This is a genomic window from Bradyrhizobium sp. LA6.8 (genome assembly GCF_040547935.1).
Lineage (GTDB): Bacteria > Pseudomonadota > Alphaproteobacteria > Rhizobiales > Xanthobacteraceae > Bradyrhizobium > Bradyrhizobium barranii.
Window position 1 is genome coordinate 107,542 of record NZ_JBEPQQ010000003.1, and the last position, 115,343, is coordinate 222,884.

Annotated in this window: 97 protein-coding genes, 2 tRNA genes and 2 pseudogenes (2 of these 101 only partly in view); 75 read left to right on the plus strand and 26 right to left on the minus strand. The window is 64.6% G+C overall.

Features of this window, described 5'->3' with window-relative positions; translation table 11 throughout:
* The 5 genes from pbpC to ABIA90_RS14210 all read left to right on the plus strand — a co-directional run.
* Positions 1-1,749 carry the 3' portion of a penicillin-binding protein 1C gene (gene pbpC / locus ABIA90_RS14190; protein ID WP_354118295.1) on the plus strand. It extends 360 nt beyond the left edge of the window, so only the last 1,749 of its 2,109 coding nucleotides appear in the window; its start codon lies beyond the left edge, outside the window; it ends in the stop codon at positions 1,747-1,749.
* A gap of 50 nt (positions 1,750-1,799) precedes the next feature.
* A complete protein-coding gene (locus ABIA90_RS14195; protein ID WP_028151725.1) occupies positions 1,800-3,542 on the plus strand; it encodes an ArnT family glycosyltransferase in 1,743 nt (580 codons plus the stop codon).
* Positions 3,543-4,388, plus strand: coding sequence for a phosphatase PAP2 family protein (locus tag ABIA90_RS14200; RefSeq protein WP_354118294.1), 846 nt, complete (start codon positions 3,543-3,545; stop codon positions 4,386-4,388).
* A gap of 65 nt (positions 4,389-4,453) precedes the next feature.
* Positions 4,454-5,191 (plus strand): glycosyltransferase family 2 protein, encoded by a 738-nt coding sequence (locus ABIA90_RS14205; protein WP_071914140.1) that lies wholly within the window; start codon positions 4,454-4,456, stop codon positions 5,189-5,191.
* Positions 5,188-5,526: a lipid-A-disaccharide synthase N-terminal domain-containing protein gene (locus tag ABIA90_RS14210; RefSeq protein ID WP_071914138.1), complete on the plus strand. Its 339-nt coding sequence runs from the start codon at positions 5,188-5,190 to the stop codon at positions 5,524-5,526. Before ABIA90_RS14205 ends, ABIA90_RS14210 begins: the two co-directional genes overlap by 4 nt.
* 9 nt (positions 5,527-5,535) lie before the next feature.
* Here ABIA90_RS14210 and ABIA90_RS14215 read toward each other — a convergent pair whose 3' ends face one another.
* Both ABIA90_RS14215 and metC read right to left on the minus strand, forming a co-directional pair.
* Entirely contained in the window at positions 5,536-7,224 is a 1,689-nt protein-coding gene (locus tag ABIA90_RS14215; RefSeq protein ID WP_354118293.1) for a Na/Pi cotransporter family protein, read from the minus strand.
* 156 nt (positions 7,225-7,380) lie between these two features.
* Positions 7,381-8,565: a cystathionine beta-lyase gene (gene metC / locus ABIA90_RS14220; protein ID WP_354118292.1), complete on the minus strand. Its 1,185-nt coding sequence runs from the start codon at positions 8,563-8,565 to the stop codon at positions 7,381-7,383.
* Between the two features lie 394 nt (positions 8,566-8,959).
* On the opposite strand from metC, the gene ABIA90_RS14225 reads away from it, so the two are divergent.
* The 4 genes from ABIA90_RS14225 to ABIA90_RS14240 are packed head-to-tail and all read left to right on the plus strand — an operon-like array spanning position 8,960 to position 13,467.
* Complete coding sequence (locus ABIA90_RS14225; protein ID WP_085401451.1) at positions 8,960-9,976, plus strand: amino acid ABC transporter substrate-binding protein; 1,017 nt, start codon at positions 8,960-8,962, stop codon at positions 9,974-9,976.
* A 19-nt stretch (positions 9,977-9,995) separates the two neighbouring features.
* Positions 9,996-11,201 (plus strand): amino acid ABC transporter permease, encoded by a 1,206-nt coding sequence (locus tag ABIA90_RS14230; RefSeq protein WP_063983421.1) that lies wholly within the window; start codon positions 9,996-9,998, stop codon positions 11,199-11,201.
* Entirely contained in the window at positions 11,198-12,718 is a 1,521-nt protein-coding gene (locus ABIA90_RS14235) for an amino acid ABC transporter permease (protein WP_354118291.1), read from the plus strand. The genes ABIA90_RS14230 and ABIA90_RS14235 overlap by 4 nt, the downstream gene beginning before the upstream one ends.
* 11 nt (positions 12,719-12,729) lie before the next feature.
* Complete coding sequence (locus tag ABIA90_RS14240) at positions 12,730-13,467, plus strand: amino acid ABC transporter ATP-binding protein (protein ID WP_063983419.1); 738 nt, start codon at positions 12,730-12,732, stop codon at positions 13,465-13,467.
* A 172-nt stretch (positions 13,468-13,639) separates the two neighbouring features.
* Here ABIA90_RS14240 and ABIA90_RS14245 read toward each other — a convergent pair whose 3' ends face one another.
* Together ABIA90_RS14245 and ABIA90_RS14250 are read right to left on the minus strand one after the other, a co-directional pair.
* Positions 13,640-14,674: a cysteine synthase A gene (locus tag ABIA90_RS14245; protein WP_354118290.1), complete on the minus strand. Its 1,035-nt coding sequence runs from the start codon at positions 14,672-14,674 to the stop codon at positions 13,640-13,642.
* Between the two features lie 96 nt (positions 14,675-14,770).
* Positions 14,771-16,000 carry an SAM-dependent methyltransferase gene (locus tag ABIA90_RS14250; RefSeq protein ID WP_063986386.1) on the minus strand — a complete coding sequence of 410 codons (1,230 nt, stop codon included), beginning with the start codon at positions 15,998-16,000 and terminating at the stop codon, positions 14,771-14,773.
* A 648-nt stretch (positions 16,001-16,648) separates the two neighbouring features.
* Between ABIA90_RS14250 and ABIA90_RS14255 the strand changes: the two genes are divergently transcribed.
* The 10 genes from ABIA90_RS14255 (at position 16,649) to ABIA90_RS14300 (ending at position 30,199) form a co-directional block, all read left to right on the plus strand.
* Positions 16,649-18,100 (plus strand): efflux transporter outer membrane subunit, encoded by a 1,452-nt coding sequence (locus ABIA90_RS14255; RefSeq protein ID WP_502916627.1) that lies wholly within the window; start codon positions 16,649-16,651, stop codon positions 18,098-18,100.
* The gene (locus ABIA90_RS14260; protein WP_354118288.1) at positions 18,090-19,490 is read left to right on the plus strand and encodes an efflux RND transporter periplasmic adaptor subunit; all 1,401 of its coding nucleotides are present in this window, start codon (positions 18,090-18,092) and stop codon (positions 19,488-19,490) included. Before ABIA90_RS14255 ends, ABIA90_RS14260 begins: the two co-directional genes overlap by 11 nt.
* A gap of 36 nt (positions 19,491-19,526) precedes the next feature.
* Complete coding sequence (locus ABIA90_RS14265) at positions 19,527-22,676, plus strand: efflux RND transporter permease subunit (RefSeq protein ID WP_354118287.1); 3,150 nt, start codon at positions 19,527-19,529, stop codon at positions 22,674-22,676.
* Positions 22,676-25,780 (plus strand): efflux RND transporter permease subunit, encoded by a 3,105-nt coding sequence (locus ABIA90_RS14270; RefSeq protein WP_354118286.1) that lies wholly within the window; start codon positions 22,676-22,678, stop codon positions 25,778-25,780. Before ABIA90_RS14265 ends, ABIA90_RS14270 begins: the two co-directional genes overlap by 1 nt.
* Before the next feature lie 276 nt (positions 25,781-26,056).
* Complete coding sequence (locus ABIA90_RS14275) at positions 26,057-26,806, plus strand: class I SAM-dependent methyltransferase (protein ID WP_354118285.1); 750 nt, start codon at positions 26,057-26,059, stop codon at positions 26,804-26,806.
* Between the two features lie 510 nt (positions 26,807-27,316).
* The gene (locus tag ABIA90_RS14280; RefSeq protein WP_354118284.1) at positions 27,317-28,051 is read left to right on the plus strand and encodes a tRNA-uridine aminocarboxypropyltransferase; all 735 of its coding nucleotides are present in this window, start codon (positions 27,317-27,319) and stop codon (positions 28,049-28,051) included.
* Positions 28,052-28,118: 67 nt separating this feature from the next.
* Entirely contained in the window at positions 28,119-28,964 is an 846-nt protein-coding gene (locus ABIA90_RS14285) for an ABC transporter permease (protein ID WP_502916626.1), read from the plus strand.
* A gap of 7 nt (positions 28,965-28,971) precedes the next feature.
* Positions 28,972-29,733, plus strand: coding sequence for an ABC transporter ATP-binding protein (locus tag ABIA90_RS14290; protein ID WP_354118283.1), 762 nt, complete (start codon positions 28,972-28,974; stop codon positions 29,731-29,733).
* Positions 29,734-29,789: 56 nt separating this feature from the next.
* Positions 29,790-29,863 (plus strand) — tRNA-Cys (locus tag ABIA90_RS14295).
* Between the two features lie 189 nt (positions 29,864-30,052).
* Positions 30,053-30,199: a hypothetical protein gene (locus ABIA90_RS14300; protein ID WP_167767891.1), complete on the plus strand. Its 147-nt coding sequence runs from the start codon at positions 30,053-30,055 to the stop codon at positions 30,197-30,199.
* 81 nt (positions 30,200-30,280) lie between these two features.
* Here ABIA90_RS14300 and ABIA90_RS14305 read toward each other — a convergent pair whose 3' ends face one another.
* Positions 30,281-30,475 carry a hypothetical protein gene (locus ABIA90_RS14305; RefSeq protein WP_039148908.1) on the minus strand — a complete coding sequence of 65 codons (195 nt, stop codon included), beginning with the start codon at positions 30,473-30,475 and terminating at the stop codon, positions 30,281-30,283.
* Positions 30,476-30,737: 262 nt separating this feature from the next.
* Here ABIA90_RS14305 and ABIA90_RS14310 point away from each other — a divergent pair, with 262 nt between their 5' ends.
* From ABIA90_RS14310 to ABIA90_RS14360, 11 genes are all read left to right on the plus strand, one after another.
* Positions 30,738-31,001 (plus strand): hypothetical protein, encoded by a 264-nt coding sequence (locus ABIA90_RS14310; RefSeq protein ID WP_354118282.1) that lies wholly within the window; start codon positions 30,738-30,740, stop codon positions 30,999-31,001.
* Between the two features lie 441 nt (positions 31,002-31,442).
* A complete protein-coding gene (locus ABIA90_RS14315; protein ID WP_354118281.1) occupies positions 31,443-32,360 on the plus strand; it encodes an ABC transporter substrate-binding protein in 918 nt (305 codons plus the stop codon).
* The gene (locus tag ABIA90_RS14320) at positions 32,360-33,982 is read left to right on the plus strand and encodes an amino acid ABC transporter permease/ATP-binding protein (RefSeq protein ID WP_354118280.1); all 1,623 of its coding nucleotides are present in this window, start codon (positions 32,360-32,362) and stop codon (positions 33,980-33,982) included. The genes ABIA90_RS14315 and ABIA90_RS14320 overlap by 1 nt, the downstream gene beginning before the upstream one ends.
* Before the next feature lie 43 nt (positions 33,983-34,025).
* A complete protein-coding gene (locus ABIA90_RS14325; protein WP_166341567.1) occupies positions 34,026-35,267 on the plus strand; it encodes an acetamidase/formamidase family protein in 1,242 nt (413 codons plus the stop codon).
* 134 nt (positions 35,268-35,401) lie between these two features.
* Entirely contained in the window at positions 35,402-37,732 is a 2,331-nt protein-coding gene (locus tag ABIA90_RS14330; RefSeq protein ID WP_354118279.1) for an acetamidase/formamidase family protein, read from the plus strand.
* Between the two features lie 14 nt (positions 37,733-37,746).
* A complete protein-coding gene (locus ABIA90_RS14335) occupies positions 37,747-38,130 on the plus strand; it encodes a RidA family protein (protein WP_071914108.1) in 384 nt (127 codons plus the stop codon).
* Positions 38,131-38,470: 340 nt separating this feature from the next.
* Positions 38,471-39,634 (plus strand): PspA/IM30 family protein, encoded by a 1,164-nt coding sequence (locus ABIA90_RS14340; RefSeq protein WP_354118278.1) that lies wholly within the window; start codon positions 38,471-38,473, stop codon positions 39,632-39,634.
* A 10-nt stretch (positions 39,635-39,644) separates the two neighbouring features.
* Positions 39,645-40,304: an OB-fold-containig protein gene (locus tag ABIA90_RS14345; protein ID WP_354118277.1), complete on the plus strand. Its 660-nt coding sequence runs from the start codon at positions 39,645-39,647 to the stop codon at positions 40,302-40,304.
* Positions 40,305-40,327: 23 nt separating this feature from the next.
* Positions 40,328-42,022 (plus strand): flotillin family protein, encoded by a 1,695-nt coding sequence (locus ABIA90_RS14350; RefSeq protein ID WP_354118276.1) that lies wholly within the window; start codon positions 40,328-40,330, stop codon positions 42,020-42,022.
* Between the two features lie 210 nt (positions 42,023-42,232).
* Positions 42,233-42,601 carry a hypothetical protein gene (locus tag ABIA90_RS14355; RefSeq protein WP_071914099.1) on the plus strand — a complete coding sequence of 123 codons (369 nt, stop codon included), beginning with the start codon at positions 42,233-42,235 and terminating at the stop codon, positions 42,599-42,601.
* A gap of 132 nt (positions 42,602-42,733) precedes the next feature.
* Positions 42,734-42,808 (plus strand) — tRNA-Asn (locus ABIA90_RS14360).
* A 152-nt stretch (positions 42,809-42,960) separates the two neighbouring features.
* Here the strand turns inward: ABIA90_RS14360 and ABIA90_RS14365 are convergent.
* On the minus strand, positions 42,961-43,953 hold the full coding sequence (locus ABIA90_RS14365) for a helix-turn-helix domain-containing protein (protein WP_166341579.1): 993 nt from the start codon (positions 43,951-43,953) through the stop codon (positions 42,961-42,963).
* Between the two features lie 510 nt (positions 43,954-44,463).
* Between ABIA90_RS14365 and ABIA90_RS14370 the strand changes: the two genes are divergently transcribed.
* From ABIA90_RS14370 to ABIA90_RS14450, 17 genes are all read left to right on the plus strand, one after another.
* The gene (locus ABIA90_RS14370) at positions 44,464-45,477 is read left to right on the plus strand and encodes a formylglycine-generating enzyme family protein (protein ID WP_354118275.1); all 1,014 of its coding nucleotides are present in this window, start codon (positions 44,464-44,466) and stop codon (positions 45,475-45,477) included.
* Between the two features lie 18 nt (positions 45,478-45,495).
* The gene (locus tag ABIA90_RS14375; protein ID WP_354118274.1) at positions 45,496-47,205 is read left to right on the plus strand and encodes an arylsulfatase; all 1,710 of its coding nucleotides are present in this window, start codon (positions 45,496-45,498) and stop codon (positions 47,203-47,205) included.
* Between the two features lie 72 nt (positions 47,206-47,277).
* Positions 47,278-49,098 carry an arylsulfatase gene (locus ABIA90_RS14380; protein WP_354118273.1) on the plus strand — a complete coding sequence of 607 codons (1,821 nt, stop codon included), beginning with the start codon at positions 47,278-47,280 and terminating at the stop codon, positions 49,096-49,098.
* Positions 49,099-49,181: 83 nt separating this feature from the next.
* Entirely contained in the window at positions 49,182-50,225 is a 1,044-nt protein-coding gene (locus tag ABIA90_RS14385) for an HAD family hydrolase (protein ID WP_354118272.1), read from the plus strand.
* Positions 50,226-50,300: 75 nt separating this feature from the next.
* Positions 50,301-50,792, plus strand: a complete 492-nt coding sequence (locus tag ABIA90_RS14390) for a hypothetical protein (RefSeq protein WP_225048827.1) — start codon at positions 50,301-50,303, stop codon at positions 50,790-50,792.
* 32 nt (positions 50,793-50,824) lie between these two features.
* Positions 50,825-51,064 carry a DUF3302 domain-containing protein gene (locus ABIA90_RS14395; RefSeq protein WP_014495358.1) on the plus strand — a complete coding sequence of 80 codons (240 nt, stop codon included), beginning with the start codon at positions 50,825-50,827 and terminating at the stop codon, positions 51,062-51,064.
* Positions 51,064-52,005: an HlyD family secretion protein gene (locus tag ABIA90_RS14400; protein WP_085399542.1), complete on the plus strand. Its 942-nt coding sequence runs from the start codon at positions 51,064-51,066 to the stop codon at positions 52,003-52,005. Before ABIA90_RS14395 ends, ABIA90_RS14400 begins: the two co-directional genes overlap by 1 nt.
* 11 nt (positions 52,006-52,016) lie before the next feature.
* Entirely contained in the window at positions 52,017-53,036 is a 1,020-nt protein-coding gene (locus ABIA90_RS14405; RefSeq protein ID WP_354118271.1) for a DUF1214 domain-containing protein, read from the plus strand.
* Positions 53,037-53,061: 25 nt separating this feature from the next.
* The gene (locus ABIA90_RS14410) at positions 53,062-54,489 is read left to right on the plus strand and encodes a DUF1254 domain-containing protein (RefSeq protein WP_247310363.1); all 1,428 of its coding nucleotides are present in this window, start codon (positions 53,062-53,064) and stop codon (positions 54,487-54,489) included.
* Positions 54,490-54,550: 61 nt separating this feature from the next.
* Positions 54,551-55,567, plus strand: a complete 1,017-nt coding sequence (locus ABIA90_RS14415; protein ID WP_354118270.1) for a SphA family protein — start codon at positions 54,551-54,553, stop codon at positions 55,565-55,567.
* Positions 55,568-55,589: 22 nt separating this feature from the next.
* Positions 55,590-57,695: an adenylate/guanylate cyclase domain-containing protein gene (locus ABIA90_RS14420; RefSeq protein ID WP_071914071.1), complete on the plus strand. Its 2,106-nt coding sequence runs from the start codon at positions 55,590-55,592 to the stop codon at positions 57,693-57,695.
* Complete coding sequence (locus ABIA90_RS14425; protein ID WP_071914069.1) at positions 57,692-58,696, plus strand: ABC transporter substrate-binding protein; 1,005 nt, start codon at positions 57,692-57,694, stop codon at positions 58,694-58,696. Before ABIA90_RS14420 ends, ABIA90_RS14425 begins: the two co-directional genes overlap by 4 nt.
* Positions 58,697-58,966: 270 nt before the next feature.
* Positions 58,967-59,143, plus strand: coding sequence for a hypothetical protein (locus ABIA90_RS14430; protein WP_094183926.1), 177 nt, complete (start codon positions 58,967-58,969; stop codon positions 59,141-59,143).
* 138 nt (positions 59,144-59,281) lie between these two features.
* The gene (locus ABIA90_RS14435) at positions 59,282-59,938 is read left to right on the plus strand and encodes a protein-L-isoaspartate O-methyltransferase family protein (protein WP_354118269.1); all 657 of its coding nucleotides are present in this window, start codon (positions 59,282-59,284) and stop codon (positions 59,936-59,938) included.
* Positions 59,939-60,155: 217 nt separating this feature from the next.
* On the plus strand, positions 60,156-61,547 hold the full coding sequence (locus ABIA90_RS14440; RefSeq protein ID WP_071914064.1) for a TolC family outer membrane protein: 1,392 nt from the start codon (positions 60,156-60,158) through the stop codon (positions 61,545-61,547).
* A 339-nt stretch (positions 61,548-61,886) separates the two neighbouring features.
* Positions 61,887-62,621 (plus strand): PopZ family protein, encoded by a 735-nt coding sequence (locus ABIA90_RS14445; protein WP_223154042.1) that lies wholly within the window; start codon positions 61,887-61,889, stop codon positions 62,619-62,621.
* 150 nt (positions 62,622-62,771) lie between these two features.
* Positions 62,772-65,648 (plus strand): valine--tRNA ligase, encoded by a 2,877-nt coding sequence (locus tag ABIA90_RS14450; protein WP_354118268.1) that lies wholly within the window; start codon positions 62,772-62,774, stop codon positions 65,646-65,648.
* Between the two features lie 92 nt (positions 65,649-65,740).
* On the opposite strand, the gene ABIA90_RS14455 is transcribed toward ABIA90_RS14450, so the two are convergent.
* Entirely contained in the window at positions 65,741-66,343 is a 603-nt protein-coding gene (locus ABIA90_RS14455) for a DNA-3-methyladenine glycosylase (RefSeq protein ID WP_028147574.1), read from the minus strand.
* A 130-nt stretch (positions 66,344-66,473) separates the two neighbouring features.
* On the opposite strand from ABIA90_RS14455, the gene lipA reads away from it, so the two are divergent.
* Positions 66,474-67,430 carry a lipoyl synthase gene (lipA, locus tag ABIA90_RS14460; RefSeq protein WP_354118267.1) on the plus strand — a complete coding sequence of 319 codons (957 nt, stop codon included), beginning with the start codon at positions 66,474-66,476 and terminating at the stop codon, positions 67,428-67,430.
* A gap of 6 nt (positions 67,431-67,436) precedes the next feature.
* A complete protein-coding gene (locus ABIA90_RS14465) occupies positions 67,437-67,907 on the plus strand; it encodes a type II toxin-antitoxin system RatA family toxin (protein WP_071914058.1) in 471 nt (156 codons plus the stop codon).
* Positions 67,908-68,017: 110 nt separating this feature from the next.
* Here the strand turns inward: ABIA90_RS14465 and ABIA90_RS14470 are convergent, their stop codons facing one another.
* From ABIA90_RS14470 to ABIA90_RS14495, 6 genes are read right to left on the minus strand one after another with little or no spacing between them, the layout of a single operon-like run.
* On the minus strand, positions 68,018-68,833 hold the full coding sequence (locus ABIA90_RS14470) for a c-type cytochrome (RefSeq protein ID WP_354118266.1): 816 nt from the start codon (positions 68,831-68,833) through the stop codon (positions 68,018-68,020).
* Positions 68,833-70,455, minus strand: coding sequence for a b(o/a)3-type cytochrome-c oxidase subunit 1 (locus ABIA90_RS14475; protein WP_354118265.1), 1,623 nt, complete (start codon positions 70,453-70,455; stop codon positions 68,833-68,835). Before ABIA90_RS14475 ends, ABIA90_RS14470 begins: the two co-directional genes overlap by 1 nt.
* Positions 70,442-71,011, minus strand: coding sequence for a cupredoxin domain-containing protein (locus tag ABIA90_RS14480; protein WP_354118264.1), 570 nt, complete (start codon positions 71,009-71,011; stop codon positions 70,442-70,444). Before ABIA90_RS14480 ends, ABIA90_RS14475 begins: the two co-directional genes overlap by 14 nt.
* Positions 71,008-71,184, minus strand: coding sequence for a hypothetical protein (locus ABIA90_RS14485; protein ID WP_166341619.1), 177 nt, complete (start codon positions 71,182-71,184; stop codon positions 71,008-71,010). Before ABIA90_RS14485 ends, ABIA90_RS14480 begins: the two co-directional genes overlap by 4 nt.
* Before the next feature lie 8 nt (positions 71,185-71,192).
* Positions 71,193-72,449 carry a cytochrome c gene (locus ABIA90_RS14490; protein ID WP_354118263.1) on the minus strand — a complete coding sequence of 419 codons (1,257 nt, stop codon included), beginning with the start codon at positions 72,447-72,449 and terminating at the stop codon, positions 71,193-71,195.
* Positions 72,450-72,457: 8 nt separating this feature from the next.
* Positions 72,458-73,165 (minus strand): c-type cytochrome, encoded by a 708-nt coding sequence (locus tag ABIA90_RS14495; protein WP_063986378.1) that lies wholly within the window; start codon positions 73,163-73,165, stop codon positions 72,458-72,460.
* Between the two features lie 464 nt (positions 73,166-73,629).
* Here ABIA90_RS14495 and ABIA90_RS14500 point away from each other — a divergent pair, with 464 nt between their 5' ends.
* Both ABIA90_RS14500 and ABIA90_RS14505 read left to right on the plus strand, forming a co-directional pair.
* Positions 73,630-73,809 carry a hypothetical protein gene (locus ABIA90_RS14500; RefSeq protein ID WP_071914051.1) on the plus strand — a complete coding sequence of 60 codons (180 nt, stop codon included), beginning with the start codon at positions 73,630-73,632 and terminating at the stop codon, positions 73,807-73,809.
* Between the two features lie 124 nt (positions 73,810-73,933).
* The gene (locus tag ABIA90_RS14505; protein WP_354118262.1) at positions 73,934-74,119 is read left to right on the plus strand and encodes a hypothetical protein; all 186 of its coding nucleotides are present in this window, start codon (positions 73,934-73,936) and stop codon (positions 74,117-74,119) included.
* A gap of 6 nt (positions 74,120-74,125) precedes the next feature.
* Here ABIA90_RS14505 and ABIA90_RS14510 read toward each other — a convergent pair whose 3' ends face one another.
* On the minus strand, positions 74,126-74,737 hold the full coding sequence (locus ABIA90_RS14510) for a CinA family protein (RefSeq protein ID WP_085399554.1): 612 nt from the start codon (positions 74,735-74,737) through the stop codon (positions 74,126-74,128).
* A gap of 3 nt (positions 74,738-74,740) precedes the next feature.
* The gene (locus tag ABIA90_RS14515) at positions 74,741-75,922 is read right to left on the minus strand and encodes a bifunctional 2-C-methyl-D-erythritol 4-phosphate cytidylyltransferase/2-C-methyl-D-erythritol 2,4-cyclodiphosphate synthase (protein ID WP_354118261.1); all 1,182 of its coding nucleotides are present in this window, start codon (positions 75,920-75,922) and stop codon (positions 74,741-74,743) included.
* A 283-nt stretch (positions 75,923-76,205) separates the two neighbouring features.
* On the opposite strand from ABIA90_RS14515, the gene dusB reads away from it, so the two are divergent.
* Genes dusB through ntrC form a run of 3 tightly spaced genes read left to right on the plus strand, consistent with a single transcriptional unit; the run spans position 76,206 to position 79,831 of the window.
* A complete protein-coding gene (dusB, locus tag ABIA90_RS14520; protein WP_354118381.1) occupies positions 76,206-77,207 on the plus strand; it encodes a tRNA dihydrouridine synthase DusB in 1,002 nt (333 codons plus the stop codon).
* Positions 77,204-78,379: a two-component system sensor histidine kinase NtrB gene (locus tag ABIA90_RS14525; RefSeq protein ID WP_247310340.1), complete on the plus strand. Its 1,176-nt coding sequence runs from the start codon at positions 77,204-77,206 to the stop codon at positions 78,377-78,379. The genes dusB and ABIA90_RS14525 overlap by 4 nt, the downstream gene beginning before the upstream one ends.
* 9 nt (positions 78,380-78,388) lie before the next feature.
* Positions 78,389-79,831 carry a nitrogen regulation protein NR(I) gene (gene ntrC / locus ABIA90_RS14530; RefSeq protein ID WP_028147560.1) on the plus strand — a complete coding sequence of 481 codons (1,443 nt, stop codon included), beginning with the start codon at positions 78,389-78,391 and terminating at the stop codon, positions 79,829-79,831.
* Positions 79,832-79,996: 165 nt separating this feature from the next.
* Here ntrC and ABIA90_RS14535 read toward each other — a convergent pair whose 3' ends face one another.
* A complete protein-coding gene (locus ABIA90_RS14535) occupies positions 79,997-80,281 on the minus strand; it encodes a hypothetical protein (protein ID WP_063983321.1) in 285 nt (94 codons plus the stop codon).
* 45 nt (positions 80,282-80,326) lie between these two features.
* Here ABIA90_RS14535 and ABIA90_RS14540 point away from each other — a divergent pair, with 45 nt between their 5' ends.
* The 4 genes from ABIA90_RS14540 (at position 80,327) to hflX (ending at position 85,990) form a co-directional block, all read left to right on the plus strand.
* The gene (locus ABIA90_RS14540; RefSeq protein ID WP_354118260.1) at positions 80,327-82,714 is read left to right on the plus strand and encodes a sensor histidine kinase; all 2,388 of its coding nucleotides are present in this window, start codon (positions 80,327-80,329) and stop codon (positions 82,712-82,714) included.
* 17 nt (positions 82,715-82,731) lie between these two features.
* The gene (gene ntrX, locus ABIA90_RS14545) at positions 82,732-84,102 is read left to right on the plus strand and encodes a nitrogen assimilation response regulator NtrX (RefSeq protein WP_071914044.1); all 1,371 of its coding nucleotides are present in this window, start codon (positions 82,732-82,734) and stop codon (positions 84,100-84,102) included.
* 248 nt (positions 84,103-84,350) lie between these two features.
* A complete protein-coding gene (hfq, locus tag ABIA90_RS14550) occupies positions 84,351-84,599 on the plus strand; it encodes an RNA chaperone Hfq (RefSeq protein ID WP_007591126.1) in 249 nt (82 codons plus the stop codon).
* Between the two features lie 11 nt (positions 84,600-84,610).
* The gene (gene hflX, locus ABIA90_RS14555; protein ID WP_354118259.1) at positions 84,611-85,990 is read left to right on the plus strand and encodes a GTPase HflX; all 1,380 of its coding nucleotides are present in this window, start codon (positions 84,611-84,613) and stop codon (positions 85,988-85,990) included.
* Positions 85,991-86,067: 77 nt separating this feature from the next.
* Here hflX and ABIA90_RS14560 read toward each other — a convergent pair whose 3' ends face one another.
* Both ABIA90_RS14560 and mazG read right to left on the minus strand, forming a co-directional pair.
* Positions 86,068-87,090 (minus strand): DUF2278 family protein, encoded by a 1,023-nt coding sequence (locus tag ABIA90_RS14560; protein WP_354118258.1) that lies wholly within the window; start codon positions 87,088-87,090, stop codon positions 86,068-86,070.
* Positions 87,091-87,282: 192 nt separating this feature from the next.
* Positions 87,283-88,137 (minus strand): nucleoside triphosphate pyrophosphohydrolase, encoded by an 855-nt coding sequence (mazG, locus tag ABIA90_RS14565; RefSeq protein WP_354118257.1) that lies wholly within the window; start codon positions 88,135-88,137, stop codon positions 87,283-87,285.
* A gap of 137 nt (positions 88,138-88,274) precedes the next feature.
* Here mazG and queC point away from each other — a divergent pair, with 137 nt between their 5' ends.
* A complete protein-coding gene (queC, locus tag ABIA90_RS14570; protein ID WP_354096317.1) occupies positions 88,275-88,991 on the plus strand; it encodes a 7-cyano-7-deazaguanine synthase QueC in 717 nt (238 codons plus the stop codon).
* Between the two features lie 243 nt (positions 88,992-89,234).
* On the opposite strand, the gene ABIA90_RS14575 is transcribed toward queC, so the two are convergent.
* Genes ABIA90_RS14575 through nthA form a run of 3 tightly spaced genes read right to left on the minus strand, consistent with a single transcriptional unit; the run spans position 89,235 to position 90,891 of the window.
* Entirely contained in the window at positions 89,235-89,612 is a 378-nt protein-coding gene (locus tag ABIA90_RS14575; RefSeq protein WP_354118256.1) for a nitrile hydratase accessory protein, read from the minus strand.
* On the minus strand, positions 89,612-90,271 hold the full coding sequence (gene nthB / locus ABIA90_RS14580) for a nitrile hydratase subunit beta (protein ID WP_354118255.1): 660 nt from the start codon (positions 90,269-90,271) through the stop codon (positions 89,612-89,614). Before nthB ends, ABIA90_RS14575 begins: the two co-directional genes overlap by 1 nt.
* Positions 90,268-90,891 carry a nitrile hydratase subunit alpha gene (gene nthA / locus ABIA90_RS14585; RefSeq protein WP_166341641.1) on the minus strand — a complete coding sequence of 208 codons (624 nt, stop codon included), beginning with the start codon at positions 90,889-90,891 and terminating at the stop codon, positions 90,268-90,270. The genes nthB and nthA overlap by 4 nt, the downstream gene beginning before the upstream one ends.
* Positions 90,892-91,011: 120 nt before the next feature.
* Here nthA and ABIA90_RS14590 point away from each other — a divergent pair, with 120 nt between their 5' ends.
* From ABIA90_RS14590 to ABIA90_RS14610, 5 genes are all read left to right on the plus strand, one after another.
* Positions 91,012-91,818, plus strand: a complete 807-nt coding sequence (locus ABIA90_RS14590) for an enoyl-CoA hydratase/isomerase family protein (protein WP_247310326.1) — start codon at positions 91,012-91,014, stop codon at positions 91,816-91,818.
* Between the two features lie 114 nt (positions 91,819-91,932).
* Positions 91,933-93,405 carry a DASS family sodium-coupled anion symporter gene (locus ABIA90_RS14595; RefSeq protein WP_071914030.1) on the plus strand — a complete coding sequence of 491 codons (1,473 nt, stop codon included), beginning with the start codon at positions 91,933-91,935 and terminating at the stop codon, positions 93,403-93,405.
* Positions 93,406-93,638: 233 nt separating this feature from the next.
* A complete protein-coding gene (locus ABIA90_RS14600) occupies positions 93,639-94,790 on the plus strand; it encodes a methionine ABC transporter ATP-binding protein (protein WP_354118254.1) in 1,152 nt (383 codons plus the stop codon).
* On the plus strand, positions 94,780-95,445 hold the full coding sequence (locus tag ABIA90_RS14605; RefSeq protein WP_135213629.1) for a methionine ABC transporter permease: 666 nt from the start codon (positions 94,780-94,782) through the stop codon (positions 95,443-95,445). The genes ABIA90_RS14600 and ABIA90_RS14605 overlap by 11 nt, the downstream gene beginning before the upstream one ends.
* 28 nt (positions 95,446-95,473) lie before the next feature.
* On the plus strand, positions 95,474-96,247 hold the full coding sequence (locus tag ABIA90_RS14610) for a MetQ/NlpA family ABC transporter substrate-binding protein (protein WP_354118253.1): 774 nt from the start codon (positions 95,474-95,476) through the stop codon (positions 96,245-96,247).
* 175 nt (positions 96,248-96,422) lie between these two features.
* On the opposite strand, the gene ABIA90_RS14615 is transcribed toward ABIA90_RS14610, so the two are convergent.
* Entirely contained in the window at positions 96,423-97,412 is a 990-nt protein-coding gene (locus ABIA90_RS14615) for a helix-turn-helix domain-containing protein (protein ID WP_354118252.1), read from the minus strand.
* 178 nt (positions 97,413-97,590) lie between these two features.
* Between ABIA90_RS14615 and ABIA90_RS14620 the strand changes: the two genes are divergently transcribed.
* From ABIA90_RS14620 to fsrB, 6 genes are all read left to right on the plus strand, one after another.
* Positions 97,591-98,787, plus strand: a complete 1,197-nt coding sequence (locus ABIA90_RS14620; RefSeq protein ID WP_354118251.1) for a serine hydrolase domain-containing protein — start codon at positions 97,591-97,593, stop codon at positions 98,785-98,787.
* A gap of 15 nt (positions 98,788-98,802) precedes the next feature.
* Positions 98,803-100,803 carry a primary-amine oxidase gene (locus tag ABIA90_RS14625; RefSeq protein ID WP_354118250.1) on the plus strand — a complete coding sequence of 667 codons (2,001 nt, stop codon included), beginning with the start codon at positions 98,803-98,805 and terminating at the stop codon, positions 100,801-100,803.
* A gap of 207 nt (positions 100,804-101,010) precedes the next feature.
* On the plus strand, positions 101,011-101,469 hold the full coding sequence (locus ABIA90_RS14630; protein ID WP_028147544.1) for a hypothetical protein: 459 nt from the start codon (positions 101,011-101,013) through the stop codon (positions 101,467-101,469).
* A gap of 81 nt (positions 101,470-101,550) precedes the next feature.
* The gene (locus ABIA90_RS14635) at positions 101,551-102,957 is read left to right on the plus strand and encodes a hypothetical protein (RefSeq protein ID WP_354118249.1); all 1,407 of its coding nucleotides are present in this window, start codon (positions 101,551-101,553) and stop codon (positions 102,955-102,957) included.
* 606 nt (positions 102,958-103,563) lie between these two features.
* Positions 103,564-105,558 (plus strand): TonB-dependent siderophore receptor, encoded by a 1,995-nt coding sequence (locus ABIA90_RS14640; RefSeq protein ID WP_354118380.1) that lies wholly within the window; start codon positions 103,564-103,566, stop codon positions 105,556-105,558.
* Between the two features lie 59 nt (positions 105,559-105,617).
* On the plus strand, positions 105,618-106,910 hold the full coding sequence (gene fsrB / locus ABIA90_RS14645; protein ID WP_354118248.1) for a siderophore utilization protein FsrB: 1,293 nt from the start codon (positions 105,618-105,620) through the stop codon (positions 106,908-106,910).
* Between the two features lie 350 nt (positions 106,911-107,260).
* Here the strand turns inward: fsrB and ABIA90_RS45600 are convergent.
* Positions 107,261-107,354, minus strand: a pseudogene (locus ABIA90_RS45600) (ClpX C4-type zinc finger protein); the annotation flags it as partial.
* 66 nt (positions 107,355-107,420) lie between these two features.
* A pseudogene (locus ABIA90_RS45605) lies at positions 107,421-107,579 on the minus strand (glyoxalase superfamily protein); the annotation flags it as partial.
* A 289-nt stretch (positions 107,580-107,868) separates the two neighbouring features.
* Between ABIA90_RS45605 and ABIA90_RS14655 the strand changes: the two are divergent.
* On the plus strand, positions 107,869-108,684 hold the full coding sequence (locus ABIA90_RS14655) for a hypothetical protein (RefSeq protein ID WP_354118246.1): 816 nt from the start codon (positions 107,869-107,871) through the stop codon (positions 108,682-108,684).
* 149 nt (positions 108,685-108,833) lie between these two features.
* Here ABIA90_RS14655 and ABIA90_RS14660 read toward each other — a convergent pair whose 3' ends face one another.
* Together ABIA90_RS14660 and ABIA90_RS14665 are read right to left on the minus strand one after the other, a co-directional pair.
* Positions 108,834-110,030 carry a M24 family metallopeptidase gene (locus ABIA90_RS14660; protein ID WP_354118245.1) on the minus strand — a complete coding sequence of 399 codons (1,197 nt, stop codon included), beginning with the start codon at positions 110,028-110,030 and terminating at the stop codon, positions 108,834-108,836.
* A 145-nt stretch (positions 110,031-110,175) separates the two neighbouring features.
* Positions 110,176-111,153 (minus strand): LysR family transcriptional regulator, encoded by a 978-nt coding sequence (locus tag ABIA90_RS14665; RefSeq protein WP_085401492.1) that lies wholly within the window; start codon positions 111,151-111,153, stop codon positions 110,176-110,178.
* A 228-nt stretch (positions 111,154-111,381) separates the two neighbouring features.
* Here ABIA90_RS14665 and ABIA90_RS14670 point away from each other — a divergent pair, with 228 nt between their 5' ends.
* The 4 genes from ABIA90_RS14670 to ABIA90_RS14685 all read left to right on the plus strand — a co-directional run.
* Complete coding sequence (locus ABIA90_RS14670) at positions 111,382-112,590, plus strand: ABC transporter substrate-binding protein (RefSeq protein ID WP_354118244.1); 1,209 nt, start codon at positions 111,382-111,384, stop codon at positions 112,588-112,590.
* On the plus strand, positions 112,587-113,336 hold the full coding sequence (locus ABIA90_RS14675) for a nitroreductase (protein ID WP_354118243.1): 750 nt from the start codon (positions 112,587-112,589) through the stop codon (positions 113,334-113,336). The genes ABIA90_RS14670 and ABIA90_RS14675 overlap by 4 nt, the downstream gene beginning before the upstream one ends.
* Entirely contained in the window at positions 113,315-113,854 is a 540-nt protein-coding gene (locus ABIA90_RS14680; RefSeq protein WP_354118242.1) for a 4-hydroxylaminobenzoate lyase, read from the plus strand. The genes ABIA90_RS14675 and ABIA90_RS14680 overlap by 22 nt, the downstream gene beginning before the upstream one ends.
* Before the next feature lie 504 nt (positions 113,855-114,358).
* Positions 114,359-115,343: the 5' portion of a TRAP transporter substrate-binding protein gene (locus ABIA90_RS14685; protein ID WP_354118241.1), read on the plus strand. Its footprint extends 35 nt past the window's final position; the window shows 985 of its 1,020 coding nt (coding positions 1-985); the start codon lies at positions 114,359-114,361; its stop codon lies beyond the right edge, outside the window.

Genomic DNA, 115,343 nt, shown 5'->3' on the forward strand with positions numbered 1-115,343 from the left:
CGCGGCCACATCGTCTCGGGCGGCTCGACCATCTCGATGCAACTGGCGCGGCTGATGGAGCCGCGGCGGCAACGCTCGCTCTATGCAAAGCTGCGGCAGATCGTGCGGGCGATCGAGATCGAGCGCAGCATGAGCAAGGATGCGATCCTGGACCTCTATCTCGCGTTGGCGCCCTATGGCGGCAATCTCGAAGGCATCCGCTCAGCCTCGATCGCCTATCTCGGCAAGGAGCCGAAGCGGCTCTCGCTGGCCGAGGCCGCGCTGCTGGTGGCGCTGCCGCAATCGCCGGAGACGCGCCGGCTCGATCGCTATCCCGAGGCCGCACGTAAAGCCCGCGACCGCGTGCTGGACCGCATGGTCGAGGAACATGTGGTCAGCCTTGAGGACGCGAAGCAGGCCAAGGCCGTGCCCGTGCCAAAACTGCGCAAGCCGATGCCGATCCTCGCGCCACATGCCTCCGACACGGCGCTGTCGACGGTCAAGGATACGCCGGTCATCAAGCTGACGCTCGATGCCAATCTGCAGAAGGTGCTGGAGCCGCTGGCGCGCGACCGCGCCATTGCGCTCGGGCCCAACATCTCGGTCGGCATAATCGTGGTCGACAATGAGAGCGGCGACGTGCTCGCCCGCGTCGGTTCGGCCGATTATTTCGACGAGAGCCGGGCGGGGCAGGTCGACATGACCCGCGCCGTCCGCTCGCCGGGTTCGACGCTGAAACCCTTCATCTATGGGCTCGCCTTCGAGGACGGTTTTGTCCATCCCGACAGCCTGATCGACGACAGGCCCGTCCGCTTCGGCTCTTACGCGCCGGAAAATTTCGACATGACGTTTCAGGGCACGGTGCCGGTGAAGAAGGCGCTGCAATTGTCGCTGAACGTGCCGGCGATCGTGCTGCTCGACCGCGTCGGCGCGAGCCGGCTGTCGTCGCGGCTGCGGCAGGCCGGCGGCAATCTGGTACTGCCCAAGGACGAGGCACCGGGGCTGGCGATGGGACTCGGCGGCGTCGGTGTGACACTCCAAGACCTCACCCAGCTCTATACGGGCTTCGCCCGGCTCGGCACCACCATGCCGTTGCGCGACCTCATGACCGGCCGGGACGATCGGGAACCGCTGCGGCTGCTGGACCAGGTCGCGGCCTGGCAGGTCGGCAACGTGCTTCTGGGCACGCCGCCGCCCGAAAATGCCGCCCATAACCGCATCGCGTTCAAGACCGGCACCTCCTACGGCTATCGCGACGCCTGGTCGGTCGGCTTCGACGGCCGCATGACCATCGGCGTCTGGGTCGGCCGGCCCGACGGCGCGCCGGTTCCCGGCCTGATCGGCCGCGTGGCCGCAGCCCCGATCCTGTTCGATGCCTTCGCCCGCACCGGCAAGACGCTGGCGCCGTTGCCGAAGCCGCCGAAGGGAACCCTGGTCGCCAGCAACGCCAAGTTGCCATTGCCGCTGAAGCGGTTCCGCCCGGTCGGGGACCTGGTGCGGACCGGCAGCGAGCAGGCGCTGCACATCCAGTTCCCGCTGAACGGCTCGCGGATCGATGTCGACCGTTCCGGCGGCGAGGGGAGCGCAGCCATGCCGGTGAAGGTCGCCGGCGGCGTCCTTCCCATGACCGTCATGGTTAATGGAACATCACGCGGCGAGATCGGCGGGCGCCGCCAGCGCCTGATCGATCCGCCCGGTCCGGGCTTTGCGCGGCTGACCGTGATCGACGCCACTGGCGCCGCGGACACAGTTGTCATTCGAATTCAATGACCCCGCCTTAACCGGTTGTCCGAATGACGGTTTCAGCGTAAGCGGAACCAATGGCCGAGACCTATCCCAGCCCCCGTTTTGGAGCACCCCGCGAGCCGAAAGCGCCCGTGAATCCGGGCAGCCGGCTCGTGCTTATGCTGGACTACGCCACGGCCAGTCACGCCCGCGCAGTCGGCTTCCTGCTGCTGTGTGCGCTGCTGCTGTTCCTGCCGGGCTTCTTCACGATTCCGCCTGTTGACCGCGACGAGGCGCGCTTCGCGCAGGCCACCAAGCAGATGGTCGAGAGCGGCGATTATGTCGACATCCGTTTCCAGGAAGACGTCCGCTACAAGAAACCGGTCGGCATCTACTGGTTGCAATCGGCCGCCGTTGAAGCCGCGTCAGCGCTCAAGCTGCCGAAGGCCGAATTGCGGATCTGGGTGTACCGGCTGCCGTCGCTGATCGGCGCCATCGGCGCCGTGCTGATGACCTATTGGGCCGCGCTCGGCTTCGTCACGCGGCGCGCGGCGGTGCTTGCCGCGCTCCTGATGTGTGCCTCCGTGCTGCTCGGCGTCGAGGCGCGGCTGGCGAAAACCGATGCGATGCTGCTGTTCTGCGTGACCGCCGCGATGGGCGCAATGTCGCGCGCCTATCTGTCGTGGCAGCGCGCCGAGGATGAGACCCATCCGCCGTGGAGCTGGCCCGCGATCTTCTGGACCGCGCTCGCGGTCGGCATCCTGATCAAGGGTCCGCTGATCCTGATGTTCGCAGGCCTGACCATCGTCGCGCTCGCGATCCAGGACCGCGATGCCTCGTGGCTATGGAAGCTGCGTCCGCTCTGGGGCCTGATGTGGATGCTGGTGCTGGTGCTGCCCTGGTTCGTCGCGATCTTCTGGCGCGCGGGCGATGCCTTCTTCGCCGATTCCGTCGGCGGCGACATGCTGAGCAAAATCGGCGCCCAGGAATCCCATGGCGCGCCGCCCGGACTGTATCTGGCGCTATTCTGGATCACATTCTGGCCCGGCGCGCCGCTTGCGGCGATGGCGGCGCCGGCGGTGTGGCGGGCGCGGCGCGAGCCCGGCGCGCAGTTCCTGCTGGCTTGGCTGATCCCGTCCTGGATCGTGTTCGAGGCGGTGCTGACCAAGCTGCCGCATTACGTGCTGCCGCTGTATCCGGCGATCGCGATCCTCACCGTCGGTGCGCTGGAGCGGAACGTGCTGTCGCGCTCGTGGCTCGCGCGCGGCTCGGCGTGGTGGTTCGCGATTCCCGCTGCCGCCTCGATCATCGCCGTGGTCGGCGCGGTCATGCTGACGCGGCAACCGGCGTTCGTGGCCTGGCCGTTCATTGCGGCCTCGCTCATCTTCGGTCTGTTCGCCTGGTGGCTGTTCGACACCAACCGCGCCGAGCGCTCGCTGCTCAACGCGCTGGTCGCAGCGCTGATGCTCGCGGTCGTGGTCTACGGCATCGTGCTGCCGTCGCTGACCCCGCTGTTTCCGAGCATCGAGATCGCACGCGCGCTTCGCAACGTCACCTGCGTCGGGCCGAAGGCAGCCGCCGCCGGCTATCACGAGCCGAGCCTCGTGTTCCTGACGGGCACGCAGACGCTGCTCACCGACGGCTCGGGCGCGGCGGATTTCCTGCGGCAGGGGAGCTGTCGCTTCGCGCTGATCGAGCAGCGCTCGGAGCGCAGCTTCGTCCAGCGGGCCGAGGCGATCGGGCTGCGCTACAAGGTAGGTACTCGCATCGACGGCTATAATTTCTCGCAAGGGCGCGCGATCTCGATCTCGATCTTCCGCTCGGAAGGCACTGAGTAGATGCCAGCGCCGGCCGACAGCGCGCCACGCCCGGGCTATCCCGCGCAATTGCTCGCGGTGTCGGGCCATGCCCTGGTGCAGCTCGTCCGTACGCCTTCGCATTCGCGCCGCGCCGAAGCCGCGCGAAAGCTGGCGCGGCATTCGCTGTGGCTCAGTGCGGCCGGTGCGACCTTGATCATCGTGCTGATGCTCGCGTTCGATCAGACCGAGATCCAGCTGATGCCGACGCGCGGCACGCCGAGCCTGTGGCCGATCCGTATCCTCACCGATTTCGGCAAGGACGAGTATGTGCTCTCGGTGCTCGGGGGGACGCTGGTGGTCCTGGCGCTCGTTGCAGCGGGATTGCACGGCACCCGTCGTGGGCTGCTGCTCGGCCTCGGTACGCGGCTGCAGTTCATGTTTCTGTCTGTCGCCCTGTCCGTGTTCGTTGCCGAGATCCTGAAATATCTCATCGGTCGCGGACGTCCGTTCGTGAGTGGCAAGGCCGATCCGTTCAACTTCATCCCGTTCGAGGGAACGGGGGCTTATGCCAGCCTGCCGTCGGGTCATGCGGTGACGGTGTTTGCGCTGGCGTTTGCGGTCTCGGCGCTGTGGCCGCGCCTGCGCGTGTTCATGTTCACTTACGCAATCGTGATCCTGCTGACCCGGCTGGTGCTGCTCGCGCATCATCCGAGTGACGTCGTCGCCGGCGCTCTGGTCGGCATGGTCGGCGCCATGGCGGTGCGCTACTGGTTCGCGGCCCGGAGGCTCGGCTTCGCCATCCGCGCCGACGGCACCATTGTGCCTCTTGCAGGGGCGGTCTCGGGCCGCCTCAAAAGGGTTGCCCACGGGGCATCCGCCCCATAAAAGCGGCTGCCTGCCGGGACCGCCGGTTCCCCGGGGCAGGCCAATTCCAACCACGAGCTTTCGATTTGTCGTCGTCCCAGCCTTCGGTTTCCATCGTCGTTCCCGTGCGCAACGAAGCCGACAACATCGCGCCGCTGATCGAGGAGATCGGCGCGGCGCTCGACGGCCGCTGGGCCTATGAAATCATCTACGTCAATGACGGCTCGACGGACGCGACCGGCGAACGGCTCGGCGCAATCATGCAGCAACGGGACAATCTCCGGCAGCTGCGCCATGCCAGATCAGGCGGCCAGTCGGCAGCAGTGCGCAGTGGCGTGCGCGCAGCGCGCGGCACGATCGTGGCGACGCTCGACGGCGACGGGCAGAACAATCCCGCCTTCCTGCCGGACCTGATCGCGGCGGTCGAGAAGGGGGCGGGGCGCGTCGGTCTCGCTGCCGGTCAGCGTGTCGGACGCAAGGATACCGGCTTCAAGAAATTCCAGTCGCGCGTGGCGAACGGCGTCCGCAATGCGATCCTGAAGGACGGAACGCGCGATACCGGTTGCGGCCTGAAGGCGTTCCGGCGCGACGTGTTCCTGATGATGCCCTATTTCGACGGGCTGCATCGCTTCCTGCCGGCGCTGGTGCGCCGCGAGGGCTACGAGATCGCCTATGTCGACGTGATCGACCGGCCGCGCCGTTCCGGCGTGTCAAACTATGGTTTCTTCGACCGGCTGTGGATCGGCATCATGGATCTCGTCGGCGTGTGGTGGCTGATCCGCCGCAAGAAGCCGACACCAGATGTGACTGAGGTGAAGGCATGATCATCCAATACGGTCAGGCGTTGAATAACTATCTCTACGACGTCTTCGTCGCCAAGTTCGATTTCTGGCTGGCGTTCGGCCTCGTCGCGCAGCTGTTCTTCACCGCACGCTTCCTGGTGCAGTGGATCGCGAGCGAGCGGGCCGGCAACAGCGTGGTGCCGATGGCGTTCTGGTTCTGCTCGATGGGCGGCGGGCTGATGACGCTGGTCTACGGCGTCGTGAAGCGCGAGCCCGTCATCATCCTCGGACAGGCGCTCGCGACCATCATCTATATCCGCAACATCATGCTGATCATCAAGAACCGCGGCCGCGCCTCGAGGACCCTGGAACGCTGAGACGCGCCGCTAGCGCGGTAACGCCGACGCCGCGCCGGAGGCGGGCAGGGCGGCATCCGCCTCGCTCCTGCGATAAGGCTCGCCGGCGGCATCGAGCACGGGATAGGCGACCGAGCAGATATGCGAGTGGATGCGGCGCAGGTCGCGCAACACGTCCAGATGCAGCGAGGTGGTCTCGATGGTCTCGGGGCGGCCCTCGCGCAGGCGGTCGAGATGACGCTCGACGGCGGCGAGCTCGGTGTTCTTCAGCGTGGTCTTCTCCACCAGCAGCTTGCGCGCTTCGTTGGCATCGCCCGACATGAAGACGCCGAAGGCGATCCGCAGCGAGTCCATCGTGCGCTTGTGGAAGGCGGCGAGCTCCTCGGCGCCCTCGGCCGAGAACTGGAAGCGGCGCTTGATCTTCTTGGTCGCTAGCTCGCTCAGGCTCTTGTCGATGATGTCGCCGATATGCTCTAGGTTGATGGCGAAGGAGATGATCTCCATCGCGCGCCGCCCCTCGCTCTCGTCGAGGCTGCCCCGCATCAGCTTCGTCACATAGAGCTTGATGGCTTCGTCGAGGCTGTCGACGACATTGTCCATCTTCGTGACCTGGTCGACCAACGCGCGGTCGCCGGTCATCATCGCCGCCATCACCTTGCGCAGCATGACCTCGACGAGATCGCCCATGCGCAAGGTCTCGCGCGCGGCGTCGGCGAGCGCCAGCGACGGCGTCTCCAGCGCGCTCTCGTCGAGATAGCGCGGCCGGGCCGGATCGTCTTCCCGGACGCGATCAGGCAGCAGCCGGGTCAGGAGCCGGGACATGATGTCGAGCAGGCCGATGAAGAGGACGGCGGTGCCCACGTTGAAGGCGATGTGGAAGGCCGCCGTCATCCTGGCGAGATCGGGCTGCCAGGCGTGCATGTGCTCGGCGATCCCACTCAGGAAGGGCAGCACCAGCGCGATCCCGATCACGCGGTTGGCGAGATTGCCGAGCGGCAGGCGGTAGCTCGCGGGATCGTCGCGCCGGGCGCCTTCGAATACGGGATTGATGGCGCTGCCGAGATTGGCCCCCAACACCAGCGCGAGGGCTGCGTAAGGCGTGATGAACTGCGAATAGGCCAGCGACATGATCAGCAGCACGCTGGCGACGCTCGAATGCACCGCCCAGGTGACGAGCGCGGCGATGACGATGCAGAGCACGGGATCGCCCGTGATTGCCGACATCATGACACGAACACCCGGCGCGTTCTCCGCCGGAGCCAGCGTGTCGAGCAGGATGTGCAGCGACAGCAGCATCAGGCCGAGCCCGATGAAGACGCGGCCGATATCCTTGATCCGCGACCGTGGGCCGGAGCGGAAGGCGACGAGCCCGAGCACGAACAGGACAGGCGCAACGGCTGCGATGTTGAACGACAGCACCTGCACGATCAGCGTCGTGCCGACATTGGCTCCCAGCATGATGGCGAGCGCGGCGGCCAGGCTGACGAGGCCTTCTGCCGCGAATGAGCTGGTGATCAGCGCCGTCGCCGTGCTGCTCTGGAGCAGCGCGGTGAGGCCTAGCCCGGCGGCGAACGCGTTGAATCGGTTGCCGAGCGCCTTGCCGAGCAGCCGCCGCAGGTCCGGGCCGAAGGCGCGCAGAATCCCGCTGTGGACCATGTGCAGGCCCCACAGCAACAGCGCCACGCCGCCCATCAGATCGAGCAGAACCAACGTTCCCATGCTCCGCGTCCGGATTGGAGTCGATTGGTGAGGCTAGCGCCAAACGTCAGCAGTTCAAACCCTTTGTTGGCGCATCGGCGTTAACGTTTGCGGCGGTTGCGCGTTCCCGCGGCGCGCGATTGCCGCGTCCCGAGGCGCGATGCCTTGTGAGCAGGCTCACATTGCCGTCTTGAGGGCAGCGAAGCCGCGATCGAGATCGGATTTGAGATCGTCGACGCTTTCGAGGCCGATGTGCAGTCGCAGGGTCGGGCCGCCCGGGGACCACTTCGTGGCGGTGCGATAGGCGTCGCAATCGAAGGGAATCACGAGGCTCTCGAAGCCGCCCCAGGAGAAGCCCATGCCGAACAGCTTGAGCGTGTCGAGCATGGTGTCGACGGCCTTCTGCGGCGCCGGCTTCAACACGATGCTGAACAGGCCCGACGCGCCGGTGAAATCGCGCTTCCAGATCGCATGGCCGGGATCGGTTTCGAGCGCCGGATGCAGTACGCGCGCGACCTCGGGTCGGGCCGCGAGCCAGCGCGCCATGTCGAGTCCCGAGCGATGATGCTGCGCCAATCGCACCGACAGCGTGCGCAGGCCGCGCAGCGCGAGGAAGACGTCGTCAGGGCCGGCGCAGACGCCGAGCAGGCGGATGCCTTCGGCGATCTGCGGCCACGCCTTGGCGTTGGCCGAGATGGTGCCGAACATGATGTCGGAATGGCCGCCGATATATTTGGTGGCGGCCTGCATGCTGATGTCGACGCCCTGGTCGAGCGAGCGATGATAGAGCGGCGTCGCCCAGGTGTTGTCGTCGATGACGAGCGCATCGCGCGCATGCGCGACCTCGGCGATGGCGCGGATGTCCGGCATCTCGAACGACTGCGAGCCCGGCGCCTCCACCAGCACCGCGCGGGTGTTGGGCTTGAACAGCCTGTCGATGCCCGCGCCGATCAGCGGATCGAAATAGGTGGTCTCGATGCCAAGGCGCGCGAGCATGCCGTTGCAGAAATTGCGCGAGGGCCGATAGACGTTGTCGCAGACGAGCAGGTGGTCGCCGGTCTTCAGCACCGAGAGCAGGGTGGTGGAGATCGCCGACAGCCCTGACGGCACGATGCCGACGCCGGCGCATTGCGGCCCCTCCAGTGCCATCAGCGTCTCCTGGAACGCCCTGGTGGTGGGGGTGCCGTGGCGGCCGTACTGGAACTCGCCGCGATGGGCGTGCAGGTCCTCGGCGGTCGGATAGAGCACGGTCGAACCGTGAAACACCGGCGGATTGACGAACCCCTTCTGCGCCTTGGTGTCGCGGCCGGAGGTCACCAGCCGGGTTTCGGCGTGCTGTTGGGAGGGGTGCGAGGAATCCATGCGTCTGCTTTCAAAAAGCGCGTTTCCACCGGGCGCGCCGCGCCCGCGGGCCGGCCGAAGGCCGCTGCCGTTAATAACAGAACACAGAAGAGTCCCGTCAACCCCTTGACCCGGCTCGCCAGTCGTTCTGAGATGCGCGGGTGCTATTCAGTCGCCGCATGTTGAGGGGCTGCCGCGACCTTCGATCCATCGTCTGACCGGACCTTGCGTCACAGCCATAACGGCGGGCGCCTGCGGCGGGGATTAAGGTATGGCCTCCCGGGATGGGCGAGTGTTCGGCAAGGTTTTCCAGCATGACTCTTGCAAGGCTAGTCTTGATGCGGCTAGCCCTGGCGGAGACGATCCCAAAGACGCCATTCCTGACCTTGAGACGACTTTGAAAGGCCTTCAGCCCATGAAACGCGTAACTCTGGCTCTCACTCTCGCTGTCGCCGCCGGCCTCTCCGCCCAGGCCGCCGATGCGCAAACGCTCAAGACCATCAAGGACCGGGGCATGCTGTCCTGCGGCGTCAGCCAAGGCCTGCCCGGCTTCTCCTCGCCCGACGACAAGGGCAACTGGACCGGGCTCGACGTCGACCTCTGCCGCGCGATCGCCGGGGCGATCTTCAACGATCCGACCAAGGTCAAGTACGTGCCGTTGTCCGCCAAGGATCGTTTCACGGCGCTGCAATCCGGCGAAATCGACGTGCTCTCGCGCAACACCACCTGGACCATCTCGCGCGACACCTCGCTCGGCGCCAACTTCACCGGCGTCACCTATTATGACGGGCAGGGCTTCATGGTGAAGAAGTCGCTCAAGGTGAATTCGGCGCTCGAGCTCAACAGCGCCTCGGTCTGCGTCCAGACCGGCACCACCACCGAGCAGAACCTCGCCGACTACTTCAAGGCCAACAACATGAAGTACGAGGTGATCGCGTTCGGCACCAACGACGAGACCGTCAAGGCCTATGAAGCCGGGCGCTGCGACGTCTTCACCACCGACCAGTCGGGCCTGTACGCCAACCGCCTCAAGCTTGCCAATCCCAACGACCATATGGTGCTCCCCGAAATCATCTCGAAGGAGCCGCTCGGGCCGATGGTGCGTCACGGCGACGACCAGTGGTTCGACATCGTGAAATGGACGCTGTTCGCCATGGTTACCGCCGAAGAGCTGGGCGTGACCTCGAAGAACGTCGACGAGAAGGCGAAACTGGAAAATCCGGAGCTGAAGCGCGTGCTTGGCAGCGACGGCAATTTCGGCGAACAGCTCGGCCTGACCAAGGACTGGGTGGTGCGGATCGTGAAGGCTACCGGCAATTACGGCGAGGTGTTCGATCGCAACGTCGGCGCCGGTTCGCCGCTCGGCATTAGCCGTGGCCTCAACAATCTCTGGAATAAGGGCGGTCTTCAGTACGCGCCGCCGATCCGCTGATCCCGCCTGATCCGCGGCGATGAGCACCGAGGCTCGAAAACCGCCGGCCCAGATCGCGCTGAAGATCAGGCGCGTTCTGGGCGGCAAGGCAGGCTGGAACGGCGTCGCCGTCCAGTTTGCCTTCGCGGCGATCCTGGGCTGGATTGGCTATGAGATCGTTTCCAACGCCCGGGCCAACCTCGAAAACCAGCACATTGCCGCCGGCTTCGGCTTCCTCCGGAACAATGCCGGCTTCGACGTCAACCAGACCCTGATCTCCTACACCGGCTCGGACACGTTCCTGCGCGTGTTCGTGGTCGGGCTTTTGAACACGCTCGTGGTCTCGGTGGTAGGCATCTTCTTCGCCACCGTGATCGGCTTCATCGTCGCGCTGTGCCGGCTGTCGCCCAACTGGCTGTTGTCGCGCGTCGGCGAGATCTATGTCGAGATCGGCCGCAATCTGCCGGTGCTGTTCCAGATCCTGTTCTGGTATCTGGCGGTGCTCGCGGCCCTGCCAAATCCCCGGCAGAGCATTTCGCTGCTGGGCATCGCCTTCATCAGCAACCGTGGGCTCGTCATTCCGCGCCCGATCGGCGAGGGCGGCTTCGAGCCGTTCCTGGCGATGCTGGTCCTCGGCATCGTCGCTTCGCTGGTTTTGCGCTTCTATGCGCGGCGGGCGCTATTTCAGCGCGGTCAGATGATCCGGATCTGGCCCTATGTGCTGGGCCTGCTGTTCGGGCTGCCGCTCGCGGCCGTGCTGGTGTTCGGCCTGCCCTTCACCTTCGAGCTGCCGCAGCTCAAGGGGTTCAATTTTGCCGGCGGCTCAAGAGTCATCCCGGAATTCGTGGCGCTGACGCTGGCGCTGTCGACCTATACCGCGGCCTTCATCGCCGAGATCGTGCGCGCCGGCATCCTGTCCGTCCACTCCGGTCAGATGGAAGCGGGATCCTCGCTGGGGCTGAGCCGCGGCACTACGTTGCGCCTGATCGTCGTGCCGCAGGCGATGCGCGTGATCGTGCCGCCGCTGACCAACCAGTATCTCAACCTCACCAAGAACTCTTCGCTGGCGGTCGCGATCGGCTATCCCGACCTCGTCTCGGTGTTCGCCGGCACGTCGCTGAGCCAGACCGGGCAGGCGATCGAGATCATTGCCATGACGATGGGCGTCTACCTCCTGATCTCGCTGCTCACGAGCGCCGTCATGAGCGTCTACGGTTGGCGCGTCAGCCGGAGTCTGGGCGCATGAGCGACATCATCTCGTCCGCCTATGTCCGCCGGGACCTGCTCACCGAGCGTCCCGCGCCGGTCAAGACCACGGGCTTCATCGGCCTGATGCGCACGCGCCTGTTCAATTCGCCGACCAACATTTTGCTCACCATCGTCGGCGCCTTGCTGCTCTGGTTCACCGTCATTCCTGCCGTCAAGTTCCTGATGGTCGATGCGGTCTGGACCGGCAAGGATCGCACGGCGTGCCTGACCGAGAATGCCGGCTTTACGGTCGGCGCCTGCTGGCCTTTCATCCAGGCCAAGCTGCCGCAATTGATCTACGGCTTCTATCCCGAGGCCGAGCGCTGGCGGGTCAACCTTTCGCTGATCCTGGCGGCGGCTCTGCTTCTGCCGCTGCTCATTCCGCGCCTGCCGGCGAAGGGACTGAACGCCGGTCTGTTCTTCTTCGCCTTTCCAGTCGTTGCATTCTTTCTGTTGCACGGCGGCGGGATCACCGGGTTTGGCCTGAGCTGGACGGCCGGCCTGCTGCAATTGTTCGACGACAGCATCATCGGCGCCGGGCAGGCTCTGCTCAGTCTCGCCAAGACCTCAGCCATCGCACCGCTCTTCTGGCTGGCCGGCAATCTCATCGTGCTGGTCGGCAGCGCGATCTACTGGCTGATCTTTCCGCTGACCTGGCTCCGTGACCAGCTCCAGGGAACGGGCCAGTCGGTCTGGGCCGATTTCGCCATCACGGCGGCGGTCGTCTCCCTGATCGCCTTCGTCGTCGGTGGCGGCGTTCGCACCGGCGGCCGGGCGCTGACATCCAGCATCGGCACCTTCATCGCGATCGCGGTCGTGATCAAGCTGATGGGGCTCGATCACGGCGGCCTGCCGGTCGTGACCACGAATCTGTGGGGCGGGCTCCTGGTGACGCTGGTGGTCTCGGTGACCGGCATCGTCACCTCGCTGCCGGTCGGCATCGCGCTGGCGCTCGGCCGCCGCTCGACCATTCCGCTGATCCGGATCTTCTCGATCGCCTTCATCGAGTTCTGGCGCGGCGTGCCGCTGATCACCGTGCTGTTCTTCGCGACCTACATGCTGCCTTTGTTCCTGCCGGGCAATTTCACGGTCGACGGTCTGGTGCGCGCGCTGATCGGCATTTCGCTGTTCACGGGCGCCTATCAGGCCGAGAACGTCCGCGGCGGGTTGGCCGCGATCCCGCGCGGGCAGGGCGAAGCGGCGGCCGCTCTGGGCCTGTCCTGGTGGAAGACGACCTCGCTGATCGTGCTGCCGCAGGCGCTGCGCCACGTCATTCCGAACCTCGTCAACAGCTTCATCTCGCTGTTCAAGGACACGTCGCTGGTCTCGATCGTGGCGCTGTTCGACCTGCTGGGCTCGCTCAGGGCGTCGTTCTCGGATCCGAAATGGTCGACGCCGTCGACCGCGTTCACCGGCTTTGCCTTCGCCGGGATCATCTACTTCATCTTCTGCTTTGGAATGTCGCGCTACTCGCTCTTCGTCGAGCACCGCCTCAACGCTCACCGTCGCAACTGATCGAGGTCATCATGTCCGACCCCATCGTCAAGATTTCCGGCCTCAACAAATGGTACGGCGAGTTCCACGTGCTGCGCGACATCGACCTCGAGGTCAAGAAGGGCGAGCGCATCGTGATCTGCGGCCCCTCGGGCTCGGGCAAGTCGACGTTGATCCGCTGCATCAACGCGCTCGAGGAATTCCAGGAGGGCGAGATCGTCGTCGACGGCATCGAGCTCGGGCCGAACCTGAAGCACGTCGATGCGGTCCGCCGCGAGGTCGGCATGGTGTTCCAGAGCTTCAACCTGTTCCCGCATCTGACCGTGCTGGAGAACTGCACGCTGGCGCCGATCTGGGTGCGCAATATCCCGAAGAGGGACGCCGAGGTCAACGCGATGAAATTCCTGGAGCGGGTCAAGATCCCGCACCAGGCCAATAAGTTTCCCGGACAGATGTCCGGCGGCCAGCAACAGCGCGTCGCGATCGCACGCGCGCTGACGATGAACCCCAAGGTGATGCTGTTCGACGAGCCGACCTCGGCGCTCGACCCCGAAATGGTCAAGGAAGTGCTCGACACCATGGTCGACCTCGCCGAGGAGGGCATGACCATGCTGGTTGTCACCCACGAAATGGGCTTCGCTCGCGAGGTCGCCAACCGCGTCGTGTTCATGGATGCGGGCCAAATCATCGAGGCCAATACGCCGAACGAGTTCTTCGCCGCTCCCCAGCACGCGCGGACCAAGCTGTTCTTGAGCCAGATCTTGCGGTGAAGCGAGCTGCCGTAGGGTGGGCAAAAGCGCGTCGCGCCGTGCCCACCATCCCTCGGCGATCGCGGCAAGCATGGTGGGCACGCTGACGCTTTGCCCACCCTACGGCTGCGGCACCGCGGCTTGCTCAATTTGAGCCGGACTTCGTAATCCGGGCGGCCGCAACCCTCCCGGCCTAGACGAACGGCGGCTTGATGTTGCTGCGCTTCTCCAGCCATTCCGGCACCGGCAGGTTCTTGGCGCGCATGAAGTCGGCATTGAACAGCTTCGACTGATAGCGGCTGCCGGAATCGCAGAGCACGGTGACGATGGTCTTGCCGGGTCCGAGCTGTTTCGCGAGTCGTATCGCGCCGGCGATGTTGATGCCGGTGGAACCGCCGAGGCACAGGCCTTCGTGCTGGAGCAGCTCGTAGATCACCGTGACGGCTTCCGCGTCGGGAACGAGATAGGCGTCATCCACCTTTGCGCTCTCGACGATTGCGGTCGCACGGTTGAGGCCGATACCTTCCGTGATCGAGCCGCCCGGCGTCGCCTTGGCGTCGCCGCTCCGGAAATATTCGAACATGCCGGCGCCATGCGGATCGGCGCAGGCGATCCGGACGTCCTTGTTCTTCTCTTTCAGATAGCGGCTGACGCCGGCGAGCGTGCCGCCGCTGCCGACTGAGCAGACGAAGCCGCCGACCTTGCCGCCGGTCTGCTCCCAGATCTCGGGACCCGTCGACTCGTAGTGCGCCTTCGCATTGTCGAGGTTGTTCCACTGGTCTGCGAACAGCACGCCATTGGGCTCGGTCTTGCGCAGTTCGTCGGCGAGCCGGCGGCCGACATGCTGATAATTGTTGGGATTGGCATAGGGCAGGGCCGGCACCTCGATCAGCTCGGCGCCGCACAGCTTCAGAAAATCCTTCTTCTCCTGGCTTTGCGTCTCCGGGATCACGATCAGCGTGCGGTAGCCGCGCGCGCTCGCCACGACCGCGAGGCCGATTCCGGTGTTGCCGGCGGTCGCCTCCACCACGAGACCGCCCGGCTTGAGCTCGCCGCGCTTCTCGGCCTCCAGGATCATCCATTTGCCGGCGCGGTCCTTCACCGACTGGCCTGGATTCATGAACTCGGCCTTGCCCAGAATGGTGCAGCCGGTCAGTTCGGAGGCGCGCTTGAGCTTGATGAGCGGGGTGTTGCCGATGGCTTCGACAACGTCATTTTTGATGGTCATGTCAGGCAATTACCGGCTGGATCATAGGGTGGGCGCGACCCTAAAGTAGGGTGGCGGGCCTTACAAGCGACCCTTGCAAGCCGAGCCCGCAAAGCCTTATTGCTGCTTTGCGAAGATGACTTGCCGGACGTCGATATTCCCGGACAGGAATCCGGCCTCGCAATAGGACAGGTAATACTCCCACAGCCGCCGGAACCGGTCGTCGAAGCCGAGCGGCACGAGGCCCGGCCAGGCCGTCTGGAAGTTATTCCGCCAAGTGGCCAGCGTCTTGGCATAATCCTGCCCGAAGATGCGCTCGCGAATGACGGGCAGGCCGAACCTGTCACCGAGCGACTTGAGCACGGCGGGCGAGGGCAGCATGCCGCCGGGAAAGACGTAGCGCTGGATGAAGTCCACCTCGCGCCGGTAGCTCTGGAACAGCCTGTCCTGGATGGTGATCGCCTGGATGCCGGCGAGGCCGCCGGGCAGCAGCCGGTCCCGCAACTGGGCGAAATATTTCGGCCAGAACTGCTCGCCGACGGCCTCGATCATCTCGATCGAGGCGATGCGGTCGTAGCGGTCGCATTCGTCGCGATAATCCTGAAGACGGATCTCGACCTTGTCGGCAAGGCCCGCCTCGTGAATGCGCTTTTGCGCAAAATCGCGCTGCTCGGTCGAGATCGTGAGGCCCACCACGCGCGTGCCGAAGGTCTTTGCGGCGAACTCGGCGAAGCCGCCCCAACCGCAGCCGATCTCGAGCAGCGTCTGGTCCGGCTTCAGGTCGAGCGCCTCGGCGAGCCGGCGGTATTTGTTGGTCTGGGCTGCCGTGAGATCGGAGGTACTCTCCTCGAACAGCGCCGAGGAATAGGTCATGCCGGGATCGAGCCAGGCCGAATAGAACGCGTTGCCGATGTCGTAATGGGCATGGATGTTGCGCCGCGCCTGACGGCGGGTGTTGCGGTTGAACCAGTGCTGCAGCAGCTGGACGAACCGCATCAGCGGCTTGTCGTTCAGCATGGCCTGGATCAGATCGTGATTGACGCAGAACAGGTAGAGGAATTGCGTCAGGTCCGGCGTATCCCAGTCGCCGGCGAGATAGGCCTCCGCGATGCCGATGTCGCCGCCGTTGATGAGGCGCGACGCGAAGCCGTAATTGTGCAGCCGCATCGCCGCATTCGGGCCCGGCTCCTGGCCGCCGAGGCGGATCACGCGTCCGTCGGGCAGGGTGACGTCGAGCGTTCCTCGCCGCAGCCGCGCGCCAAAACTGAGTGCGAGCCGAACGATGCGCGGCAGATCGGCAAGCACTGTGTCTATGGTGTCTGACGTCACCGAGATGGTATGCGACATCGGCAGATCCATCACCTGAACGGATACTGTCCGACCGCGAGCCAGGCGCCCCCATACGCCTCATATCGCTGGACCCGAGGGCGCCCCGCAAACGGTCAGCGTCGAATCATGCGCATGATATAGGTGTGCGCTGCGCCGGTCGCCAAGGGGCTGGCGGGGTACCTCCGGCAGTCCACCGCCGTGTGCACAGCGCAATTGCGGGCCAGCACCCGATCATAGCGCGCCGTGCGCTCAGCCAAGGCCGGGGAAGCTGCGGTGCGCCGCGGCGCAGGTTTCGGTGGAGCGCCTGGCGGGACCGGTAGCCCTGGCGTCGGCGTGGCGGCAATATCACATGAAATCTTGGTAAGCTTGAATGCGCCTCGGAGCGAGGTTGGAATACAAAAAAGCCCTGTGACACAGGTATATTTTGTATTTGCGTGAGTTCGACATCGACGCATTCGAGGCCGCATTTCGCAGGTGCGGGACTGTCCCCCTGTTCCGCGCCCCGCTAGTATGAACTTCAGGTTCCGCAGAAAGCATCACGGCTGTGAACGAGTTACACAAACGCCCCCGGCCGTTCCGCCACGAATCGGTTAATCCGGCTCTGCGGTGGCGGATCTATCTGCCCGGCGGGGGGTGGATGTGACACAGGATGGTCCTGCGGTCGCCATGAGGCGATCTCCCGGCCTTACGTTCCGGGCGTCGCGTGTGGTGCGATGGGCTGCCGTGGCGTGCCTTGCCGCCAGTTCAGGCGCCTGCGTGCTGACGCAGGATTTGCCCGATCCCGCACTCGATGTTCCCACGCAGTACAAATACGCGGGCAAGCCGGATGCGCCGCCGTCGCTGGATTGGTGGCGCGGCTTTCGCTCCGCGGAGCTGACGCAACTGATGGAGGAGGCGCAGACCGTCAATCTCGACATCGCCGCCGCCGTCGCGCGCATCGTCCAGGCCGACGCCCAGGCGCGGCAAGCGGGCGCTGCGCTGCTGCCGAGCCTGTCGGGCGGCGGATCGGAAACCTATTCACGCACCTCGGGTTCGAGCGCCTCGGGCCTGTCCATCGGCGGCCGCGAGGTCGTCAACTATTCGGCGTCGCTGAGCGCGAGCTACCAGCTCGACTTCTGGGGCCAGAACCGCGATGCGCTGCAAACGGCGGAAGAGACGGCGAATGCCAACCGTTTCGATCGTGACGTCGTCGCCCTGACGACGCTCGCCGGCGTCGCCAACGCCTATTTCCAGGTGCTGGCCTCGCAGGATCGCCTGCGTACCGCCCAGAGCAACATCGCCAGCGCGCAGCGCATCCTCGATGCGATCCGCGAGCGCCGTAAGGCCGGCACCGGCACCGACCTCGACGTCGCCCAGCAAGAGAGCGTGGTCGCCAACCAGAAGGCGCTGGTGCCGCCGCTGCGCCAGACGCTCGACCAGAACGTCAACGCGCTCGCCGTGCTGGTGTCGCGGCCGCCGGAGAGCGTGCGGGTGCTCGGCGGCTCGCTGAACAAGATCGCGATCCCGCGCGTCACGCCCGGCCTGCCGTCGGAGCTTTTGACGCAGCGGCCCGACATCCGCCGCCAGGAGGCACAGCTCGCTTCGGCGACCGCGAACATCGGCAATGCCCGCGCGCAGTTCTTTCCGACGATCCAGCTCACCGGCAATGGCGGCTATCAGAGCTCGGCGCTGGTCTCGCTGTTCCAGCCGCATGCGGCCTTCTTCCAGCTCGTCGGCAGCGCCACGCAGCCGATCTTCGACGGCGGCAAGATCCTCGGCAATTTCGAATTCGCCAAGGCGCGGCAGGACGAGTTGCTCCAGACCTACCGCAAGACCATCATCCAGTCGTTTGCGGACGTCGACAACGCGCTGTATTCGATCAAGCAGACCACGATCAAGCTACAATTGCAGCGCGATGTCGTTACCTCGTCGAAGCGCGCCTTCGATCTCGCCGAGCAGCAATTGCGCGCCGGCACGGCCGACATCGTGACTGTGCTGAACGTCCAGCAGACACTATTTCAGGCCGAAGATGCGTTGTGGCAGGCCCAACTCGCTCGGCTTCTCGCCATCGTCAGCCTGTATCAGGCGCTCGGCGGCGGCTGGGAGCCGCGAATGGAGAAACCGGTCAATGCTCTTTAAGCCGGATACGAAGGAAGGCGCGAAAGAAGGGACGGCGAAGAAATCGCGCGGCCGCGGCTTCGTCATGACCCTGATCACGCTCGCCATCCTTGGCGGGCTCGGCTATTTCGGCTGGACCGTCTGGCACCAGCAGCCGCAGCAGGCGAATGGCCGCAACCAACGGCCCGATCTGCCTGTGCCGGTGCTGGCGGCGACGCCCCGCATCCAGGACGTCCCGGTCTATCTCGACGGCGTGGGAGCGATCCGCGCGCTCAACACCGTGACCGTGCGCTCGCAGGTCGACGGCAAGCTGATCGCCGTGAAATTCACCGAGGGCCAGGACGTCAAGAAGGGTGACGTGCTCGGCGAGATTGATCCCGCGCTCTACCAGGCGACGTACGACCAGGCCGTCGCCAAGAAGGCGCAGGACGAGGCGCAGCTCGCCAACCAGCGCATCGATCTCACGCGCTACGAGCAGTTGGCTGCTTCCAACGCGGGCTCCAAGCAGCAGGCCGACACCCAGCGCGCCGCGGTCGCACAAACCGAGGCGCTGGTCAAAGCCGACCAGGCCGCGATCGACAATGCGGCGGCGACGTTGAGCTACACCAAGATCGTGGCGCCGCTTTCGGGCCGCGCCGGCCTGCGGCAGGTCGACCAGGGCAACATCATCCACGCCGCCGACGCCACGGGCCTCCTGGTGATCACGCAATTGCAGCCGATCGCGGTGTGGTTTAGCCTGCCGCAGCAGCAGATCATGCGCGTCAACGCAGCGGCGTCGAAGGGCACGCTCGCCGTCGACGTGTTCGGCAATGACGGCATCACCGTGATCGACACCGGCAAGCTCACCGGCATCGACAACCAGGTCGACCAGACCACCGGCACGCTCAAGCTCAAGGCCGAATTCCCCAACGCCAATTACCAGCTCTGGCCGGGCCAGTTCGTCAATGTCCGCCTCAAGGTCGAGACCTTGATGCAGGCGCTGGTGGTGCCGACATCGGCGGTGCAGCGCGGACCGATCGGCACCTTCAGCTACGTCATCGGCGAGGACAATGTCGTCTCCGCCAAGCCGGTGACCGTGACCCAGCAGAACGAGCATGACGCCGTCATTGCCAGCGGCTTGTCGCCGACCGACAAGGTCGTCACGACGGGCTTTGCCAATCTGTCCGACGGGTCCAAGGTGGTCGTCGGCCGCGATGACCAGACACCGTCGGCCGATCTCGCCCCGCGCAAGCGCACGCGCGGCCCGGATGGCCAGAAGAAGGATGGGCAGGCCAAGGACGGGCAAAAGGACGGACAGGGCAAGGACGGCGAGCACCGCGCGAAACGGAGCAGCAGCGAAGGCGACCAGAAGGGGCAGACCGGACCGGCACCGGGGCCGGGGGCATCGGGACCTGGAGCCAAGCAGCCATGATCCCGACAACAGCCGCCTGAGCGGCAGGCACATCCCATGGGCGTCTCCGAACCCTTCATCCGCCGCCCGATCGCGACCTCGCTGCTCGGCATCGCCCTGCTGATCGGGGGCGCGCTCGGCTATTTCTCGCTGCCGGTCTCGGCGCTGCCGCAGGTCGACTTCCCGACCGTGCAGGTGACGACGCAGCTGCCGGGCGCCAGTCCCGACGTGATCGCCTCGCTGATCACCGCGCCGCTGGAGCGGCAGCTCGGCCAGATCCCGTCGCTGTCGGCGATGAACTCGACGAGCTCGTTCGGCGTCAGCCAGATCTCGCTTCAGTTCGATCTCAACCGCGACATCGACGGCGCGACCCAGGACGTGCAGGCCGCGATCAACGCGGCGGCCGGCGTGCTGCCCAAGACGCTGCCTTATCCGCCGACCTACGCCAAGGTGAACCCGGCGGACGCACCGGTGATGACGCTGGCGCTTCGCTCCGACACGATCTCGCTGCGGGCGATGAGCGACATCGCCGACACGCTTCTGGCGCAGCGGCTGAGCCAGATCTCCGGCGTCGGTCGGGTCTCGGTGCTGGGTGGGCTGAAGCCGGCCGTGCGCATCCAGGCGGATCTGGCGCGCCTCGCCGCCTATGGCATCGCCATGGAGGATCTGCGCACCGCGATCTCCAATGCCAACGTCTCCGGACCAAAAGGCTCGCTCGACGGCGCGCAGCAATCCTACCTCATCGCCGCCAACGACCAGATCGCCGCCGCCGACGCCTACAAGCCTGTTATCATCGCCTACCGCAACGGCTCGCCGGTTACGATCGGCGACGTCGCGCAGATCGTGGATGGCCTCGAGAACGACCGCACCGGCGGCTGGTACCAGGGCACGCCGGCGGTCATCATCGACATCCAGCGCCAGCCCGGCGCCAACGTCATCGATGTCGTCAGCCAGATCCGGGCGGAAATCCCAAAGGTCCAGCGCGCCATTCCGGCCGGCGTGAACCTCACCATCGTCTCCGACCGTACCGTCACCATCCGCGCCTCCGTCCGCGACGTGCAGTTCACCCTGATCCTCAGCGTCGTCTTGGTGACGCTGGTGGTGCTGTTGTTCCTGCGCTCGCTGCGGGCCACGCTGATCGCGGGTGTCGCGCTGCCGCTGTCGCTGATCACCAGCTTCGGCATCATGTATTTCGCCGGCTTCAGCCTCGACAATCTGTCGCTGATGGCGCTCACCATCGGCACCGGATTCGTCGTCGACGACGCCATCGTCATGATCGAGAACATCGTCCGCCACATGGAGAACGGCGATAGCGCGATGGAGGCCTCGCTGAAGGGGGCCAGCGAAATCGGCTTCACCGTGATCTCGCTGACGGTGTCGCTGATCGCGGTGTTCATCCCGCTGCTGTTCATGTCCGGCCTCGTCGGGCGCATGTTCCGCGAATTCGCGCTGACGCTGACGATCGCGGTCGTGACCTCGGCCGTGGTCTCGCTGACGCTGACGCCGATGATGTGCTCGCGGCTGCTCAAGCACGCCCATGAGGAACTGGCGGTGCCGGGATTGGCCGCGATCAGCCGCTTCATCGATAGCACCGTCGAGTTCTATCACCGGACGCTGCTCTGGGTCCTGGAACGCCAGCGCGCCACGCTGCTCGTGACGTTTGCGACCCTGGTCGCGACCCTTGTCCTCTACGTCGTCGCGCCAAAGGGCTTTTTGCCGCTTCAGGACACCGCCTCGATCACGGCGGTGACGGAGGCGGGACCCGACGTGTCGTTCACCGAGATGCAGAAGCGTCAGGCCGAGGCGGCCGATGCCATCAAGGCCGACCCTGATGTGGTCGGCGTGGTCTCGGTGATCGGGGCGGGCTCGGTCAACCCGACCACCAATGTCGGGCGCCTGGTCATGACCCTGAAGCCGCGCGGCGAGCGGCGCGACGACGTTAGCGCGGTTGTGACCCGGCTGAAGGAACGGGTGTCGGCCATCCCCGGCATGACCGTCTATTTCCAGCCGGTGCAGGACGTGCAGATCTCGACCCAGTCGAGCCGTTCGCAGTACCAGTACACGCTGACCGGGACCGACGCGACGCTGGTGTCGGAATGGGCGCGCAAGCTCGTCGCCGAGATGCGGCGCGATCCGCTGTTCCGCGACGTCTCCTCGGAGGCGCAGGAGGGCGGCCTGCGGGCCCAGCTCGACGTGGACCGGACCCGGGCCGGACAGCTCGGCGTGAGCCTGCAAGGAATCACCGACACGCTCAACGACGCGTTCGCGCAGCGGCAGATCTCGACCATCTACGGCCAGGCCAACCAGTACCGCGTGGTGCTGGAGGCGCTGCCGATGTACCAGCGCGATCCCTCGATCCTGTCGAAGCTGTATCTGCCGGGCGCGGCGAGCAGCATCGTGGGCGCGCCCAACGCCCAGGTGCCTCTTTCCGCCGTGGCGACGCTGAAGCGCACCACGGCGCCGCTCGCGATCTCGCACCAGGCGCAGTTCCCGTCGATCTCGCTCAGCTTCAACCTCGCCCCGGGCGCCGCGCTCGGCGATGCCGTCGAGGCAGTGAAGACGATCGAGACCCGGATCGAGATGCCCAACAGCATCGTCGGCGTCTATGCCGGCGATGCCGCCGAATTTGCCAAGGCGCTCGCCGGCCAGCCCTGGCTGCTGCTCGCCGCCGTGATCACGATCTACATCGTGCTGGGCGTGCTCTATGAGAGCTACATCCACCCGATCACCATCCTGTCGACGCTGCCTTCGGCCGGCGTCGGCGCGATCCTGGCGCTGATGCTGTGCGGGCAGGACCTCTCGGTGATCGGCCTGATCGGCATCATCCTGCTGATGGGCATCGTCAAGAAGAACGCGATCATGATGATCGACTTCGCGCTCGAGGCCGAGCGCAGGCAGGGGATGTCGCCGAACGAGGCGATCGTGCAGGCCTGTCTCTTGCGCTTCCGTCCGATCATGATGACGACGCTGGCGGCGCTGTTCGGCGCGCTGCCGCTCGCGATCGAGAGCGGCACCGGCGCCGAGCTGCGCTTTCCGCTCGGCATCTCCATCATTGGCGGCCTGCTGCTGAGCCAGCTTTTGACGCTCTACACCACGCCCGTGATCTACCTGGCGCTCGACCGCATCAACCGCCGCCTCGAGCAGGCGCTGCCGCCGGCTGAATCCGGCGGCCCGCCGGTCGCAGGCGCGACCGAGGGGATGCAGTGATGGCATCGATCTCGGAGCCCTTCATCCGCCGCCCCGTCGCGACCACGCTGCTGTCGATCGGGTTGTTCCTGCTGGGTGTCGTCGCCTACGAGTTCCTGCCTGTCGCCTCGGTCCCGAACGTCGACTTCCCCGCCATCTTCGTGTCGGCCAGCCGGCCGGGTGCCGACCCGTCCGTCATGGCGGCGACGGTGGCCTCGCCATTGGAGCGTCGGCTCGGCGAGATCGCGGGCATCAACCAGATCACCTCGACGTCGTCGCTCGGCACGACCAGCATCCAGCTCCAGTTCGACATCGGCCGCAACATCGACAAGGCCGCACGCGACGTGCAGGCGGCGATCAACGCGGCGCTGATCGACCTGCCGAGCGACCTGCCGACGCTGCCGCGCTTCCGCAAGGCGAACACGGCCGGCGCGCCTGTTTTCGTGCTGGCGCTGACCTCGAAGACGCTGTCGGCCAGCGCGATCTACGACGTCGCCGATACCGTGCTCGCGCAGCGCATCTCGCAGGTGCCTGGTGTCGGTGACGTGACGGTGAGCGGCGCCGACCAGCCGGCGGTGCGCGTGCAGCTCAACCCCGTCGCACTCTCCAACGCCGGCATCGCCACCGACGACGTCAGGACCGCGATCATCAACGCCAACCCGCTTGGTCCCGTCGGTATCTTCAACGGCGAGCGCCAGAGCGAGACGCTGTCGCTGAACAAGCAGATGCGGACGGCGAAAGAGTTCCGCGACATCATCATCAAGAGCTCGAACGGCAATTTCGTCCGGCTGTCCGACGTGGCCAACATCGAGGACTCCGTCCGCAACGCTCGCTCCATCGCCTGGTTCAACAAGCAGCCGGCGGTGCTGATCCAGATCACCAAGCAGGGCGACGCCAACGTCATCGACACCGTCGACCGGGTGAAGGCGCTGATCCCGGCGCTGAAGCAATGGATCCCGGCGGGCGTCGATATTTCCACGCTGGTCGACCGCACCAGCACGATCCGCGCCAGCGTGCTCGACATGCAGTGGACGCTGCTGGCAACCGCTGTCCTCGTGATGGTCGTGGTGTTCGTGTTCCTGCGGCGGCTGACGCCGACGATCGCGGCTGGCATCTCGGTGCCGCTGGCGCTGGCCGGAACCTGCGCCGGGATGTGGGTCGCGGGCTTCTCGATCGACAATCTGTCGCTGATGGCGCTGGCGATCTCGGTCGGCTTCGTGGTCGACGATGCCATCGTCATGATCGAGAACATGTACCGCAATCTCGAACATGGCATGCGGCCGCTCCAGGCCGCGCTCGTTGGCGCCCGGCAGATCGGGTTCACTGTGGTCTCGATCAGCCTGTCGCTGATCGCGGCTTTCACGCCGCTGATCTTCATGGACGGCATCGTCGGCCGCCTGCTGCGCGAGTTCTCGCTGACGCTGACCTTTGCGATCCTGGTCTCGACGCTGGTGTCGCTGACGGTCACGCCGATGATCTGCGCCCATTACATCCGGCAGACCACGTCCGGCACCGCGACGCTGTTCGATCGGCTGATCGAAGGCTCGCTGTCGCGCATCGTCGCGTTCTATGCCCGCACCCTGCGCACCGTTCTGGAATTCCCGCTGCTGACGCTGCTGGTGTTCTTCGCCACCATCGGCCTTACGGTGACGCTCTACATCAAGGTCCCCAAGGGTTATTTCCCGACCGACGATTCCGGCTTCGTCATCGGCGCGACGCGCGCCTCGGCCGACATCTCGTTCCAGTCCATGCTCGGCCTGCAGCAGCGGCTCGCCGACATCGTGATGCAGGACCCGGCCGTGGCCGGCATCGGCTCGACGGTCGGCAGCGGGGGCGGGCCGGGGGGAGCGACCTCGAACCGCGGCACCATGTTCATCAGCCTGAAGCCGCCGGAGGAGCGCGACCACGTCTCGACGCAGGTCGTGATCGACCGTCTCAGGCGCGCCCTGTACCCGGTGCCCGGCATCCGCCTGTTCATGTTCGCCGCCCAGGACGTCCGCGCCGGCGGACGGCAGAGCGATTCCGACTACCAGTACACACTGACCAGCACCGACCTCAGCCTGCTCCAGAAATGGGCGCCGATCGTGGCCAAGCGCATGGAGAGCGTCGAGGGCATCACGGATATTTCGAGCGACCGCGATCCCGGCGGGCTTCAGCTCACGCTCTCGATCGACCGCCAGAAGGCCTCGGCGCTCGGCGTCAAGGTCCAGGACATCGACAACGCGCTTAACAATGCATTTTCGCAGCGGCAGATCGGGATCATCTACACCCAGCGCAACCAGTACATGACCGTGCTGGAGATCGACCCGAAATTCCAGGTCGACCCATCCAACCTAGATCGCATCTATGTCGCCGGTGCGAACGATGCGCAGGTGCCGCTGTCGGCGGTGGTGCATGCGACGCGCGGGCTCGCTGCGCTGGCGGTCTATCATTCACAGGGGTTTCCCTCGACCACGGTGTCGTTCAACCTGTTGCCGGACATGCCGCTCCAGACAGCCACCCAGAACGTGCAGCGCGCGGTCGAGGAACTGCACATGCCGGAAGGCATCCGCGGCAGTTTTGACGGCAATGCCGGTGATTTCGCCAGGACCAGCGGCCGCCAGCCGCTGCTGATCCTCGGCGCGCTGGTGGCGATGTATATCGTGCTCGGCGTGCTCTATGAGAGCCTCGCCCATCCGCTGACGATCATCTCGACACTGCCATCCGCCGGGCTCGGCGCGCTGCTCGCCTTGCAACTCACCAACACGCCGCTGACGGTGATCGCCTTCGTCGGCATCATCCTGTTGATCGGCATCGTCAAGAAGAACGGCATCATGATGGTGGACTTCGCGCTCGATGCCGAGCGCCAGCGCGGCCTGTCCTCGGCGGAGGCGATCTTCGAGGCCTGCCAGGCGCGCTTCCGCCCCATTCTGATGACGACGATGGCTGCGCTGTTCGCCGGCATTCCGCTGGTCATCGCGACCGGTCCCGGCACGGAGCTCCGCCGTCCGCTCGGCATCACCATCATCGGCGGCCTGTTCGTCTCGCAGATCCTGACGCTCTACACCACGCCCGTGATCTACCTGCTGATCGACCGCCTGCGCCGCCGCTCCGAGCCGCGCCCGCTGGCCGCACCGGCGGAATAGGCCAAGTATCGCGCACGTTCCGACACCGTCAGTCGGCTCGATCCCCTAACATTTGATGTTGTCAACTTAACATCTGTTCTCATAAAGGCTGTTACTTCTCATTTCTGTCAACAAAGCTCGTTACAGAACGGAGACGGGCGCGGCCTTCGCTCGTCGCGCCGCCCGAAGCTGTTGCATTCGAACGGAATCCCGCCCCGAGAATGTGTGACGTGCTTGGGAAACCTTGTGGGCGAGCGGAAATCGGCTGGCTCGTGTTGCTTTGGAGTGATTGGCCAAATGGCTAATACCGTCGGATCGCACTTTTTCCCGGAGATTGCGGCGGGTGGATTCTCTCGGGTCGATGGCACGATTCAGTTCTGGCAGCGGGTCGGGGCCTTGGTTGGACCGGATTCCGTCGTGCTGGACTTTGGCGCCGGGCGAGGCGCCGGCCAGAGCGAGGATTCGGTTGCCTACCGGCGCAGTCTGCGGTCGTTGAAGGGACGGGTGCGCGAGCTCGTCGGGGTGGATGTCGACCCGGCTGTCACGACCAACAAGGCGCTGGATCGGGCGTTCGTGATCACACCCGATGGAGAGCTACCGATCGCCGATCAATCCATCGACGTGATCGTATCTGATTTTGTGTTCGAGCATCTCCAGGATCCTGCCAGAGCCGCCCGTGAACTCGACCGCGTGCTCAAGCCGGGCGGCTGGATCTGCGCGCGAACGCCCAACCGCTATGGATACATCGCACTCGCCAACCGGATGATCCCCGACCAGTTGCATGCCCGCATCATCCAGTCGGCCCAGGACGACCGCAAAGGCGAGGATGTCTTCCCGGCCGTCTATCGGCTGAACACTGCCGGCGCGTTCAAACGGCATTTTCCCGCCTCCCGATACGATCTGTATGTGATCCCGTGGGACGCGGAGCCGGCCTACTATTTCGGATCGAAGCTGCTCTATTCGCTGTTGCTAGCGGTTCAGCACTGCACGCCGGCTCCGTTCAAGACGGTGTTGACGGCGTTCATGCGCAAACGCCCCGTGCCGTGAGCCCGACAGCCAAGTCACGTCGGGCTCAAGCCGCCGTACACCTCATTGCGAAGACGAAAGAGCGCACGGGACGAAAGGCCTTCGAGCGCGGAACGTCACGCAACGCAGCAGCCTTGTAGAAAGATCGTACCCTCCAAGATGTCACCAAGTCCGAGCGATAACGTCATTCGGCAGTCAACTGGACCGTGTACTACGGCCCGACCACCACACTTCATGACCATCGCCTCCCAATCCCCGCCCCAAAGCCCATGTCGACGTAGGTGCTCAGTTCTACGACACCGACCTCAGCAAGCCGATTTGGGTCGCCAACGTGGCCGCGAATGGTACTGTGGATTGGAGAGACGCTGCCGGAACGCCGGTCTAGCAGAGCGGTCGACGCATTCGACATTCCGGCGCAACGAGACCGCCTTTGGGCGGTCTTTTTGTCGTGTGCCGAGGTTCGGGGTTATGGCGGCGCCACTCCCGGCAAGAGAGTTGTTGAACCGCCGCTTCAAGCGTATAGCGGCGACCATGTCGAACCCCACAGCCGCCGCGCCGGCCGATCCGATCCCCGAATGCCCGCACTGCCAGAAGCCGATGCCGCTGTGCATCTGCGACGGTGTCACGCCCATCAAGAACCGGCTCTCGCTCCTGATCCTCCAGCACCCGCAGGAGCAGGACAGGGCGCTCGGCACCGCCCGCCTGCTTGCGAAGCACTTTGCCGATGCCACGGTGCGGGTCGGCCTGTCCTGGCCGAGCCTGTCCAAGGCGCTGGCGCGGCCGGTCGAGAACGCCTCGCACTGGGCCGTGCTCTATCTTGGCTCGGCGCGCGCGGCCGATCTGGAGGCCGAGGGCGAGATCCTGGCGCTCAACCGCAAGGGCGAAGTCGCGGAGAACCAGCGCTCGATCCTCGGCAAGCTCGAAGGCGTGGTGCTGCTCGACGGCACCTGGAGCCAGGCCAAGGCGCTGTGGTGGCGCAATCCCTGGATGCTGAAATGCCAGCGCGTCATCCTCAACCCGGCGCATCCCTCCCGATACGGACGCCTGCGCAAGGAGCCGCGGAAAGACGGGCTGTCGACCATCGAGGCGGCCGCGACCATCCTGGCCAGTCTTGAGAAGCGCCCCGATATCGCCGAGACGCTCAATGCCAGTTTTGAACGGATGTTGACGCGCTACCGCGAGGTTCAGGCCGAAATGCCGGAATTGGCACCAAAACCGCCGGTTAAGGACCGCCGGCGCGGTGTCCGGCGCAGCAAGCGCAGCTGACTCGCGCTTAAATCCTCCGTACGGTTGATTGCCCCGCGCGAGACGGGCGGGTAGAGACGATCGGCCGATGGGCCGCGAACTGTTATCTTCGCAGCATCGGATAGCCGGAAGCGGAAGGGGCAGTCGCATTCAGGCCGCGGCGAAGGAAATCCTTGCACAGGCGGCGCGGCCCGATCGCTGGGGCACGCTCGCGCTGATGGACATCTCGCTGCGTTACCGGCGCACCGTGATCGGCCCGCTCTGGATCACGCTGACGCTGGCAGCAACAATCGCAAGTGTCGGCACGGTCTACGCCGCACTGTTCAAGCAGGACATCGCCGGTTTCCTGCCGCCCTTCGCCGTCGGCCTGATCGTCTGGACCCTGATCGCGACGACGCTCCAGGAAGGCTCCAGCATCTTCGTGGCGTCGGGCTACCTGATCAAGGCCGTGCCGGCGCCGCTGATCGTGCATGTGCTCCAGATGATCGCGCGCAACGTCCTCATCTTCGCGCATCATCTGGTGATCGTGGCGCTGCTGTACATCGTGATGCCCTGGCCGCTGCATGGGAGCATGCTGCTCGCGGTGCCCGGCTTTGCGATCCTGCTGATCGTTCTGCTCGGCGGTTCGGTCGCGCTCGGCATGCTCTGCGCGCGCTTTCGCGACATAGGCACGGCCATCGTCAGCGGCCTGCAATTCATCTTCTTCCTGACGCCGATCATCTGGACCGAGGACGCCCTGCGCGGCACCACGTTCCACTGGCTGATCCGCGCCAATCCGTTCGCGACGCTGCTCGACCTCGTGCGCAGGCCGTTGCTGTCGCAGCCGACCGATCCGGGGCAGTGGCTGCTCGGGGCGATCTATGCGATCGTCGTAGCCGTCATCGCCTTCGGCTGCTACGCAAAATGCCGCCACCGCGTGGCGTATTGGCTGTGAGGCGCGCATGAGCCTTGCTGCCCAGATCGTGCTTCGCAACGTTTCGGTCAAATTTCCGGTGCTGTCGTTCCGCGACCGTTCGCTGCGCAGCCGGTTCGTCAGCGCGGTGACGCTGCGCCGGACGCCAGCGGTGCCGCACATCGTCTCCGCGCTCAACGACGTCAGTCTCGACATCCGCGCCGGTGACCGCGTCGCCATCATCGGCGCCAACGGCGCAGGCAAGACCACGCTGCTGCGGGTGCTCGCCGGCATCTATCATCCGACCGCGGGCAGCGTGGACGTGCTCGGCCGCTGCCTGTCGCTGTTCGACCTGTCGGCCGGCTTCGACGAGGAGGCCACGGGCTACGAGAACATCGTGCGCCGCGGGCTCGTGATCGGCGCGCGGCGCTCCGAGATCGATGCGCGGCGGGCGGAGATCGCCGAGTTCACCGAGCTCGGCGACCGGCTCGACCTGCCGCTGCGGACCTATTCCAGCGGCATGATGCTGCGCCTCATCTTCGCGGTCGCAACCGCCGTGGAAGGCGAGATCGTGCTGCTGGACGAATGGATCGGCGTCGGCGATCAGCAATTCCGCCGGAAGGCGCGGCAGCGGCTCGATGAGATCGTGGCCCGTGCCGGCATCCTGGTGCTGGCCTCCCACGACATCGAGCTGATCCAGAGCACCTGCAACCGCGCGATCCTGCTGGAGGAGGGGCGGATGACCGCGGCCGGCCCGACCGATGCGATTCTTGCGAAATATCTCGCCGGTCCCGGCGGGGCCAAGGGGTAAACGCCCGGCCGGGGTTGCCTAAGCCATTGATCCCCTATATTGCTCCGCCCTTACGGGGCCACGTGGCGGAGTGGTTACGCAACGGTCTGCAAAACCGTGTACACCAGTTCAATTCTGGTCGTGGCCTCCATAACAACCTCCTGATATTTCATCATAAATTTTGCTCACCGCGCGTTCCGCGGAGCACGCGATTGAGGCCTGCCAGGCCGTGCACACCGGGTTTGCCCGGGGTTTGGCGGACACCAGCGATTCAGGCCCGATGGCATAGACTTCGCATCTGCGAAGTGATGCGTCACGAACCCCTGGAGCTGGAGAGCACGTGAGCGACGTCGTCCGATTTGTCCCGAAATCCGAGCTGGAGCGGGCTCGCCTCATTCGCGAGGCGCGTGCGATCTATGACAGCATCTTTCCGCCGGCCGCACCCGACCGGGTGCCGCAGGACGGCGAGGAGCGGGTCAAGACCTGATCGGTCCCGCGCCATTCCGGCGCATGGCCGATAGCAAAACGCCCGCGGGAGCGGGCGCATCGGTTGACGTTGAAAGTGGTCTCAACAGGCCGCGTACCAGCCGTCCGGAAACGGCAGAAGGGGCCAGGCGCCCTCATTGTCATTGGCGGCTTTGGGCGTTGCGACGTACGACCACGAGCGGGGCACGAATTCCTCCTCCGGCTCGGGCGCGAAATCTTGATAGACCATGGCGTCCCGGACGGCATCCAGCAGCAAGTTGAATTCGGCTTCGCTCATCGCACCCTCGCAGAACGCGGATGGCGCAATGTCGCAAAGCCGGTTTGTTACCCGATTGAGCCGATCGTTCGCATTTTAGCGACCCGGCGATCGGGCTCCGATTGGTTAGCAATTCCTTAAAATCCCCGCGGAACCGTACGTTCCTCCCGTCCGGCCTCAGTGTGAAAGAGATCACATCCCCCGCGATTTATTTCTCCTACCCCTTGGCACGACACCGGCCAGCGAAGGCCGGGGGCGGGCAAGGCAGACGGGAGACTTGGTCATGAGGGCAAGGTTCTTACGGTTTGCGGGTGCGAGGAGCCGGGCGCGCCGCGCCTCGACGGTCGGGCTGTTCCTGGCGCTGTTCGCCTCCGCCGCCAATGCGCAGCAGGGAACGCCGGAGCAGCGCCGGGCCTGCACCCCCGACGTCTATCGGCTCTGCGCCGGCGAGATCCCCAACGTCCGCGCCATCACGGCCTGTCTGCGCCGTAACCGGTCAAGCTTGAGCGAGGCTTGCCGCACCGTGTTCGATCAAGCCGGCGGTTGACATAGCCGCCCTGTGGGTTTGTGCGCAGCAAGTGGCTCGTGCGGTCTCGCGAATCCGGCATAGTCGGCCTGTGGATATGCTGCGGACAGCCTGTGGACGGACGGTGAGATGCTGTGGATGTCGTCCACAGATGCGTCTGCCCCGCACCCTATTTCCGTCAGCGAGCGTCATATCTCTGTCAAATATCCTGACTGATTGATTCTCCAGCCGCGCAGATCATTGCGTCGCGTGAGATCATTTGGTTCTCCCGAATTCGGAATTGCGTGCTGCAGGACACCTGACACACGAACAGTTTTTGTGCAGCGGGCTGCCCAATTCGCGGGCCCCATTCATCCAATTTTTTGTACGCCCGCGGACAAGCTTTCCCGTCCGCACTCCACCTAGGCTCGTTCCCGAGATCTGGAACATGGCCAGTGCCATGACAATTCGAAGGAGCTGGAGATGGAGACACGGGTATTGCCCCATGCACGGGGGATCGCACGCGCATCATTGCCATGGCGCAAAGTCGCGCTCGGCGCCACCATGGCTTTCGGCTTCGTCGCCGCGGCACCGTTGAGTGCGCAGGCCGCCGCGCCCGCCGCCTGCGCCGCACTCCAGGAGAAATATCCGGACTGGAAGGGCAAGACCCTCGTCAACGCCATCAACCCGCACACGCCGGGCTATGAGACGATCGACCCGAAGGATCCCAGCAAATATATCGGCTTCGACATCGATCTTGGCGAAGCCATCGGCGAATGCCTCGGCTTCAAGCTGACCTACAAGCCGGTGACGTTCGCAGCACTCCTCACAACACTCGCTGCCGGCCAGGCGGACATCGTCATCTCCGACATCTACGCCACCAAGGAGCGCGCCAAGGCCGCCGACTTCATCACCTACTCGAAAGTGTTCGACGGCGTGCTGGTCGCCAAGGGCAATCCGAAGGGCATCAACGGCATCAACATGTCGATGTGCGGCACGGCGGCCGCCGAAAACACCGGCTATGTCGAGGTGCCCCTGATCCAGGCCCTGATCCCGGAATGCAAGAAGGCCGGCAAGGCCGAGCCGACAATCCAGCTCTACGACAACAACGCCAACTGCATCCAGGCGATCCTGGCCGGCCGCGCCGACACCTACATCAACGACGTCAATACCGTCGACAGTGCGGTGAAGGCCTATCCGGACAAGCTGGAGAAGGCGGTCGCGGTGACAATCCCGTATTCGGTCGGCATCGCCGTCCCGAAGGACAAGCCGAAATTCCGCGACGCCGTGCTGGCCGCACTGATCGAGGTGCAGAAGGCCGGCACGCATATGGAGCTTCTGAAGAAGCACGGGCTCGACGTGAACAACTTCAAGGAACCGGACATTCTGACGGCTGACTGATGTCGCTGTTTCTCCATTACCTGAGCATGCCGTATCTGCTCGAGGGCATCGAGCTCACCCTCGAGGTGACCGCCCTCGGGCTCGGTGGCGGATTGATCCTCGGATTGATCCTCGCCGGCATGCAGCTCTCGCGCTTCTGGCCCCTGGCGGCGATCGCCAGGGCCTACACCGTGATCTTCCGCGGCACGCCGCTGATCCTGCAGATGGTGTTCGCCTACGACGCGCTGCCGCATATCGGCATCAAGCTGCCGGCGGTGCTGGCGGCCGGCCTCGCGCTCGCCTGCAACGAGGCGCCGTTCATCGCGGAGATGCTGCGCGCCGGCGTGCTCGGCGTCGACCGCGGGCAGGTGACGGCCGGCCAGGCGCTCGGCATGACGCCGCGGATCCTGATGTGGCGGGTGATCGCGCCGCAGGCGATCCGCACCATGATCCCGGCCTTCGGCAACGAGGCGGTGAGCGCGCTGAAGAATTCCTCGCTGGCGTCCGTCGTCGCAGTCCAGGAGCTGACCTTGCGCTCGACCCAATTGGCGTCCTCGACCTTCGACTTCTTCTCGATCTTCTTCGCCTCTGGCCTCTTGTACCTCGTGCTGACCTTCGCCATCAGCGTCATCCAGTTGTTCGTCGAATGGCTGCTCGATCTCGACCGCGCCAAGGGACGGAAGCGCAAGCTCGCCGATTACCTGCCGTGGCGTCGCGTCGATCTCGGCGCCAAGCTGGAGCTTGCGGAGGCGACCGTCGCCGATCCTGAACCCGTGCAGGCAGAGCTGACCGACACGCCGCCGCTTGCTCTGACCAGAGAGGAGCGCACGCGGCGTTCCGCGACGATCGCGCGCAACAACATCGCGGTCGAGACCAAGGACCTCACCAAGAGCTACGGCACGCAAAAGGTGCTCGGCGGCCTCGATCTGACCGTTCGCGTCGGCGAAGTGGTCGCGCTGCTCGGCCCCAGCGGCTCGGGCAAGAGCACGCTGCTCCGCTGCATCAACCATCTCGAAAGCTGGGACGGAGGCACCGTGCGCGTCGGCGGCCGCCGTCTCGGCTTTGACGACGACGGCAAGTTGCTGTCACCCCGGGCCATTGCCAACGAGCGGGCAACCGTCGGTGTCGGCATGGTGTTCCAGCAGTTCAATTTGTTCGCCCATCTGTCGGCGCGCGAAAACATCGCCGGGCCTTTGCGCTGGGTCCACGGTATGACCCGCATCGACGCCGACCGTCGCGCCACCGAGCTGCTCGACCGTGTCGGTCTCTCGCATCGCGCCGACGCGCTGCCGCGACATCTCTCCGGCGGCCAGCAGCAGCGCGTCGCCATCGCCCGCGCGCTGGCGCCCAATCCAAGCGTGCTGCTTTTGGACGAGCCAACCTCGGCGCTCGATCCCGAGCTCGTCAACGAGGTGCTTGAAGTGATCCGGCGGCTCGCCATCGACGACGGCCTCACCATGATCATCTCGACGCACCAGATCCGCTTTGCCGATGAAGTCGCCGATCGCGTCGCTTTCTTGAGCGGCGGCGCGATCATCGAGGAGGGGCCGGCGCACGAGGTGCTCACCAACCCCCGCAATCCGCTGACGGCGCGTTTCCTCAGCGTGATGGAAGCCGACAAGACTCCGGAGGCGGTGCGATGAGCGCTGCCTTCGTAAGGTTCAAGACTCCCGAAGAGGCCACGTCATGAAGCATTTCACGCTGCCGGTTTCGCCGAAGACCGTCCACTGGGGCTATTTCTCCAAGAAGGTCACGCCGGCCCTGACGCTGCGCTCGGGAGACCGCGCCACCATCGAGACGCTGACCCATCATGCCAATGACGATTACGAGCGCATGATCCAGGGCGATCCCGGTGCCGAGAGCGTGTTCCAGTGGACGCGCGAGCACAAGGCGGTGGCGCGCCGCGGCTCGGGCCCGACCGAAGGTCCGTTCATCCGCGGCGCAGGCGAGGGGATCGGCGTGCATCTCCTCACTGGTCCCGTCGCGATTGAAGGTGCCGAGCCCGGCGATATCCTGGAAGTGCGCATCCTCGACATCCGGCCGCGACCGAGCTGCAGCGCCTGCCATGCCGGCCGCTGCTTCGGCTCCAACGTCGCGGCCAATTGGGGCTTTCATTATCACGATTTGATCGAGGAGCCGAAGCCGCGCGAGGTCGTCACCATCTTCGAGCTCGACACCTCGGGCGAGCCTTATGCGAAAGCGGTCTACAACTACGTCTGGACGCCGCAGACCGACCCCGACGGCATCGTGCATCCCACCATCGACTATCCCGGCGTGCGCGTCGATCACGCCACCGTCAGGAAGCGCGAAAACATTCTGTCGAGCGTGAGGGTGCCCGCGCGATTGCATTTCGGCACCATGGGCCTCGCGCCCTCGGAAGCTGATTTCGTCAGCTCGATCCCGCCGAGCTACACCGGCGGCAACATCGACGACTGGCGCATCGGCAAGGGCGCGCGGATGTTCTATCCGGTCGCGGTCCCCGGCGCCTATTTCTCGGTCGGCGATCCCCACGCCGCGCAAGGCGACAGCGAGCTCGGCGGCACCGCAATCGAGACCTCGCTCACCGGCGATTTCGAGTTCATCCTGCACAAGAAGGCTGATCTGGCCGGCACCAATCTGGAGGGCCTCGACCATCCGATGCTGGAGACCGATCACGCCTGGTCGTTCTACGGCTTCACCTATCCGAACTATCTCGCCGCACTCGGCGCCGACGCACAAACCGAGATTGCCAATCACTCGAGCCTCGACCGTGCGATGCGCGATGCGTTCAGAAAACTCCGGCGGTTCCTGATGACCGTGCACGGTCTCAGCGAGGACGAGGCGATCTCGCTGCTGTCGGTCGGCGCCGATTTCGGCGTCACTCAGGTCGTCGACGCCAATTGGGGCGTCCACGGCACGATCCGCAAGAACATCTTTCGCTGCGACTAATGCATTGAGACACAGCGAGTTTTCGGGATGAGGAGATGAGCGGCGAACGTCATTTGCGGCCCGTTGCTGCGACGGATGACCGCGTTCGTCTGGCACAGAGGTTGCTTCGATCAACTGCAATCTGGGTTGATCCGATGAGCTTCCGGCCGTTCACGAGCGAGTCCTACGCGCAAGACGACCGCCCCGAAGCCTGGCGGGACGTGCTGGCGGCGGTTGGCCTGCAACCGGCGACCGGCCATTCCTTCTTTGACGGACATGCAACCGCATCGCATCGCCATGCCGCAGGTGTTGCGCTGACGCGCATGGCCGCTGGCGCGCAAAGCGTCGCGCCTCTTTCGCAACCGAATGAAGACCTTCCGATCGCGCTGATCCCGGTCGAGGACGGCATGGTGCTGAAGAGCGCCGGCGGCCACCGCATCGTTCCGGTCGGCCATCTCGTGCTGCTGCCGCGGAGCGGGGACTGGAGCATCGTGTTCCAGCGCGACATGCGGGCCATCGTGCTGTCGGTGACCTCGGAAGCGCTGCACGGACGCCTCTCGGGCAGGCCGCGGCTCGGCGAGCCCCGCGTCGTTCCACCCAGCGGCTTTGCCGATGTGTTCTCGCGTCTGCTGGACGCGACCGCGCGCACGCTCGACACGTTGAGCGATGCCGAGTGGAATTCGGTCGCGCAGTCGCTCGTTGATCTGCTCCTGACGCTCGCGCATCAACTGGCGGCTTCGACGTCCGATGCCGGATCGAGTGCGACGCAGGCCGCGCTGCTGCATCGGATCTGCCAGACCATCGAGCGGCGGCTCGACGATCCCGAACTGGCGCCGGCGCGCGTCGCGCAGGCCGAGGGGATTTCCGAGCGCTATCTGCAAAAGCTGTTCGAGACGGTCGGCGACAATTTCACCCATTACGTCCGGGAGCGCCGCCTCCAGCGTGCCTGGGCCGATCTGTCCAATCCAACCGAGGCGCATCGTTCGATCTCGGAGATCGCCTACGCCTACGGCTTTGGCGATTCCGCACATTTCAGCCGCGCCTTCCGTCATCGCTTCGGCCTGCCGCCGCGCGAGTTTCGCCAGCAGGAGGCGGAGCGGGCGACCTTGCAGCACGGCATTGCCGGCCAGCGCGGCTGGCCGCAGGAGGCGCTGGCGCAACTGCGCGTGCATTCGAGCGTCGAGGCACGCAGCACCGTTGCGTGTGCCGGCACTGAGGAGCGGACAACCACGGAACGCAGGCATCACCATCTCCCGGTCGAAGCCAGCCGCATCCATTGGGGCTATTTCAGCCGCTCGCTGGCGCCGCAAATCGAGATCGCCTCGGGGGACACCATCACCATCGAGACGCTGACGCAGCACGCCTCCGACGCACCCGAGATGATGATCGCGGGCGATGCCGGTGCTGAAAGCGTGTTCGGCTGGACACGGGACAAGAAGAACGTCGATCGTCGCGGCGCTGGCCCGATGGATGCCAGCGTGTTCGGCCGTGGCGCCGGCGAAGGATTTGGCGTGCACATCTGCACGGGGCCGGTCGCGGTGAAGGATGCCCAGCCCGGCGACGTGCTGGAGGTGCGCATCCTCGACATCGTGCCGCGCGCGAGCCGCAATCCGAACCATGCCGGCCGCGTGTTCGGCTCCTCGGTCGCGGCTTGGTGGGGCTATCACTACAACGAGTTTCTCGGCGGTCCCATGCCGCGCGAGGTCGTCACCATCTACGAGATCTTCGACGATCCAGAGGAGCCGCACGCCCGGGCGCTTTATTCCTATCGCTGGGAGCCGCAGACCGACCCCTTCGGCGTCGTGCACGCCACCTACGACTATCCCGGCGTCCCCGTCGCGCCCGCCACGGTGAAGCGCCGGCATGCTGTACTCGATGGCATCCGCATTCCCCTGAGGCCGCATTTCGGCGTGATCGCGGTGGCGCCGCGCGAGGTCGATTTCGTCGACTCCGTGCCGCCGTCCTATTTCGGCGGCAATCTCGACAATTGGCGGCTGGGGAAGGGCTCTACCGTCTATCTTCCGGTTTCGGTGCCCGGCGCGCTGCTGTCGGTCGGCGATTCCCACGCCACGCAAGGCGACGGCGAACTCAGCGGCACCGCGATCGAATGCTCGATGACGGGGACGTTCGAGGTGATCCTGCACAAGAAGGCCGATCTTGCAGGCCGGCCCTTTGCCGATCTCTCTTATCCCCTGATCGAGACCGAGACCGACTGGGTGCTGACCGGCTTCAGCCATCCCAACTATCTCGCCGAGTTCGGCGCGCAGGGCCAAAGCGAAGTCTACACAAAATCCTCGCTCGACCTCGCCATGAAGGATGCGTTCCGGAAAATGCGGCGCTTCCTGATGAACGTGAAGGGCCTCAGTGAGGACGAGGCGATCGCGCTGATGTCGGCCGCCGTCGATTTCGGCGTCACCCAGGTCGTCGACGGCAATTGGGGCGTGCACGCCATCCTCAGCAAGCGCCTGTTTCGGGACGCGACTTAACAAGGACATCTCAAGTGAAATTCCACATGATCAGCGGCGGACCGAAGCCGGTCGCGCCCTTCAGCCACGCCGTCGAGACCGACGGGCTTGTCTTCGTCACCGGCCAGATGCCGGACACACCGCAGGCGCCGGGTGTGCTGCCCGACGGCATAGAGGCACAGACGCGGGCCGTGATGGAGAATTTGAAGGTGGTGCTCGCCGGCCTCGATCTCGGCCTCGAGCACGTCGTGATGACGCGGATCTATCTGACGCGTTTCAAGGAAGACTACGCCTCAATGAACGAGACCTATCGCAGCTTCTTCGCACCGGATCGTTTGCCGGCTCGCACGTGTGTCGGCGTCACCGGGCTCGCCTATGATGCGCTGATCGAGATCGACCTGGTGTGCCGGCGGCCGTGAGCTCGGCTTTCGCAGCCCGGTCGCTGCGGCACGAACTGATGCGCAGCAGAGCCGGGGCCCATGCCACAGCTACGGTGCGGCTTTCCGGGTCCCGGCTTGGCGCCGTAACGTTCCACGTTGCAACGCGGCCGGGACACGAGAGTGGCAGTCGCCAAACGCTCCCTCCACTTCGTCTTAAATTGCAACCCGCGCGTGCAAGAAGTCTTGATCGGCCGTGATCTAGGGATGATCAACCGCCTTGAACGCGTCGACTGCGGCCGACGACTAACCCACAGAGTGCATGAGGGTTAGGGGAAAGTGATCGTACTTCCTCTTCCTAAAGCACCAAAATGGTGCTTTAGTGCTTTCCATGAGCCCGTCGTCCAAAAACGCGCCGTCCGCGCTGCGTTACAGGCTTGCCCCTGACCCGGCCGCCAAGGCCGCCATGGAGGCGACGTTCAGGGCCTATGACCGCATGATGGAGATCCTGGACGAGGTGGCGCGGAGCCATAACGTCGGCTCCAACGTCGTCCTGCTCCATGCCCATGCCTATGAGCCGATCCGGAAAGAAACCGCGCTGCCGTCGCGGCTAGTGACGCTGGGCCTGCGCGACCGCGCCGATTATCGCGCCGCTCAGGGCCGCCGCCTGCCGCTCGACGACAAGCTCGCCAAGATCAAGGGCCCCGCCACCATTTCGATTGCAACCGTGGAAGGGCGCTTCAGCGTGCCCTTCGACTATGCCGGCTATGCCGAGGGTTGGGGGCAGAGCGCTCCCGCGCACCTGATCCGCACCGACGACGGTTTCGAAGTTCACTACGGCGTCACGCCGAACAATCTGCCAGAGGAGGAGAACGCCATGGATACCATCGCTGCCGCCCCCGACAACTTCCTGTCACGGGTCGGGCGCCTGATCGCCGGGATCGCCTATGACGCGATCGAGCAGGCGGAGGGGAAGAACAAGCTGAACGTGGTTGGCCAAGCCATCCGCGAGATCGAGCGCGCGGAGAGTGAAGCGCGCGATTCGCTCGCGGCCGCGCGCGCCGAGGAATACCGTCTCAACGCGCGCCGCACCGAGATCGAACGCGAGATAACCGATCTTGCGCCCAAGATCGAAGGTGCGATCGCTGATAGCCGAGACGATCTCGCACGCGCCGGCATTGCGCGGCAGATGGACCTGGAGGCGCAATTCGAGGTGCTCTCCCGCGCCATCGATGAGAACAACGAGAAGATCGAGCAGTGCGTGACGTCGCTGCGCGCCGTGCTGTCAGCATTGCAAGATGCCGAGCAACGCCGCGCCGATCTCGAAAAGAGCGAGGCTCACGCAAGCCATCAGGCCTCGACGTCGCCCCGGAAGTCCGGTGGTGCCTCGGCGGCAGCGAAGGCCTTGCGCGCGGGCAGGGCGGTGGCGCGCGCCACCGGCGTTCCGGCAGCGATCCCGTATTCAAGCGACATCGACGAGCTCAGCACGTTGCATCGCGACAAGGAGATTGCAGCGAGGCTGGCGCGGTTGAAGTCGCGCTCCTGAGTAATGTGTCATGAGCGCACTGCTCGAACACGTGATGTCGCCGGAGGTCAGGCCGTTCGCGATCGCGGCGGCCATGATCCTCATCGTCGGTTCGATCGAGGTGGTCTCGATGCTGGTCGGGGCCTCGCTCAGCGAGATGCTCGGCACCAACATCGATTTCGGTCACCCCAGCGACAATGGCGTGATCAACGCCATCTCCTGGATCAATGTCGGCGGCGTGCCGCTCTTGATCTTCCTGCTGTTGCTGCTCGGCGCGTTCTCCATCACCGGCTTCCTGATCCAGGACATTGCGCGGATGGTGGCGGGTCCCTTGCCGGCAACGCTCGCGTCGGTCGGAGCGGTTGCCGTCTCGATTCCGGTGGTCCGCGCCGCAAGCAGAGGCATCGCGCGGGTCATTCCCAAGGATGAAAGCTATGCCGTCGGCCTCGGCGATCTCGTCGGCCGCGTCGGCGAGGTCGTGATCGGCCCGCTCGATCAGGGGCCGCCCGGCCGCGTCAGCGTCGCCGACATCCACGGCAACCGGCATTTCGTGTGGGCGGTCGCCGCACCGTCATCATCGCCCCTGCCGCAGGGAACCACGGTCCTGCTGGTCGATCGCGCCGGCACCCGCTTCGTCGCGGTGAAGGCCGACGATGAACTCAAACCTTCCAAGCCGACTCTAAGCAGCTGACAAGTCATTTATCGGAGAAAGTCATGTTCGACATTGCAGTCCCGGCCATGATCGGCGTCGCGCTGATCGTCGTCCTCGGGATCGTCTTCACCATCCTCTACAAGCGCGCCACCCGCGACGAGGCCTTCGTGCGCACCGGCCTCGGCGGCAAGAAGGTCGTGCTCGACGGCGGCGCCATGATCCTGCCGATCTTCCACTCCTATGCCAGCGTCAATTTGAAGACGCTGCGGCTCACTGTCGAGCGCAAGGAGCGGGAGTCCCTGATCACCAAGGACCGCCTGCGCGTCGACATCGTCGCCGAGTTCTACGTGCGCGTCCGTCCTGACGATGAGAGCATTGCGCTCGCGAGCCAGACGCTGGGCGCGCTGACGAATGACGCCGAAGCCCTGCGTAACCAGGTCGAGGCAAAATTCGTTGACGGCCTGCGGTCGGTGGCGGCCACCATGTCCATCCTGGAGTTGCAGGAGAAGCGCAGCGACTTCGTCAAGCATGTGCAGGCGACCGTGGAATCGGACGTAAAATCCAACGGTCTCGAGCTTGAATCGGTGTCGCTGACCAAGCTCGACCAGACGGATGTGAAATTCTTCAATCCGGAAAACTTCTTCGACGCCGAAGGTCTGACCCAGCTGAAGACCGTCACCGAGACGCGCAGGCGCGACCGCAACTCGATCGTGCGCGACAACGAGGTGGCGATTGCGCAAAAGGACCTCGAGGCGCGGCAGCAGACCCTGACCATCGAGCGCACCAAGAAGGAGGCCGAGCTCTCCCAGGAGCGCGACATCGCCAACAAGACCGCGAGCACCCGCGCCGAAGTCGCGACCGCGACCCAGACCGCGCGCCTGACCGAGGAGAACGCCCGCATCGATACCGACCGCGCCGTGGCCGAGAAGGAGGCCGGCGCCAAGCAGGTCAAGGAAACCGCGGTCATCGAGTCGGATCTCGCCATCAACAAGCGCAAGACCGACGCGCAGCGCGAGATCCAGATCGCCACGCAGGAGAACGAGATCCAGATCGCGGCCAAGAGCAAGCAGACCTCGGAAGCCGTCGCCGACGCCAAGACCGCCGAGGCGCTCGCCGTCTCCGCGGAAGAAAAGGTCGTGACCGCCCGCGCAGTCGAGGTCGCCGATCGCACCCGTCTCACCCAGGTGCTCGCCGCGCGGACCGAGGCCGAGCGCAAGTCGACCGAGCTGATCGTCGCGGCCGAAGCCGAAAAGAAGGCCTCGCTCGATCGCGCCGAGGCCGTCAAGACGCTGGCCACCGCGGAAGCCGAGTCCAACAAGATCAAGGCTGTCGGCGTCAGGAATATCGGCGAGGCCGAAGCCGCAATCATCACGCTCAAGAACGAGGCGCAGAACAAGCTCGGCGCCAACGTCATCGACTTCGAGCTCGCCAAGAAGCGGATCGAGACCATGCCCTCGGCGCTGGCCGAGATGGTCAAGCCGATCGGCAATCTCAAGGACGTCCGCATCCTGCACACCGGCGGCGCGTTCGGCGGCAATGGCACCGGCGGCAGCAATGTCGGTTTCGGCGAAGGGCTTGCGGGCGAGCTCCTCAAGGTGCACGCGCTGCGTCCGATGATCGACGAGATCCTGCGCCAGAGCGGGTTTGCGCCGGGCGAGGATCCCGTGAAAGCGCTGGTCGGCGCCGTGACGGGAAAGAGCAACGGCGCCGCAGTGCCGGCGCCCGTGCCGGAGAAAACAAACACCGCCGATCTATGAACGCCGGTTCATTGCTGCGGAGAATTCGAATCGATATGAACTGCCCGTGCGCGTCTCGCGTCGCGCACGCTCCGGAGCGTCGATCGATCGCGTGTTGAACCACTCGATCGCGCTCCGGGTGAATTCTTCGAGGCAACGCCATTTGTTGCCGCGGTGCCTGCGCGGATCGACGTCAGGCACCGGAGCCTCTTTCGATCGGGGGAATTTCACATGAAGTATTTTCTGTCCGGACTGATCGCGATCGGTCTTGCGATCGCCGCTACGCCATCGTTCGCGGCCGACGCCCGCAACGTCACCGTCGTCAACGAGACCGGCTATGCCATCAAATTCCTGGGCTTCAACGCGCCGGACGACGGCCTGGACGAATGGGAGAACGAGCTCGAAAAGGTTTTGCAGAACCAGGCGAGCACCTATGTCGAGTTCGAAGAGGACGACGAGGGATGTGTCTGGAACATCCGCGTCGACTGGCAGAACTATGACGAATCCGTGCTCTGGAAGAACGTCAACCTCTGCAAGATCACCGCGCTTCGGCTGCGGTACGACTCCGGAACCAAGACCACGTCCTTCGTCGCCGAATAGTTTGACCTGACTTGACCAGGGGAGGGGGCGGCGGCCCTTCCTCGGCGCATTGTGCAAGATCGCGAATTCGTCCTTTGCAAGCGCAAGCGGCTTTGTTATACGCAGCCGCGCGCGAACGACTGGTTCGCCCTTTCCTCGGTAGCTCAGCGGTAGAGCATCCGACTGTTAATCGGATGGTCGCTGGTTCGAATCCAGCCCGGGGAGCCAAAATCCAGCAAATTCAAAGTCTTACTTGCGTTGCAATTGCGCAACACTACCCCCGGCCGCCGCGTTGGGGCCGGTGCACGGCTGTGCAATCGGCCGGTGGAGAGGGAATCGGTCGGACCCTAGCCGTCCCCCAGCACAGCCGAACCGGGCGCCTATAATTCATGCTCAGAGGGTTGAACCCTCAGGCGAGGGACAGTTCGTCCTCCCAGGGTCTGCGACGGACGTTCCCCGAACATCGCATGGTAATACTGCGAGAACCGCCCGAGCTCGTAGAAGCCCTGCTGCATGGCGACAGCGGCCACGGTCGTCGAGCCCGGCACGCTCTCATGCAGAATGGAATGAACGGCACACAGCCGCTTGTGCCTGAGGAAGCTGACCGGGCCCAAGCCGAACACCTCCTGGAACGCGCGATGGAGGGTGCGGCGCGACACCCCGAGAGCGGCGCAGATCTCCGAGACATGCACCGGGCGCGTGCCGGCCTCGTCGAGATACTCCTCGACCCGGCGGATCAGCCGCCTCGCCGAAGGCAGCCAGCCGGTGTCGTCGGGCGGTAGCGACGACATCACGTTGGCCGCCATGCATTCGACGATCGATCGCTTCCAGAAATCGGCGGTCGAGGGCGTCAGGCCGCTCCTGTAGGTGCGCAGATGTGACATGATCCGGACCAGACGATGTGCGGCGATCGCGCCGCTATCGGGGGCCGCCCGGAAATGGTCGCGCCTGCGCCAGGTGTCGGGATTGCTCAGCCTCGCTTCGCCGCCGAACAGCGATGCGACCTCGTTGATGTCGAAGCGCATGGCGGCGTAAGCGGATCCACCGTGAAAGATTCCGTCATGCTCGAGCAGCGGCGGAATCACGAGCACGTCGTTGAGGCGCATGTCGAAGGACCAGTGGGTGACGCGCTCTTCGGCCGCGAGCAGCATCCCGATGATCAGCTTGTCGTCGCTGGCGACACGCTGCGTACGCATGCCGACGCTGAAGGTGCCGATGCTGAGCGAGAAATCGCCGATGCCGACATGGGAGAGCGATCCGCGCAATCGCCCGCGCCCGAGCTGCATGACATCGACGTGCGAGCCGTGAACGGCCTGGTGAAGACCTTCGAACCCGTCGAGCTTACGCGAATCAACCAGAAGGAATTGGCCCATGGCGCCACCCTGTTACTCAAGCGCGACAATTCTGCGGCAGGCGGCGGCTGAACACCACTACAACGCGAAGTGGGTACGACAGTCCGAGTTCGCGCTTTGAGGTAAATTATCGCCGAATTTGACGCGAGCTGCGCGCCACATGACGCTGTGGATTGAGGAATTTGCGACATGTGTCGTTAAGCCTCACCGATCGGCGCGACGTTTTGGCACAAACTGCACATCACGGGCATCCTATCTTCGGATACCATTTGCAACCTAGGCGATATCGGCAACGATCGTTCTGCGAACCGCGGGGCGGGGATGGCGGTATGGTGTTGCCGCGGGCTCGAAGGATGTGCGCAAAAGAGGGAGAGATGCTGACGCAAGTCTACGACACCCATCTCGCACCCTCGGCGCCAAGAAGAGGGGACCAGACAATGCGTCCAGAATGCCGGGCAGTGCGCTCTCGTCGACGCCTGCTGAAATCCGCGCCATAGTATCGGGTGGAATACTCGTATCGGAGTTTCCACGATGCTGCGGGCGGATACGGATCACTGCGAGTGGTTGCCGGACGACGTGAAGACCGGCGAGATGGTTTTCATTCCCGGCGGGACCTTCCGTATGGGATCCGACCATCATTATCCCGAGGAGGCGCCGAGCCACCGCGTCTCCGTCGACGGTTTCTGGATCGACCGCACCTCCGTCACCAACCGGCAGTTCAAGCAATTCGTCAACGCGACCGGCCACGTCACCGAGGCGCAGATCGTTCCCGACCCCAAGGACTATCCCGGCGCGCTGAAGGAGATGCTCTACGCCGGCTCGCTGGTGTTCTCGCCGCTGCCGCGCATCACCGATCTCACCGACTGGAGCCAATGGTGGTCCTTCATGCGCGGCGCCAACTGGCGTCATCCTTACGGCCCCGGCAGCAACATCAAGGGCCTCGACGACCATCCGGTCGTGCACGTCTCCTATAGCGATGCGGCAGCCTATGCCCGCTGGGCCGGCAAGGAGCTGCCGACGGAAGCGGAATGGGAGTTTGCCGCGCGCGGCGGCCTCGACGGCGAGGAGTTCGCCTGGGGCGATGCGCTGATGCCGGGCGGCAAGCACATGGCCAACATCTGGCAGGGCAATTTCCCCGTCCAGAATCTCGGCGAGGATGGGTTCAAGCGTACCTCGCCGGTCATGGCTTTCCCGCCGAACGGCTACGGCCTCCACGACATGATCGGCAATGTCTGGGAGTGGACCTCGGACTGGTGGTCGTCAAAGCATGCCGCCGACGCCGCGAAGCCTTGCTGCATTCCCAGAAATCCCCGCGGTGGCCGCGAGGAGGCGAGCTTTGATCCATGTCAACCCGACATCCGCATCCCGCGCAAAGTCTTGAAGGGCGGCTCGCATCTCTGCGCGCCGAACTATTGCCGTCGCTACCGCCCCGCGGCGCGCCACGCCGAGCCGATCGATACTTCAACCAGCCATGTCGGCTTCCGCTGCGTGATGCGGACGCCTCTCGTTGTTCATCGCGAACAAGAAGGGTCTGCTGCAACATAGCAAGATAGGGAGTATCGCATGAGCAGCGAGTTGGAGAAGAACAACACCCAGTCCGGGGCTGACCAGTCGATCAATCGCCGAAAACTGCTTTTGGGAACTTCGTCCATCGTCGCCGCGGCGACGCTGACATCGGAGGCACTGGCGCAAGCGCAGAAAGCGGCGCCGGGTTCAGCCGCGAGCCCGGCGGCTTCATCGGCGTCCGGCCGCAAGCCGAACATCCTCGTGATCTTCGGCGACGACATCGGACAGACCAATGTCTCCGCCTATTCCTTTGGTGTGATGGGCTATCGCACGCCGAACATCGACCGCATCGCGAAAGAAGGCATGATGTTCACGGACTATTACGCCGAGCAGAGCTGCACGGCGGGGCGGTCCTCGTTCATCACTGGCCAATGCACGCTGCGCACCGGCCTTTCAAAGGTGGGCATTCCCGGCGCGACCGTGGGTCTGCAAGCGCGAGACGCGACCATCGCAGAGTTGTTGAAGCCGCTTGGTTACGCCACCGGGCAGTTCGGCAAGAACCACCTCGGCGACCGCAATGAATATCTGCCAACCGTGCACGGCTTCGACGAATTCTTCGGCAATCTCTACCACCTCAACGCCGAGGAAGATCCGGAGAACCGCTTTTATCCGACCGGTATGCGGGACCAGATCGGCCCACGGGGCGTGCTGCGTTGCAAGGCGTCGGATCGCGACGATCCGACCGAACATCCGCGCTGGGGCAAGGTCGGCAAGCAGACCATCGAGGACACCGGCGCACTCACCAAGAAACGGATGGAAACGATCGACGACGAAACATCGGCTGCTGCCATCGATTTCATGCAACGTCAGGCGAAGGCCAACACGCCATTCTTCTGCTGGTTCAACACGACCCGAATGCACTTTCGCACGCATGTACGGGAGTCCCATCGTGGCCCGCCCGGGCTGACGGCTAGGACCGAATACGCCGACGGCATGATCGAAAACGATGCGACGATCGGAACGGTGCTCAAGGCTATCGACGATCTCGGCATCGGTAACGATACCGTCGTGATCTACACCACGGATAATGGGCCGCATCAAAACTCCTGGCCGGATGCGGGAACGACGCCGTTCCGCAGCGAAAAGAACACCAACTGGGAGGGCGCGTTCCGCGTGCCGTGCATGATCCGCTGGCCAGGACGAATTCAACCCGGCTCGATCTCGAACGAGACCATCAGCGCGCTCGACTGGATGCCGACCCTGCTGGCGGCCGCGGGTGAACCGGATATCAAGGACAAACTGCTGAGGGGGCACCAGGCCGGAAGCAAAACGTTCAAGGTCCATCTCGACGGATATAACCAGCTTCCCCACCTCACGGGTCAGCAGGAGCGCAGCGCGCGCAAGGAGTTTGTCTACTTCGACGATGATGGCGACGTGGTGGCTCTGCGCTACGAGAACTGGAAAGTCGTCTTCGAAGAGCAGCGTGCGCAAGGTACATTAAGAATTTGGGCCGAGCCGTTTACCAAATTGCGCGTGCCGAAAATCTTCGATCTGCGCTCGGACCCCTACGAGCGCGCGGATATCACGTCGAACACCTACTACGACTGGCTCATGACGGACGGCGCGGGTGTGTTCATTGCTGCGCCTAGAATTGTGGGGGAGTTCCTCGCCACCTTCAAGGAATTTCCCCCGAGTCAGCGGCCGTCGAGCTTCAGCATCGATCAGATCGTCGAGAAGATGCAGAGGAGTTTTCAAGTCACGCAATAGCGTGGCGTGACCGCCCGGCAGCAACGCCGAGCGGCTGACGTGAACGACCAATGAAACACAGGGAGCGTAGAAATGAGCGGCGAACTAAAGAACAAGAACAATTCCTCCGACGCTGAACAAACGATCAACCGCAGAAATCTGCTCCTTGGAACATCATCGATCGTCGCAGCAGCGACGCTGACCTCGGAAGCACTGGCGCAAGCGCAGCAAGCAGCGCCCTCTCGCGCGCCGGCGGCAGCTCAGCCAGCGGGAGGCAAGCCCAACATTCTCGTGATCTGGGGCGACGATATCGGCATCGCCAACATCAGCGCCTACTCCAACGGATTGATGGGCTACGAGACGCCCAACATCGATCGCATCGGACGCGAGGGGATCAAGTTCCTCCACTATTACGGCGAACAATCATGCACGGCGGGTCGCGCGGCTTTCCTGACCGGCCAACACGGCATTCGCAGCGGCCTGACCAAAGTCGGCTTTCCCGGTGCGCCGATGGGCATGAGCCAGCTCGACCCATCGATTGGCGGCCTCCTCAAAAATCTCGGCTATGGCACCGGACAGTTCGGCAAGAACCACGTCGGCGACCGCAACGAGTCGCTGCCGACCGTCAACGGCTTCGACGAATTCTTCGGCAATCTCTATCATCTCAACGCCGAGGAGGAGCCGGAACTACCCGACTATCCCAAAGACCCCAGCTACCTCGCCAAGTTCGGCCCCCGAGGCGTGCTGAGGTGCAAGGCGGCAGACCGCGACGATCCGACCGTAGACCCCCGCTTCGGCAAGATCGGCAAACAGACCATCGAAGATACCGGCGCCCTGACCAAGAAGCGCATGGAAACGATCGACGACGAGACGTCGGCCGCGGCCATCGACTACATGAAACGGCAACAGGCCGCCGGCAAACCGTTCTTCTGCTGGTTCAACGCCACGCGCATGCATTTGCGCACCCATGTGCGTACCGATCATCGCGGCCGCTACACGCATGGCGACAGCGAATACATCGACGGCATGCAGGAGCATGACGATACGGTGGGTACTCTGCTCAAAGCCCTCGACGATATGGGGATCGCCAACAACACCATCGTCGTCTACTCCAGCGACAACGGTCCTCACATGAACAGCTGGCCGGACGGCGCGATGACCTGGTTCCGTTCCGAGAAGAACACCAACTGGGAAGGCGCTTTCCGCGTGCCGTGCCTGGTGCGCTGGCCGGGCGTCATCAAGCCGGGCACGGTCACCAATGAGCTGATGAGCCACAACGACTGGATTCCGACGTTGTGCTCGGCGGCAGGTGAGCCCGACATCGTCAACAAGCTGAGCGCCGGGTACACCGCCAACGGCATCAACTACAAGGTCCATCTCGACGGGTTCGACCAGACCGCATTCCTGCGCAACGTCAGCGGCACGGCCGGCAACAACAACGGCACCAAGAGCGCTCGTGACAAGTTCTTCTACTCGGATGATGACGGTTTGCTCGTGGCCTTGCGCAAGGGCGACTACAAGTATGTCTACGCCGAGCAGCGTCTGCCCGGCACACTGGGCGTCTGGGCCGAGCCCTTCACCAAGCTACGCCTCCAGAAGATATTCAACCTGCTTCAGGATCCGTTCGAGCGGGCTGACATCACCTCGAACACATTCTGGGACTGGCAACTCAACCATGTCGGGCAGGTCTACGGCGCGATGGACGACGTCGGCGCCTTCGTCATGACCTTCAAGGATTTTCCGCCGCGGGCGTTCCCACCGAGTTTCGTACCGGCCACGATCCTTGAAGAGCAGCTCGATGAGATCAAGGACAACCGCGCCAGGGCGGGACAACGCGCCCAGAGCATCGACAAGATACGCTCAGGCGTCAATCAGATGATCGAACAGCAGCTCCAGCAACGCGGAGTCAAATAGCTGACACCCCATCCTCACCGGCCCGCGTCGTTGCGGGCCGGTGCCACCTTCGTAGTTACTCGCTTGCGCCTGTGAGATCCAGAATGCTCGTTTCCCTCGCATCTGCCAGCCGGCGTGGGTTTCTGATCGGTTTCGCCGCCATCAATGCTGTCGCGGTCTGGAGTGCGGCGGCTTTTGCTCAAACCGGACCTCTACCTTCGTGGAACGACGGGGTCACGAAGACATCAATCATCGACTTTGTTGGGCGGGTGACCGCGCAAGGCGGAGTCGATCTCGTGCTGCCGGCGGAGCGCGTTGCCGTGTTCGACAACGACGGTACACTTTGGTGCGAACAGCCAGTCTATTTCCAGGCGGCCTTCGGCCTCGATAGCGTCAGGGCGATGGCGCCGCAGCATCCCGAGTGGAAGCAGCAGCAGCCCTTCAAGGCGTTCCTCTCAGGCGACAAGGACGCGCTGGCGGCGCAGGGTGAGAAGGGTCTGCTGACACTGATCGCGGTCTCCCACAGCGGCGTGACGACCGACGCTTACGCTGCCTCGGTTGCCGACTGGCTCACCCGGGCGCAGCACCCGCGCTTTCATCGCCCTTATAACGAGTTCGTCTACCAGCCGATGGTGGAACTGCTCGCCTACCTGCGCGCGAACGGCTTCAAGACCTTCATCGTATCAGGCGGCGGTGTCGAGTTCATGCGGGTCTGGGCCGAGAAGGCTTACGGCATTCCGCCGGAGCAGGTGGTCGGCTCCTCCGGCGTCACGCAATTCAAGATCGACGCCGATGGCAAACCCGTCCTGATGAAGCTGCCAAAGGTCGAGTTCATCGACGACGGTCCCGGCAAGCCGTCGGGCATCAACCGCTTCATCGGCCGCCGCCCGATTCTTGCCTTCGGCAATTCGGACGGCGACCACCAGATGCTGCAATGGACTGCGGCCGGCCCCGGCGCGCGCTTCGTCGGCATCGTCCATCACACCGATGCGGCCCGCGAATATTCCTACGACAGGGAGTCCAAGATCGGAAAGCTCGACAAGGCCTGGGACGAGGCCACGCAGCGCGGCTGGACCGTCGTCGACATGGCAAAGGACTGGACGACGGTGTTTGCGTCCGAACGCGGCACCGCGGAAGCGTCGCAATGACGAGGACGCGTGCGGGAAGCTGCATCAACGACAGCAATAACAAGGGGAGGGACAAGGATGTCTGGACATATGCGCATGTTTCGGTGGACGAACTGCCTGCTGGCGTTGGCAACCGGCGCGTCGCTTCCGGTCGGAACGGTGTCGGCGGCGCCGCTCCAGCCAGCGGCAATCCAGCAGGGCGCGACTGGACCATCCGATCTGATCGAGGTGCGTGCCGCTGTTCGCCGCGGCGGGGCCGCCATGGGGCCGCGTGGTGGGGCCGTGGTCCATCGTGGCGGCGCCGTGGTCGGCCCCCGAGGCGCCGCCTATCGCGGCCGGACCGCAGTGGTCGGACCGCGCGGCAACGTCGCCGTCCGCAGCACCACGGCCGTGGCCGGGCGCGGCGGCTGGGCGCGACCCGGCTATTACCACTGGCCGAGGGGCGGCGCGATCGCTGCCGGTGCGGCGATCGGTTTCGTGACGGCGGCCACGGCTGTGGCCTGGGCGGGTGCTGCGCCCGCGCCGGGGATGTGCTGGTACTACACCGATCCATCCCGCACGCAGGGTTTTTGGGACTACTGCCAATGAAGGCACGTCACTGACGCAATGAGGCGGCGGTCATGAGCGGCTACGACATCTTCGCCTGGATCGTGTTGGTGATCCTGCTCGCCAGCGCGATCGGCGTGGTCTGTATCGCGGGCTGGCTGCCCGGCCACATCGCGAAGTCGCGCAACCATCCTCATGCGCAGGCAGTGACTGTCGCCGGCTGGATCACGCTGTTCTTCGGCTTCGCGCTGTGGCCGATCGCGTTGATCTGGGCCTATCTCGACGTGCCCGCACGCAAGGCGGGAGATGCGTGATGGGTGTCGCGCTCTTCAATACCTATCTGGTGCTGCTGTTCCTGCTGGTGCATTTCGGGATCGTACGCTTCAACCTGTTCTGGAAGGCGTCGCCCGCGATCGTGCTGGTGCTGCTGCTGTTCGGACTGCTGATCCCGATGGGGTGGGGCGCACCGCAGGGCAATGCGCTGGTCGTGCGCAATGCAGTCTCGATCGTACCTGATGTGGCGGGCGAGGTGACGGATGTTCCGGTTCTCGCCAACGCGCCGCTGAGGGCAGGCGATGTCCTGTTCAAGATCGACCCGACGCCTTACGCGGCGCAGGTCAAGGCGATCGACGCGCAGTTCAAGCTCGCCAAGACGCGCCTCGGCCAGATGACGCAGCTCTACGAGCGCGACGCCGGCCGCGGCTTCGATGTCGAACAGCGGCAATCGGAGGCCGACCAGCTCTCCGGCCAGCTCGAGGCCGCGCAGTGGAATCTCGACAAGACAGTGGTGCGCGCGCCGGCCGACGGCTACGTCACCAATCTCGCGCTGCGCAAGGGCGCGCGCGTGGCGAACCTGCCGCTGGCGCCGGTGATGGCGTTCATTGACGTCTCAAGCACCATCATCGGCGTCGAGATCAACCAGAACGATGCGCGCTACGTGGCGCCCGGCCAGGAGGTCGAGGCCACATTCAAATTCGCACCCGGGCAGATCTACTCCGGCAAGGTCGAGAGCGTGCTCCAGGCGATCGCGACCGGACAGGTGCAGACATCGGGCACGGCAGTCCTGCCGAAAGCCATCGAGGCCGCCCCCTTCGTCGTGCGCGTCAAGCTCGACGACGCCGATTTCGTCAAACGGTTGCCGGCCGGCAGCGCCGGAACGGCTGCGATCTACACCGATCACGTCAAACCGACCCACGTCGTGCGCCGCGTGATCCTGCGGCAGGTCGCGATCCTGAATTACGTCAATCCGTTCTAGCGAGAGGGCGCATGAAAAGAGCAGTGCTGACGGCTTCGTTCCTCATCCTCACCTCGGCCACGCAAGCGCAGTCGCCGGTCCCGGTGACGGTCGATAATTTTGGGCGCGCGGAATCCGACCTGTACTTCGGCAACGGCGTCAAGGACGCCGGTGGCATCGGCAAGCTGTTTCACCATCGCGAGCCGATGGCGATCGATAAGCAGGGCGTCATCCGGTCGAATCGTGACACGCTGTACTCCATGGCCGTCGTTGATCTCGATGCGGGACCGGTAACGATCAAGTTGCCGGACGCTGGCAAGCGGTTCCGGTCGTTGATGGTGGTCAACGAGGATCACTACATCGTCGGCGACATAGAGTATCGCGCCGGAAGTTACACCTACGATCGGAAGAGGGTCGGCACACGCTATGCGCTGATCGGGCTTCGAACCCTCGTCGATCCCAACGATCCCAAGGATGTCGAGAAGGTCCGCGCAGTCCAGGACGCCGTCACGATCAGCCAGAAGGCCCCGGGCAAGTTCGAGATACCGAATTGGGATCCGGTCAGCCAGAAGAAGGTGCGGGACGCGCTCCTGGTGCTGTCGTCAACCGCAGGCGGCTTCAAGGATGCGTTTGGCGCCAAGGGGCAGGTCGATCCGATCCGGCACCTGATCGCGACCGCCGCGGGATGGGGCGGCAATCCCGACAAGGACGCCACCTATCTCAGCGTCACCCCCGAGAAGAACGACGGCAGCACCGTCTACAAGCTGACCGTCCCCGGCAATGTGCCGGTGGACGGCTTCTGGTCGATCAGTCTCTACAACGCCGAGGGCTATTTCGAGAAAAACCCCTACAACGCTTACTCGCTCAACAATCTGACGGCGACGAAATCAGCCGACGGCTCCACGGTGGTCCAGTTCGGTGGCTGTGACGGCAAGATCCCGAACTGCCTGCCGATCATGAAGGGCTGGAACTACACGGTGCGACTCTATCGGCCGCGTCCCGAAATTCTGAACGGCAAGTGGAAATTCCCCGAGCCGAAGCCGGTGAGCTGAAGGCTGAACGAGAATGGAGGCTGTCATGAGACACGCAATCGCAGGCGCCATCGCCATGACACTGATGACAGCGAGCGCGCATGCGCAGAGTCTGTCGCCGGATGAGGTTGCCGCGCGCACTATCCAGCGTCGCGCAGTCGAGGCGATGATCTGGGGCATGCCGGCGGTGAATGCCGATCTCATGCTCCAGACCATGCTTGGGACGACCAAGGCAAAGCCGAACGAGATCATCTACTGGTCGAAGCCGGTGAACTGGAAGAACCAGACGCTGACGCCCAATCCGGACTCGATCTATCTGATGTCGTTCTGGAACGTGAAGGACGGCCCGGTCGTGATCGACATTCCGCCGGCGCAAGGCGGCTCGATCGCGGGCAACATCGTCACGGCGTGGCAGATGCCGCTGGAGGACGCAGGTCCCGAAGGCGCCGACAAGGGGCAGGGCGGCAAATATTTGATCCTGCCGCCCGGTTACAAGGGCGACGCGCCCGCGGGCTACATCTCGCTTCAGTCGGACACGTTCAGCGGCTTCGCGCTGCTGCGCTCCAATCTCGCAAGCCACGGCGATGCCGACGTGGCGAAGTCGGTCTCCTACGGCAAGCAGGTCAAGGTCTACCCACTCGCGCAGGCGAAGGATCCGCCGCAGACCAATTTCACTGACGCCTACGACGTGCTGTTCGACTCCACGATTCCCTTCGATGCGAGCTTCTATCGCAGCCTCGACCGCGTGGTGCAGAACGAGCCGTGGCTCGATCGCGATCGGGCCATGATCGACCAGCTCGCGAGCATCGGCATCGAGAAGGGCAAGGCTTTCAATCCGGATCAGAAGACCGTCGCGCTGCTCGATCAGGCCGCCCGCGAGGCCCACGCGATACTCGAACAGCGCTACGACGCCGGCTTCGCCGTAATCAACCCGGGCATCCGCTGGTTCCCGGCTGCGGTAGCGGAGATGGTCAAGGCGGCGAGCACTGGATACGCCGATCCGAACACCTATCCGGTCGACATGCGCGGCGTCTCCTACACGCTTGGCTTCACCGGTATCAAGCGACTGGGCACCGCGCAGTTCTACCTGTTGGCCAACAAGGACAGGGATGGCCAGCCGTTCGACGGCGCCGCCACCTATCGCCTGACGGTGCCCGCCAACGCGCCGGTCAAGCAATACTGGTCCGCAACCGTCTACGACCGCGAGACGCACGCGCTGGTGCGCAACATGCCGAGCGCAAGCCGGGCTTCGATCAGCCCGGGCATCCAGAAGAATGCCGACGGTTCGGTCGATGTCTATTTCGGTCCGAAGGCGCCGGAGGGCAAGGAAGCCAATTGGGTGCCGACCGATCCGGCGCGGAAGTTCGAGTTGCTATTCCGCCTCTACGGGCCCGAGCAGCCGCTGTTCGACCACAGCTGGAAACTGCCCGATGCCGAGCGTGTCGCCGCCACGATCGGGGGCGCCAAGAAGTAGTGCAATTGGGCGAGCGTGATGCGTTCGGGCGGAAGACGTGACGAGAATAGGGAGACGCGACGTGACGGGACACATTCGCAAAGCCGGGCTCGGGACTGCATTGGCGCTGGCGAGCTTCACCGCTCAGCCCGCGCTTGCCGCTTCCGGCGGCGTGAGCTTCTGGCTTCCGGGCATCTTCGGCAGCTTGGCCGCCGTTCCGGTAACGCCTGGATGGGCCTACTCGACGATCTACCTTCACCTCAACGAAAAGGCCGGAGGAGGGCAGAACTTCGTCACCAGCGGCGGCATACCCGGCTCGGTGACCGCCGGCCTCAACGCACATGCCGACGCGCTCGTCATGGGCATCACCTACACCTCGCCGATGCCGGTGCTGGGCGGCCAAGCCGGCTTCACCGTGCTCACCGCGCCCGGCAACATTGGCGCCGGCATCGATGCGACGCTGACCGGTCCGCGCGGCAATACGATCTCGGGCAGCGCCACCGACAACCGCACGACGCTGACCGACGTGTTCTACCAGGGCACGCTGAAATGGAATCAGGGCGTCCACAACGAGCTGGTCTACATCACCGGCAACATCCCGAGCGGCACCTATGATTCCAGCCGGCTCGCCAATCTGAGTTTTGGCTTCCCCGCGATCGACGTCGGTGCCGGCTACACCTATCTCGATCCGAAGAGCGGCCACGAATTCTCGATCGTCGGCGGGCTCACCTATAGTTTCATGAACGGGGCCCTCCAGTATCAGAATGGCATGGATTTTCATGTCGACTGGGCAGCCTCACAGTTCGTCAGCAAGAACGTTCACATCGGCATCGCCGGTTATTTCTTCCAGCAGATCACCGACGATAGCGGTCCCGGCGCCAAGCTCGGTGGCTTCCGCGGCCAGGCGGTCGGCATCGGTCCGCAGATCGGTTTCATGATCCCGATGTCCGATGGCTACCAGGGCTATCTCAATGTCCGAGGCTACAAGGACCTCGAGACCGAGAACCGGCCGAACAGCTGGTCGACCTGGGTTACTTTCTCGGTCTCGCCGGCAGCGCCCGCGCCGGTGCCGACGAAGCCCATCGTTCGAAAGTACTGATGGAGGCGTTCAAGCAGCTCCGATGACCGGAGAGAAAACCAGCAAACGCGTATTTCGCATTGGCTACCAGACATCGATCATCACGGTGTTCGTGGGCGTGGTGCTGCTTGTGGGCCTGACGCTGGTCTATCTCAGCTTCGAGCGCGTGACCGCCATCACCAGGACGGCCGCCTCTGGCTTCATCGAGAAGGTGGCGCAGCTTGGCGCCGATCACATCGACGAGCAGTTCAAGAATGTCCGCGACAATCTCGACATCCTGTCCGGCCTGCCGCCGATCCAGGAGGCCGACATCGCGGACAATACGCGGCTCTACAGCCTGATGGCGGCGATGCTGCGCAACAACCCGCAGCTCTTCAATCTCTATGTCGGCTACGAGGACGGCTCGTTCATCGAGATGGACGTGATCGACCGGGCCCAGCCGTCGTTCCGGAAGGGCTTGCATGTCGATGAGGATGCTGCCTTCCGGCTGGTCGTGATCTCGCGCACGGCGGGAGCCGCGCCTGTCACGCAGTATCTCTCTGAAAACCTCATTCAGGTTGCCGAGGTCGCCGGACCCGCGAGCTACGACCCGCGGCAGCGGCCCTGGTATGTCGAGGCGTTCAAGAACGACAAGACGCTCCTGACCGGTCCTTACGTCTTCTACGCCACGGGTGAGCCGGGCTACACGCTGCGGACGCCGCTGAGGGAAGGGCGCCGCGGCGTCGTTGCGGGTGATTTGCTGCTGAACCGGTTCGAGGACATGCTGGCGGAGCAGAAGCTCGGCCAATCAGGGCTGGCGTTCCTGTTCAACGATGCCGGGCGCATCGTCGGTCATCCCGAGATGAACCGCCTGATGGCGGAGATCCCGGAGCGGCAGGACGACCTGCCACAGATCGGCGCGCTCCGGCTGCCTGCGCTCGTGCCGGTCATCCACTCCTGGCGGGACGGCGGGGCGGCCCAGCAGTTCTTTGCCGACGCGTCGGGCCGAACCTATGTCGCGGCGGTCCACAGGCTCGAGACGGCCGGCTCGGCCAATATCCGGATGGCGATGGTCGCGCCGCTCGACGAGTTCTATGCGCAGATCATCGACGAGCGCCGCACGCTGTTCGCGCTGGCGCTGGCCTTTGTCGGAGCCACGCTGCCATTCGCGTTCTGGCTCGGATCGCTGATGGCGCAGCCGCTGCGCAAGCTGGCCGACGAGACCGACGCGATCCAGCGGTTCGAGATTACCGAGCGGCCGCGCGTCCATTCCGTCATCGCCGAGATCGAGGAGCTTGGCCGCTCGGTGTTCACCATGCGCAGCGTGGTCCGCAGCTTTGCGAGCTTCATCCCGCGCCAGATCGTGCGGCAGCTGATCGAGACCGGCTCTTCGCTCAGCCTCGGCGGCTCCAGGCGTGAGGTCACGGTGCTGTTCACCGACGTCGCCGACTTTACCGCCAAGACGGAGCGCGCCGACCCGTCGCAGGTGATGATCCACACCTCGCGCTATTTCGCGGTACTGTCGGACGAGATCATGCGGCACCAGGGCACGATCGACAAATATATCGGCGACGCCGTGATGGCATTCTGGAACGCGCCGGCCGACGATCCCGACCACACCGTCAATGCCTGCCGCGCCATCCTGGCATGCCTTGCGGCCAACGAAGCGCTCAACAAGGAGTTTCGCCGCGAGGGCTGGCCGCCCTACGACACCCGCTTTGGCCTGCATGTCGGCGACGCCGTGGTCGGCAACATCGGCTCGAGCGACCGGATGAACTACACCGCGCTGGGCGCCACCATCAACCTGGCGTCGCGGTTGGAGGGGCTGAACAAGAATTACGGCACGCGCGTGCTGGTCAGTGCGGCGGTCCGCGCCAGCGTCGGCGATAGGTTCCTGTTCCGCAGCGTCGACAGTATCACGCCGAAGGGATTTGCCGACGCGATCGAAGTCAGTGAGCTCCGCGGCGAGCTCGCGCACGCCGATGAAGCCGATGTTGCGATGTGTCGACGCTGGGATGAAGTCTTTGCGGCGATCGCGCAGGACGGCGCGGCCGAGACGACGCGGGTCCGGCTGTCGGCCTTCCTGCACGACTACCCCAAGGATAGCGTCGCGCTATTTCATGCCCAGCGATTTCGGTCCGCGGCCCGGAATGCGGGAGCGGCGGCATGAACATCTTCGGTGTCAATCGCCGGCAGTTGCTGCGGCACGGCGCGGCGCTGGCGGCCGCGTCAATGCACGCGGCGCCAGCCATTGCGCAGGCGCGCAGCAGAATTCGGCTCGGTTATCTCCACGTTGTCGCCGTGGACGGACACATCTGGACCGGGCTCGATCGCGGCTCGTTCGACCGCGAGGGGATCGATTTCGAATTGCACGAGTTCAACACCGGACCTGAGGTCTTCGAGGCGATGGCGCGCGGTGAGCTCGACGTCCTCTCGGCCGGCGGCGTCATCTCCAACTACCTGGCGCTCGGCCGCGGCCGGGGCTTTCTCATCAACGACATTGAGGTCGCGACCGCGCAGCTCTGGGTCCGGCCGGCGCTCGGCGTCAAGGGGATGGCGGATCTCAGGGGCAAGCGGATCGCGACGACGATGAAAACCACGGCGCACATTTTTCTCGATCGCGCGCTGCGGGCCAACAACGTCAATCCGTCCGAGGTCGAGATCGTCAACGGCAGCATGGCCGCCGCCGTCAAGGCGTTCATTGCCGGCGAGGTGCCGGCCGTTGCGCTCTGGGTGCCGTTCAACATTGCCGTCCGCGAGGCGTTGCCGGATGCGGTCAAGCTGGTGGACGCCTCCGCCTTCTACCCGCAATCCGCCGTGCTCGGCGGCTGGGCCGCGCGGATGGATTTTTATGCGGGGAACAGGGACGTGCTGGCCCGGATCATCCGCGCCTGGGTGGAAGCGAACGACCACATGGTGCGCAACCCGGCGGCCGCAGCGGAGGCGCTCCAGACACATTACGGGCAGTCGCGTCCCGCCGACATCGCGGAAGCCTTCAAGGCCCAGAAGCTCTATTCCTCGCGCGAATGGAAGCGGCTGTATTCCGACGGGACCGTCGTGAAATGGCTCCAGCAGGTCAGCGACTTCTTCATGACGGATGCCGGCGTCACCGCACCCGTGCGGGCCGCAGACTATTTCGACACGCAGCTCTACCTTGCAACCGTTGCCTGAACTTGCACGGGGCAGAGGCTCGCACGGACACTCCCTTCGGGCCATGCATCGGCCTGCCCAGCGTCCAGATCATATTTCAATGTGTTTTCAATATCCTGCGCCCGCATTCTAATGTAGCCGCGGCACCACTTCAGGTGATATCCGCCCCAGCGCAGAATCGCACTCAAGCAGTTGTGTGCGTCGGGCGCGGTCGCGTCATGAGGGCGACGCCAATTCGACCCAATTCAAATCGACCTTGGCAGGCGCCGGATCCTTACGGAGGTGATTCCAATGCCAGATGTCCTCGACCGTTCCGAAATGGCCCCCTCGATTCTGCCGGCGGACGTTCCCGAGCTCAGCGATGATGAATGCCTGGCCTGCCTCGCGCGCGCCGTCGAGGCGCACGATTCGGCGCGGCTCGACGAAGTCGCCGCATTGATCGGCCGCCTCGCAGTCACGATCGAATAGCTCACCAACCAACTTGACGCCGTGGGTTGCGTAGCCCGGTCCGCCCGGGCCAACGGACGTGTTGCGTTTTCGCGGAGCCTGTTCCAAAGATGCCGCCAAATTTCGTCCGCGGCATCGTCCGCATTGCAGGGTCCGCAAATGTCCGGTTTCTCGACCGCGCGCCTAAAAATGGTCGATGGCCAGGTGCGCACCAATGACGTCACCGATCGCCGTATTCTCGACGCGATGCTCACAGTTCCGCGCGAGGCGTTCGTGCCGATTGCCAGGCAGGCATTGGCCTATCTCGACCTCGATCTCGACGTGAGCGAAGGCGGGGCTAAGCGGTTCCTGATCAAGCCGCAGTTGACCGGCAAGCTGCTCCAGGCCGCCGAAATCGGCGAGGGGGACAACGTGCTGGTGGTCGGCTGCGCCACCGGCTACCTCGCCGCGCTGACGGCTACGCTCGCCCGTCAGGTCACCGCGACGGAATGTGATTCGGCCCTGGCCACGAAGGCCAAGGAGGCTTGCGCCAGCCTCGCCAACGTCACGTGCAAGGCCGCAGCCTGCGCCGAAGGTGATCCTTCTGCCGCTCCCTATGACGTCATTATCCTCAACGGCGCCTTCGAGGTGACGCCTGAGGCGCTGCTCGGGCAGCTCAAGGAGGGCGGGCGCCTCGTGGGGGTGTCGGCCCAATCCACGCCCCCCCGGGCCGTGATCGTGACCCATACCCACGGTGAATTCGGCCATCGGGCGCTGTTCGATGCCGCAGCTCCGGTCCTTCCCGGGTTGGAACGGGCCGCCGCTTTCGTCTTCTGAAGTCCCGATTGAGGGCTTTGGCCCGTTAAAATCCCGTTCTGAATCAGAAGTGTGGCCCGGATGCTGCACGTGAAGAGTTTCCACCGGGAACTACCTTCAGGTGGTTCCGTTGCGCCAATTGGCGGCCTATGTTGCTGAGGGGCAACGACTCCACTCGGTAGACGGTATCCTAGCTCGCGGGCACGAGCGGGGCGTTAGAATGAACGGAATTTAAGGGATGCATGGGGTGAAGCTCTTCACCGGAGCTGCGGTTTCGGTCCTGCTGCTGGCGCTTGCCGGGCCGACGCCTGCCTTGGCGGACACGATCGAGGCCGCCTTGGTGCGGGCCTATCAGAACAATCCGCAGCTCAACGCACAGCGCGCCCAGGTGCGCTCGACCGACGAGAACGTGCCTCAGGCGTTGTCGGGCTATCGCCCCAGGGTCGCGCTGACGGCGAACGGCGGCTATCAATATCAGGATACGTTGAGTTCGCCGGGGCCGGGTAACACACCAATCAACGGGCCCAGCGTGCCGCGCAGCGTGGGTGTGACCGTCACGCAGACGCTCTATAACGGCAACATCACCGGCAACAGGACGCGCGCCGCCGAGAGCCAGGTTTCCGGCTCCCGCGAAGCGCTGCGCAGCCTGGATCAGAGCGTGCTGCTTCAGGGCGCCTCGATCTACATGGACTATCTGCGCGATGCGGCTACGCTCGAAGTCCAGCGCAGCAACGTGCGCGTGCTCGAGCAGACGCTGAAGCAGACGCGTGATCGCTTCAACGTCGGCGAAGTGACGCGCACCGACGTTGCGCAATCGGAAGCGCAGCTGGCGGCTGGCAAGACGCAGGCCCTCACGGCCGAAGCGAATCTCACCACGACGCGCGCGAACTTCCGCCGCATCATCGGCAACGAGCCGACGAACCTCGCGCCCGGTTCGCCGGTCGATCGTTTCCTCCCCGCAAGCCTCGCCGGGGCAGTCGAGCTCGGCCTGATCGAACATCCCAACGTCACGGCCGCGATGTTCGGCATCGACGTCAACTTTCTGCAGGTCAAGGTCGCCGAAGGCGCGCTGCTGCCGACGATCGCGTTGCAAGTGGGGGCCACGCAGGGGAACGAACAGTCCTTGATTCAATACAGGTCGTTCAACGCGTCCGCCATCGCGCAGGCCAATTGGCAGCTCTACGATGGCGGCAATACATATTCGCTGATCCGCCAGTCCAAGGAAAACCTGGCGCAGCAGCGTCTCAACCTCGAAACCACCCGCGACCAGACCCGCGCGACGGTCGTGCAGTGGTGGGGGTCGCTGCAGGCCGGCAAGGCCCAGGTGCAGTCCGCGCAGGCGCAGGTCACGGCGTCCGAGATCGCGCTGAACGGCGTGCGCGAAGAAGCCAAGGCTGGTCAGCGTACCACCCTCGACGTGCTCAACGCGCAGCAGGCGCTGGTCAACGCGCGCGTCGCGCTGGTGACCGCACAGCACGACCGCGTGGTCGCGTCCTATCAGGTTCTGGCCGCCATCGGCCGTCTGTCGCCGCAGGTCCTCGGCCTTGCGACCACGGTTTATGATGCGAGCGTTCACTACCATCAGGTCCGCGACAGCTGGGCCGGCGTGCGCACGCCTGACGGACGCTAAGGTCCGTAGTCATCCGGTCGGCCTCGCAAACAGCCGAGGCCGACTGGTGCTTTGCTTGCAATCATCAAAATCCCTGACATAGCCTTGCCAAGAAGATGCGGGTCGATTCGCCCGGCACCTGATGTCGTGTGCGTAAAGGCTTGAGTGCCGAGGGCAGGGGCGCACCGCCGCACGTTGAGCCGTGAACTGGGGACAAGTCGGGCTGCCGCGACGAAAATGTCGGGGCGTCCGTTGCGGAACCGGCCAATCCTGTCGTGCTTGGTGTAAAACAACGCATGCGAGGGCGTTGATGATGTGGAGTCGGAGATGACGCAGCCTGCAAAGGTCACAGAACCCTCGATGGAGGAGATTCTGGCCTCGATCCGGCGCATCATTGCCGACGATGAGGCCAAGCCGCCGCCGGCCGAAGCTGCCAAGCCAGCGCCCGCTGCAGCTGCGCCGAAGCCGTCAGCAATGAACGACATTCCGCCATCCAAGGTCGCTCCCGCGAAACCTGCTGCCGAGAAGCCCGCGCCGCCGCCGGTTGCGAAGCCGGCTCCAGCGCCGCCGCCGCCCGCACCTGCGGCGGATGCATCCAATAACCAGGACGATATTGATGCTCTGCTGGCGGGGCTGGACGCGGCTACGCCTGCGCCCGAGGTCCGTGCACCTGAGCCAGAGCCCGAACCTGAACCCGACGTGCTCGAATTGACCGACGAGATGGCGGTGGATCCGGAGCCGACGCCGCCTCCGCCGCCGCCGAGCTTCCGCAAGGTCGAGCCGCGCGACGATCTGGAATTCGCCGAATCGCCGCTGCGCCTGATGCCGTCATCGTCCTATGCGGCGGTGGACTACGATGCGCCGCCGGTACCGCCCCAACAGCCGATCCTGGCCCAATCGACGGTCTCGGCGGTCGAATCCGCCTTCAACTCCCTGGCCCACACGGTGCTCAGCAGCAATGCGCGGACGCTGGAAGATCTGGTCAAGGAGATGCTGCGTCCGATGCTGAAATCCTGGCTCGACGACAACCTGCCGGGCCTCGTTGAACGCATCGTGAAGGCCGAAATCGAGCGGGTCTCGCGCGGCGGCAGGTGAGGGCGGCTCCCGAGCCCTCATAAAGCCCCTCTTATGCGCCTGTTTGGCCTGCCGACCGGCCGGAAAGCCGTTTTTCCGCCGGGCTTTCCGTTGATCCTCTCCCGGACCTTTTCGTTGACTTGCCCCCCGCGCGCGGCTTTCTAGCAGCCCATGATCGAGAAAAATTACCAGCCCGCCGATATCGAAGCCCGCATGTCCGTCGTGTGGGAGGACAGCCTTGCCTTCAGGGCCGGCCGCCCCGACCGCCGCGACGCAGTGCCCTTTACCATCGTGATCCCGCCGCCGAACGTGACGGGCTCGCTGCATATGGGCCACGCCCTCAACAACACCCTCCAGGACATCCTGTGCCGGTTCGAGCGCATGCGCGGCCGCGACGTGCTGTGGCAGCCCGGCACCGACCATGCCGGCATCGCCACCCAGATGGTGGTCGAGCGGCAGCTGATGGAGCGTCAGCAGCCCAGCCGCCGCGAGATGGGCCGCGAGAAGTTTCTGGAGCGGGTCTGGCAGTGGAAGGCCGAGAGCGGCGACACCATCATCAACCAGCTCAAGCGCCTCGGCGCCTCCTGCGACTGGTCGCGCGAACGTTTCACCATGGACGATGGCCTGTCGAAGGCCGTCATCAAGGTGTTCGTCGAGCTGCATCGCGACGGCCTGATCTACAAGGACAAGCGGCTGGTGAACTGGGACACCAAGCTGCTGACCGCGATCTCCGACCTGGAAGTGCAGCAGACCGAGGTCAAGGGCCACCTGTGGTATCTGCGCTATCCGATCGAGGGCAAGACGTTCAGCCCCGAGGATTCCTCGAGCTTCATCGTCGTCGCCACCACGCGGCCCGAGACCATGCTCGGCGATACCGGCGTGGCGGTGCATCCCGACGACGAGCGTTATCAGAAGCTGGTCGGCAAGAACGTGATCCTGCCGCTGGTCGGTCGCAAGATTAAGATCATCACCGACGAGTATTCCGATCCGGACAAGGGCTCGGGCGCGGTGAAGGTGACGCCGGCGCACGACTTCAACGACTTCGAGGTCGGCAATCGCCACGGCCTGGGCCGGATCAGCGTCATCGACAAGGAAGGTTGCCTCGACCTCGTCGACAATGAGGATTACCTGCGTAACCTGCCGGAAGGCGCTTCGCAGTTCGCCGAGGAGTTTCACAAGGTCGACCGCTTCGCGGCGCGCAAGCGCATCGTCGAGCGGCTGGAATCCTTCGGCTTCGTCGAGCGGATCGAGCCGCACACCCACATGGTGCCGCACGGCGACCGCTCGAACAGCGTGATCGAGCCCTATCTGACCGACCAGTGGTACGTCGACGCCAAGACGCTGGCAAAGCCCGCGATCGCGGCGGTGCGTTCGGGCGAAACGACGTTCGTGCCGAAGAACTGGGAAAAGACCTATTTCGAGTGGATGGAGAACATCCAGCCCTGGTGCATCTCGCGCCAGCTGTGGTGGGGTCATCAGATCCCGGCCTGGTACGGCCCTGATGGCAAGGTGTTCGTCGCCGAGACCGAGGAGGAGGCCGTCAGCCACGCGCTCGGCTATTACGTCGAGCAGGAGGTCATCACGGCCGAGCAGGGCCGCGAGATGGCGCTCGACCGCAACAAGCGTGAAGGCTTCATCACGCGTGACGAGGACGTGCTCGACACCTGGTTCTCCTCGGCACTGTGGCCGTTCTCGACGCTCGGCTGGCCCGAGGACGCGCCGGAAGTGCAGCGCTATTACCCGACCAACGCGCTGGTGACCGGCTTCGACATCATCTTCTTCTGGGTCGCCCGAATGATGATGATGGGCCTTCACTTCATGAAGGAAGTGCCGTTCTCGACGATCTACATCCACGCCCTCGTCCGCGACGAGAAGGGCGCCAAGATGTCGAAGTCGAAGGGCAACGTCATCGACCCCCTCAACCTGATCGACGAATACGGCGCCGACGCGTTGCGCTTCACGCTGGCCGCCATGGCGGCGCAGGGACGCGACATCAAGCTCGCCACCAGCCGCGTCGAGGGTTACCGGAATTTCGCGACGAAGCTCTGGAATGCGTCGCGCTTCGCGGAGATGAACCACTGCGCGGTGCCCAAAGGTTTCGAGCCGGCGAAGGCCAAGGAGACGCTGAACCGCTGGATCGCGCATGAGAGCGCGCACACCACGCGCGAGGTGACCGAGGCAATCGAAGCCTATCGCTTCAACGACGCGGCAGGCGCCATCTATCGCTTCGTCTGGAACGTCTATTGCGACTGGTATGTCGAGCTCGCAAAGCCCGTGCTGCTCGGTCCGGACAGCCCCGCCAAGGACGAAACCCGCGCCATGGTCGCCTGGGCGCGTGACGAGATCCTGAAGCTGCTGCACCCCTTCATGCCCTTCATCACCGAAGAGCTGTGGGAGGTGACGGCCAAGCGCGACGGCCTGCTGGCGCTGGCACAATGGCCGCTGAAGCCGTCCGAGCCGACGCCGGAGCAACTCGCGATGCTCGCCGCGGCTGCCGGGCCGACCGATCCGCTGATCTCGCCGGTCCTGATCATGCCGATCTTCGACCATGCCGACTTCACCGATCCCAAGGCGGAAGCCGAGATCGGCTGGGTGATCGACCTGGTCACGCAGATCCGCTCGGTGCGCGCCGAAATGAACATCCCGCCGGCAACGCTGACGGCGCTGGTGCTCGCGGGCGCCTCGACCGAGACGAAGGAACGCGCGCCGCGCTGGACCGACGTCATCAAGCGCATGGCACGGCTGTCCGACATCTCCTTCGCCGACCGCGCACCTGACGGTGCGGTCCAGCTCCTCGTGCGCGGCGAGGTGGCCGCGTTGCCGCTGAAGGGCGTGATCGACGTCGCCGCCGAGCGCACGCGCCTCGACAAGGAGATCGGCAAGGCCGACGCCGACATCAAGCGCGCCGAGTCCAAGCTGGCGAACGAGAAGTTCGTCGCCAACGCGGCCGAGGAGGTCGTCGAGGAGGAGCGCGAAAAGCGCGAGGCAGCGCTGGCCCGCAAGGCCAAGCTGCTGGAGGCGCTGGAGCGGCTGAAGCAGGCCTCGTAGAGCGTTTTCGAGCGAAGTGGAAACCGGTTCGCGTCAAGAAAACGCGTCAAAACTAGAATCTAGAGCCCGTTCCATCGGAACGGGTTCTAGGCCTATTTCGGAAACGGCTTGCTCAAGAACTTCGAGCCCTTCACGCCATAGCGCCAGGGCAGCTCGACGGCCTTGGTGATGCCGATCCGGATGCCAGCCACCACCTCGACCTCCTCTGTCCGTGCATGCAGCGCGATCGGCGGCCGGTCCAACGGCAGGGCGTTGTGCGCGATGGTGATGCCGAGCGCCTCGGTCAGCTTGCCGGGGCCCGAGCACAGCGCGTGCACCTCCTGGAGATGGCGGCGGCGGCGCATCGCCGCCAGGCCATGCGTCGGCTCCAGTGCGCGGATCAGCACGGCGCTGGCGGAGCCTTCCTCCTCGCAGACGAAGTTCACGCACCAGTGAATGCCGTAGGAGCGGTAGACATAGGCAAAGCCGGGCGGGCCAAACATGATTTGGTTCCGCGGCGTCGGGCCATTGTAGGAGTGCGCCGCCGGCTCGGTATGATGATAGGCCTCGACCTCGACGATGAGGCCGCCGACGCCATTGACCAGCATGGTGGCCCCGATCAAATCGGGCGCGACCTCGTGGACGCTGCGGCCGAAAAACGCACGCTTCAGGGCTTTGCCGAGCCGCGGTGGTGAGGCTTTCGAGGTTGGAGCCATTCGAGGTGAGAATCGCCTGAGAACAGAGCAGGATATTGCCCATATCTGCCATGTTCCCTGAAGCGGCGCGAGCCGGGTTGCGGCAGGCAGCCAGACCGACTAGGTAGGACCTGAACAGACCGGACAGCCCATGGTCGTTATTGTCGACACCATCTCGAACCCGTTGCGCCCCCGCCACCCTGAAAAGGTGAATCGCCCTGATTCCGCTTCGCCGCCGAAGCCGGACTGGATTCGCGTGCGCGCCCCCAATACCCGCGGCTATGCCGACACCCGCAACATTGTGCGCGCCAACGGCCTGCATACCGTGTGCGAGGAGGCGGGCTGCCCGAACATCGGCGAGTGCTGGGACAAGAAGCACGCGACCTTCATGATCATGGGGGACACTTGCACCCGGGCCTGCGCGTTCTGCAACGTCAAGACCGGCATGCCCAATGCGCTGGATGCGGCCGAGCCGCAGAACGTCGCCGAAGCCGTCGCCAAGCTGGGGCTGGCCCACGTCGTCATCACCTCCGTCGACCGCGACGATCTGGTCGATGGCGGCGCCGAGCATTTTGCAGAGACCATCCGTGCGATCCGGGCCGCGTGCCCCTCGACCACGATCGAGATCCTGACGCCCGACTTCCTGCGCAAGGAGGGCGCGCTGGAGGTCGTCGTCGCGGCGAGGCCCGACGTGTTCAACCACAATCTCGAGACCGTGCCGTCGCGTTACCTCACGGTGCGGCCCGGCGCGCGCTACTTCCACTCGATCCGGCTGTTGCAGCGGGTCAAGGAGCTCGATCCCACCATCTTCACCAAGTCCGGCATCATGGTCGGCCTCGGCGAGGAGCGCCACGAGGTGCAGCAGGTGATGGACGATCTGCGCTCCGCCGACGTCGACTTCCTGACCATCGGGCAATATCTCCAGCCGACCCGGAAGCACCACGCCGTGATGCGCTATGTGCCGCCCGACGAGTTTTCGTCCTACGAGAAGGTCGCCTACACCAAGGGTTTCCTGATGGTGTCGGCGAGCCCGCTCACCCGTTCGTCGCATCATGCCGGCGAGGACTTTGCGAGACTGAAGGCCGCACGGGCCGCGACTGCCCGCTGAACCGCCATGCCCAAATTTTCAAGCAAGCGCCGTGTCCATCACAGCGCGTCCGAGATGTTTGATCTGGTCGCCGACGTCGAGCGCTACCCGGAGTTCGTGCCGCTGTGCAGCGCGCTCAAGATCCGCCAGCGGATGGCCAAACCCGACGGCACCGAGGTGCTGGTCGCCGACATGACGGTGTCGTTCAAGCTGGTCAAGGAGTCCTTCACCAGCCGCGTGACTCTCGACCGCGCCAATCTGAATATCCGGGTCGAATATCTGCAAGGCCCGTTCAGCAACCTCGAGAACCGCTGGACGTTCGAGCCCAAGGGTGAGGGCGTCTGCGACGTCGGATTCTTCCTGGCCTACGAGTTCAAGAGCCGGATGCTGGCGATGCTGATGGGCTCGATGTTCGATGCCGCGTTCGCGCGCTTCTCCATCGCATTCGAGAAGCGGGCGGATGCGATCTACGGCCGGCCGAAGCTGGCGTCGTCGTAAGGCGTACTCTCTCCGCCGTCATTGCGAGGAGCCCTTGCGACGAACCAATCCAGGGTCTTGCCGCGGAGGGATTCTGGATTGCTTCGCTGCGCTCGCAATGACAGTGAGGCTCAATCCACCGCCTTCACTACATCCGGCGGCTGCGAGGCGTAATAGGCCGCGGCCGCATCGATCTCCTGCGGCGTCATCGCGCGGGCGATGTTGCGCATCTGCTGGCTGATGTCGTTGCGCCGCTCGCCGGACGCGAAGGCCTGGAGTTGCGCCTTCATGTAGGCTTCGGACTGGCCTTCGAGCCATGGACTGCCGGTCTTGTTGTCGAGGCTGCCATGGCAGGCGCCGCAGGGCGCGATGCCGCGGATCGGCGCGCCGTAGATGACGATGTTGGGCTTCGGCAGCTGCGGCGTCGGGTGATAGGCTGCCGGCCGCGGCAGATAGGCGTAATAGTTGGAGAGATCGGCGATCTCCTGGTCCGTCAGGTTGACGGCGAACGGCGACATCACGGCATTGGTGCGCGCGCCCGAGTGGAAATCGTGCAACTGCTTGTAGATCACGGCGGCATATTGGCCGGCGAGATTGGGCGAATCCGCGCGGCTGATGCCGGTCGGGCCGTGGCAGATCGCGCAGCGCTGCGCCAGCGTTGCGCCCCGGCCGATCGCTTCCTGGCTCGGACGTGCCAGTGTACGCGAGGTCAGCACGACCTCCGACAATTGCTTGCTCTGCTCGGGCGCCCTGACGTTCGCCGCGCGCTGTGGCACACCGGCGGCGCTGCAGATCGCATCCCAGACATTGGCGAACTGAACCCAGGGCTGCGCGAAGGGCAGCACGATGAAGCCGGTGATCGCCGTCACGATCAGGATCGCGGCGGTGATGCCGACGCCAATCCTGAAATGGCTGTTGCGGAAGGTGAAGAGGTCGCGCGCGCTCATCACTGCGCTCCCACATAGACGGCCGGCACCGACGTGCCCTCGGTCAGCGCCAGCGTCACGATCGGGTAGCCGTAATTGGTGAGGGTGAGGACGATCATCAGCGCCACCCACAGCGCGTGCGTGTTGAGCGCGACCGGCACGGTCGCGGGCTGATGCACGGCCAGCGCAAAGCGGTACGGGCCGGCGTCAACCCGGGCCGCACGCATGCCACGTGCGAGGATGACGATGAACATGATGCCCGACGCCAGCAGGATGAAGCCGCCGATCGCGGAGAAGGTGACGGAGAGCGCCTGAGGCGCGATCGCGGGATCGCCGAAGTCGAAATAGGCCATGCGGCGCGGCATGCCCAGGATGCCGACCCAGTGCCACGGGAAGGTCGTGATGATCATACCGATGAACCACAGCCAGAGCTGGGTGCGGATCAGGCGGATATCGATGAGTTCGCGCCCGGTCAGATGCGGCCACAGATCATAGGCGATCGCAAAGTACATGATCACGATGGCGCCGCCGAAGATCAGGTGGAAATGGCCGGTGATCCACTGCGTGTTATGGATCGACGCGTCGAGCTGGTAGCTCATGTTGATGAGGCCGCCGGCGCCGCCGAAACCGAGCATGACGAACGAGAACGCCAGTGCCAGCATCATCGGATTGTCCCAGGGCAGCGCCCTGATCCAGCCGAACATACCGCGGCCGCCGCGCAGGCGGGCGGCGATCTCGACGGACGCGCAGATCGTGAACACGGTCAGCAGCGTCGGCAGCGCGACCAGTGCCGTGAAGGCCGAATGGATGAACTTGAAGCCGGCGCCGACTTGCGGATCGGCGAAGGTGTGGTGCATGCCGATCGGCATCGCCACCACCAGGAACAGAATGAACGAGATCCGCGCCATGCTGTCGGAATAGACCCGGCCACCGATCGCGCGCGGCACGATGGTGTAATAGGCGATGTAGGTCGGCATCAGCCAGAAATAGACGATGGCGTGCAGCGTCCACGAGAAGAACACGCGGGCAAGACCCGCGTCGATCGTGGCCTTCAGGCCGGCCGCGACGGGAATGATCTGGAGCAACAGCTCGAGGGCGGCGCCGACCGCGGTCCAGGCCCACAGATAGGAGCCCGCGACATTGGCGAACATCGCCAGCGGCACCGGTGCGCCGGGATGGGCCTTCCGCCAGACGCGCAGATTGATCGCCATCAACGCGACCCAGATCCAGGAGCCGACCACCACGAGCACGACGCCGAGGTAATAGAATACGTTGCCGATCAATGGCGGATAGAACGTGTAGAGGACCGAGGCGCGGCCGAGCGCGACCGGGACCATCGCCATGACGCTGCCGATCACGATCAGCCAAAATCCGGTCCAGGCCCAGCGCACGCCGACCAGGCGCTGCTCCAGCGCGGACTCGCTGATGGCATAGCCAAAGCCCATCGCGACGAGCGTGGGAAAGACGTAGCCCATCACCGTGCCGTGCGCGGTCAGCGAGCGGTAATAGAGCTCGGGATTGGACAGCCAGGTGCCGATCGGGCTGCGGATGAACATCTGCCAAGCGCCGAGTGTCAGCGCAAAGCCGAACACGGCAAAGGCCAGCCAGAAATGGGCGAGGATGAGCTTCCTATTGACCAACACAGCTCAGCCTCCCGCCACCCTTCGCGCGATCGGCGAATTCGGTCTTGTCGATCACCTTGACCTTGCCCCACATGCCCTCATGGCCGAAGGAGCAGAACTCCTGGCAGGGCATCAGATAGTCGCCAGTCTTCGTAAAGCGCATCAATTGTTCGGAGATGTAGCCGGGCACCAGCATGGTGTTCACGTTGGTTCCCTGGATCAGGATGCCGTGGACGACGTCGGCGCTGGTGGCGCGCATGGTGATCGGCGTGTCCACGGGCACCACGATGCAGGCCGGCGTGAAGGAATATTGCTGGCCGATCGCGCGCACGGTCACATTGCCATTGGCCTCCAGCACGCTGCCGAGATTGCTCTCGACGAATTCGCCGGACAGATGAATGCGCGAGGGATCGGTGGTCTCGACGCGCGGCTGCGGCATGGTGGCGCGATGGATGCCGGCGAAGGCTGCCAGAAGCGCCATGCCGACGACGATTATCACGGCAATGGTCGCCCAGCGCCGCTCGACGCGGGCCGCGACCTCGGCGCTGCCATGGGTGTGGGTGTCCCCTGCGCTCATTGCAGCGATCCGCGCGGCAGGAAGACGAAGAGATAGAAGGCAAACCACATCGCGACCACGCAGGCCGTGGCGATGCCGGCCAGCACGATCGCGCCGGACGGTCCTTGCGAGACGACTTCCTCGACGGCCTGGTCGGCGGCGGCTGGGCTGGTCGGCGGATCGGAATTGAACATGACGCCTCTCAGTTCAGCGGTGCGGAGCGCAGCTCGTTGGCCTCGCGAGCCGAGACCGGCGTGCCGCGATTGCCCCAGGCGGTGCGGATGTAGGAGACGACGGCGGCGACCTCGTTGTCGGAGAGGAGGCCTGCGAAGGGCGGCATGCCGTAGGGCATCGGATTGCCCTTGGTGCCCGGCGGATAGCCGCCATTGAGCACCATGCGGATCGGGTTGACCGCCGACTGCATCTCGATCGACTGGTTGTTGGCGAGCGGCGGCCAATGCGGCGGCTTGCCTTCGCCCTGGAGGCCGTGACAGCTCGCGCAGTTCTTGTCGTAGACGGTCTTGCCGAGGCTGATCAGCAGGCTGCTCTCGGTGGTCGGCAGCGCCGAGCTCGGCGCCGGCGGAGGCGAGGGCTCCGCGATGCCCTTGAGGTACACCGCCATGGCGCGCGTGTCCTCGTCGTTGAGATATTGCAGGCTGTTGTGCACCACCTCGGCCATCGGGCCGTAGACCACGCCGCGCATGGAGACGCCGGTCTGGAGCAGATCGGTGATGTCCTTGATGCTCCAGTCGCCGAGACCCGCCTCACGGTTGGAGGTGAGGGACGGCGCGTACCAGTTCTGCATCGGGATCAGGCCGCCCTTGAAGGCGTCCGATTGCGAGGTGCCGCCGAGCGCGTTGATCGGCGAATGGCACATGCCGCAATGACCGAGCCCCTCGACCAGATAGGCGCCGCGATTCCATTCCGCCGACTTGGTGGGGTCGGGCTTGAACTCACCTTCGCGGAAGAACAGCGTGCGCCAGCCGAGGATGAGCTGGCGGTTGTCATAGGGAAAGCGCAGCTCGTGCGGCTTGTTCTTCTGGTTCACCGGCTGAATCGAGCGCAGATAGGCAAAGATCGCGTCGCTGTCGGCGCGCGTGACCTTGGTATAGGACGCGAACGGCATCGCGGGATAGATCAGCCCGCCATCCGGGAAACGGCCGTTGTGCATGGTTCTGTAGAAATCGTCCGCGCTCCACTTGCCGATGCCGGTCTCCGGATCGGGCGTGATGTTGGAGGTGTAGATCGTTCCGAACGGGGTCGGCATCGGGCGCCCGCCGGCAAACAGCCGGCCCTCGGCCGCAGTATGGCAGGCCGTGCAATCGCCGGCGCGGGCGAGATATTCACCCCGCGCAATGACGTCGCCGGCCTTGTCCTGCGCTTGCGCGGCCGTGATGAGCGCGGCAAGGGCCAGGAGTTTGATCGATAGCAGCGTGATCGACAGTCTTGAGCCCATCATGCGCCTCGTCAGTTGGGCTGGCTGCCGCAGCCGAACGGCAGCGCGTAGGTGCCTTTCGGGACGGGGGCCGGGTTGGTGGGCGCGGGTCGCGTCGCGAGCCAGGCCGCAACGGCGGTAACATCTGCTTCCGTCAGATGGCCGGCGACGAGCTGCATGCAGTCCGGCGATTTTGCCGTCCGCGTGCCGTAGCGCCAGGCGCCGAGTTGCGCACTGACGTAAGCGGCGCGCAAGCCCAGCAGACCGGGGATGCCGGGCTGCATGCCGGTGAGGCCCGGGCCGTGACAGCTCACGCACGCCGGTATGTTACGACCGGCATCGCCGCTGGTCGCGAGCAGCTCGCCCTGCGCCAGCACTTCCTTGCTGACTTCGCTCGGCGCGGGCTGCGGCAGCGGCGGATGCTCGCTGGCGAAATATTCGGCCATCGCCTCCAGATACGGATCAGGCAGAAACTCCAGCAGATAGTTCATCGGCGGGTATTTGCGCCGGCCGCTGCGGAAGGCGAGGAGCTGGTTGTAGAGATAGCCGGCCGGCTTGCCGGCAAGCCGCGGGAAATAGACGTCGCTGGTGCCTTCGCCCTTGTTGCCGTGACAGGGCGTGCACGCCTCCACCCGCGCCGCCATCGTATCCGGCGGCTGGTTGGCCGTTTGTGCGGCAGTACCATCTATGGCGGCCAAGGTAGCAATGGCGATTGCCAGTGCAGTGTCGCGAGCGAACACGCCGTCGCCCTCCAGAAAGCAGGACCGGGTTGATTCCTGGCCACAGCGTAGAGCCGCATTATTGCGCCAATACAGTCGCGCGCAAGATCGGACATGGCGATGACGCTTGGTCGCGGTTGCACATTTGCGATCCTGATCGAATTCGACAAGAATTGCGTGCTTTTTGAAAACTGGCGTAACGCCGCGATCTCGCGGCGTATTCCGCCCGAGCTTTGCTTCACAAGCGGAAAGCGCGGCAATGTGGAATCCGTTCGCGCGCGCGGATGTTCTGCCGCTTGGGCCGGGCAGACAACCTTTCATCAAAGTGCATCTTCCCGTCGGGCGACAAGTGCAGTTTGTGCCAAAACGCAGCGCGCTGACGCAACACCCCTTGCCGGAAACGGCGCGCCACGAGGTCTGCCCTTTGCGAAGGGGTCGACTACAATCCGAGTCGGGCGCGGGCGCCTTATCGCGGGATCGGGGAGATGGGACGCTGGAAGCAGGCATGGAGCGAAGAAGACCTTGGCAGGCTGAAGGTACTGGCAGGCACCAAGCCGATTGCGCTGATAGCGAAAGAGCTCGGCCGGACCCGCGGCACGGTGCTGGCGAAGGCGATTGAGCAGAAGCTCCCTGTCATTTGTCGGACGAAGCGCCAGGAACAATAATTGGATGTAGCGGAACCCATTCGGCTTCCTTGCGCCGAACGCACATGCCGGGAACGCGCGCTTGGCCGCGCTCAATTGACAGCATGGGACAGGCCGGCAGCTGGCTGACCAGATCCTGAAGGAGTTGCGTGAAGATCCTCGCGTCGACGAGCGGGCCGCGCCATCGGTCAATGTGTCGAAGGTGGTCGCCGCCGATCCCGCAGCGCCCGTCGTGGAATTGACGGTGAGCGCGAAGGTGGCGCCGTCCGACGCCGATGCGGTCAAGCAGGGCGTGCTCGACCACGCGAGCGCGATGCTGGCGGCGGCATGACGTGTTTCAGCCGCGCGGTGACCGCGGCGTCCTGCGCTTCACTGCGTGCCGGCGCGGCGAGCGGGTCACGCGAGGCCGCAGGCGGGTTGCCGCGGCGGCGCGCCGGGGCTTTGGCTGGGCTTTCGGGCCGCGGGCAAGATCCATCAGCATGCGCAATGCCTCGACCACCGAGCGCTGGCGCACGGCGGTCCGGCCGATCGCGCCAAAGCGATGCTCGCGGTGGACGATGCGGCCGTCGCGCGCGGCAACCGCAAAATGCACGAGGCCGACCGGCTTGCCGGGCGTGGCGCCGCCGGGGCCGGCGATACCGGTGATGGCAACGGCGAGATCGACGCCGGCACGTTCCAGCGCGCCGACCGCCATCGCGGTTGCGGTCTCCTTGCTGACGGCGCCGAAATTCGTGAGCGTGCTCGCCTCGACCCCCAACATCGCGCGCTTGGCGTCATTGGAATAAGTGACGAAGCCGCGGTCGATCACGTCGGAGGAGCCGGGAATGTCGGTCAGCGCGCCGGCGACCAGGCCGCCGGTGCAGGACTCGGCGGTGGCAATCGTCAGCTTGCGCATCCGGCACAGATCGAGCAGCGAGCGGGAGAGGGCGCGTGCGTCGCTGCCGCCCATGACCTAGACGCCCCAGGGCAGGCGGATGGTGGCGCTCGCGGTAGCCGCGATGCCTTCCTCGCGGCCGGTGAAGCCGAGCCGCTCGCTGGTGGTCGCCTTCACCGCGACGCGCGAGATGTCGACCCCGGAGATCTCGGCGATGCGGGCGCGCATGGTGTCGCGCAAGGGGCCGATCTTCGGCCGCTCGCAGATCATCGTCACCTCGAGGTTGGCGACGCAGCCGCCGCGCTGCGCGACGCGCTCGATGGCGTATTTCAGGAACTGGTCGGAGGAAGCCCCCTTCCATTTCGCATCGCTTGGCGGAAAGTGCGAGCCGATATCGCCATCGGCGAGCGCGCCGAGGATGGCGTCGACCAGCGCATGCAGGCCGACATCGCCGTCGGAATGGGCGAGGAAGCCTTTGGTGTGCGGCACCCGTACGCCACAGATCATCACGTGGTCGCCTTCGCCGAAGGCGTGCACGTCGTAGCCGGTGCCGGTCCTGATGTCGCCGAGCAGGCTGGCCAGGCGCGCTTCCTCGCGCACGAAATCCTCGGGAGTGGTGAGCTTCATATTGGCAACATCGCCTTCAAAGGTTGCGACCGTCAATCCCGCCCATTCGGCAATCGCGGCATCGTCGGTGAAATCGCTGCGCCCGTCCTTCGCCGCGCGACGATGCGCCTCGAGGATGACGTCGAAACGAAAGGATTGCGGTGTCTGCGCGATTCGCAAGGCTGAGCGGTCGGGCGTGTCCTCGACATTGCCGCTCTCGCCGGTGACCTTGATGGTGTCGGTGACGGCAACGACGGGGAGCGCAGCGCCGGTGCGGCTGGCCGCCTCGATCGCGCGCGAGATCACGCCTGCCGAGACGAAGGGGCGCGCGGCGTCGTGGATGAGGACGATATCGGGCTTATGCTTGGCGAGTGCTTCGAGCCCTGCGAGCACGGAGGCCTGCCGCGTCGCGCCGCCATTGGTCGGCGGCTCGTGGCTGAGACCTGCGACCGCTGCCGTGAACATGGCGCTGTCGTCGGGGTTCACCACCGGCTGCACGGCAAACACGTCGGGGTGCCGGCTGAAGGCTTCCATGGCGCGATAGATCACGGGAACGCCGCCGATCTCGCGATATTGCTTGGGACCACCGGCGCCAGCCCGCAGGCCGCGTCCGGCCGCGACGAGGACGACTGCGGTGCGCTGTGATTTCGCCATAGGACTCAAATACTCAGTTGGTGATGAAGAGAGTCTGGGGAGTGGGGTGATTACCGCATGCCTCTAGCACGGCAGGCCCGCAAAAAAAGGGGGTTTCCCCGGATTGTGGGAAACAGCATTTTGCTGCACTGCACTTGAAAGATTTGCAGAACTGTCTAAACTGTAGGCATGACGCTTGACTGCACAAGAATTGTGCGCAAGATAGGTCATGGCAGGCGCGATGAGGCCCTGCCTACGCAACGAGACCCCTGTGACCGGCTCGGCAGTATCAGGCTCTAAGCCGTTGAAAATTGGCGATATCGAGGTCGCCACCCCGGTCTTCCTGGCGCCGATGTCGGGAGTCACCGACTCGCCCGTCCGCAGGCTCGCCGCCGAGCTCGGGGCCGGTTTGGTCGTGTCCGAAATGACCGCCAGCGATGAGCTCGCGAATGGCCACAAGATGTCTCGGTTGCGCTGCGAAGCGACCGGGATCGGGCCTCATGTGGTCCAGCTCGCCGGCTGTGAGGCGCGCTGGATGGCCGAGGGGGCCCGGATCGCCGAAGCCGGAGGTGCCGACATCATCGACATCAATATGGGCTGCCCGGCCCGGCACGTCACCGGCGGCCAGTCCGGCTCAGCCCTGATGCGCGATCTCGACCATGCCGTCAGCCTGATCGATGCGACGATCGCGGCGGTGAAGGTGCCGGTGACCCTGAAGATGCGGCTCGGCTGGGACGATCACACCCGCAACGCGCCGGAATTGGCGCGACGCGCGGAAGCTGCCGGCATCGAGCTCGTCACCGTGCACGGCCGCACCCGCTGCCAGTTCTACAAGGGCGAGGCCGATTGGGATGCGATCCGCGCGGTGCGCGAAGCCATCTCCATTCCACTCGTCGTCAATGGCGACATCACCACTTACGAGAAGGCGCTCGCGGCGTTGGAGGCCTCCGGCGCCGATGCCGTGATGATCGGCCGCGGCGCGCAGGGGCAGCCCTGGTTGCCCGGCGAGATCGGCCGCCGCCTGAAGGGCGGGGCGGTTGAAGCCGCGCCGTCGCTCGAGACCCAGCTGCATTATGTCCGCACGCTCTATGAGGGCGTCTGCGCGCTCTACGGCCTGCGCATCGGCCTCCGGCACGCGCGAAAACATCTCGGCTGGGCGCTCGACGTCGCGGCCGATGTGAGCCGTGCACCGGCCGAGAAGCTGAAAGCCTGGCGCCAGAAGATCCTCACCTCCGAGGATCCGCGCCTCGTCCACCAGTCGCTGCAAGATGCCTTCGACGATTTCGCATGGAGCGCTGCTGCATGAGCTCAGCTGCTGACTATCGCCGGCCGCTTCCGTCCGAGAGCGATGCGATCCTGGATGCGCTGCCCAATCCCGTGCTCATGATCGGGCCGGACGGCAAGATCGTCGCCGCCAACATCGCGACCGAAGCCTTCTTCGACATCTCGACGCAGTTCCTGAAACGGCAGTCGCTGAAAGAGCTGGTGCCGTTCGGGAGCCCCTTGCTGGCGCTGATCGACCAGGTTCGTTCGTCGAACTCGCCGGTCAACGAATACAAGGTCGATCTGGGCACGCCGCGCATGGGCGGCGACCGCCAGGTCGATCTGCATGTCGCCCCGCTGACGGAGCGGCCCGGCCATATCGTGGTGATGCTCCAGGAGCGTTCCATTGCCGATAAGATGGATCGCCAGCTCACCCATCGCAGCGCCGCGCGCTCGGTGATCGCGCTGGCCGCCATGCTCGCGCATGAGATCAAGAATCCGCTCTCCGGCATCCGCGGCGCGGCGCAACTGCTGGAGCAGCAGGCCTCGTCCGAGGACCGCATGCTGACGCGGCTGATCTGCGACGAGGCCGACCGCATCGTGACGCTGGTCGACCGCATGGAGGTGTTCGGCGACGAGCGCCCCGTGGTGCGCGGTCCCGTCAACATCCATTCCGTGCTCGATCACGTGAAGCGACTGGCGCAGTCGGGCTTTGCCCGCAACATCCGCTTCATCGAGGATTATGATCCTTCGCTGCCGCCGGTCCTGGCGAACCAGGATCAGCTCGTCCAGGTGTTCCTCAACCTCGTGAAGAACGCCGCCGAAGCGCTGATCGACGTCCCCGACGCCGAGATCCAGCTCACCACCGCGTTCCGTCCCGGCGTGCGCCTGTCAGTCCCCGGTCAAAAATCCCGTGTATCGCTGCCGCTCGAGTTCTGCGTGAAGGACAACGGACCAGGCGTGCCGGACGATCTTCTGCCCAACCTGTTCGATCCCTTCGTGACCACCAAGCAGACCGGCTCGGGTCTTGGCCTGGCGCTGGTCGCAAAGATCATCGGAGATCACGGGGGCATCATCGAATGCGAGTCTCAGCCGCGCAAGACCACCTTCCGCGTGCTGATGCCGATGTATTCCACATCGGTCAAACATGCCGATCAAAGCAGCCGCGACGGCTCTGCCGGGAAGTCGTCGTCTGCGTCACAGGGGGCGAAATGAGGATTAACGATGCCCGCAGGTAGCATTCTCGTTGCTGATGACGACACCGCCATCCGCACGGTTCTCAATCAGGCGCTATCCCGCGCCGGCTATGAAGTCCGGCTCACCGGCAATGCCGCAACGCTATGGCGCTGGGTCAGCCAGGGGGAGGGCGATCTTGTCATCACCGACGTGGTGATGCCCGACGAGAACGCCTTCGACCTGCTGCCGCGGATCAAGAAGATGCGGCCCAATCTGCCCGTCATCGTCATGAGCGCGCAGAACACGTTCATGACCGCGATCCGCGCCTCCGAACGCGGGGCGTACGAATATCTGCCAAAGCCCTTCGACCTGAAGGAACTGATCGCCATCGTCGGCCGTGCGCTGGCCGAGCCGAAGGAACGGGTCTCGACGCCGGACGAGGACGCCGAGATGGAGGCGATCCCGCTGGTCGGCCGCTCGCCGGCGATGCAGGAAATCTACCGCGTGCTGGCGCGTCTGATGCAGACCGACCTCACCGTGATGATCACGGGCGAGTCCGGTACCGGCAAGGAGCTGGTGGCGCGCGCGCTGCACGATTACGGCAAGCGCCGCAACGGCCCGTTCGTCGCGGTCAACATGGCGGCGATCCCGCGTGACCTCATCGAGTCCGAACTGTTCGGCCACGAGCGCGGCGCCTTCACCGGCGCCAACACCCGCGCCTCGGGTCGGTTCGAGCAGGCCGAGGGCGGCACGCTGTTCCTGGACGAGATCGGCGACATGCCGATGGAGGCGCAGACCCGCCTGCTGCGCGTGCTCCAGCAGGGCGAATACACCACCGTCGGCGGCCGCACCCCGATCAAGACCGACGTGCGGATCGTCGCGGCGTCCAACAAGGACCTGCGCGTCCTGATCCAGCAGGGCCTGTTCCGCGAGGATCTGTTCTTCCGCCTCAACGTCGTGCCGCTGCGGCTGCCCCCCTTGCGCGAGCGCATCGAAGACCTGCCGGACCTCGTGCGGCACTTCTTCACACTGGCCGAGAAGGACGGTCTGCCGCCGAAGAAGCTCGATGCGCTGGCGCTGGAGCGGATGAAGCAGCACCGCTGGCCCGGCAACGTGCGCGAGCTCGAGAACCTCGCCCGGCGCCTCGCCGCGCTCTATCCGCAGGACGTGATCACCGGCTCCGTCATCGACGGCGAGCTGGCGCCGCCCACGGTCAGCCCGGGTGCCGCTGTCCAGCAGGGCGTCGACAATCTCGGCGGCGCCGTGGAGGCCTATCTGTCCTCGCACTTCCAGGGCTTCCCGAACGGCGTGCCGCCGCCGGGCCTCTATCACCGTATCCTCAAAGAGATCGAGGTGCCGCTGCTCACGGCCGCGCTCGCCGCCACCCGCGGCAACCAGATCCGCGCCGCCGATTTGCTCGGCCTCAACCGCAACACGCTGCGGAAGAAGATCCGGGACCTCGATATCCAGGTGTATCGGAGCGGGGGCTAGTTTTCCGAACGGACGGTGGCTCAGCTCCCCCTACCAAAGCGGAGCTGAGCCTTCCGGATCGCGCTGGCCGTTGTGGCTAACGCGGTGAGCAAAAGTCCGAATCAGGCCGAAACGTTCCGCTGGAACGTATGAATTATCCTTCAACCGCCGAGCGCTGCGTCGCGCTCATCTGATCAGCCGCGCCGAGACCGGCTGGGCGCTGGCGACGTTCGCCAGCGGCTGCTGCACCCCGAGACCATTGACCAGGAGGTCGGCGGCTACGATCAGCAGCAGCACGGCCGACACCATCATCGCGAGAAAGAACCTGTCCATGGCGGTCAAGCCGCAGGGGCGGGAATCCGTTCCCGCAAGCGAGGTTTGCCAGAACAGCGGCCTGTGGATGCGCCGGTCCGTCGCGGCGAGGGCGCCGCGGAATTGTCGCAATTCGGCAACAATGTGGTACGAATACATCAGTATCCGCCCGCCGCGGACCCCGTTTTCAGCACCATTGCCGGAATGACCAGCGCAGATACCTCGGCCGCACACTTCGACACGGCCCCAGCGGAAGAGCCCCGGCGTTGGTCGGTGCGACGCTGGCTGGCACCCCTTGCCGTGGCGATGGCGTTGCTGTCGGCCCTCCTGACCTTCCTGGTCCTGACCGGTCTGACGAGGATCGAGCCGACGCCGGAGGTGGTCCGCTCGTTCTATCTGATCAATGCGGCCACGATCCTGCTGCTGGTCGGCATCATCGTCCGCGAGCTCTGGCAGCTGATCCTGGCGCGTCGGCGGGGCCGGGCGGCGGCACGCCTCCATGTCCAGATCGTCAGCCTGTTCTCGATCGTCGCGGTGCTGCCTGCGGTGCTGGTCGCCGTCGTCGCCAACGTCACCATCGAGCGCGGCCTCGACCGGCTGTTCTCCGGTCCGACCAAGGAGGTGATTCAGAATTCGCTGACTATCGCGCGGGCCTACATGCAGGACCACGCGCAGCTGATCCGCGGCGACATTCTCGGCATGGCCAATGACATCGCCCACGCCCGGCCGCTCTACGACCAGGACCGCCGCTCGTTCCGCGAGCTGCTGACCGCCAGCGCCGGCTCCCGCAACCTGCCGGGCGCGATGATCATCGACAAGAACACCAACATCCTGGAATCGGCCGACACCGGCATGCGGCTCGCTTATTCGCCGCCGGCGCCGGACTTCCTCAGCAACGTCAACGAATCCGAGCCCGAGATCGCGGTGCTGCCGGATGCAAGCTTCGTCGCCGCGGTGATCCGCCTACGCGCCTTCAGCGACACCTTCCTTTATGTCGCGCGGCCGCTCGATCCGAACGTGGTCAACCAGCTCAAGCAGACCGAGGTCAGCGTCGCCGAATACGCCCAGATCGAGTCGCGCCGGCTCGGCATCCAGGTCGCCTTCGCGCTGATGTTCGCGGTGATCGCGCTCACCATCCTGATGGCCTCGGTGCTGATCGGCCTCAACTTCGCCAACTCGCTGGTGGCCCCGATCCGGCGGCTGATGAACGCCGCCCACACGGTCTCGACCGGCGACCTCCATGTGAAGGTGCCCGTGCACCAGTCGGAAGGCGACCTCGCCCAGCTGGGTGAGACCTTCAACAAGATGACGCAGGAGTTGCGCAGCCAGCGTGACGAGCTCGTCAACGCCAGCGATCTCATCGACAGCCGCCGCCGCTTCATCGAGGCCGTGCTGTCCTCAGCGAGCGCCGGCATCATCGGCGTCGACAATTCGGGCAGCGTCGGCATCCTCAACCGCTCCGCCGAGAAGCTGATCGGGCACTCCGAAGCGGAGACGCTCGGCCATCCGCTCTCCGACGTGCTGCCCGAGCTAGAGGAGATGATGAAGACGGCGCGGGAAGGGACCCAGCGCCTGGTGCAGGGCCAGATCACGATCACGCGCGACGGCACCGAGCGCAACCTGTCGGTCCGCGTCAGCGCCGAGAAGACCAGCCAGCCGCACGACAGCTACATCATCACGCTCGACGACATCACCGAGCTGGTCTCGGCGCAGCGCACCTCGGCCTGGGGCGACGTCGCGCGCCGCATCGCACATGAGATCAAGAATCCGCTGACGCCGATCCAGCTCTCGGCCGAGCGCATCCGCCGCAAGTTCGGCAAGGACATCACCGAGACCAAGGACAAGCAGATCTTCGAGCAGTGCACCGATACCATCGTGCGCCAGGTCGACGATATCCGCCGCATGGTCGACGAGTTCTCGCGTTTCGCACGGATGCCGAAGCCGGTGATGGAGGGCGAGGACGTCGCCGACACCGTGCGGCAGGCGGTGTTCCTGATGAAGGTCGCCCATCCCGAGATCGATATCGAGGCCGAATTCAAGGAAGATCCGCTGCGCGCGCAGTTCGACCGGCGGCTGATCTCGCAGGCGGTCACCAACATCGTCAAGAACGCCACCGAGGCGGTCGAGCAGGTGCCGCCGGAGGAGCTCGGCAAGGATTACGGCAAGGGCCGCATCGACGTCGTGGTCTCGCGCGAGGGCGAGGACGTGCTGATCGACGTCATCGACAACGGCATCGGCCTGCCCAAGGTCGCGCGCTCGCGGCTTCTCGAGCCTTATGTGACGACGCGGGCCAAGGGCACCGGCCTTGGCCTGGCGATCGTCGGCCGCGTGCTCGAAGACCATGGCGGGCGTATCGAGCTGAAGGACGCTTCCGATTTCCGCGAGGGCCAGCGCGGCGCGTGGATGCGGATGCGTTTTGCGATCTCCGGTGCCCCCGCGAAGAGCGAGGGGAGCGTGCAGGCATCGTCGGCCGCAAACGCGGTCACGGACATCGCCAAGCCGCCCGAAACAAAACAGCCGGCCGCCGAAACCAAAGAGGCGGCTGAAAAGACCAATGATTCAACGAAGATCGAAGCCTCAACAGGCATCTGACAAGACAGGCGCGAACCATGGCAAGTGAAATTCTGATTGTCGATGATGAGGCCGATATTCGCGATCTCGTTGCGGGCATTCTCGAAGACGAGGGCTTCGTGACCCGGACCGCCCGCGACAGCGATACGGCGCTCGCCGAGATCGCCAATCGCAGGCCGCATCTGGTGTTTCTCGACATCTGGCTCCAGGGCTCCAAGCTCGACGGCTTGCAGCTGCTGGAGCAGGTCAAGAAGGACAATGCCGATCTGCCGGTCGTGATGATCTCCGGCCACGGCAACATCGAGACCGCGGTCGCCGCGATCAAGCGCGGCGCCTACGACTTCATCGAGAAGCCGTTCAAGGCCGACCGGCTGATCCTGGTCGCGAACAGAGCGCTCGAGAACTCGCGGCTCAAGCGCGAGGTCAAGGAGCTGAAGCAACTCGCGCCGAGCGCAAGCTCGCTGGTCGGCCGCTCGCCCAGTATGAACCAGCTCCGCCAGACTATCGACCGCGCGGCGAAAGCCAACAGCCGCATCCTGATCGTCGGCCCCGCCGGCGCCGGCAAGGAATTGACCGCACGCACGCTGCACACCGCCTCGGGCCGCGCCGACGGCCCCTTCGTCGTGATCAACGCCGCCGCGATCACGCCGGAGCGCATGGAGCACGAGATGTTCGGCGTCGAGCAGTCCAATGGCGAGCAGGCGCGCAAGCCCGGTGCGCTCGAGGAAGCCCATGGCGGCACGCTGTTCATCGACGAGATCGCGGACATGCCGCGCGAGACCCAGAACAAGATTTTGCGCGTGCTGGTCGAGCAGTCGTTCCAGCGCGTCGGCGGCACCGGCAAGGTGCAGGTCGACGTCCGCATCATCTCCTCCACGGCGCGAAATCTCGAAGAGGAGATCGCTGCCGGTCATTTCCGCGAAGACCTCTATCATCGGCTCTCGGTGGTGCCGATCCGCGTGCCCGCGCTCTCGGAGCGGCGCGAGGACATTCCGGAATTGATCGACTATTTCATGGAGCAGATCTCGGCCGGCAGCGGCCTGCCCAAGCGGCAGATCGGGCAGGACGCGATGGCGGTGCTGCAATCGCATGTGTGGCCCGGCAACGTACGCCAGCTCCGCAACAACGTTGAGAGAGTCATGATTCTGGCCGCGGGCGGACCGGAGGTGATTATCACCGCCGACATGCTGCCGCAGGACGTCGGCTCGATGGTGCCGGCGATGCCGACCAGCAACAATGGCGAGCACATCATGGGGCTGCCGCTGCGCGAAGCGCGCGAAGTGTTCGAGCGCGACTATTTGATTGCACAGATCAGCCGCTTTTCAGGAAATATTTCTCGCACGGCTGAGTTTGTTGGCATGGAACGTTCGGCGTTGCACCGGAAGCTGAAGGCGCTCGGTGTCGGCTGACACCGCGACGTCGCGGCCGCACCTCAGGGATTAGCGAGGAAAATCATCGATTTCCGTAGTTTTTCGGGGCATTTGGGCGTGGCCTGCCGCGTGAAGCGGCTTGCCTAATAACCCGTCCTGTCCTCTAATCGAACCGCTGTTCCTCCGAGGGGGATCTCATGAGGAATAGCAACCGGAAGAGGCCCCGAATGTCACAAAGAGGGCCGCAACCGGCGCAATAAAAAGAAACTCAAAGCGAGAAAAAAACAATGGCGGCAGACCGCGCACAAAACCTACAGGACACCTTCCTCAATCACGTTCGCAAAACCAAGACGCCACTGACGATCTTTCTGGTCAACGGAGTGAAGCTCCAGGGCATCGTGACCTGGTTCGACAATTTCTGTTTGCTGCTTCGGCGCGACGGTCACTCGCAGCTTGTCTACAAGCATGCGATCTCGACCATCATGCCGGGCGCTCCGATCCAGTTGTTCGAAGGCGGCGAGGATCAGCCGGCTTGAGAGTGATCTGATTGGAACCCCGGAATTTCGACGGGGAGGCCGACCGTCCGCGGTCGGCAGGGGCGAAGCAGACGGGGCGGGTGCTTGTCATCGGCCCCTACTTGCGTGTGCGCGCGGGCGGTGCCGACACGCAATCGGAAAGCCATGTTCAGCGTGACGCGGAGGCCCGGCTCGATGAGGCCGCCGGCCTCGCGCGCGCGATCGACCTCGTCATTGCCGACGCCATCATCGCGCCGATCAGCCAGATCCGCCCCGCGACCTATATCGGCAAGGGCAAGGTCGAGGAGATCGCCGCGCTGGCCAAGAGCCTCGATGTCGAGCTCGTGGTGATGGATTGCGCGCTGGCACCGATCCAGCAGCGCAATCTCGAGAAGGAATTGCACGCCAAGGTGCTCGACCGCACCGGGCTCATCCTGGAAATCTTCGGCCGCCGCGCCAAGACCAAGGAAGGCTCGCTCCAAGTCGAGCTTGCGCATCTCAACTACCAGCGCTCGCGCCTCGTTCGCTCCTGGACCCATCTGGAACGCCAGCGTGGCGGCTTCGGCTTCATGGGCGGTCCCGGCGAGACGCAGATCGAAGCCGATCGCCGCCTGATCCAGGAGCGCATCTCGAAACTCGAGGGCGAGCTGAAGAAGGTGCAGGCGACGCGGCGGCTGCATCGCGCCGGACGCCAGCGCGTGCCATATCGCGTCGTCGCGCTGGTCGGCTACACCAATGCCGGCAAGTCGACGCTGTTCAACCGCCTGACTCGCGCCGACGTTCAGGCCGCCGACATGCTGTTCGCAACACTCGATCCGACCCTGCGCGCGCTCACTTTGCCGCATGGCGGCAAGGCGATGCTGTCCGACACCGTCGGCTTCATCTCCAACCTGCCGACGCAGCTCGTCGCCGCCTTCCGCGCCACGCTGGAGGAGGTGCTGGAAGCCGACGTCATCCTGCATGTGCGCGACATCTCGCACGAGGATGCAGAGGCCCAGCAGAGCGACGTCGACGCGGTGCTGCGCCAGCTCGGCATCAACCCCGACGATTCCGGCCGCATCATCGAGGTCTGGAACAAGATCGACCGTTACGAGCCTGACAAGCGCGAAGAGCTTTTGAACATCGCCGCGCGCCGGCCGGAAGATCATCCGGCGATGCTGGTCTCGGCCGTGTCAGGCGAGGGGATCGATGCACTGCTTGCGGCCATCGAGGAACGTCTCGCCGCAAAGCGCACCACGCTCGATCTCTCCATCGACGCCGCCGACGGCGCCGGCATCAGCTGGCTGCACAGGAATTCCGAGGTGCTGGCCAAAGAGCTGCACGACGGCCGCTTCGATATGACCGTACGGGTCGACGAGACCAAGCGGGATATCGTGGTGAACCGGTTCGACGCCGTGCCGCGCGTGGCGTGATTCGAAGGGTGCGGTCGCCCGACCGGCTCGCGTGCGATATCGACCATATCCGCGTTTCCGGGTTGAGACGCGTAACTCTAGAACGGAATGGTCAGGCCCGGATTTTTCGCCTGCGCCTTGGTATAGGCGACGCCGTGGATCTTGATCCCGCGCTCGTCCAGCAGCGAAATGATGCCGCCCTGGTTCGACAACTCCATCGGCTTCTGCACGACGACGGCGAGCGTGCCGCCGGCCGCGATCTTCCCTGACAGGACCATCTTGTTCTTCTGCTTGTCGGCCAGCATCCAGCCGGTGAGATCGATGTCGCGATCGGCCGTATTGAGCAGCGTGACGACTTCCCGCTCGGGCGTCTTCACGGCATTGACGAGTGCTGCGATGATGCGCACGAGTCCGTCCGGCATTTGCCCGGTCGGAGGAGCGGTCGGATCTGGCGGCTGTGTCGGCGCGCCGAGATCGATGGGGTCACCGGTCTTGTCGTCGGTGTGCCAGGCCTGCGTCTGGAATTTGAGGAAGACCGCCGTCCATAGCTTCTGATCCGGGAATTCGAACACCAGCCCGCCGTCTTGCCATGGCCCGTTGTCGCCCGAGAATCGTCCGATCGGATTTCCCTGATTCATGTGGATGTCGTGGATGCCGCGGCCCGGCCGGAAGCCGAAATAATTGTCCGCTTTGGTCTCCGGCCCCCATGTCTCACCGAATGCGTAGATCATCGCGCTTTCGTTTGAGAGCGCGCGCTGGACGAACTGGTCGAGCTTCTCGTTGAGGTCATTGTCCGGTCCCGGCACCGACAGCGGCAGCGGGATCATCTCCTGGGGCTGCATCAGATTGCCGCGAATGAAGTCCAGCGCGATGCTGGCAGGCTTCGGCGGCTGCGGGTGCAGGCCCTCCGGCAGCGCCGCGAGATGGTCAGTGATCGGATGGACAAAGTGCGATCGCACCAGGAACGCGACTTCGCTTCCGTCGCCTGACTGCACATTGACGGCGATGCGGAAATCCGCGTTGTCGGCCACGACATGGACTTGATAGTGCGGCGACTGGCCGGTGCCGAAACGCATCGCGATCGGGCGTCCCTTGAGGACCGAATAGTGCTTTAATGGCATCGCACTCACCTGAGGTGGGATTTCGGCTGCGCGGGCTCCGTTGCTCAACTTTAGACTGCTTGTCGTGACGGTTTCATGGCTTGTCTGCGATCCGCCATGATCGCCTCGCTGCATTCGGGAAAAGATGCTGACCTATATCTCCTTCGCGACCGCTTCGATCCTTGCGGGCACGCCGATGGAGCAGGCCACAAGCTAGCGGCGGGCCTGCGAACGAGGCTCCGATACCGGTTTCGCCTCACTCTTCGCCGCGTTCCAAAGTGCGTCCATCTCCGCCAGCGACGCCTGCTCGAGCGTCCGCCCCTGCGCCTCAAGCGCCCGTTCAATGAACGCAAACCGCCGCTCGAATTTCGCGTTGGTCGCGCGGAGTGCACTTTCGGGATCGGCATCGACATGGCGGGCGAGGTTGACCAGCGCGAACATCAAGTCGCCGGTCTCTTCAGCCAGCCCCTCGCTGTCGTTGCGGTCGAGCGCCGCCTCGATCTCGTCGGCTTCTTCGCGGATTTTTGCCAGCACCGCGCGCGGGTCGTTCCAGTCGAAGCCGACGGTGGAGGCCTTGCGCTGGAGCTCCATCGCGCGCGTCAGCGCGGGCTGGCCGGCCTTGACGCCCGAGAGTAACGACTTGTGCGTCGGCGCTTCTTCCGGCGGCCGGCGCGCCGCACGTTCGGCTTTCTCCTCGGCCTTGATGCGATCCCAGACCTCCTTGACGTGGGAGGAGGCGAGATTGCCGTCCTTGTCGGCGAAGACATGGGGATGGCGCCGGATCATCTTGCGGGTGATGGCCTCCACGACGTCGCCGAAGGCAAAGGCATTCTGTTCAGATGCCATCTGGGCGTGGAACACGACCTGGAGCAGGAGGTCGCCGAGCTCTTCGCGCAGGTCATCGAGATCGCCGCGGCTGATGGCCTCGACCACCTCATAAGCTTCCTCGATCGTGTAGGGCGCGATCGTCGCAAAATTCTGCTCGAGATCCCAAGGGCAGCCGGTCACCGGCGTGCGCAGCGCCGCCATGATCTCGATCAGGCGGGAAATGTCACGGGAAGGGGTCATTGCGGGGCAGTCTCCTGGCTCCAAAGCCTTATGCCAAAAGCGGCCCGCCGTTCCCAGCGCGGCGCGGCGGAACAGGTCGATTTCCACCGATTGGCGGCAGATTGGCGAGGAGCGCCCGCAGTGCTAAAGCGCGGGCCATGAGTGACGCATTTTCATCACAAACCGCCCTAGTGCTGTTTTCCGGCGGTCAGGATTCCACCACCTGCCTCGCCTGGGCGCTGAGCCGCTTTGCACGCGTGGAGACACTGGGTTTCGAGTATGGCCAGCGCCACGCCATCGAGCTCGCCTGCCGCGACCGGCTGTTCGACGGCATCAAGGGGCTGCGTGCCGATTGGGCCGCAAGGCTCGGCGAGAGCCACACGCTGTCGATTCCGACGCTGGCGGCCGTGTCCGAGACGGCGCTGACGCGCGACGTCGCCATCGCGATGGGCGCCGACGGCCTGCCGAATACGTTCGTGCCCGGCCGCAACCTGGTGTTCCTGACGTTTGCCGCGGCGCTCGCCTACCGGCGCGGCATCACCCACATCGTCGGCGGCATGTGCGAGACCGATTATTCCGGCTACCCCGATTGCCGCGACGACACCATCCGCGCCATGCAGGCCGCGCTCTCGCTCGGCATGGCCAGGCAATTCGAGCTGCATACGCCGCTGATGTGGATCGACAAGGCGGCGACGTGGAAGCTCGCTCACGACCTCGGTGGCGCAGGACTGGTCGATCTCATTCGCGAGCACTCGCACACCTGCTATCTCGGCGAACGCGGCGCGCAGCATGAGTGGGGTTTCGGGTGCGGCGAGTGCCCGGCGTGCAGTTTGCGGGCGAAGGGATGGCGAGAGTTTGCGGCGGGGCGCAAATAGCGCTCCAATCTCCGCCGTCATCGCCCGCGAAAGCGGGCGATCCAGTATTCCAGAGAAGGTGCTTGAGCCGAGAAGCCGCGGCGTACTGGGTCGCCCGGTCAAGCCGGGCGACGACGGAGGAGAGAGCTTGCGCCCTCTCAACGTCGTCATTGCGAGGAGCGAAGCGACGAAGCAATCCAGACTGTCACCGCGGAGAGATACTGGATTGCTTCGCTGCGCTCGCAATGACGGGTGAGGCGCGACCTACCGAAAATCCTCCGGCCGCAGCTCGATCGGCTTGCCGTGCGGCGTGCGGTCGGCGGCGTGGTCCCAGGCGTCGCGATAGCGGTGCAGCGTCTCCGCCGATGCGACGCCCTTGGTTGCAACCAAACCTTCCAGCGTGGCGAGCCAGTGCAGGTAATAGGTCTCGCCCGTATCAGGGTCGCCGGCGGCCTGCGCGCGCTTGATCTCGGAGGCCAAGGCTGCGGCCCATTCCGGCCAGGTGAACACGCCGCGCTCGTGCAGCGTCAGCGCCATCGCAAACGCATGCGCTTCCCAGGGCGCGCGGAACACCGGGCCGTCGTCATCGCGCGGGATGCTCGGAATGGCCGCCGTCGCGGCGGCCGCAGCCGTGCTGCTCATCACGCCAGGTCCAGATAGGGTTCGAAGGCGTCGATCGACACCTTCAAGGTCGGATCACCATCCGCGCCCCAGAGATCGCGGCCCTCGAATACGACCGTGTAAAGCCATTGCGGATTTTCGCCGAGCTCCATCGCCGCCGAATCCGGAAATACATGGCAGCCGTGGTTCAGCTCGACGACACCGACATGGCCGCGCACATAGCGCGGCAGCCGCGTATGCGTGGTCGGATGAATGTTCCTGGCGCGGACGCGGTCGCCGATGTCGAATTTTGCCGGCGCCGGAGCAGGGCGGGCGAACTTGCCGCGCACCATGACGCGCTCGACATTGGCGAGGTCGAACTTGCCGTGCTTGAGCGCCCTTGCAGGCTGCATCGCGTGCCCGGCAGCGACCTCCTCGCGGGTGAGGTAGCCCTTCTCGATCAGCATCTCCTCGAGCCCGAGAAACCATTTCTTGTAGTAGGAGCTCGAGAGATAGACGTGCGGCGGCAGCGTCTCGCGATAGAAGCGCGAGGTGTCGATGTTGAAGGCGCCCGCCGCGCCCATCGCGCGCACCATGGCGAGAACACGCGATTCCCATTCCTCGTGAAACATCGGCTCGTTCGGCTCGGCCTCGACCTTGCCGAACCCGTCCATGCCGCCCATGTCGTGGACGCCGTTCACGACGGCGCTCCAGGCGTCTTGGGAAAGCCGGTGCCGATCATGGAATCGCGCGTGACGAGCTCGGCAAGCTGCTCCTCACTCCAGCCTTCCGTGCCCGCGGGGCGCATCGGCAGCACCAGGAAGCGGGTCTCGGCGGTGGAATCCCAGACACGGATTTCCATGTCCTTGGGCAGCGTGACGTCGAAATCGGCAAGCACGCCGCGCGGATCCTTCACCGCGCGCGAGCGGTAGGGCGCGGCCTTGTACCAGACCGGCGGCAGCCCCAGCATTTCCCAGGGGTAGCAGGAGCACAGCGTGCACACGACCATGTTGTGGCGCTCTGGCGTATTCTCGACCACGACGAGATGGTCGCCGACGCGGCTGACATGGCCAAGCGTGCCGATGGCCTTCGAGCCATCCTCCAGCAGCGCCTTCTTGAACGCAGGATCGGTCCAGGCCTTGGCGACGACGCTCGCGCCATTGTGCGGCCCGATCCTGGTCTCATAGGCCTGGATGATGGCGTCGAGCGCGGCCGGCTCGACATAACCTTTTTCTGTCAAGATCGTCTCGAGCGCGCGCACGCGCAGCTCAGTCTCCGACAGCTCGGAATGATCGTGATGATGGTCGTGATCGTGGCTCATGGCGCAAAGATAGGCGCAATGGTCCCTGCCTGTCGAGTATGCGCTGGGGCGCAACCGGGTCCCATATTCGTGAGGCCGGATGTAAGCTAGCCTCGCAACAAAGCGGATAGGGAGACATTGGTGACGGACTTCGTGACGATCGAGAAGGGCCTCGGACCGGAGGGGCGGATTGCGGTGGTGCGGTTCGACCGCAATGACGGCATCAACGCGCTGTCGCCCGAGGCGCTGCGCCAGCTCACCGCGGCCGCGCGCAGCTTCGAGGATGATGCCGCAACGTCCGTCGTGGTTCTGACGGGCAGCACCAGCGCCTTCAGCGCCGGCTTCGACCTCAAGGATGCCGAGGGCCGCTCGCGCAAGGACATGGATCTCGGCACGCTGCGGCGGCATCTCAAGCTCGGGCCGCGTCTGACCCATGCCTGGCATGAGATGGAGCAGATCACGATCGCCGCCATCGAGGGTTTTTGCGTCGGCGGCGGCGTCGCGCTGGCCGTGGCGCTCGACTTCCGCGTGATGGGGCACGACGCGCATCTGCGCGTGCCCGAGATCGGGCTCGGCATGAACATGAGCTGGCAGAGCATCCCGCGCATGCTGCATCTGATCGGGCCGGCCCGCACCAAGCAGGCGGTGATCCTGGCCGACCAGCGCATCTCGGCCGATGAGGCCTACGAGTGGGGTTTGGTGGAGCAGGTGGCCGATCCCGGCCATGCGTTCGATGCCGCCATGGAGCTTGCCCGGAAGGTCGCCGCGCAGCCTCCGCTCTCGGTCGCCATGACCAAGCTGACCGTCAACCGGCTGGCACATGCGCTGGACGATCTCGCCAGCCACATGGACGTCGACCAGTTCGCACTGGCGAGTCTCACCGAAGACCACAAGGAGGGCGTCGAGGCGTTCCTGACCCGCCGCAAGCCGCGCTTCAAGGGGCGGTAGAACGTGAAGTCAGACCATTGATCGCGCCGCAGACAGTCCGTATACGCCGCGCTAGGACAAAAACGGCTCGGCCAACGGGCGGTACAATGCGACGACAATCGAGGGGGAGGGCCCATGGCCGCAAGCTCGCAGACGCCTCAGGCAAAAGGGTTTAGCTGGAAGCTGATCGCGCCGCTCGTGGTGTGGTTGGCCATCTATCTGTGGCCGGTGCCGACGGGTCTCAACGCCAATCAGTGGCACTATTTTGCCGTGTTCGCGGCCGTCATCACCGGACTCATTCTCGAATCGATGCCGGTCGGCGCGGTCGGGTTCATCGGGCTGACGGTCGCGGGCGTCGCCGGCTATATCGATCCCGATCCCGGCAAATCGCTGCGCTGGATGCTGGCGGGTTTTGCCGAGAGCACGGTGTGGCTGATCGTCGGCGCCTTCGTATTCTCGATCGGTTATCGCAAGAGCCAGCTCGGCCGCCGTATCGCGCTGGTGCTGGTGCAAAAGCTCGGCCGCAACACGCTCGGTCTCGGCTATGCGGTCGCGATGTCGGACTTCCTGCTGGCACCAGCGACGCCATCCAACACCGCACGCAGCGGCGGCATCGTCTATCCCATCATCAGCAACATCCCGCGCATCTACGGCTCCGAGCCCGGGCCGACCGCCGGCAAGATCGGCACCTATGTGATGTGGACGGCGTTTGCGGCAACCGCGATCACCAGCTCGCTGTTCTTCACCGCGCTCGCGCCCAATGCGGCCGCGCTTGCGATCGCCAAGAGGACCGCCGGCGTCGAGGTGAGCTGGGCGCAGTGGTTCGTCGGCTTTGCGCCGCTCGGCATCCTCCTGATGATCCTCGTGCCGCTGCTCAGCTATGTGGTCTGCCGTCCCGAGGTGAAGCACAGCCCGGAGATCTCCGAATGGGCGGCCAAGGAGGTCAGCGAGATGGGCCCGATGTCGCGCAACGAGTGGATCATGCTGGCTCTGATCGTCCTCGCGATGTTCCTGTGGATCGCGGGCTCGAGCCCGGACATCCACGTGCCGCTGCTCGGCTCGAACTTCGTCAACGCCACCACCGTCGTGTTCATCGTGATCTCGCTGATGCTGGTGACGGGCGTGATCGAGTTCGCCGACATCGTCAGCGAGAAGAGCGCCTGGGAGGTGTTCTTCTATTTCACCTCGCTGCTGACGCTGGCCTCGGGCCTCAACGAAATCGGCTTCATCAAATGGTTCGCGACCGAATACGCCAAACCGCTCGCGGGGCTGTCGCCGTCGACCGCTATGCTCCTGCTGGTCGCGCTGTTCTTCTGGATCCACTACTTCTTCTCGAGCATCACCTCGCATGCCGCGGCCGTGCTGCCGGTGGTGCTCGCGGTCGGATCGGGCATTCCCGGCCTGCCGGTTACGACGCTCGCCATGCTCTGCATGTATTCGCTCGGCCTGATGGGCGTGATCTCGCCTTACGCGACGGGACCCGCGCCGATGTATTTCGGCAGCGGCTATATCGGGAAGGGCCAGTTCTGGGGCTTTGGGCTGCTGTTCGGGCTGCTCTATTTTGCGGGACTCCTGCTGATCGTGCTGCCCTGGTTGCAGATCAGCTGAGCGGGGCCGGAAGCTCATACCCCCCGGCAGACGAATTTTCTTCGCCGGGGTGGGATTAGGAAAACTTCGTCCAACTCCCCGCAAATATCTGACATTGCAAGGAAGACCTGAAAAGGCGATGGTGCTTGCTGCAGTGCAGCGCGTTCCACCCGAACCCTCGCCGCGATTTCACTCTCCGTCGCTTGACGCGACCGGTTCCCGCATGCCCCACGGGGCAGCAGGAACTGTTGTGCATGAAGGCCGCCTCCATGAACGCCCACCAATCGCTCGCGATCGGACAGAAGATCGAAACGCTTGAAGCGATTTCACCTGCCGCCCGGAACGCTGACGCGATGGTCCGTTTCGAAGGCATCTCGAAGATCTATCCGGCCTATCGCGGCAAGCCCGGCGTCAACGCGCTGCAAGACATCGACTTCGCGATTGCGCGCGGCTCGATCACCGGCGTCATCGGCCGCTCCGGCGCCGGCAAGTCGAGCCTGGTCCGGCTGATCAACGGGCTGGAGAAGCCGACCGCGGGCCGCGTGATCGTCGACAACAGCGATATCTCGGCGCTGGCGGGCCGCGAATTGCGGCTGGCACAGCGCTCGATCGGGATGATCTTCCAGCATTTCAACCTGCTGTCGTCGCGCACGGCGGCCGACAACATCGCGCTGCCGCTCGAAATCGCCGGCTGGGCCAAGGCCGACATCAAGGCCCGCGTCGCCGAGCTGCTGGCGCTGGTCGGCATCGCCGACAAGCACGACCGCTATCCTTCCGAACTCTCGGGCGGCCAGAAGCAGCGCGTCGGCATTGCCCGTGCGCTGGCGACGCGGCCGAGCGTGCTGCTGTCGGACGAGGCGACCTCGGCGCTCGACCCGCAGACCACGCGCGCGATCCTCGATCTGCTCGCCAACATCAACCGCGAGCTTGGCGTGACCATCGTGCTGATCACCCACGAAATGTCCGTGGTGCGCCAGCTTGCCAAGGAAGTGGTCGTGCTCGACGCGGGCCACGTCGTCGAGAGCGGTCATGTCGCCGACATCTTCACTCATCCCAAACATCCGATCACGCAGTCCTTCCTCGCCGAAGTCATCGGCGACAGCCTGCCGGTGTCGCTTGCGAGCCGGATCGTGGCGGAGCCGTCCGCGGGCGGGCAGGCCGTGATCCGCGTCCAGGTGCGCGGGGCGGGGGCCGGCGACACGGTGGTGGCGCGGCTCGCTCGCGAGCTCGGTCTCGACGTCTCACTGCTGTCGGCCCGTATCGACGAAATCGGCGGCCAGCATGTGGGCTCGCTGACCCTCGGTATTCCTCTCGGCATTCCTGGCGGCGAGGACGCGGTGACGCGCACGCTGGCCTGGCTCTCTCAATATCAACTCCCGACGGAGCGTCTCGGCTATGTCGCCTGAACTCATCAACCTCATCGTCCAGGCAACAGGCGAAAGCCTGTACATGGTCGGCATCGCGGCACTGCTCGGCACCGCCTTCGGCCTGCCGCTCGGCGTGTTCCTCGCGACCAGCCGGAAAGGCGAGCTGTTCGCGGCGCCCACCATCAATCGCGTGCTCGGCATCGTCGTCAATGCGACGCGCTCCACGCCCTTCATCATCCTGGTCGTCGCCATCATCCCGTTCACCCGGCTCATTGCCGGCACCTCGATCGGCTCGACCGCAGCGATCGTGCCGCTGGTCATCGCATCGACGCCGTTTATCGCGCGCCTGGTCGAAGCTGCGATCCGCGAGGTCGACGGCGGCCTGATCGAGACCGCGTCCTCGTTCGGGGCATCGCCGATCCAGATCGTGCTCAAGGTGCTGATCCCCGAGGCGCTGCCGGGACTGCTGCTGGCGCTGACGCTCGCCGTGGTCAGCCTGCTCGGCTACTCCGCCATGGTCGGCGCCGTCGGCGGCGGCGGGCTCGGCGATCTCGGCATCCGCTACGGCTATCAGCGCTTCATGCCGGAGATGATGCTGGCCGTCGTGGTCGTGCTGATCGCGCTGGTGCAGCTCGTGCAGAGCGCGGGCGATTATCTCGCACGCCGGGTCAACCGCCGCCTGCGGCAGCGCTGATACACATTCCCTGAAACTGGAGACTTCAATGCGCTTTCTCGCAACCCTTGCGGCTGCAGCCTTGCTTGCGACCACCGCTCAAGCTGAAACCATCCGCGTCGGCGTCACCGCCGGTCCCCATGCCGAGATCCTGGACGTGGTGAAGAAGGTCGGCACCGAGCGCGGCCTCGACATCAAGGTGGTCGAGTTCACCGACTACGTGATTCCGAACCAGGCGCTGGCGCTCGGGGATCTCGAGGCGAACTCGTTCCAGCACGAGCCTTACCTGAGGAACCAGATCTCCAAGACCGGCTGGAAACTTGTCAAGGTAGCCAACACGATCGGCTCGCCGCAGGGCGTCTATTCGCAGAAATACAAGAAGCTCGCCGATTTGCCGGAAGGCGCCCGCGTTGCGATTGCCAACGATCCCTCCAATGGCGCGCGCGGCCTGATGATCCTGGCGCTGCACGGCGTGATCAAGCTGAAGGACCCGACCAACGTCGCTTCGACCATCGCCGATATCACCGACAACCCGAAGAAGCTGCGCTTCGTCGAGCTCGATGCCGCCCAGCTTCCGCGTGCGCTGCAGGACGTCGACGTCGTCTCGATCAACAACAATTACGCCGTGCAGGCCGGCCTCAATCCGGCGACCGATGCGATCGCGCGCGAGAACCCCGATGGTCCCTGGGTCAACATCCTCGCCGTCCGCGAGGAGGACAAGGACAAGCCGTGGGTGAAGCAGCTGATCGCGGTCTATCACTCCGATCCCGTGAAGGCGTTTCTTGAGACGCGCTTCAAGGGTACGTATTTGCCGACCTGGTAACGTGCCCGGCCTGCATGGTTCGAGACGCCCGCTTGCGCGGGCTCCTCACCATGAGGGTCCAATATCTCGCCGCAAAACGCGACCTCATCCTGAGGGCCCGCCAGATGCCGGCGTCTCGAAGGATGGCCGCAAGCGAGCTGCTAGCCACGACTAGTCGTAGAGTAGAAGACGCGCGTCAGGCGACAAGCCTCGCGCGCCGCAGTGTCTCCGAGGGCAGCTCGGAGAAGTGGCGCTTGTAGTCGAGCGAGAACTGGCTGAAGTGCCAGAAGCCGTGTTTCACGGCGACGTCGTAGATCGACGTCTCGGCGCCGCCGGCGCGCTTCAGGTCCCGCCGCACCCGGTTCAGCCGCATCGCGCGCCAATAGTGCATCGGGCTCGTACCCACGACTTCCTGAAAGCAATAGCCGAGCTTGCGTGGGCTCGCGCCGACCGCCTTGCAGACCTCCAGCAGCGACAGCGAGCGATCACCGCTGCCATGCATCAGCTCACGGGCGCGATCTACGGTGCGCTTGCGCGCCGTGGCGCTGCGGCCGGGATCGCTGGGTTGGGCCGTCGGCAGCATGTCCATGATTTCGACAAGGAGGGCGTCTTCGAGCGCCTGTAGCGCGGCCGGATCGTCGAACCGTTCGGGTGCGGCCGTGATGGTCTCGTGAATGGCGGCGAGATGGGCGCGCAGCCGCGCAACCGGTGTCGCCGCCATCTCGATCACCCGCAACTGGTGCCAGACGGCGCGCGGCAATTCGATGTCGAGGCGAGCGGCAAGCTCCTCGATCAGCGCCGCGCTGGCGACGACACCGCGGAGCTCGAACGCCTTCGGCGTACACATGTCGATCTCGGCGTCGAAGCTGGCGATGACCTGGGAGCCCGCAACACTGGCCCCGTTGCAATTCACCTCGCCATCGCCGTGCCAGGGCAGACCGATGCCAAAGCTGTCGGCACCGAGCTGGCCGTATTGGCGGACTTGCTGGCTGGTGATCTCGCAGAACACTTCGAGCCGGGGCAGGGAGAGTTGCGTGAAGCTGCCCCGGAACGCCCCGGCGCTGATCTGGTCGTAGCTCAGCCGCCAGCGGCCGAGCGTGGCGCAATGCTCGTCGACATCCGTGCTGCTCGCTTGAAGTAGATTGGCAGCCGAGTCTTGAATCGGAAGAGTTTCGCTTAAGGCCATGACATCACGTCGAAATTTGGTATCCCGGAGCTAGCAAGAACCACGCCAGACTGGCACGGCCATGGCCGCTGTCCAGCAAAATATTGCCGGATCTCGATAACGCCCGATGCGGCCTGTGTGCAGTCTTCTCCCTTGCCGTTCCGACATCGCAGTCAGGATAGCCTTGCGGAGGATCGAGATGCGACCGACGGACATCATGCGCGGCACCCCGCCTGCGCCCGAGGCCCAAGTGACCCGCGCCAATTGGCGCAGCTTTCCCGCCATCCGCTGGGGTTTCACCCACACCCGCGAAGTGCTGCCGACCGCGGAAGTCCGTCGCTCCGCGCATCCCACACCGATGGCAAGCGCGCCGCGCGAGCTGCAAAAGCTCAGCTTCACCGCGCCGGACGGCAAGCCGACCACGGTCGAGGCCACGTTGCACGAAACCTTCGGCGATGCGCTGCTCATCATGCACCGGGGCACGCTGATCCACGAATGGTACGGCGACGGCATGAGCGCGACGACGCCGCATCTGATCTGCTCCATCAGCAAGTCGATCGCCGGCACGCTCGGCGGCGTGCTGGCCGCGCGCGGCCTGCTCGATCCCGAGGCGAGGGTGGTGCGCTACGTGCCGGAGCTGGAGAGCTCGGTCTATGGCAGCTGCACCGTCCGCAACGTCCTCGACATGGCGGTCGCGATCAAGTTCGAGGAGGATTACGAGGACCCCGCCGGCGACGTCGCGCGCTATCGCTTCTCCTCGGGCTGGGACGTGCCGCCGCCAGGCGTCGAGGCCGGCCATCAGCGCGCCTATCTCACCACGCTGCGCGGGACCGGCAAGCCGCACGGCAAGGTGTTCCACTACGTCTCGACCAACACGGAAGTGCTCGGCTGGGTCTATGAGCGCGCCTGCGGCATGCCCTACCATCGCATCCTCTCCGACTATCTCTGGCAGCCGATGGGCGCCGAGGAGGATGGCTCCCTCACGCTCGACAGCCACGGCATGGGCCGCATCGCCGGCGGGCTTTCCGTCGCCGCACGCGATCTGCTGCGCTTCGGCGAAATGATCCGCTGCCGCGGCGTGGTCGAGGGACGGCAGGTGGTGCCGGGCTGGTGGATCGACGACATCCACGAGAACGGCGATCCCCAGGCGTGGAAAGATGGCGATCTCGCCGACATTTTCCCGGGCGCCCGCTACCGCAGCAAATGGTACACGATCGATCCGTCGCGGAACGATCTCGCGGGGATCGGCATTCACGGCCAGTGGCTCTATATCGACGCGGCCACCGACACCGTCATCGTCAAGCTCGCGACGCAGCCGAAGGCGATGGACGTTCCGCTCGACCACCGCTGGCTCGCCGCCTTCCGCGCCATCACCGCGCATCTCGCCCCGCGCTGATTTCTGGTCATCATCATGCTCGATACCGTCAAAGCCAAATCACCGATTCAAGCGGCAGCACCGCATCCGCTCGATCCTCTGACAGCCGAAGAGATCACGGCCGCCTGCACGCTGGTTCGTGCCGCCGCGACCTCGCCGGAGAACTGCCGCTTCCCGACCGTCCGGCTGGAGGAGCCGACCAAACAGGAATTGGCTACGGGCGGAGCAGGGCGCCGCGCCTTCGCGCTGACGCTCGACGTCACCACGGGCGAGGCGATCGAGCACATCGTCGATCTCGGCCGCAACGAGATCGTCGCGCGCAAGGTCATTCCGAACCGCGAGGCGCCCTATGGGCAGCCACCGGTGATGCTGGAAGAATTTTTCAAGTGCGAGGCCGTGGTGAAGGCCGATCCAGGCTGGCGCGCGGCGATGGTCCGCCGCGGGCTCACCGACAAGGATATCGAGCTGGTCCAGGTCGATCCGTTCTCCTCGGGCTTCTTCGATTTTGAGTACGAGCGCGGCGCCCGTATCGTGCGCGCTGTCAGCTTTTTCCGCGAACATCTGCAGGACAACGGCTACGCCCATCCGATCGAGGGCGTGGTCGCCGTGGTCGACCTGATCGGCGGCAAGGTCATCGACCTCACGGACGCCGATCCGATCGTGCCGATCCCGCGCAAGAAGCGGAATTACGGCGCGCATGAAGTTAAAAATCCGCGCACCGACATCAAGCCGCTGCATATCGAACAGCCGGAGGGCGCGAGCTTCAAGGTCGATGGCTGGAAGGTCGACTGGCAGAAATGGAGTTTTCGCGTCGGCTTCACGCCGCGCGAGGGCCTGGTGCTGCATCAGCTCGCCTACCAGGACGGTGCACGCAAGCGCTCGCTGATCCATCGCGCCAGCGTCACCGAAATGGTGGTGCCCTATGCCGATCCGACCGAGAACCACTTCTGGAAGTCGGCGTTCGATGCCGGGGAATACGGGCTCGGCATGCTCGCGAACGCGCTCGAACTCGGCTGCGACTGCCTCGGCAACATCCATTATTTCGACGTGCCGGCCGCCGACAACAAGGGCGAGCCCTTCGTCATGCAGAATGCCATCTGCATGCATGAAGAAGATTACGGAATTGCCTGGAAACACTACGAATTCCGCAACGGCCTGTTCGAAGTAAGACGTTCGCGGCGCCTCGTCATCTCGTTCTTCGCCACCGTCGGCAATTACGACTACGGCTTCTACTGGTACCTGTACCAGGACGGCACGATCCAGCTCGAGACAAAGCTCACCGGCATCATCCAGACCGCCGCCGTGCCATCAGGCGAAAAGTACAAATGGGGCGGCATGGTCGACGACAATCTCGGCGGCCCAACGCACCAGCATTTCTTCAACGTGCGCCTGCACATGGACCTCGATGGCGGCGGCAATACCGTCACCGAGCACGAGTTCCTGCCGCGGCCCTGGGGCGCGGACAATCCGCACGGCAACGCGTTCGATACCACGACCCGCATCCTGTCGCGCGAGCGTGATGCGGCTGCCATTGCGAACGGCGAGACCGGCCGGTTCTGGAAGATCAGCAATCCCAACGAGACCAATTCGGTCGGCAACGCGCCGGCCTACAAGCTCGTGGTCAATCCGAGCCCGCTGATGCTGGCGCAGGAGGGCAGCTACGCGCGCAAGCGCGGCGGCTTTGCGACGAAGCATGTCTGGGTCACCGCTTTCGACAAGGACGAGAAATACGCCAGCGGCGATTATCCCAATGTCCATGCCGGCGGCGACGGCCTGCCGCGCTACGCCGCGCAGAACCGCAACATCGAGAATACAGATCTCGTGGTGTGGCACTCCTTCGGCCACACCCACGTCTGCAAGCCCGAGGATTTTCCGATCATGCCGGTCGAATATGCCGGCTTCATGCTGAAGCCGACCGGATTCTTTTCGGCCAATGCCGCCGGCGACATTCCGCCGGAGCGCAACAGCCGCAGCGTGCTGGCGGGCGACCCGAAGGATGCCGCCGGCGGCGCGTGCTGCCACGCCGGCAAAGCGTAGGCTCGTCGCGCGACAACAACGTTCGCAGCAGGCCAACCAGCGCTGGTTCGCTGGTCGCATGCGCTCGCGGTCGAATTGTCAGGGGAGTATTGCTGCCCCTTTCGAAGGGCCCGCGACGCGACGGCCGGCCGCACGTCGAAAGGATCGCTTCCAATTCCTTTCGAGAGTGATACCATCTTAAGGTTGTATTCTTTAAGGAGATTTCCCATGACCCATGCACTCAATCTCACGCTGCCGATCAAGCAGGATGCCGAGACCCTGGCAAAGCTGCGGAATCTCGAGGCGAGCTTCACTGAGAAGGTTCAGCCCGCCATCGCGGCGGCGCTGAAGCAGTCCAGGATCGTTCATTTCGCGCGGGTCGTCGTCATCGAGGACAAGTACATCCAGGTCATCACCGAATATGAGGGAACGCACCAGGAATACACGGAATTTTTCCGGCGAGCGCTCACGCCGATATTTGCCGCGATATTTTCGCTGGCAGATACGACTGGCCTGGACATCAACGATCCCAATGCGTTCTTCGAATTCTCGAAGAACCACAACGCGCGTTCGCTGGGCACGGCGACCGACGGCTCAACCGACATCAGCGGCAACCCGTCCGGCTGGCTGTTCTCGGCTTATGACGGCATGACTGTCGCAGACATTCTGGCAAAGCTCGGGAAATAGCTTTCAGATCGTATTTGCGCTTTCGAGATAGGCCGGCTTTGCGGCTGCCTATCGGCTGACCGTTCTTGCAGGACAGGCGCCATGGTGGATCTCGGCAATTTGCAGGCGATCGTCGCTCGAAGCTCCGCCAAGCCGCTACTCGCGGTTCTGTTGTTTAGGTTTGGCGACGCCGGCGGTGCCAGGTCCTTCCTGCGGCAATGGATACCGCGGGCTGCGGTGGGAGCGGGCCCGGACGCCGATGGTCCCGCGTTCCACTTCATGTTCAGTTGGAACGGCATCGCGACGTTGATGTCGGGTCGCCCCGACCTTGACGTCGCACAGGGGCGGCAGCAGTTCGAGGTATCGTTCGTGGACCCGGCGCAGGCGCCGGATGGCGGCATTGCGACACAGCTTGGTTTCTTCGACGCCAGCGCTCCGGCCGGATGGTGGGATGGCAAGTTCAAGTCGAGCGATATCGATCTCGCCATCCACATCGGGTTCGATACGCCCGAGCAGAAAGCCGATTGCCTCGCGCAGGTGCGGCAGTCGGCAACAGGCTTCGGTGTCCGGGAATTGGCGCTCGACAGTTGGGACGACGGTGCGCTGTCCGGCTGTCGGCCAGCCGACGGCCGCCTGCATTTTGGCTATCGCGATGGAATCACCGCGCCCAATGTTGACTGGAAGGATGCGCCGGCTGCCAGGGCTTCCGACGCCGTCGATTGTCGCGAGATCGTCGTCGGCTATCCGAACAGCGATTTTCCCACTGCACCGTTCAAGCCCGGTCCATGGCAGGACTTCGCGCGCGATGGATCATTCGTCGGCCTGTCGTGGCTTTATCAGGACGTCGCGGCCTTCAACAAATTCCTGAAGGCGAATGCACCGCAGGCGGCGCCGCATGTCGGCCCGGAACTGGCCGAGGAATGGATCGCGGCCAAGATGATGGGGCGCTGGCGACACGGGTCGCCGCTGTCACGCTTTCCGGATGCACCACCGTCGACCCCGCAATTGAACGATGCGTTCGGCTATGGCGACGATTTAAACGGCGTCAAATGCCCGCTCGGGGCTCACATTCGCATTGTCAATTGCCGCGATCATCCGCTGAAATTTGCCAATCAGATTCGTTTCCCCAAGGGGCCGCCACGCGTCATACGCCGCGGATTTTCCTACGGTCCTCATCTGGAGGGCACGGAGGACGACGGGAAGGACCGCGGCATCGTAGGGCTTTTCTACTTCGCCAGGATCAACGAGCAATTCTATACCATCCTGCGGTGGATGCATCAGACGGACTTTGCCGACGCCTACATGCGCCTTCCGAACGGAGCCAACGCGCAGGATGCCTTGACTGGAAACCGGGCAGACCCAAAGGCTGAGACCCGGTTCCAGGTTCCGCTCGCGGGGGACGCCTCCGTGACGTTCCAGATGAAGCAATTTATCCGCTACAAGGGCGTCGCAGTGCTGTTTGCGCCGAGCGTTAAATCGCTCAACACGATGATTGCCGCGCAAGGTTGAACTGCCGGGCAACCGTCGCATTGTCGCCGCAGCCATTCGTTCGCGACAGCGAGCCCGCCGTTTCCAGGCGGTCGCAGACAAGCGGCGAATGTTCTCACTCTAGAAGCATTCCATATCGAAGCACTCGCAGAAGCCGGCGATGCACCTCGACGCGCATATGGGCGCATTGGTCGCACGATTTATTCCCCGGTCTCGATAGATTCTAACTCTGCGTCTCTCGCACTGAGAATGCCCCCGCGTTAGGGCGAGAGTCCAAAAATCATTCCGGCAAAGCCGGCAGTGCGTGGGACCTCGATAGACGTGTCAGACTTCCAACTTCGTTCGTGCTCCAATGCGCGTGTTCGACAGCTTCAGGTGCTTTTCTTCGGCGCCGTCAGCATATTCGCTCTCTGCGTTCCCTTCGCGCCCGTGCAGGCGCAGACTCAAATTCCCACGGTCTCGGTCGAAGCGCCGGCGCAGCGCACCCGACCCGCGGCGGCGGCCTCGTCGCGGCGATCCGCGACGACACGGACCGCACGCGCCAACCGGCGTTCTCCTGCGCAGCAAGCCATGCCGACGCAGTCAGCATCAGCGAATCGCGACACGGGTGAACGCGCCAACGGCCCGGTGCGCGGCTTCGTCGCGACGCGGAGCGGCACCGCCACCAAGACCGACACGCCGCTGATCGAAACGCCGCAGTCGGTGTCCGTCGTCACCACCGACCAGGTCAGGAACCAGGGCGCGGTTTCGATCGGTGAAGCTTTGCGCTACACCGCAGGCGTCAGCGGCGACGTCAATGGCGGCTCGGACACCCGCTTCGGCGCCCTCCAAATCCGCGGCTTCGACACGACCATGTCGGGCCTCTACGTCGACGGCCTCCGGATTCCATCCAGCAATTACGTGCATTTCAACGGCCTCGATCCCTACGGCGCCGAACGCCTGGAAGTTCTCAAGGGGCCATCCTCGGCGATGTATGGCGGCAGCGGCACCGGCGGCATCCTCAACTACGTCACCAAACTGCCGACTGCGCAGCAATTCGGCGAAGTCTCGATCTCTGGCGGCAGCTTCAATCGCTATCAGGGCCAGTTCGACATGGGCGGCCCCGCCAACAAGGAAGGCACCGTGCTGTGGCGCCTGACCGGCGTCGTCCGCGACGGCGAGACCCAGGTCGACTTCACCAAGGACAACCGCGTCTTCATCGCGCCCGCCGTCACGTTCCAGCCGAACGAGGACACCACCATCACGATCCTCGCCAACTACCAGAAGGACCGGGCAGGGTGGGGCCTCCAGTTCCTGCCGGCCTCGGGCACGGTGTGGCCGAACAACGGCCGCACCATCCCGATCTCGTTCTTCGCGGGCGTGCCGAGCTTCAACGCGTTCAACACCGAGATCGCAACCGCCGGCTACCAGCTCTCGCACAATTTCACCGACAACATCACGTTCCGGCAGAACCTGCGCTACGCCTATCAGCACAACGAGGAGAAGGTGTTTTACGGCGGAGGCTATACCAACGAGGCCGCGGGGCAGCTCGCCCGTTTCGGCAGCTACAGCAACTCCTACATCAACTCCTTCGCGGTGGATAATCAGCTCCAGGGCAAGTTCACCACCGGCATCCTCAGCCACACCACGCTGGTCGGGATCGATTATCGCAACACATCGTTCCGCGACACCGCCTTTGGCGTCACGACGTCGGCGCCCGAGATCAACGTCTTCAACCCGGTCTATAGCTACGATTGGACCGTCGGCGCCATGAGCGACAACACCGGCGTCAGGCAGTCGCAGGTCGGCCTCTATGCGCAGGATCAGATCAAGCTCGGCCGGCTGTCGTTCCAGCTTGGCGGCCGCCAGGATTTCGTGACGACGCAGGTCGACAGCAATCTCCCCACCTCCAATACGTCGGTCGCGAAAGATGCCTCGGCCTTCACCGGCCGCGCCGCCGTGATGTACAATTTCGACAACGGCATCGCGCCCTATTTCAGCTATTCCGAGTCGTTCCTGCCGGTGCTCGCGACCGGTCCGTCGGGGCAGATGCTCAATCCTGAAACCGGCGTCCAGTACGAGGTCGGCGTCAAGTATCAGCCGATCGGCTGGAACGCGCTGTTCACCTTCGCAGCCTTCGACCTGACGCGCGACAACGTCGTCACGTTCGCGCCGCCGAGCTACCTCGCCGAGCAGATCGGCCAGGTGAAATCGCGCGGCATCGAGCTCGAAGGCACGATGTCGCTCGCCGACGGCTGGAACCTGCGCGCCGCCTACGCCTATGTCGATGCGATGCTGTCGCAGGATCCCGTCAATCTCGGCAAGGCGCCGCCGACCGTGCCGCTCAACCGCGCCTCGCTGTGGAGCGACTACACGCTCCAGACCGGGCCGCTTGCAGGTCTCCAGTTCGGCGGCGGCATCCGTTATGTCGGCGCGACCTGGGGCGACGACGCCAACACGTTCAAGGTGGGATCGTCCACCGTGCTGGACGCGCTGCTCGCCTACACCCGTGACAATTGGCGCCTGTCGCTGAACGTCACCAACCTCGCCGACACGCGCTATGTCGCTGCCTGCTACAGCCTGTCCGGCTGCTTCTACGCGGAGGGGCGGAAAGCCATCGGCAAGCTGACCTACCGCTGGTGAGTTCGATGTAATGACGGTCCGGCGATGTCAGCCGGACCCGCTTGATGAGAGTCGAGACGATGAGAGCGATATTTGGCAAGCTGCATCGATGGGCGGGACTGCTGACGGCCGGCTTCCTGTTCTTCTCCGGCATCACCGGGGCGATCATCTCCTGGGACCACGAGATCGACGAGGTGCTGAATCACCACCTGTTCGATGTCACCAGCAAAGGCCCGGCGATTCCCTCGATCGAGCTCGCGAAGATGATCGAGCAGCGCGATCCCCGCGCACGCGTCGTCTACCTCTTCATGACGCCGGAGGAGGGGCACTCGCTGTGGTTCTTCGTGATGCCGCGGATCGATCCGGCGACGGGAAAACGCTTCGCGATCGACTACAACCAGATTTTCCTCGATCCCAACACCGGCGCGGAGCTCGGACGGCGCTATTGGGGCGCGGTGTGGCCGGTGACGCGCGAAAACTTCGTCTCGTTCCTCTACAAGCTCCACTACACCATGCACATCCCGGAATTCTGGGGCAGCGATCGCTGGGGCATGCGCGTGCTCGGCGTGATCGCCATCATCTGGACCATCGATTGCTTCGTCGGCTTCTATCTGACGCTGCCCTCGCGACGGCGCGCCAAGGCCGCGCGGGCACCTCAGGTCACGCGCCAGCTCGAACGGGGCTTCTGGGCGCGCTGGGCGCCAGCCTGGACCATCAAGGCATCGGGGAGCGCCTACCGGATCAATTTCGACATCCATCGCGCCTTCAGCCTGTGGACCTGGGGCGTGCTGTTCGTCATCGCCTTCACGGCGTTCTCGCTGAACCTCTATTTCGAGGTGTTCTCGCCGATGATGAAGATGGTGTCGAACTACACGCCGACGCCCTATGAGCAGCGGCCCTACCGCAATCTCGACGATCCCATCGAGCCCAGGGTGACGTTTGACGACATCGCTGCGCGCGCGGCGGCTGACGGCAAGGGGCGAGGGTGGACCGTCCCGGTCGGCTCGATCAATTACGGCCCGGCCCATGGCGTCTATGCCGCGGCGTTCTTCCATCCCGGCGACGATCACGGCGCCGGCGGCGTCGGGCCGGCCCAGCTCTATTACGACAGCGAGGACGGCCGCCCGATCGGCGAACGGCTGCCCTGGGTCGGCACCGCCGCCGACATCTTCGTGCAGGCGCAATTCCCGCTGCATTCGGGCCGTATCGTCGGGCTGTTCGGCCGCATCCTGATCTCGATCATGGGCCTCGTGGTGGCGGCACTGTCGGTCACCGGCGTCGTGATCTGGTGGCGCAAGCGCCGCGCGCGCGTCCGGGCGCGCGAGACGACGGCGATGCGCCTGAGCCGGCAGCAACTCACGCCGGCGGAGTAGGGCCGGCGTGCCGCTCGATCGTCTGCGCGTTTACAGAGTCCGCTCGTTGACGATGGGCATCGCGGTCTGCAGCGCCTGCTTGTAACGCTTCAACTGACTTAGCGAAAATTTCTTCATCGCCAGCAGTTCGTCGGACGTCTTGCCTCTCAATCGAGCGACTTTGGATGTCTTGAACACGTCATCATTCGCCGCCGAGGCGTTCTGTCGAAGCGCAAAAATCCTTTCGATGCTCTGCGACAACAGCCGATTGCGCTCCACCCCTTTGTTCGCGTGCTCCACATAGTGAAGCAGTCTATCGGTGGGCATGGCGCGAGCACTGTCTGCATCGCCTTCGATGAGGCGAAGCAGCTGCTCATCAACGATATCGGTGCATAGGTCGATACATTCGTCGCATATAAAGACAGCTGGCCCAGCCACCAGCTTGCTCACTTCATGCTGGTTCATGCCGCAGAACGAACAGTAGATGGGACGATCCTGCTGGGCAGGATTCTGCACGCCAGCACTCGGCTGCGCCGCATCAATCTTGGCCGACAGAATATTCCAGTTCTCGTACCCGAACGCTTTCGCGATCAGTTCCAAAGCTTCGCTGTGAGTGGTTTGCACGGCTTTGGCATTCAAGGCATCGCGCAAGGAACGAGCCATAGCCTTCGCATCGCGGAAATCGCGCATGAGAGCACCCGTATCGGCGAACGGAGAAGATCGGTGCCTGCCTTGCCGACCCGCTCGCCAATAGCGAGGGTGAGGGCGACTTTGATACGTTCACCATCCCCAAAGGGCGCAGGCAGCGGGTGTATCGACCCAACCGAATTTTGGCGCTGGACGGCCGCTCTTGTCAACCTGAAACGGGTACATCGACACCTCCGGCCGCCGCGCAGTTTGCAGTTCAGGAGCCGATGAACCTTCCAGTCCGGCACCGGCACAAAGACTGGAGATCGCTCCCAGTCTTCCGGAAATTGCAATGAGATCGCTCGCCTTGCTCTGCCTGCTCGTTTTCGCGACGCCAACCGACGCCGCCACGCCCGAGCAGCACTATCTCGATTTGCGCGATCGCTACATCGCAAAATTCTCAAAAGCCAAGGAGAGCGACGAGACTTTCAAGCAGCACGACGCGGCGCTTAACGAGCTGACGGGCGTGCTGCGCGGCCTGGTCGGACCGGTCACGATCAAGGGGCTGCCGGCCGAGGGCAAGTCGAACGCCGACACGCTGTTCAAGGGCGACTCGGGCTTCGGCCATCTCGACGGTCTGGGCTTTGCCTCCGAAGGCGACAAGATGCAGGCCGTGGTAACCACCACAGGTCTGCTCAAGCACTGGCTGCGCGAGCACCGCGAGGACGGCCTGCCGCAGGAGATCGCCGCAGCCTTCAAACCGGATCGCTTCTACTATCAAGCCATCCAGGACTCGGCCTTCGCCAAATATGCCGAGCTGCCGATCACGAAACCCGCATCCGCGAGTGCCGCGGTCGCCGTGCTCGGCGTGCGCGGCAACGGCGACCTGAAGGGCGCGCCGCATGAAATCGATGTCGTCGCGATCCAGGGCGACAAGGTCTACTTCCTCGCCGCAACCGACGCCGTGAAGACGGCCGAGATCCCGGCCTGCGAAAAAGTCTGGAAGCAGATGATGGCCAGGAAGACTCCAGAGGACGCCATGGCCAAGGAAGACCAAGCCATGGACGCCTACACAAAGTGTTTCGCCAAGGAAGCGCCGAGCCAGGGCTGGTTCGCGGCGGCGGTCAAGAAGGCACAGAGCCAGTTGGAGCTGCTGCTGGCGCGGTAATTGCGCAGCTTCACCACACTCCGCACCTCATCCTGAGGAGCCCGCAAAGCGGGCGTCTCGAAGGATGGCCACACGCGAGAGGCGGGCCTTCATGGTTCGAGACGCGCGTGCCGCGCTCCTCACCATGAGGGTCTTGCAACGCCATCAGGCTAGAGCGCACTCCCACCCAAATTCCACCCCCGTCCGCCCTCGCCAAAAATCTCATACCCGGTCGGCGTCACCACAACCGTGTCCTCGAGCTTGATGAAGCCGCGCTTCGGATGCTTCATCGTGGTTTCGATAGAGACCACCATGCCTGTTTCGAGCGGCAGCCGGGCGTCGGTGTCGTCGTAGGGGACCGGACCTTTGGCGGTCAGGCGAGGGGCCTCGTGGCTGACGAGACCCATGCCGTGGGCCAGGAAATCTGTGCAGTCGCGCTGGGTGATCTGGGCAAGCTGCCGCTCGGCCGCGACATAGATGTCGCCGCCCAGGGCGCCCGGTCGGACCGCGGCAAAGGCTGAGCGCTGCACGGCTTCGATCTCGGCCAGACAGTCTCTCAGTTCGGCATCGGGCTCGCCCAGCACGGCCATTCGGGCGAGGTCGCCGATATAGCCGTGATAATTGCCGCCGGAGTCGAGCGACAGCACGTCGCCTTGCTCCCAGCGCTGCGATGATGGCGCCCTGTTGTGGCTGCTGCCGCAGGCGAGCAGGCAATATTCGAAGGTCAGGCCGCGATTGGCCTCGGCGACACGCAAGCTGTCCGACAATTGCTGCTTGGTGGTGCCCGGCCCGTGCGCGGCGATCACCTCCAGCATTGATGCAATGACGAGCTCGGACGCCGTCTTGAGCTTGGCCAGCTCGTCCGCCGACTTGACCGCCCGCAGCCGCTCCAGCACCAGCAGCGCGTCCTTGAGCTCGGCGCCGGGCAGGGCGTCGGCGAGCGCCCTTCCTGCATCCATCGGCAGGAACGCCATCTCGACCCCGACCCGCTTCAAGGGCACGCCGGCATCCCGGATCAGGCCCACGGCCCGCGTCACGGCATCCACCGAGCCGTTGGACTCGGTCCGGACCTGCGGCACCCACGGCGGTGCCACGGCGCGTTGATGGGTCTCCAGACGGTGACCGATATAGACCGCCTTGTCCGGTGCGCCCTTGGGATAGACCAGCACTGGCAGATAGCGGCTGACGCCCATCGCGTCCATGTAGTCGAAGAAGATCGCGCGCTCGGCGCCGAGCAGGTACTGCACATTGTGCTTGGAAGTCACGACCAGCACGTCGAGGCCGGCGGCCTCCATGAGACGGTCGAGCTTGGCGGCGTCGAACGGAATCGCGCGCGAGCTGTTCGCGCGGGTGACGTTCTCCTGCATGACGGGCTCCTTGAGCGGCGGTTGAGACCGCCTTGTATCGTTGACCTCTTCAGGACTGCGGCGCCTAGTCTAGCACAACCTCCACTCGCGCGCCCCAACCGAACGACCCAATGGCAAATGGAACCAGGACTGAGACCGTCGCCAGCTAGCGTCCACGCCTGAGGTCCGCGGTCGCACGCCTGAGGATATCGTGAAGCCAGTCATGCGATGGCTCGCCCTCGATACGTTCGTGCCACAACAGCCGGACCTCGACCGGGGTTGTGGCGTAAGGCAGTTCGTACGTCGTGATGGCATGCGCGCGTTCGAATGCCCGCGCTAATGGCCGCGGAACGATGGCCGCCAGTTCGGAGTCCGCGAGCAGGGCGGGCAGCGCCAGGAAATGCGGCAGCGAAACAGCTATGCGCGGCGGCCGGTCGCTTTCGGACAATGCCCGTTCGAGCGCCGCGCGGTCATACATTTCCGATCGCCTTGCGAGGCCGCGCTCGGAGATGAAGCCTCCGATTGCGCCCTCCTGCTCGCCGCCGAAGGAGACAACGACCAGCGGCATGCGCGCCAGGGCCGCGTTGTCGATCCGGCCGAGCTTGCGCTTTCCGCCCACGATCAGCACGTCGTCATATTCGAACAACAGCGAGGTCCGGAAGCGGCTCGGCGGATCCGAGAAGACACCGATCGCAACGTCGATGCGACCAAGGTCGATCTGCTCGGCGAGATCGATCCGCGTCACCGGCTTGATGATCAGGTCGATCGCCGGCGCCTCAAGCCTGAGTATCTCCAGGAGCGGTGACGCCAGCACCATCGTGGTGAAGTCGTTGGCGGCGAGGGTGAATTGCCTTGTGGAGGCCGCCGGAACGAAGCGCGGCTGCTCGACCGCCGCCTCGAGAGATCGCAGCGCTTCGCGAACCTGTGGTGCCATCGTCAACGCGCGCGCTGTCGGCTGCATGCCGGTCGCCGTGCGCACGAACAAATCGTCTTCCAGCATCTCGCGGAGCCGGGCGAGCGAATGGCTCACGGCGGATTGACTGAGCGCAACCCGCTGGCTCGCCCGCAGCACGCTGCGCTCCTCCATGACGGCGTCGAAGACCTTGAGCAGGTTCAGGTCCAGGGTCTTGAAGGAAACAGCCACGTGCAGGACACCGTCGCAGGCGGATCGCGCGCCCGTTGCGTACCTGCGATCGTTTCCAGTTAAGGCCATGCGCGCGGCCAACGCAACCGAGCAGGGCGCCCGGACCGCGACGCCCAGCCGTTCGCGCCACCAATCTGAAGGCGGTTCAGGATCACTCTGCAAGAGTTTCACTTCCGCATTCGCGCGATCCCGTCATGATCCCGACGCCGAATTTGGAGGAGACGGGCAATGAAATCCTGCGGGATGTCGATCGGAGCTTTCGGACTGGCACTCGCGCTGTTCTCGGCGCCGGCCCTTGCGCAGGACGGTCCGGTGAAGCTCGGCGTTCTCACCGACATGTCCTCGCTCTACGCCGACAATGGCGGCCAGGGCTCGGTGATCGCGGCGCAAATGGCGGTCGACGACTTTGGCGGCCAGGTGCTGGGGCGCAGCATCCAGATCGTCGCGGGAGATCACCAGAACAAGGCCGATGTGGGAGCCACCATAGCGCGGCGCTGGCTCGAAAATGAAAACGTCGAGGTGATCCTCGACGTGCCGAATTCTGCGGTCGCGCTGGCGGTGCAGGGCATCACACGGGACAAGAAGAAACTGTTCCTCGCCACCGGCGCCGCCACGTCGCGCCTGACTGGCGACGAATGCTCGCCGACCGGAATTCACTGGACCTACGACACCTATGCGCTGTCGCAAGGAACGACGCGGGCGATGTCGCGTCTCGGCGCAAACTCCTGGTACTTCATCTCGGTCGACTATTCCCTCGGCGCCCAACTCGAGGCCGACAGCCGCAAGGTCATCGACGCCATGGGCGGCAAGGTGATCGGCGCGGTGAAACATCCGCTCAATACGCCGGATTTCTCCTCCTTCCTGCTCCAGGCACAGTCCTCGAAGGCGGACGTGATCGCGCTCGCCGACACCGGCGGCGACTTCATCAACGTCGTCAAGCAGGCCGGCGAATTCGGCATCACGCAGCGGCAGAAGCTGGTCGGGCTGCTCGTCTTCATTGCCGACATTCACAGTCTCGGGCTCCAGAGCGCCCAGGGCCTGATGCTGAGCTCGGCGTTCTATTGGGACCTGAACGAGGATACACGGGCGTGGTCGAAGCGCTTCATCGCCAAGACCCAGAAGGTCCCGACCATGATCCACGCCGGCACCTATGGCGCGGTGATGCACTACCTTAGGGCGGTTCAGGCGGCCGGCACGCTGGATGGGCTGACCGTCGCCGCCAAGATGCGCGCCATGCCCGTGAACGATCTCATGACCAGAAATGGCCGGATCCGCGAGGACGGCCGGCTGGTCCGCGACATGTATCTCTTTCGCGTCAAGTCGCCCGAGCAGTCCAAATACAAGTTCGACTATTACGAGCTGCTGGCGACGATTCCGGGCGAGGAAGCCTTCCGGCCGATGGAGCAAGGCGGATGTCCGCTCCTGAAGCAGCCATGATCGGCGAGGGCGCAGCCGCGCAGAGCGGCATTGACGAGATCATCGCAGGCCGTTTTGCATGCCGCGAATTCTCGGGCGCGCCGGTCGGGCGAGGGACCATCGAGCAGATTCTGCGCGTGGCACGGTTTGCGCCAAGCGGCGCCAACATCCAGCCCTGGCACGTCTACGTGCTGGCCGGCGATGCCAAAGACAGAATCTCGGTGGCGCTGCGCGAGGCGCACGAAACCGCCCGCGACGCGCATATGTCGGAATACAGATACTACGCCAGTGACCTGCCCGAACCCTACCTGCAGCGACGACAGCAGTTCGGCCGATTGTTCTACGGCTCGCTCGGCATCGCCCAGGCCGATATCGAAGCGAGGAGCGCCCAAACAGCCAAGAACTATGCGTTCTTCGGCGCGCCCGTCGGGCTGATCGTCACGATCGACCGGCGCCTGGAGGTCGGCAGCTGGCTCGACCTCGGCATGTTCATCCAGAACGTGCTGCTGGCTGCGGCAGGCCATGGGCTCCAGTCCTGTCCGCAGGAGACGTTCTCGAAATACCACCGAATCCTGCGTCCGCTGCTGTCGATCCCGGCGGAGCAAATGGTCGTGTGCGGCATTTCGATCGGCCGTGCCAGGCACCAAATCGCGGGCAGGCTGATGCCGCGCGCGGACATCGCGGACTTCGCCTCGTTCGCGGGCTTTGAAGAACAAAGTGCAACCCAAATGGAAAGGACAACGCCATGGGAAGCCGAGACGAACTGATTCAGTGCAGCATTCCGTTTCTCCGCGAGGTCAAGGACATGACGCCCGGCGCGGAGATGGAGCGGTGGCTCAACCAAACATACGGCGAGGGCAGCCAGCTCTACCAGGACCTGGCACGCCTGATTAAGCTCGGGGTCGCGGAAGGCTGGGCGGCCAACCAGGAGGTCGAAGGTCCGAACTATCGGCGCAGCCGCATCCTTGAGCCGATGCCCGAAACGTTCCAGTTCAGCATCACGGCCGTCTACATGAACAGTACCGATCCACGCCGCTTCAAGGACGACGACGACCACGACGTGCTCCGCGGGCAATATCACGGTCACCCATATGGGGAACTGAACCTGGTCGTGCCGCTGGACAAAGGCGCCGAGCTGATGGGGCTGCAAGGCTGGCAAGGGCCTGGCTGGACCGCGCCCGATCCCGGCAGCCGGCACTATCCCGAGGTTCGCGGCGGCGCCGTCATAGCTCTGTTCTATCTGCCCGCCGGACGCATCTCCTACGACTTCGCCGCACCGTCCTGACCGCCGGCCGGGCCTTCTCGGGTGACGCCGTGCGCGAGCGTCACCCGTTCAGAAGAATGCACAGCTGAGTCCGCGCGCGGCGATGCGCCGCGACGCCACGGCCAGTAAGGCGGCTCACCGTGAACAGTGGGAAGGGATTTCGGCGACCATGCGCCAAGCGGGCCCCAGCCCGGACCGCCATATCTTTGATTCGCATAAGGTATATTATGGAATATCTTTATATACAATTAGATCAGATATTTAGATCGAATTCCTGACACCGCGCCTTCGCTTGCCGTCCGTTTTAGGACTACGCCGCGACCGGCCTCTCGGCTCTTGACGGCTACTGTGCATGGGGTTGTTTTTCAGATTTTGAATCCGGCCCATCTGCCGAACGCCGATATTGCCGCGACGGTGTCCGGCTGCAATAAGCGAGACCTCGCGAGATCGCAGATGACCTTCAGGCCTTCCGTCCGTATAGGTTTGCATCTCAGAACAACAACAAACTTCCGAGGAAGCAGACCCATGAGCTTTTCCCGACGCACGCTTCTCAAGGCCTCCGCCGCGACCGCGGTCCTGGGCGGCCTCGGTGCGCCCCATGTGGCCCGCGCCCAGAGCGCCGAGTTCACCTACAAATACGCCAACAACCTGCCTGACACCCATCCGCTGAACGTGCGCGCCAGGGAGATGGCGGCGGCGATCAAGGCCGAGACCAACGGCAAGTTCGACCTCCAGATCTTCCCGAACAACCAGCTCGGGTCCGACACCGACATGCTGAGCCAGATCCGGTCCGGCGGCGTCGAGTTCTTCACGCTGTCAGGCCTGATCCTGTCGACCCTGGTGCCGGCCGCGTCCATCAACGGCATCGGCTTCGCGTTCCCGGACTACAACACGGTCTGGAAGGCCATGGACGGCGACCTCGGCGCCCATGTCCGCGGCGAGATCAAGAAGGCCGGCCTCGAGGTCATGGACAAGATCTGGGACAACGGCTTCCGCCAGACCACGTCGTCGAGCAAGCCGATCAACGGTCCCGACGACCTCAAGGGCTTCAAGATCCGCGTGCCGGTGTCGCCGCTGTGGACCTCGATGTTCAAGGCGTTCGATGCCGCGCCCGCCTCGATCAATTTCGCCGAGGTCTATTCCGCGCTTCAGACCAAGATCGTCGAGGGCCAGGAGAACCCGCTGGCGATCATCTCGACCGCCAAGCTGTACGAGGTGCAGAAGTACTGCTCGCTGACCAACCACATGTGGGACGGCTTCTGGTTCCTGGCCAACCGCCGCGCCTGGAGCGCGCTGCCGGAGGATGTGCGCACCATCGTCGCCAAGAACATCAACGCCGCCGCCGTCAAGGAGCGTGAGGATACTGCCAAGCTCAATGCGAACCTCCAGCAGGAGCTCGCGGGCAAGGGCCTGACCTTCAACCAGCCTGCGGTGGCGCCGTTCCGTGACAAGCTGCGCTCCGCCGGCTTCTATGCCGAGTGGAAGGGCAAGTATGGCGACCAAGCCTGGG

Excerpts from the sequence above, each read along its gene's own strand:
- ABIA90_RS14195 (WP_028151725.1), top strand. The coding sequence starts at position 1,800 with ATGGCCGAGACCTATCCCAGCCCCCGTTTTGGAGCACCCCGCGAGCCG.
- ABIA90_RS14200 (WP_354118294.1), top strand. The coding sequence starts at position 3,543 with ATGCCAGCGCCGGCCGACAGCGCGCCACGCCCGGGCTATCCCGCGCAA.
- ABIA90_RS14210 (WP_071914138.1), top strand. The coding sequence starts at position 5,188 with ATGATCATCCAATACGGTCAGGCGTTGAATAACTATCTCTACGACGTC.
- ABIA90_RS14215 (WP_354118293.1), bottom strand. The coding sequence starts at position 7,224 with ATGGGAACGTTGGTTCTGCTCGATCTGATGGGCGGCGTGGCGCTGTTG.
- metC (WP_354118292.1), bottom strand. The coding sequence starts at position 8,565 with ATGGATTCCTCGCACCCCTCCCAACAGCACGCCGAAACCCGGCTGGTG.
- ABIA90_RS14225 (WP_085401451.1), top strand. The coding sequence starts at position 8,960 with ATGAAACGCGTAACTCTGGCTCTCACTCTCGCTGTCGCCGCCGGCCTC.
- ABIA90_RS14230 (WP_063983421.1), top strand. The coding sequence starts at position 9,996 with ATGAGCACCGAGGCTCGAAAACCGCCGGCCCAGATCGCGCTGAAGATC.
- ABIA90_RS14235 (WP_354118291.1), top strand. The coding sequence starts at position 11,198 with ATGAGCGACATCATCTCGTCCGCCTATGTCCGCCGGGACCTGCTCACC.
- ABIA90_RS14240 (WP_063983419.1), top strand. The coding sequence starts at position 12,730 with ATGTCCGACCCCATCGTCAAGATTTCCGGCCTCAACAAATGGTACGGC.
- ABIA90_RS14245 (WP_354118290.1), bottom strand. The coding sequence starts at position 14,674 with ATGACCATCAAAAATGACGTTGTCGAAGCCATCGGCAACACCCCGCTC.
- ABIA90_RS14250 (WP_063986386.1), bottom strand. The coding sequence starts at position 16,000 with ATGTCGCATACCATCTCGGTGACGTCAGACACCATAGACACAGTGCTT.
- ABIA90_RS14255 (WP_502916627.1), top strand. The coding sequence starts at position 16,649 with ATGAGGCGATCTCCCGGCCTTACGTTCCGGGCGTCGCGTGTGGTGCGA.
- ABIA90_RS14260 (WP_354118288.1), top strand. The coding sequence starts at position 18,090 with ATGCTCTTTAAGCCGGATACGAAGGAAGGCGCGAAAGAAGGGACGGCG.
- ABIA90_RS14265 (WP_354118287.1), top strand. The coding sequence starts at position 19,527 with ATGGGCGTCTCCGAACCCTTCATCCGCCGCCCGATCGCGACCTCGCTG.
- ABIA90_RS14270 (WP_354118286.1), top strand. The coding sequence starts at position 22,676 with ATGGCATCGATCTCGGAGCCCTTCATCCGCCGCCCCGTCGCGACCACG.
- ABIA90_RS14275 (WP_354118285.1), top strand. The coding sequence starts at position 26,057 with ATGGCTAATACCGTCGGATCGCACTTTTTCCCGGAGATTGCGGCGGGT.
- ABIA90_RS14280 (WP_354118284.1), top strand. The coding sequence starts at position 27,317 with ATGTCGAACCCCACAGCCGCCGCGCCGGCCGATCCGATCCCCGAATGC.
- ABIA90_RS14285 (WP_502916626.1), top strand. The coding sequence starts at position 28,119 with ATGGGCCGCGAACTGTTATCTTCGCAGCATCGGATAGCCGGAAGCGGA.
- ABIA90_RS14290 (WP_354118283.1), top strand. The coding sequence starts at position 28,972 with ATGAGCCTTGCTGCCCAGATCGTGCTTCGCAACGTTTCGGTCAAATTT.
- ABIA90_RS14305 (WP_039148908.1), bottom strand. The coding sequence starts at position 30,475 with ATGAGCGAAGCCGAATTCAACTTGCTGCTGGATGCCGTCCGGGACGCC.
- ABIA90_RS14310 (WP_354118282.1), top strand. The coding sequence starts at position 30,738 with ATGAGGGCAAGGTTCTTACGGTTTGCGGGTGCGAGGAGCCGGGCGCGC.
- ABIA90_RS14315 (WP_354118281.1), top strand. The coding sequence starts at position 31,443 with ATGGAGACACGGGTATTGCCCCATGCACGGGGGATCGCACGCGCATCA.
- ABIA90_RS14320 (WP_354118280.1), top strand. The coding sequence starts at position 32,360 with ATGTCGCTGTTTCTCCATTACCTGAGCATGCCGTATCTGCTCGAGGGC.
- ABIA90_RS14325 (WP_166341567.1), top strand. The coding sequence starts at position 34,026 with ATGAAGCATTTCACGCTGCCGGTTTCGCCGAAGACCGTCCACTGGGGC.
- ABIA90_RS14330 (WP_354118279.1), top strand. The coding sequence starts at position 35,402 with ATGAGCTTCCGGCCGTTCACGAGCGAGTCCTACGCGCAAGACGACCGC.
- ABIA90_RS14345 (WP_354118277.1), top strand. The coding sequence starts at position 39,645 with ATGAGCGCACTGCTCGAACACGTGATGTCGCCGGAGGTCAGGCCGTTC.
- ABIA90_RS14350 (WP_354118276.1), top strand. The coding sequence starts at position 40,328 with ATGTTCGACATTGCAGTCCCGGCCATGATCGGCGTCGCGCTGATCGTC.
- ABIA90_RS14355 (WP_071914099.1), top strand. The coding sequence starts at position 42,233 with ATGAAGTATTTTCTGTCCGGACTGATCGCGATCGGTCTTGCGATCGCC.
- ABIA90_RS14365 (WP_166341579.1), bottom strand. The coding sequence starts at position 43,953 with ATGGGCCAATTCCTTCTGGTTGATTCGCGTAAGCTCGACGGGTTCGAA.
- ABIA90_RS14370 (WP_354118275.1), top strand. The coding sequence starts at position 44,464 with ATGCTGCGGGCGGATACGGATCACTGCGAGTGGTTGCCGGACGACGTG.
- ABIA90_RS14375 (WP_354118274.1), top strand. The coding sequence starts at position 45,496 with ATGAGCAGCGAGTTGGAGAAGAACAACACCCAGTCCGGGGCTGACCAG.
- ABIA90_RS14380 (WP_354118273.1), top strand. The coding sequence starts at position 47,278 with ATGAGCGGCGAACTAAAGAACAAGAACAATTCCTCCGACGCTGAACAA.
- ABIA90_RS14385 (WP_354118272.1), top strand. The coding sequence starts at position 49,182 with ATGCTCGTTTCCCTCGCATCTGCCAGCCGGCGTGGGTTTCTGATCGGT.
- ABIA90_RS14390 (WP_225048827.1), top strand. The coding sequence starts at position 50,301 with ATGTTTCGGTGGACGAACTGCCTGCTGGCGTTGGCAACCGGCGCGTCG.
- ABIA90_RS14395 (WP_014495358.1), top strand. The coding sequence starts at position 50,825 with ATGAGCGGCTACGACATCTTCGCCTGGATCGTGTTGGTGATCCTGCTC.
- ABIA90_RS14400 (WP_085399542.1), top strand. The coding sequence starts at position 51,064 with ATGGGTGTCGCGCTCTTCAATACCTATCTGGTGCTGCTGTTCCTGCTG.
- ABIA90_RS14405 (WP_354118271.1), top strand. The coding sequence starts at position 52,017 with ATGAAAAGAGCAGTGCTGACGGCTTCGTTCCTCATCCTCACCTCGGCC.
- ABIA90_RS14410 (WP_247310363.1), top strand. The coding sequence starts at position 53,062 with ATGAGACACGCAATCGCAGGCGCCATCGCCATGACACTGATGACAGCG.
- ABIA90_RS14420 (WP_071914071.1), top strand. The coding sequence starts at position 55,590 with ATGACCGGAGAGAAAACCAGCAAACGCGTATTTCGCATTGGCTACCAG.
- ABIA90_RS14425 (WP_071914069.1), top strand. The coding sequence starts at position 57,692 with ATGAACATCTTCGGTGTCAATCGCCGGCAGTTGCTGCGGCACGGCGCG.
- ABIA90_RS14430 (WP_094183926.1), top strand. The coding sequence starts at position 58,967 with ATGCCAGATGTCCTCGACCGTTCCGAAATGGCCCCCTCGATTCTGCCG.
- ABIA90_RS14435 (WP_354118269.1), top strand. The coding sequence starts at position 59,282 with ATGTCCGGTTTCTCGACCGCGCGCCTAAAAATGGTCGATGGCCAGGTG.
- ABIA90_RS14440 (WP_071914064.1), top strand. The coding sequence starts at position 60,156 with ATGCATGGGGTGAAGCTCTTCACCGGAGCTGCGGTTTCGGTCCTGCTG.
- ABIA90_RS14445 (WP_223154042.1), top strand. The coding sequence starts at position 61,887 with ATGGAGGAGATTCTGGCCTCGATCCGGCGCATCATTGCCGACGATGAG.
- ABIA90_RS14450 (WP_354118268.1), top strand. The coding sequence starts at position 62,772 with ATGATCGAGAAAAATTACCAGCCCGCCGATATCGAAGCCCGCATGTCC.
- ABIA90_RS14455 (WP_028147574.1), bottom strand. The coding sequence starts at position 66,343 with ATGGCTCCAACCTCGAAAGCCTCACCACCGCGGCTCGGCAAAGCCCTG.
- lipA (WP_354118267.1), top strand. The coding sequence starts at position 66,474 with ATGGTCGTTATTGTCGACACCATCTCGAACCCGTTGCGCCCCCGCCAC.
- ABIA90_RS14465 (WP_071914058.1), top strand. The coding sequence starts at position 67,437 with ATGCCCAAATTTTCAAGCAAGCGCCGTGTCCATCACAGCGCGTCCGAG.
- ABIA90_RS14470 (WP_354118266.1), bottom strand. The coding sequence starts at position 68,833 with ATGAGCGCGCGCGACCTCTTCACCTTCCGCAACAGCCATTTCAGGATT.
- ABIA90_RS14480 (WP_354118264.1), bottom strand. The coding sequence starts at position 71,011 with ATGAGCGCAGGGGACACCCACACCCATGGCAGCGCCGAGGTCGCGGCC.
- ABIA90_RS14485 (WP_166341619.1), bottom strand. The coding sequence starts at position 71,184 with ATGTTCAATTCCGATCCGCCGACCAGCCCAGCCGCCGCCGACCAGGCC.
- ABIA90_RS14490 (WP_354118263.1), bottom strand. The coding sequence starts at position 72,449 with ATGATGGGCTCAAGACTGTCGATCACGCTGCTATCGATCAAACTCCTG.
- ABIA90_RS14500 (WP_071914051.1), top strand. The coding sequence starts at position 73,630 with ATGGGACGCTGGAAGCAGGCATGGAGCGAAGAAGACCTTGGCAGGCTG.
- ABIA90_RS14510 (WP_085399554.1), bottom strand. The coding sequence starts at position 74,737 with ATGGGCGGCAGCGACGCACGCGCCCTCTCCCGCTCGCTGCTCGATCTG.
- ABIA90_RS14515 (WP_354118261.1), bottom strand. The coding sequence starts at position 75,922 with ATGGCGAAATCACAGCGCACCGCAGTCGTCCTCGTCGCGGCCGGACGC.
- ABIA90_RS14525 (WP_247310340.1), top strand. The coding sequence starts at position 77,204 with ATGAGCTCAGCTGCTGACTATCGCCGGCCGCTTCCGTCCGAGAGCGAT.
- ntrC (WP_028147560.1), top strand. The coding sequence starts at position 78,389 with ATGCCCGCAGGTAGCATTCTCGTTGCTGATGACGACACCGCCATCCGC.
- ABIA90_RS14535 (WP_063983321.1), bottom strand. The coding sequence starts at position 80,281 with ATGTATTCGTACCACATTGTTGCCGAATTGCGACAATTCCGCGGCGCC.
- ABIA90_RS14540 (WP_354118260.1), top strand. The coding sequence starts at position 80,327 with ATGACCAGCGCAGATACCTCGGCCGCACACTTCGACACGGCCCCAGCG.
- ntrX (WP_071914044.1), top strand. The coding sequence starts at position 82,732 with ATGGCAAGTGAAATTCTGATTGTCGATGATGAGGCCGATATTCGCGAT.
- hfq (WP_007591126.1), top strand. The coding sequence starts at position 84,351 with ATGGCGGCAGACCGCGCACAAAACCTACAGGACACCTTCCTCAATCAC.
- ABIA90_RS14560 (WP_354118258.1), bottom strand. The coding sequence starts at position 87,090 with ATGCCATTAAAGCACTATTCGGTCCTCAAGGGACGCCCGATCGCGATG.
- mazG (WP_354118257.1), bottom strand. The coding sequence starts at position 88,137 with ATGACCCCTTCCCGTGACATTTCCCGCCTGATCGAGATCATGGCGGCG.
- queC (WP_354096317.1), top strand. The coding sequence starts at position 88,275 with ATGAGTGACGCATTTTCATCACAAACCGCCCTAGTGCTGTTTTCCGGC.
- ABIA90_RS14575 (WP_354118256.1), bottom strand. The coding sequence starts at position 89,612 with ATGAGCAGCACGGCTGCGGCCGCCGCGACGGCGGCCATTCCGAGCATC.
- nthA (WP_166341641.1), bottom strand. The coding sequence starts at position 90,891 with ATGAGCCACGATCACGACCATCATCACGATCATTCCGAGCTGTCGGAG.
- ABIA90_RS14595 (WP_071914030.1), top strand. The coding sequence starts at position 91,933 with ATGGCCGCAAGCTCGCAGACGCCTCAGGCAAAAGGGTTTAGCTGGAAG.
- ABIA90_RS14600 (WP_354118254.1), top strand. The coding sequence starts at position 93,639 with ATGAAGGCCGCCTCCATGAACGCCCACCAATCGCTCGCGATCGGACAG.
- ABIA90_RS14605 (WP_135213629.1), top strand. The coding sequence starts at position 94,780 with ATGTCGCCTGAACTCATCAACCTCATCGTCCAGGCAACAGGCGAAAGC.
- ABIA90_RS14610 (WP_354118253.1), top strand. The coding sequence starts at position 95,474 with ATGCGCTTTCTCGCAACCCTTGCGGCTGCAGCCTTGCTTGCGACCACC.
- ABIA90_RS14615 (WP_354118252.1), bottom strand. The coding sequence starts at position 97,412 with ATGGCCTTAAGCGAAACTCTTCCGATTCAAGACTCGGCTGCCAATCTA.
- ABIA90_RS14620 (WP_354118251.1), top strand. The coding sequence starts at position 97,591 with ATGCGACCGACGGACATCATGCGCGGCACCCCGCCTGCGCCCGAGGCC.
- ABIA90_RS14625 (WP_354118250.1), top strand. The coding sequence starts at position 98,803 with ATGCTCGATACCGTCAAAGCCAAATCACCGATTCAAGCGGCAGCACCG.
- ABIA90_RS14630 (WP_028147544.1), top strand. The coding sequence starts at position 101,011 with ATGACCCATGCACTCAATCTCACGCTGCCGATCAAGCAGGATGCCGAG.
- ABIA90_RS14635 (WP_354118249.1), top strand. The coding sequence starts at position 101,551 with ATGGTGGATCTCGGCAATTTGCAGGCGATCGTCGCTCGAAGCTCCGCC.
- fsrB (WP_354118248.1), top strand. The coding sequence starts at position 105,618 with ATGAGAGCGATATTTGGCAAGCTGCATCGATGGGCGGGACTGCTGACG.
- ABIA90_RS14655 (WP_354118246.1), top strand. The coding sequence starts at position 107,869 with ATGAGATCGCTCGCCTTGCTCTGCCTGCTCGTTTTCGCGACGCCAACC.
- ABIA90_RS14660 (WP_354118245.1), bottom strand. The coding sequence starts at position 110,030 with ATGCAGGAGAACGTCACCCGCGCGAACAGCTCGCGCGCGATTCCGTTC.
- ABIA90_RS14670 (WP_354118244.1), top strand. The coding sequence starts at position 111,382 with ATGAAATCCTGCGGGATGTCGATCGGAGCTTTCGGACTGGCACTCGCG.
- ABIA90_RS14675 (WP_354118243.1), top strand. The coding sequence starts at position 112,587 with ATGATCGGCGAGGGCGCAGCCGCGCAGAGCGGCATTGACGAGATCATC.
- ABIA90_RS14680 (WP_354118242.1), top strand. The coding sequence starts at position 113,315 with ATGGGAAGCCGAGACGAACTGATTCAGTGCAGCATTCCGTTTCTCCGC.